Here is a 114,155-nt window from a genome sequence, read left to right as displayed (position 1 = left end):
GCGTCACCTCATCCTGCGTCGCCGAGCTTTGCCCCATCGTGCTGTCCAGCGTTTCACGCAGCAGCGAATCGCCGGACAGCTGCTTCTCCACCTGCACCACCGCCGTGGCCTGATATACCGGGGTGGCCAACAGGGCGTAGGCGACGCCCAGCACGCCGGCCAAACCGGTCACGACGGCGATCCGCCAACGGTTATCCCACAGCGGCCCGATCAGCCGCTCCCACTCCAGTTTTTCATCTTGTTCGGCCACCATCACGGACAGCGCATTGTTTTTCATCTTCTGTTCCTTATTCACCCTGCGGAGTTACCAGTTGCGCACGCGCAAGGTAGCCTCGCTGAGATCGTTAAAGCTGCTGATGGTCGGCACCAGCTGGCTGATCAAACGGTTCCAGCGCGCGATCGGCGCCGCAGTGACGTACACGACGTCGTAAGGTTGCAGCTGAAATTCAGCGCCCATCGCCAGCGCGCTGGCGTCGGAGAGATCGAACTGATACAGCGTCGCCAGCCGCTGCGGCGTTTTACCGCCGCTCGGCCGGATCACGAACACCCCGGTCGCATCCGCCACCGTCTGGCTGATCCCTTCGGAAGATCCGAGGGCTTCGGTCAGGGTCATGCCGCTGCGATCCATCTTCAGCGTCGCTTGCTTGCCCACCTCGCCCATCACGAACACTTTCAATTCGTCATTGCGCGGGATGTAGAGGATGTCGCCCGGCTGCAGCAGCGCGTTCTGGCTGATGTCGCCACGCTGCATCAGCGCCTGCAGCGAAATAGCCCGCTCTTTGCCCTGATGGGTCAGCACCACGTTGCGCCAGTCGGCGTTGTCCGTCAGGCCGCCGGCGGCGTTGATCGCGTCCAGAATGGTCAACGGCACGTTGGTGATCGCCTGTTGGCCGGAGGTTTTCACTTCGCCGGTCACGTAGGCCTTCTGCGAACGAAAAGCGGCGATGCTGACGTCCACCTGCGGACTTTCCACGTACTGCGCCAGACGGCCGGCGATCAGGCTGCGCACTTCGGTGACGGTCTTGCCCACCACCGCCACTCGCCCGATATAGGGATAAAAGATCGTGCCATCTGCATGCACCCAGTTGCCGGTATCGCTGGCGCTGCGGTACTGCCCGGCCGGCGTGGTCAACTCGGGGTGATCCCAGACGGTGACGTTCAACACGTCGCCGACGCCGATGCGGTATTGATAGTTCTGCAACCGCTGATCCAGCGCCGGATTCGGCCGGGCGACCGGTTCTACGCGCCGCATTTTCTGCAGCAGCATCGGCGACATGCGGTAAACCTGCACCTGGTCATTCAAATCGAAATCGTCGTCCTGCTGCACGACGATGGCTTTTCCGCTGGTCGGTAAATGTGAGCCGGGGACCACCGTACACCCGCTCAACAACGCGGAGGTGAAGGCCAACGGCATCAAAAGAGGCAAATGAAAATTCATGGAAGTACCGTGATAAGCGGGCTGCTGCCGCAGCCCGTGAGGGGATTAACGGCCGACGGTCGGATTATCGCTGAACACCGTCGCCTGACGCGGTTCGCGCAACATGGCGAAATAACCGCAGAAACAAAACAGAAACGCCACCAGCATCAGGCTTTCCTGCAGCTGCAGCACTTCGCTGCAAATGCCGACGCAGGCCAGCGTCACCGCCAGCATGGTGCTCATCGCCAGCGCCTGGCGCGCATTGAGCCCGCGACGCATCAGAATGTGGTGCAAATGATCGCGGCCCGCTTTGAAGGGGCTTTGGCGGCGCAACAGGCGGCGCACCATCACGGTCACCATGTCCATCAGCGGAATGGCGATCAGCCACAGCGCGGTGACCGGGCGCATTACCGCCTGCGGCCCCTGAGTCGCCAGCAACACCAGCCACAGCACGCTGAAGCCGATCACCATGCTGCCGGCGTCCCCCATAAAGATCTTGTTGCGCGCGCCGAACAGGCTCAGGTTGAACAGCAGATAAGCCGCCAGCGCAGCGATCAGGCCCAGGCACCACAGCGCCAGATCTTCCCGGCCGCCCAATCCGAACACGATGGCCAATGCAACGAAGGTAACGCAGGACAAGGCGCCCAGTTGCCCGTCGATGCCATCCACCATGTTGTAGGCGTTGATCGCTCCCCATACCGCCAGCGGCGTAAGCAGCAACGCGCCATAGCCGAGCATCACTTCCTGATGCCCCCAGACATAGCCCAATGAGGAAAGCTGCATCCCTGCCGCCAGCATCATCGCCAGCGCGATCCCTCCCTGCACCATGACGCGCGGCGCCACAGGCAGATCAAAGCGGTCATCCAGCACGCCCAACACCACCAGCGCCGTAATGCACAGCAGATAGATGGTGCTGTCGGGCAGCCAGGCGGGTTGCCACAGCGTCATCAGCATCAGCGTCAGGTATACGGCGATGCCGCCGACCAGCGGAATATGTCCCAGATGTTGCTTGCGCGCATTGGGCTTATCCACCAATCCCACCGTCAAGGCGGCCCGGCGGGCAATAAGCACCCAGGCGACCGCCAGCACAAATATCACGCTCAGTTGATATAACATCGTTCCTCCAGCGAATAAGCACGCTACCGCCCTTGAGTTACAGCTCCCAATGCGCTATTAACAAAAACAAAATTGATCCGGCCAGGATATAAGTCAGCATGAGTTAATCCTGAAAAATACAGATTTATCCGCTTGTCGGCGGAAATAAGTAAATAACGTCAGCGTGCGGTTAAGTTATCTATCAGAAAACTCATGTTTAATGGTTCTTTCGATTGCCGAATCAAGTTCAACCGGCGCCACGAAATTATTTTGCACATTACTTTTAAATTGCGTTCTGGCGCAGAATTTCTGCACTCTGACGCGGCTGATTGGGAATTTTTTACGACTTATTTTACTCACGACATCCAATGCGGTCGCCCCGCATATGCCCACCACATAAGGAATGCGAATCGTCTTATTTTCTCTGCCCAGCGAGGAGGAAATAACGTCGACCAATTGATTCATCGTAAAGTCCGGTTTATCGACGTAGTTGCTGACCTGATAACTTGACTGCTGGTCCAACGCATGTTCCAGCCGCGCGGCAATATTTTCAACGTAAGCCATCGACTTCATATTATTGCCGCTGCCAATCATCACGAATCGGCCGCTGGCGATCTGGCGGAACAGGTTATACACATTGCCGCGGTTGCCTTCACCGAATACCACCGTCGGGCGGATGATGGTCAATTTGTTTGCGCTATCCGCCTTGCGCCACGCTTCATAAACGTATTCCGCTTCGAGCTTGGACTTGCCGTAATGGTTGAAGGGTTCGAAACGTCCCTCCTCATCGGTTTCCTGCTCGACGAACCCGTAAACGGCCACCGAGGAAGTGAAAATGATTTGGCGGATATTCAAGGCGGAGGCGGTCATGCAGACATGGCGTGCGCCTTCGACATTGACCTGATAATAGAGCGAAATAGGATCGACGTTGTCCTGATGCTCCGCCGCCAGATTAATGATGGCGTCACAGCCCGCCAGCGGTTCTTGCAGGGTCTGGGGCTGCGTCACATCGCCATACTGATAGAGCGCCGGAAAATGCGCGCTGGGTTGCTTGTCAACGATGACCAACGTCAGATCATCGCGCGCACTGAGACGTTTTGCCAGGCGTGTTCCGATAAAACCGGAACCCCCGATAATAGCTACTTTACGCTTATCCATAATTTGTCACTCAGCAGGTTCTCATTATTCCTGTCACCGCGATGGAAACAGGACGCTAATATGCGTTAGGTAATGAGTTCCAGACTGGACAAATCGAACCTGGCTTTCAAATAACAAATAATGAAATAAAAGATTTCATCAAATGTAAAATTATCGCTAAAGATAAAACCTCATTCAGCACTAATTTTTAACATCGTAAGCAACTTGATATTGCAAGGTTTTGTTCGGCAATATGAGATTAATCCGACCTTTACCCGGCGTAGAAGAAGTCTCATATTTTACCGGCAACTTAAGCTGCCCTTGCTTAGGGTCGACACATTCGATGGTCGCCTGCTCCATGCTCTCGCCCTGGTACAGGCAGAGCAGGGTTTGCGGGCTGTTGGTATGGGGATTATTCAGCGTCAGCGTCAACACCACGCGCGTGTTGTTCTGAATATCATTGATCACCGGTGGACGAGTTTGGTTGCCGAGCACATATGAAAAATGTGAAATAACCAGCAAAGAAGCGAATACCGTCAGGTATTTCACTACGCGGCTGGCGGGCATGCTGAAAAAGCGCCGCGCCGTCGTCGATTTTTTTTCACGCGTGGGTTCATGAGCTGACTCTACCGTTGCAACAGGCGCAGCCACCAGCGTCGATTTACGCGGCTTATCTATTTTTTCATCGTTTGTTTCAGACGACTCACTTTCATTTTCAGAAAGTTCCGCTTGAATATCAACGCCAATATTTTCATCGCCATTTAATATATCATCATCAGCGTAGCCCTCATCCTCGGATATAAAGTAAAAAGCCGCTTGATTTTCCACCTTGTAACCCAAACGGGGAATGGTTCTGATAAGCGTATGTTCCGTGTCGCTAATTTTTTGGCGAATAGATTTAATTGTTTGATTTATCGTTGAATCTGAGCAGTAAGTTCCTTTCCAGATATTTTCTATAATTTCCGTTCGTGTAACCAGCTCTGGCGATCTGGCGACAAGCAGCGAAAGAATTTGATACTCCTTCCAACGCAGACGAAATTTCTCCCCGGCAGGAGTCAGAACATCGAGATTCCTAATCTTTATTCTTTTATCAAGATTCACTTTTAATTTCCTTAGCGTGCCTGTCCTGCACACTTTGTATAGAAATATCAAAAAATGTTCAAGAAATTAAATGTAAACTCAACAGGTTGCATTCATCGGATATTGGCCTTTATAAAAATTTTCTGATTTCATTTTTTACATTAGGCCTTATTAAGGATGTTCCGTTTACCCAAATGACTCTTTTTCCCTGCTGGCAACATGGATTTCTTTCATGGCTACCGTAAAATTCAAATGGTCACCTCATTGATTTAAAAAGGAAAAACTAGCGGCGTTGTTAGATTGTTAATCGAATAAAATTGTGAAATTTCATTCTTATCCGTGAATTCATTGTGTTTTTCCACCTAATCTGATTGTCAGATAGACTACAAAAAGCCGGAAAAAACAGAATGAGAGTTATCTGATTTAACCCCGTTACACATTCCACTCAGTGCGTGCAGCATCTATGACAAAACCCTATTACTGATTTTATAACAATCGCACTAATTATGCCTTACCGTCCCGGAAATTTCATTTAATCTGCGGAAAGATATTAACTCCTTAATGTAAGAATACTCTCAATAAAACGAAAAAAACGTACAAATAATATAATCCGTTTTGGCGAAAATATTCCCACATTGAGAGATAGTGCTATAAAAAAAGAAAAAAACGGCAAGCGGAGATGAGAATTTTACCTAAAGACAGAAAATTTCACTGAGGAGGCGAGGAGAGATGACTCGGAATGAGCGAAATATCCCTCCCCTGCCGGGAGGGATTGAGAAAGACGTTTGATACTCAGGCTTTTTTCTTGCGGCCATACACCGCCCAGGTGATCACCACGCACAAGATATAGAACACCAGGAATACTTTCATTGCCCCCGCCGGCGAACCGGTCAACGCCAGCGAGGTGCCGAATGCCTGGGGAATGAAGAAGCCGCCGGCGGCGCCGATCGCCGAGATAAAGCCCAATGCGGCGGCGGAGTCCGTCACCGCTTCACGCTGCGCGCTCTCGTCGCTGCCGCCGGCCGCTTTCACGCGATCGACAGTGATTTTACGGAAAATGACGGCGATCATTTGGAAAGTCGACCCGCTGCCCAGCCCCGCAGTGAGGAACAGCACCATAAAGATGCCGTAGAAGGCGATGAACGAACCGCCCTCACCCGCCGTCGGCAAGGTCAGGAACAGCAGCGCGGCGAATACGGCCATCACCACAAAGTTGATCAGCGTCACCCGCACGCCGCCGAAACGGTCAGACAGCGCGCCGCCGACCGGCCGCGCCAGCGCACCGAGGAACGGCCCGAAGAATGCGTAATGCAGGATCACGATGTCCGGGAATTGCGTCTTCGACAGCATGGCAAAACCGGCGGAGAAACCGATGAAAGAACCGAAGGTTGCGAGATACAGCAAACTCAGCATCCACAAATGCCCACGCTTGAGCACCGGCAGCTGCTGGCGCAACGAGGCCTTGGCCGCCGCCAGATCGTTCATGCCGAACCAAGCCGCCAGGGTGGCGACCAGCAGGAAAGGCACCCAGACCCAGGCGGCGTTTTCCAGCCACAGCTGCCCCCCCTCCGCCTGATTTTGCGCCGTGCCGCCAAACAGGCCGAACAGGCTGAAAGAAATCGCCAGCGGCGCGACCAGCTGCATGACGCTGACGCCCAGATTTCCCAACCCGCCGTTGAGCCCTAACGCGCCGCCCTGACGCGCTTTCGGGAAGAAGAAGCTGATGTTGGCCATGCTGGAGGCAAAGTTGGCGCCGGCGAATCCGCACAGCAGGGAAATGATGACGAACACGCTGTACGGCGTGCTGCTGTCTTGCACCGCGAACCCCAGCCACAAGCACGGCACCAGCAGGAAGCAGGTGCTGATGGCGGTCCAGCGACGGCCGCCAAACAGCGGGATCACGAATGAATACGGCACGCGTAAAATAGCGCCCGACACCGACGGCAGCGCCGTCAGGAGGAACAGCTGGTCGGTGGTGAAGTTGAAGCCCACCTTGTTCAGGTTGACCGCGACGGCGCTGAACAGCATCCAGACGCAGAAGGCCAGCAGCAGGCAGGGAATGGAAATCCACAGGTTGCGGGTGGCGATGCGATGGCCACGCTGCTGCCAAAAGGCGCTGTCTTCAGGACGCCAGTCCTGAATCAGCGCACCGGTTTTCTTTGATGAAGGCGTTGCAAGTTGCGACATAAAAACCTCAGACACGGGGGATCATTCTGCACACCCTAGGGGGCGGCCCCGGCGGCAAAGTTGATGTATATCAACCCGAATGCAAGTAGTTGGCGGCGCAAATAGCGCCTTCATCCCCTTAGGGGTACGCCCCGAATAAAAATTAAATCACTTTAAATCAACGCATTATAAAACATCACGCCGCTACTCTCACCGCTGCGCCGTCCCGCCGGAAACTAATGGGTACTTCATTCGAGGTATGGGGTTATGCTCAGGGATAATCAAAAATACGGCTGAATCGTTACTTGTTTACCCCGTCGCCGCCTTCTCCACCTGAGTTTCAGCGGCGCCAAATGCCAGGAACCCGCGCTTATGAAACGCCTGTTGGCCCCGCTTTCGATCGTGAATCAGGTCGCCCTGCTGATGTTGCTGTCGGGCATTCTGGGCGTGGCCGGCATGGGGATTTCCGCCTGGATGTCGCAAAGCATTCAGGGCAATGCGCACGCCATCAACAAGGCCGGCTCACTGCGTATGCAAAGCTACCGTCTGCTGGCGCAGGTGCCGCTGGATGAACGGCATGAAGCGTTGATTCGCGAACTGGAGCGCGACGAAAACAGCCCCGATCTGCAGCGTTCGGTGGAGCAGGAAGGGTTGACGCAACCTTTCGACGCCTTGCGCGACTACTGGCAACAGACCCTGCAACCACGCCTGCGCAGCGCGCAGCGCCCGGCCGACGCCGCGCCGCAGGTGGCGCACTTCGTGCAGCTGCTGGATAAGCTGGTGTCGGATATCGACAGGCAAACCGAGCGCCGCCTGCTGATGGTGACGCTGGTGCAGGCCGGCTTCATCGCGCTGACCCTGCTGCTGCTGATCGGCACCACCTGCTACCTGCGCCGCCGGTTGCTGCATCCGTGGCGACAGCTGGTGGAAATGGCGCTGGCGGTGGGCCGCGGCGATTTTAGCCGCCGCTTCGCGCAGCGCGGCCATCAGGATGAAATGGCGTCGCTCGGCGGCGCGTTGAACACCATGTCCGACGAACTGTCGGCCACCTACAGCGGGCTGGAGCAGCGCGTGGCCGAGAAGACCGCGGACCTGCAGCAAAAGAATCAGGTGCTGAGCTTCCTTTATCGCGCCAGCCGCCTGCTGCACGCCAGCGAGCCGCTGTGCAGCCGCCTGACGCCGCTGCTCAACCAGCTGCAAACCCTGACGCCGCTGCGCGCCATTCAGGTGCGACTGTATGAAAACGACAGCCGGGAACCGCTGCTGCAGCTGAGCGGCAACCAGCCGCTGCGGCCGGAGCATTGCCATAACCCGGTGTGCAGCGCCTGCCTGAACGACAGCGACCGCCAGCATCCCGACAATCCGTCGCTGAGCTGGAGCCTGAGCGACAAGCTCGGCGACTACGGCGTGATCGTGGCACAGCATGCGCCGCAACAGCCGCTGAACGATGAGCACCGCCAGCTGATCAACACCCTGGTGGAGCAGCTGACCAGCGTGCTGGCCATCGAGCGTCAGGTCGACCATCAGCAGCAGCTGATGCTGATGGAAGAACGGGCGGCGATCGCCCGCGAGCTGCACGACTCCATCGCCCAATCGCTTTCCTGCCTGAAAATGCAAATCGCCTGCCTGCAGATGCAGGGCGAAACGCTCTCTTCCGCCAGCCAGGTGCTGGTGCAGCAGATGCGCGAAGAGCTGAACGGCGCTTATCGCCAGCTGCGCGAGCTGCTGACCACCTTCCGCCTGCAACTGACCGAACCGGGCCTGCTGGCGGCGCTGCAATCGACAGTGGCGGAGTTCAATCCCAAACTGGGCCTGACCATCAGCCTCGATTACCAACTGGGGCCACGCACGGTGCCCGCCTACCAGGCCATTCACCTGCTGCAGATCGCCCGCGAGGCGCTCAGCAACATCCTTAAGCATGCCGCCGCCAGCGAGGTGAGCATTCAGGTCATCAACAAGCGGGGCGAAGTGACCCTGAGCGTATGCGACAACGGACGCGGCCTGCCGGCCGAGACGTCTCGCCCCGACCATTACGGCTTGATCATCATGCGCGATCGCGCCAAGAGCCTGCATGGCCGCTGCGATATTTTACCGCGCAGCGGCGGCGGCACCGAGGTGCGGGTCAGCTTCACGCCGGATAACCACGCCATCGACTAACGGAGACACCATGACGACAGAAACCGCCGCCACAATCTTACTGATAGACGACCACCCGATGCTGCGCAACGGCGTAAAACAGCTGATTGGCATGGACGCCCGCCTGCAGGTCATCGCCGAAGCCAGCAACGGTGAACAAGGGGTCACGCTGGCGGAGCAGCACGATCCGGATCTGATCCTGCTCGACCTGAACATGCCCGGCATCAACGGGCTGGAAACGCTGGATCGCCTGCGCCAGACCGACCTCTCGGGGCGCGTCGTGGTGTTCAGCGTGTCCAACCATGAAGACGACGTCGTCAGCGCGCTCAAACGCGGCGCCGACGGCTATCTGTTGAAAGACATGGAGCCGGAGGATCTGCTGAAGGCGCTGCATCAGGCGGCGGCCGGGCAGATGGTGCTGAGCGAAACGCTGACGCCGATCCTCGCCGCCAGCCTGCGGGAAAACCGCCCCAGCGCCGATCGCGATATTCAGCAATTGACGCCGCGCGAGCGGGATATCCTGAAGCTGATTGCCCAGGGGCTGCCGAACAAGCTGATCGCCCGCCGCCTGACCATCACCGAGAGCACGGTCAAGGTGCACGTCAAACACCTGCTGAAAAAGATGAAGCTAAAATCCCGCGTCGAGGCCGCGGTGTGGGTGCTGCAGGGTAAAAACGGTTAATCGCCGCCGTACAGCGGCCCGGTTTGCGCCGGGATCGGCGGCGGCGTCAGGGTTTTGATCGGCAGCAGACCCGCGTCATCGCCGGCGGTCGCCGTCAGCGGCGGCGCCACTTTCAGCTCTATCCAGTTGGACGTCACGCGCTGCTGCTTTTCGTCCTCCAGCGTGACCGACAGCCGGTAGCTGTTGGCGGCGCCCGGCGCGTCGTCCCACGGCGGCACGATCGCCGTCCAGCCCTGCGGATCGTTGGCGTTGTGCGGCGGCGTCAGGCTCAGCGCCTGCGTATCCCCCTGCCAACTGACGTGAGCGATGCCGTTCAACGCCTTGATTTCCAGCACCAGCGGCACGGTTTCCCCTGCCTGCAGGCTCCACGGCGGCGTGGCCAGGAACACCTGCAGCGTTTTGCGCTGGCGGAATTCCAGCACCGGCACGTTCTTGCGTTCGATGGGATCGTAGCGGCTGCCGCGCAGCGACTTGGCCTGCGCCACATACTCCGGCGAAATCTGCTTCGCCAGCGGTACCCCGAGCCGATAACTCAGCGCCAGTTCGACCTGATCCTGGCTCTGCCCGCCCGCGCCAATCTTATGCAGCGCCTTCATCGTCACCAGCGGCACCGGCGTGTAATTGAGCCCCAGCTGCATCGCGCGCGGATCGTTTTGTTTTTTGCCGCTGCCAAACAGATCGACATTATCGCCCAGATACTGCTCATAGCTGAGCGAACCGCCGATCTGGCGATAAAACGGCAGATAGCCTTGCGTCGTGATGTCGTAACCGCGCGCCGGACGGCTGAAAAACACGCCATCGCCGGGCTGTTGCGCCAGCGCCGACAGCGGGTAGTAATAGTTGGTGGAGAAACGCAGGTAGTCTCCCCAGGCTTCCGCGCCGACGCTGCCGCGATTGCGCTGCCGGGCGAAATCGCTGTCGAGCGCCGTGTTGTAACCCAGCAGCCAGTCGCCGACGATCCAGCGCTGCCCCAGCGCAAAATTGCCGAGCGCCCCCGCGCTTTGCTGCAGCCAGCCGATCTGGCTGTAGGTCAGCAATCCGTCGACGTCGTACAGCGGGCTGAATAACTGCCCGTTGCTGCCGGTAAAATCCCCCTCACCGGTCATCTTCAGCGATAGCCGGGCGGTGCCCAGCGGCGACAACAGCTCCTGCGCCTGTTGCTGCAGCGTGTCGGCCGCCTGGCCGAGCAGGTAATCCTCGGCGCGGCTGCGCATCTGCTGACGGGAAACGTTATTCAGATCTTTTTCGCCAAACTGCTTGGCCATCTCGGCCCACTGCTTCTCGCGCGCGGCATCGTCGGGCGCACCGCCCAGCTCCGGCAAACTCTCGGCCGGATCCGCGGCTTGCCGTTCGGAAGAAATAACGGCGTCCGGCGCCGGCGGGGATTCGGCGCACACGGGCGCCGCGCCGGCCAGCCACACCAGCGGCCCGGCCAGCCAGGCCGCCCGGCGGCGGCGCCAGAGTCGTTTTTTGATTTTGATGAGTCCTGCCTGAATTTCGTCTTTCATGACACCGTTGGCCTCCCTCCCTCCTGGAGCATGCCAACCCACTGCTTTACTGCCGCCTTTCCCGCGGCAGATCTGAAAAACCTTACGTCCCGGCCTGTCGGGGCGCCTCTCCCTTAAAGCCTAACGGCTTGACGAGCAGAAACAATAGGATAAACCCCAATCACCTCTCAGTGACGCCGTCACTTACGCCATTGGCCGCTCCATTCCGGCCGCCAGGTGAATTCACACCCTTTTAGCGCCGATTTTGCCGATAAAAAGCGCAGCAACCCACTGCTGCGCGCCACCGCGCATGGCATTGTATCACTCTGCAATACCTAAAATGGCAATGCGCACGACTGCGCATTCCTCACAACCCACCGCATTTCACTCCGATGAAATACGCATTTTGCCGTTATTTTAAACATCTGTTTCACGACTGACGGAGCCTTGATGTTTCTTTTCTCACTGTGGCACGCGCTGTTTTTTACCGCGCTGCTGTCGGCAGGAATGCTCGCCTTCGCGCTCATCACCCGGCTGGAGCGAACGGCGGCCGTGCGCGCCAGCCCGCCGAGATTGCGCCGCCGCAGCCTGCTGCTGACGGCCCTGGGTTTGGCGTTGGCGGCGCTACCCTTTGACCTGCCGACAGCACATCGGCTGTGGTTACCGCCGGCCGCGGCGCTGCTGATCGCCCTGGCCTGGCTAGACTGGCGCCACCGGTGGCTGCCGGACCGGCTAACCCAGCCGCTGCTGTGGGGCGGGCTGCTGTGCAATCTCGACGCTCGCTGGGCGCCGCTGGACGATGCGGTTATCGGCGCCGCCGCCGGCTACGGGGCGTTGTGGCTGCTCAACGCGCTTTATCGGCAGCTGCGGCGGCGTAACGGCATCGGCCAGGGCGACTTCAAACTGCTTGCGGCGCTGGGCGCCTGGCTCGGTTGGACGATGCTGCCGCTGCTGGTCTGCCTGGCGGCAGTGTTCGGATTAGGCATGGCCTTGGCGCGCGGCCTGCGCAACCGTCGCGCCTGGCGAACGCCGCAACCTTTCGGCATCGCCTTGGCGGCCGCCGGCTGGCTGTTGCTCTTGATGAACGCCGGCCAGAACGCACCAGCGTTGTTCGGTGAGTTCTTCAGCGTCTCGATCAGCCGATTGAGCAATCCGGCCACTTCTGCCGTGCTGGCCGTTGCCGGATTGGCCAGTGGCTGGAAACCATAAAAACTGTTCCGGCGTCACAACCTCACCGGCGGCGAGCCAGGTTGCCGCGCGCTCCACTGAAGCGTTTCCGTTATTGTCCATAATATCTCCTGAGGTGATGTGTCCGCCTCATTGCGGACAACCGCGGTGAAAGACTTAAACAACGCCGCCTTTCAGCGCCAATTTATCAGCGCCATGTGAGCACGTTATGAAATTTCATTTTATTTCACCCTGACAAAACCTCTCACGATTCCAGGTTACAGCAGCAAGCGATTTCACGCACGGGCGGCCTTTGGCGCGATAGAAAGCTCGGCCAGGCGCACGGCGTTGGCGCTACTTGCTGACCCGATCCAGATACAGCATGCTGTTGGCGATATCCAACTGGGCACCTTTGACGTTGTCGCGCAATGCCACCAGCGTTTGCCCCTGCAGCGCCACTACATAGGGCGAGCTGGCCTGCAGTTCCCGTTGCAGCGCGGCATAACGTGCGCGGCGCGCGGCGCTGTTGCCCTCTGCGGCCGCGGCACGCGTTTCCGCGCTGATGGCGGGAATGCCCCACTGGGTGCGCCAGGCCAGGGTTTTCGGCCCACCGGGCACGTTGTAGGCAAAGGCGCTGGCGTTGGTGTTCGGATCCAGGTAGTCGGCGCCCCAGTAGGTGAAGATCGCCTGAAAATCGCGGCCGCGCATCTTGCCCCACAGGTCGCTCTCCACCACCGGATGGATATCCAGCCGCAGCCCGGCCTGCGCGAAGCTGGCCTGCAGCGCCTGTGCGATGTCAGTGTACGGCGGCTGATTGATGACGATAAGATCGAGGCGCGTACCTTCGGCAATACCGGCATCGCGCAGGATCTGTTTGGCTTTGCCCACGTCGAGCGTAAACGGCCGATCGTCGAGCGCCCCATCCAATCCCTGCGGCAAGAAGGCCTGATGCACGCGATATTGCCCTTTCAGCAGTTGCTCGGCGATGCTTTGATAATCCACCAGCCAGCGCGCCGCCCGCCACAGCGCCGGATTGCCCAGCGCCGGGTTGTCTTTGCTGCCGGTGTTGAAACCGAGGTAATAGACCCGGGGCGCATCGGCCTGCTCGATGCGCACGCCAGACGCGTTGCGCAGCGAGTCGAACTGGTCGGCGCCCAGATCGTAGGCCACGTCGGCATCCCCTTTCAGCAACAGCAAACGGCGGGTGCCGGCGTCGCTGACGTTCTTGAACAACACCGTTTTCAGCCGGGCCGGCGACGGCGCATAGTCGTTGCGGCCAAACAGCAGCGCTTCGTGCGGCACATAGTTGCTCACCCGATACGGGCCGCCGCCGGCGGAATGGCCGCGCAGCCAGGCATTGCCGTAATCCCCCTGCTGCGCGTGCTCGTTCAGCAGCTTTTCATCCACGATCGAGGCCACATTCGCCGTCAGCAGCCGCAACGCCAACTCGCTGCCGATGTTGGCGGGCCAACTGAGTTGCACCTGGTTATCCCCCACCTTCTTCAGCTGCTGCTCAACGTTATCCGGCGTCCAGCCAAACTCACCGAGAATAAACGACGGCGCCTTGTTCAGCTTCACCGCGCGAACCAGCGAGAAAATCACGTCTTCGGGCCGCAGGGGATTGCCGGAAGCGAAGCGCTGCTGCGGTTTCAGGGTAAAGATCAGGCTGTGGCCATCGGCGCCCGCTTGCCAACTGGCGGCGGCGTCCGGCGCCAGCGTTTGCGGCGCACCGCGATCCGGCGCCACCAGGCGCTGATAGAGGTTGACCAGATTAGCCGAGCTGACGGTTTCAAAACTCTCCGCCGGATCGAGGCTGATAATGCCCTCCAGCGAACTGACCACCACCAAGGTGTCCTGCGGGGTGGCGGCCTGCGCACCGAACGCGGCCGCCAGCGCGCCATACAATAAGGTTGGGATTAACCGTTTCATCGATACACTCTCCACTATCACGCAATTGCGCTGTTTTTCGAGTGTAGGGGGTAAGAATTAACGGAAGAACGACGATAAATTGCTTTATTTATTACCAGGATGGATATGCCCGCCGCGTTGGCGGGCATAGGGTCAAACGATGATGCGGCCGTGCGCCATCGCCACCGAACGATCGCACATGTGGTCAATCACGTCCGCATCGTGGCTGACCAGCACCATCGTCAGATCGCCCGCCTGTTTCAGCTCGTTGAGCAGGTTGAGGATCTCCGCCTGCACCGACATGTCCAACGCCGAGGTCGGTTCATCCAGCAACAGCAGTTTCGGCCGCAGCAACAATGCGCGCACAATCGCCACACGCTGACGCTGGCCGCCCGACAGCTGATGCGGGTAGCGCTCCAGCAGGCGCGGATCCAACCCCACCTGGCGAAAGCCCGCGCTGATTTTACGTTCGATGTCGCTTTCCTGCAGCAGTTTGAGCGGCTCCGACAGCGTACGCAAAAGCCGGTGCTTGGGGTGTAGCGAAGCATAGGGATCCTGAAACACCATCTGCACCTCGCGCCGCAGTTCGCCGGTAAACGCCTGGCCCGGCTGCAGGCGCCGCCCCAGCAACTCAAAGCCGCCCTGCCAGCTGCCATTCAGCCCGGCCAGCACCCACAGCAACGAGGACTTGCCGCAGCCGGAAGGCCCCACCAGCCCGAAACACTCGCCCGGTTCGATGCGCAGGTTAACCTCATGCACCACGGTGCGCAGTTCGTAGCCCTGGCGATGACTGACGCTCAGGTTCTCCAGTGCGATCACGCTCATTTCAACGTCTCCAACAGCGCGCGATCCAGCACCGGCAGCGGTTTGCCGCGCGTCTCGCGGCTCGGCCGGCACGCCCACAGCGTGCGAGTATAAGGATGCGTGGCCCGAGCCAGCTCTGCTGCCAGCAGCTGATCCAACAGCTCGCCTTTGTACATCACCAGCACCCGCTCGCAGTGGTGCGCCACCTGCTGCAAATCGTGGCTGATCAGGATCAGCCCCATATTGCGTTGCGCCACCAGGTTTTCTATCAGCTGCAGCACCTGATCGCGCATCTGGTGATCCAGCGCCGAAGTCGGTTCGTCGGCAATCAACAGCTGCGGATCGTTGATCAACGCAATGGCCAGCATCACCCGCTGCCCCATGCCGCCGGAGAGCTGATGCGGATAGCGGCGGCACAGCGCAGCCGGATCGGGCAAGCCCACCGCCGCCAGCATCTCCAGCACTTTTTCACGCCGCTCGGCGCGGCTCAGCTTCGCATGCAGCACCAGCGGCTCCTCCACCTGACGGCCGATCGGCTGATTGGGATTCAGCGCATGCTTGGGATCTTGCATCACCATCGCCACCCGGTCGCCGCGCAGCCGGCTCCACTGGCGCTCGCTCAGGCGCGTCAAGTCTTCATCGCCCAGCGTCAGGCGCTGCGCCTGCAGCTGCAACGGCGGCGGCAATAGCCCCATCAGCGCACGCGCGGTCAACGATTTGCCGGAACCGGACTCACCGACCAGCGCCAGCCGCTCCCGCCCCATGCTGAACGAAATATGCTTCACCAACGTCACCGGCTGTGGCCCCGGCACGCCGATCGCCAACCGTTCGACGGTCAATAAGCTGTTATCAGTGCCCATGACGAGGATCCATTTTGTCGCGCAGGCCATCGCCCAGCAGGTTAAACGCCAGGCTGGCGAACAGGATCGCCCCGCCCGGCGCGGCGGCGACCCACCATTGGTCGAAAATCACTTTACTGCCTTCGGCCACCATCGAGCCCCATTCGGCGGTCGGCGGCGCGACGCCCATGCCGAGGAACCCCAGACCGGCGGCGGACAGGATGATGCCGCCCAGGCTGAGCGCTGCGCGCACCACCGCGCTCGGCAGGCATAAAGGCAAAATATGGCCGACCATCAGCCGCAGCCCGTTGATGCCCTGCATGCGCGCCGCCGCCAGGTAATCGCTGCGGCGCAGCGCCAGGGTTTCGGCCCGCGCCTGGCGGGCAAAGGCCGGCCAGCTGGTCAATGCCAGCGCCAGCGCGCCGTTCATCAGCCCCGGCCCCATGACCGCCACGAACGCCAGCGCGATCACCAGGCTCGGCAGCGACAGAAAAATGTCGGTCAGGCGCATCAAAATGCGCTCTACCCAGCCGCCGAGATAACCGGCGCCAATGCCGACGAGCAGGCCGATGGGAATGGTCAACACCAGAATCAGCGACACCAGAATCAGCGTCGGCCGCGCGCCGTAAATCACGCGGGAGAGCAAGTCGCGGCCAAAGCCGTCGGTGCCCAGCCAATGTGCGGCGGAAGGCGGCAGTAACCGCAGCTCGATATGCTGCAGATTGGGATCGAAAGGCGCCAGCCACGGGGCCAGCAGCGCGGTGACGATCAGAATCGCCACCAGCGCCGTGCCCAGCGTCAGCGTGGTCAGGCGCCGGCCACGGCGGTAACCGACGGCCGGCTCGCTTTGCGGTTCGTGTTCAGAGAGATATTGGCTCATCGGGTTCGCGGATCCACTAAATAGGTCAAGGCGTCGGCCAGCGCATTCAACAGCACGAAACAGGTGCCGATCAGCAGCGTGGCACCGAGGATCGCCGGCGTATCGGCGGCAAACAGCGCCGAGGTCAGGTAACGCCCGACGCCGGGCCAGGCGAACACCGTTTCGGTCAATACCGCGCCCTCCAGCAGGCTGGCGTAGGAGAGAGACAGTACGGTGATCAGCGTGCCCAGCACGTTGGGAAACACATGGCGCAGCAGAATGCGCAGGCGCCCGGCCCCCTTGGAACGCGCCAGCGTCACGTATTCCTTGTTGCACTCTTCCAGCATCGCCGCCCGCAGCAACCGAGTAATGCCCGCCATCGACAACAGCGCCAACGCCACTACCGGCAACCACAGGTGGCCGATGGCGTTGTAGAACATGTCGCGATCGCCAGACAGCCAGCTGTCGATCAACACGAAACCGCTACGCGGCTCCATGCTGTACAGGTAGATGTCGTCCAGCCGCCCCGGCCCCGCCGACCAGTGCAGCGTGGCGTAGAACAGCAGCAGCCCGAGCAGGCTCAGCCAGAAAATCGGCACCGAATAACCGATCAGCGACAGCAGACGTGCCGCGTTATCCAGCCAGCTGCCCGGTTTGAGCACCGCCAGAAACGCCAGCGTAATGCCGCCGAGGGCGCCGAGGATAATGGCGCAGGTGGCCAGCTCCACCGTCGCCGGGAAGGTACGCAGCAGATCGCTCAACACCGGCTGGGCGGTTATGCGCGAAATACCCAAATCGCCGTGCGCCAGGTGCACCAGATAACGCCAAAACTGCACCGGCAACGGCTGATCCAATCCCAACTCATGCCGCACCTGTGCGTAGGTGGCTTCGCTGGCATGATCGCCCGCCACCTGCAGCGCCGGATCGATCGGCGCCAGATGCGACAGCATGAAGGTGAACAGCAGCAGGCCAAGCAACGTCAACGCCAGCGACAGCGCGCCGCCGAGCAGCCGCCCGCCCCAGCGCCAATACCGCCGGGCCGTCCCGGCGGAGGCGGACAGTTCAGCGGCCATTACTTGCTGACCTTGCTGTAGAACACCATGTCAGGGTTGATGCCCTGCACATAGCCCTTGAGGTTGTCGCGCACCGCAATCAGGCTGCGCGCCTGCAGGCCGATGACGAACGGCGAGCTTTGCTGCACCTGTTTTTGCAGTTGCTGGTAGTCGGCCACCCGTTTGGCGGTGTCGTTTTCCGCGGTGGCGGCCAGCGTCAGCTTGCTCAGCGCCGGGATCTGCCAGTTGGCGCGCCAGGCCAGCGTCTTGCTGCCGTCTTCCGGGTTGTAGGCGAAGGCTGCGGCGTTGGTGTTAGGGTCGAAATAATCCGGCCCCCAGGAAGTCAGCGTCGCATCGTAGTTAAGCGCTTTCACCTTGGTGGAGACCTGCGAGCTGATGCCCGGCACCAGTTCCACCTTCACGCCGCCCTGGGCAAAACTGGCCTGCAGCGCCTGGGCGATATCCAGGTACGGCGGCTGGTTGTTGACGTCCAGACGGAAACTGACGTTGCTGAGCCCCGCTTTGGCCAGTATTTCTTTGGCTTTCTGTGGATTGAAGCTGTACGGCTGATCCTTGAGCGCACCCAGATAACCGTCCGGCAGGAATGCCTGATGGCTCTGGAACTGCCCTTTCAGCAGATCGTCGGCGATGCCTTGGTAATCGAACAGCCAGCGCGCCGCCTCCCAGAACGCCGGATTGCCGAGCGCCGGCGACGCCTTGGCGTTGAACTGCAGGAAATAAAGCGAGGCGTAAGGAATGGCCAACGGTTTGACGCCCGGCTTGCCCTTCAGGGCCGCCATCTGGTCTGCCCCCAGGTTGCGCGCGATATCGGCATCGCCCTGCTCGATCAGCAAACGGCGCGCGGCCGGATCGGGCACGTTTTTGATCAGGATGGTTTTCAGCGTCGGCGCCCCTTCCGGCGAGCCTGGGTTGGCGTCCAGCACCACAACCTCGTGCGGCACATAGGTGCGGATTTTGTAAGGGCCGCTGCCGGCGGAGTGGCTGTTCAACCATTGGTGCCCCAGATCGTCGCCCTGCTGGTGCGCCAGCGCCTCTTTGGCGTCGACGATCGACGATACCGGCGCCGACAGCAGGCTGAGCACGAAGGCCGGGCTGACGTTTTCACTCCAGCTGATTTTTACCTGGTGGTCATCCACCTTGCTCAGGTGTTGCTCCACGTTCTTCGCGTTCCAACCCAGCTGCGTCAGGATAAACGACGGCTCCAGATTGAGTTTTACCACCCGTGAAAGCGAGAAGATCACGTCTTCCGGCCGCAGCGGATTGCCGCTGGCGAACCTGGCGTCCGGGCGCAGGCTGAAAGTCAGGCTGCGATTGTCGGCGCCGGCCTGCCAGCTGCTGGCCAGGGTTGGCTTGAGATCGATAGGGTTGTGCGGATCGGACTGGATCAGACGCTGATACAGGCTGTTGAACGACTGCACCGTGGTTAACTCAAATCCCTGGGCCGGGTCAAAGCTGACCACGTCATCGATAGACTGCGCGATCACCAGCGTGTTGGCCGGCGTCGCCGCCTGCGCGTTAACGCTGGCCGCCACGGCTAAAAACAGCAAAGAAGGAACGAGCGCTTTCATCTGAAACTCTCCAAGCGGATGGAATTTATAATAATTTCGCGAGTGTATGCGAGCACGATCGGCAGCTGAAGGTACTTAAATCACTATAGATATTCTTTTTATGTATATAGATGGGATTTTGATTATTAGGGGAGCGATGCGGAATGCGCGGCAGGGGTTGCCTGCCGCTTATCGATTAAATCTGGTAGTCAATCACCGCATCCAGCTGCGACGAGAAGACCTTGTCCTTGATTTCGGTCAGCGACAGCGTCGGGTTGCACAGTTGGATAAAGCGCCAGGCATAGTTGCGCTGCAGCTGGCTGCGCTTGAGGCCCAGCCATACCGTATTGGGTTCAAACAGGTGCTCGGCGTTGAGGCTCACCAACCCGCGATCGCGCTCTTTTTCATACGACATGTCCGCCAACACGCCTACGCCCAATCCCAGTTCGACGTAGGTTTTAATTACGTCGGAATCCTGCGCGCTGAGCGCGATGTCCGGCGTCAGGCCCGCCGCTTTGAACGCCGCATCCAGCTTCGCGCGCCCGGTAATGCCCTGGCGGTAAGTGATCAGCGGCAAGGTGCTGAGCATCTCCAGCGTCACCTGCGGCTGGCGCGTCAACTCGTGCCCTTCCGGCACCAAAATGGTGTGATGCCAGCGGTAGTACGGGAACGCCGCCAGCGACTCGTCACTCATCAGCCGTTCGCTGGCGATGCCGATATCGGCTTCGCCGGCGGCCAGCATCGAGACAATCTCTTCGGGGCTGCCCTGATTGAGCACCACCCGCACCCGTGGATAAAGCGCGCGAAACTCTTTGATCACTCCCGGCAGGCTGTAGCGCGCCTGGGTGTGCGTCGTCGCGATATGCAGCTGCCCCGAATCGTTGCTGCTGAAGACGTCCGCCAGGCGACGGATGTTGTTGGCGTCGTTGAGAATGCGTTCCGCCACCACCAGCAGCTCTTTGCCGGGCTCGGTCATGCCCAGCAGCCGTTTGCCGCGGCGAATGAATATTTCAATGCCCAGCTCTTCTTCCAGCTCGCGAATATGCCGGCTGACGCCGGACTGCGAAGTAAATAAGGTATTGGCGACCTCGGTCAGGTTGTAGTTGCAGCGCGCCGATTCGCGAATAATTTTTAATTGTTGAAAGTTCATCCCCGTCTCCCTGTTTCTTGCGGTAGCGTCTGCCATATTGATACGGAGTCCTGCGGGGCTGAACAAATAAGAAATAGCCTTTAGTTATGCAATTTAATACTAAGTGAATTATTTATCGTGACTCTCGGGGTGTGAAGACGGAGGAAAATGATGAATGGCTTTAAAAATAACGAGATAAATAACCATACAAAGAGACAGGCTTAAATGATCATGCAGAATAAAGTTATTAAATAGAGGTATTAGATATATGAAAAAGGGCTCCGCACGCTGAGCCCTTTACTGTCTGCCGCCCCGCCAACGCCTCAGGCCGTGGCCTCGGCCCCGAAAGCGCCGGGGCGGTTCTGCTGCAACCATTGCTGCACGTAACGCACCAGATCGCCGATGCAATCATCCTGCATGCCGTGGTGCTTCAGCTCGTTATCCAGCGCAAACAGGTATTGCGCGTTGGTGCCCAGCGGGCCGCTGGCGCTGGCGATCAATGGCGCGATCACCTGGTGGCTGGTGTCTGCTTCAAACAACGGATGCTGCGGGTTCATCACGAACACCAGCGCCGTGACGGCCTCACCGCCCTCCAGCTGCAGCTCACACCAGGTCGGCACGTAGCAATCGGTGATCATCTCGCGCTTCCACAGCAACTCCAGCTCTTCGCGCAGCGTGCTTTCCGGCAGACGGAAGGCCAATCCGGTGGTCTGGCCGCCCTCTTTCAGCGCCAGCATGCGCCCCGGCTGATGCAGCGTGCCGCGCCCGGCGGTCAAACGCATGCAGAACGCCCGATGCCAGCCCTGCAGTATGGCTGGCCGCACTTCTTCCGATTCGAAAACCGGATTCCACATCAGCGAACCGTAACCGAATACCCATACCGGGCTGTGATCCGGCCGGCGCGATAATGTGCACGCCAACGAGGCTGCGCGCTGTTCAGGCGTCAGCAACAGCGACTCCTCAATAGCGCCAAAGGCGGTTTTGCAATCCGCTTTTTGCAGAAAATCTCGCGTTAACACTGTTACAACCTCCCGGGAATACGATTTCTCGTCCTCCCTCGCCACTACTGAACCTTTGCAATTTTATTTTTTGGTGCGGAATTTTATTAATTCAATAACCGCTCCGATTAATAATGACCATATTCTTTTCCCGCCGCGCAATCAAGTTGCAAAGCGGCGTTAACGTGGAAAAGTATTTGTACTGAGCAGCAATAATATTAATTGCCGAGGTCAGCATAACGTCTGCGCGATTTTTACCGGGCATGAAAGGCGTTACTTTTTGTGCCAGCGCTCATCGTCGCCCTTGCGATAGCTTTGTTTGACCGCTGCCCAGGCCACCTTGTGCGCCGTCTCTTCCCGGCCGGCGTCACCGCGTCGATCTTCAGGATCCCGATATTGTTGCCAGGCGCTGTTGAACGCTTCTTTATAGATCGCCTGCGCATGGGCCGGCAGCACATGCTTCACATTGTCCGGCAAGTCGTTCGTGTCTTGGTATGGCATCACGTCCTCCCGTGCGTATTGCGTGAGCCTTAAGCCTAGCTCACACGCAGTTGCGCCTCAATGAGCAAACAATTCTCATTATCAAACGGCATGGTATACTCACCGCCAAACGAACTATAAGGAGATCCCCGTGACTACCGAAGCCCCTCGCTCACGCGCCCCCTACCTGATCGCCGTCAGCGCCGTACAGGACATTACGCCGCACCTGCGCCGCATCACCTTTACCGCGCCCGATCTGCGCTACTACCCGGCCAACGCCGCCGCTGCGCACATCAAAGTCTTTTTGCCGCTCGCCGACCAAACTCAGCCGGATCTGCCGACGCTGACCGAAAACGGCCCGCGCTGGGCCGCGGACGCCGTGCGCCCGATCGTGCGCACCTATTCCATTCGCGCCGTGCGCCCGGAACAGGCGGAAGTGGACATCGAATTTGCGATTCACGATCACCGAGGCCCAGCGGTCGACTTTGCGCGCCAGGCGAAAATCGGCGATAAAATCGGTATCAGCAACCCGGGCGGCCCCAAACCGATGCTGCCGGCGGCCGATTTCTACTGCCTGGCGGGCGATCCTTCCTCGCTGCCTGCGCTGGCCGCGCTGCTGGAAAACCTGCCGCCGCACAGCGCCGGGCGCGCTTTCGTCCGCGTCGACAGCACCGCTGACATGATTGACCTGAAAAAACCCGCTGATGTTGAAGTCAATTGGATCGTCGGCGGCACGGAGAAAACCGACGAACTGATCGCTCAGTTCCGCGCACAGTCCCTGCCGCAGGGCGAAGCGCACTTCTGGCTCGCCGGTGAAGATCGCCTGGTGGTGGGGTTGCGCCGCTACCTGCGCCGTGAACGCCAATGCGATCGCAATCGTCTTTATGCCGTACCTTACTGGCGTGAGGGGCTAAATGAAGAGGGTTACCACAATAAACGGCATGAAATCATGGATAATATTGATGACTGACGGTCTCATTTTCCTTGATTAACCAAGCGGTAAATGAGTAAACACGACTTTTCTCAAATCTAACGTTAAAAATTGGCGTTACTGCGTAAAAGTAAGTAAATAAAACCGCACCCCGTGCGGTTTTTTTGCTACCCTGATCACATAAAGCAAGCAATTGCTTTCTCAGATAAAAACAACATCACACCGGCGCCGCGGGTGTATCCTAATATAAAATACCTACTGGAAACGCAGAGTTGCCGTGCCACGGCGACCGGCGCCGACGGGCTACGCTGTTTGAGAAGGAGTGTCACCCTCATGAAGTCGCAACACGATCCTGGCCGATCCACCAAATCTCGCCACACCGAATACTCGCTGATCTTCCCCATCGCCGCGCTGGTGGTGTTGAACCTGTGGAGCAGCACCGCTAACTTTCCGCTGATCGTCGGCATCAATATTCTCGCGCTGGTGGGGATCCTCAGCAGCGCCTTCAGCGTGGTGCGCCACGCCGACGTGCTGGCTCACCGATTGGGCGAACCCTACGGCTCGCTGATCCTCAGCCTGTCGGTGGTGATCCTCGAGGTCAGCCTGATCTCGGCGCTGATGGCCACCGGCGACGCCGCGCCGGCGCTGATGCGCGACACGCTGTACTCCATCATCATGATCGTTTCCGCTGGCCTGGTCGGCTTCGCGCTGCTGCTCGGCGGGCGCAAATTCGCCACCCAGTACGTCAATCTGGGCGGCATCAAACAGTACCTGATGGCGATTTTCCCGCTGGCGGTGATTGTGCTGGTATTCCCGAGCGCGCTGCCGGGCGGCAACTTCAGCACCGGGCAAGCGCTGTTGGTAGCGCTGATCTCCGCCGCCATGTATGGCGTGTTCCTGGTGATCCAGACCAAAACCCACCAGAGCCTGTTCGTGTACGAGCATGAAGACGACGACGGCGACCCGCATCACGGCAAGCCTTCTTCCCACAGCAGCGCCTGGCATGCCGCCTGGCTCATCGTGCACCTGATCGCGGTTATCGCCGTCACCAAGTTCAACGCCAATCCGCTGGAAGGTCTGTTGACCAAAATGAACGCGCCGGCGCAGTTCACCGGTTTCCTGGTGGCGCTGCTGATCCTGTCGCCTGAAGGGCTGGGCGCGCTGCGCGCCGTGTTGAACAATCAGGTGCAACGCGCCATGAACCTGTTCTTCGGCTCGGTGCTGGCGACCATCTCCCTGACCGTGCCGGCGGTCACCATCATCGCCACCCTGACCGGGCAGACGCTGATCTTCGGCCTGCAAACGCCGCATATCGTGGTGATGCTGACGGTGTTGCTGCTGTGCCAGCTGTCGTTCTCGACCGGCCGCACCAACGTGCTGAACGGCACCGCCCACCTGGCGCTGTTCGCCGCCTACATGATGACTATCTTCGCCTGATCAAAAAGGGGCGCACACCGTGCGCCCCCACCTTCGTTTATACCGAGAAGAATATCGCCGCGGCGATCCCCCCGAACAAAATCCACTTGATGATGTAGTAACCGGTGCGATTCCAGGCCTTTAGGCGTTTCCCCACCCGGCGTATCGCATAGATGTATTTGAACATCTTGTTGACGCCGCCGGTGCGATCGCCCTCTTCATTCGGCGCGGTGGCGGCGCTCATCAGATTGCGCCCCAGCCAGTGGTTCACCGCCTGCGCCCAGCGGTAGCGCATCGGCCGTTCGATGTCGCAGAACAGGATCAGACGGTTCTGCCCGCTCTGGTTTTCCGCGTAGTGCAGATAGGTTTCATCGAACATCACGCCTTCCCCGTCGCGCCAGCTGTAGCGCTCGCCGTCCACCTCAATGAAGCAGCGGTCATCATTGGGGGTAATCAGCCCCAGGTGATAACGCAGCGAACCGGCGTAAGGGTCGCGGTGGCGCGGCAAACGGCTGCCGTCCGGCAGTTCGGCGAACATCGCCGCCTTGACCGAAGGCAGGTTGCGCAGCAGTTCCGTGGTCTGCGGGCACAGGGTCATGGCGGAGGGATGGCTGTCTTCATACCATTTCAGATAAAAGCGCTTCCAACCGGTCTTGAAAAAAGAGTTGAAACCGGCGTCGTTGAATTGATCGGACGCCTTGATCTGCTGGATCTCCATCAGCTTCTGTCCTTCGTCGCGGATGGTTTCCCAGTTATCTCTCAACACCGCCAGCTCAGGAAACTGCTCCGGCTTCAGGTACGGCGTGGTCGGCACGCGGGAAAACAGATACATGAAGACGTTCAATGGTGCGGTAAAGGTGGAATGGTCAGACAGCTGCCGCCACACGTTGTAGCGCACCCGTCCGCGGTAATGCACATAGACGACGCATAAAATAAGCAAAATCAGAACGATGTATTTCATGTTTGAATCGCATCAAGGAACCTACACGCTATGCGCCGCGCGGCGCACACCCCAGATAATGTCCTTTTGGCGGCACAGGCAAATTGCGCGCCAATCTGGCACTCACTAATCATTGACGCTAACTCAACGAAAATCTATACAAAAAACCACAATAATTTACACAAAGGTTAAACGAAATGATAAATGAGGGGCGATAAAAAAGGCCGCCGAAGCGGCCTTTCCATTAGCGGATAGGTTAACTGTAAGCGTTGAGCGTGCGCTGGCACAAAGCGGAACGCACGCAGTCCTGTTTTTCAAAGCGGATAACGCCGATCATCTCGTCCTCTTCGAAGCGCTCCAGGGCATCGCTGAGGCCGGATTTCACGCCGCGCGGCAAGTCGCACTGGGTCACGTCGCCGTTAACGATAACCGTCACGTTTTCTCCCAGGCGGGTCAGGAACATTTTCATTTGGCTGGCGGTCACGTTCTGGGCTTCATCCAGGATAACGACCGCATTTTCGAAGGTGCGCCCGCGCATATAAGCGAACGGCGCAATCTCTACCTTGCCGATTTCCGGGCGCAGGCAGTACTGCATAAAGGAAGATCCTAAACGACGTACCAGAATGTCATACACCGGGCGGAAATAAGGCGCGAACTTCTCGGAGATATCCCCCGGCAAGAAACCGAGGTCTTCATCCGCCTGCAAAACAGGACGGGTAACGATAATCCGATCCACCTCTTTATGAATCAGCGCCTCCGCCGCCTTGGCGGCGCTGATGAATGTTTTGCCACAGCCGGCTTCGCCGGTGGCGAAGATCAGCTGCTTATTCTCTATGGCTGATAAGTAATGACCCTGAGCTTCGGTTCTAGCCTCGATGGGTGAGCTATCGCGCTTGTCTCGCGCCATGCCGATAGACTCGACTCCCCCCATTTGCACCAGCGAGGTCACAGACTCTTCTTCCAGCTGGCGATGACTACGAGCGTCACGACGAATAACGCGTTTCGCTTCACGACGTGCTTTGATCACTGCTTTCTGTCTACCCATAGTGGCACCTTACAGTTTGTTTCACCTACCGCAACGGCCTGGCCGCGCGATTATGTTTCACACACGTATTAGGTTTTGGCCTCCTCCGAGCCAATAAGAGCCAAGGGACAAGGTGAATTGACGGCAACGCTTAAGCGCCGTGTCTTCACGGGACAACGCGGACTGCATCAATAAACGTGGAGTAAAAAGTGATGAGATTCGGTAGCGATAAGAGTGCGGAGTTGCCGGTAAAAGAGAGTCGGAGAGATAACCCTCGTTACAACGAGAAATCAGGGGAGATGTGTTATTTTTTCTTTCCAGCCCAACCAAGGACTTTACCATTAGCGATCCCCGCAGTGATATTTACAGCTTCAAGCTGTGCACCGTGTGAAAACTACCGCCAGATGATTACAGTATAATGACATTCAATCTCGTCGCGTTACTAAAATGTAAAAAAATTTAATATCTTTTGTTTTCAGTTAGCACTAAAACACTATATCACGCTCTACACGTCATTCCAGAAAAATTTTTACCCCCAAAATATCAATGAATTGCAATTAAAAACCGCAAATGACACTTTGGTTTCTCGATTAAATTTTGCGCAATCCAAAGCCGGTGAGCCGTGCCGATTTTTTTAACCCGCAGGCAAAGCATCGAATTGAACTTCGTCGCGCAATGTCCCGCGCAATAGGCAATACAAAGTAAAACGAGGCGGAAGATCGCGCCTCGTCATTGCGCACTCAGGCCTTGAGCAAGCCGCTGGCCAGATAGTCGCCGCCCTCTTTCACGCCCGGCAATACGAAGAAATACCCGCCGCCGATCGGCTTGATGTATTCCTCCAGCGCTTCGCCGTTGAGCCTTTTTTGCACCGTCAGGAATCCTTTTTCCAGATCGGCCTGGTAGCAGACGAACAGCAGCCCCATTTCCAGCTGCCCGGCATTCGAGACGCCAAGGGAATAGCTGTAGCCGCGCCGCAGCATCAGGTTGCTTTGGCTTTCCGGCGTGCGGGGGTTCGCCAACCGAATGTGCGCGTCCATCGGTATCACCTTGCCGTCGGGATCGTTCGCGTAGTTCGGCTCGTCATGTTCATGCTTCATACCGAGCGGCGCGCCGCTGTGCTTTTCGCGGCCAAAGATGGTTTCCTGCTCCTGCAGCGGCGTGCGATCCCAAAACTCCACGCGGAAGCGAATAATGCGCGCCGCCTGGTAGCTGCCGCCCGCCGTCCACGCCGGCTCGCCGGCGCCGTCGCCAACCCACACCACCTTATCCATCAGCGGTGTGTCGTCGGTTTTCGGGTTGGCGGTGCCGTCTTTGAAGCCCAGCAGGTTAATCGGCGTTTCTTTGCCTTTGCTGCGCGCCGCATGCGCCGAGATGAACCCTTCCCGCTTCCAGCGCACGCTGAGCAGATCCGGCGAATGCTTGATGATATCGCGCAGCGCGTGGAGAGCGGTTTCATTGGTGTTGGCGCAGATCTGCAGCAGCAGGTCGCCGTGGCACAGCGCGGCGTCCAGCGCATCGTTGGGGAAGCGCGTCATCTTCTGCAACCGCAGCGGTTTTTGCGCCTGCAGGCCAAAGCGTTCGTCAAACAGCGATGCGCCGACCGAAACGGTGATGGTCAGGTTGTCCGGGTAAATCTCCGGCCCCATGATGCCCGAATCGAGCGGCGGCAGCTTGGCATCCACTTCCGGCGCCTTGCCGCCGTGGGCCAGGAACGCGATGCGATCGGTCAGCAGCCGGAACAGACGCTCCAGATCCGCTTTGCTGGTCGCCAGCACGTCGAACGCTACCAGCATCATCGCCGCCTGTTGCGGCGTCAGCACCCCAGCCTGATGGCGACCATAAAACGGCTGTTTCTGCCAACGCTCATCCTGCGGCGTCGCCAACGGCTCCGCCGCGTTGCCCGCCGCCTGCGCCAGGCGGCTGCCGCCCAGCGCCAGTGCGCCCAGCCCCAGCCCTTGCAGCAAACGGCGCCGCGAAGGCGAGGCCGCCCCCTGCGATTGCGGATGCGGCCCGTTGTTCAGGCCTGCCTTATTGCTCATAATCCTATGCCTCAGTCCAGGCCCAACACGCCGCGCAGTTGAGAAAGGTCTTCCGCCAGCGTGGTGATCGGCCCTTTCAACGCGTTGCGATCGGCTTCGCTCAGCTTCTCGTAGGACTCATAGCCCTCTTTGGTTTTGTACTTCGCCAAAATGGTGTCGACGGTTTTGAAGTTGGCGTCAATCTTGTCCAGCAGCGGCTTGTTGGCCTTGACCAGCAGCGGACGCAGCAGGTTGACGATCTTCTGCGCGCCGTCGACGTTGGCCTGGAAATCCCACAGGTCGGTGCGGCTATAGCGGTCTTCTTCACCGCTGATCTTGCTGGCCGCCACTTCTTCGATCAGCCCGGCTGCGCCGCCCACCACCTTGCTCGGCGGGAAGGTCAGTTCACCCACGCGTTTTTGCAGCTCAACGGTGTCCTGATACAGCCGATCGGCGTATTTATCCATGTCTTTGGTCGAGTTGTCGGCAAACAGCGCCTTCTCCAGACGGTGGAAACCGGTGAAGTTAGGGTCCGCCGATTTCTTCTCGTAGTCGTCTTCACGGGCGTCGATGCTGCCGTCCAGATCGGAGAACAGCTCGGCGATCGGCTCGATGCGCTCATAGTGCTGACGGGTCGGCGCATACAGCTTGCGCGCTTGCTCCACGTTGCCGGCCTTCACCGCGTCGGTGAACAGCTTGGTCTGTTTCACCAGCCCGTCGACTTCTTTGGTGACGTAGACTTTGTATTCGGCGATCGGGCCAACCAGATCCAGCGCGCTCGGCTTGCCGTCGGTGGCGCCGTTGGCCGCCGCAGTGACGGTCAGTTTGCCTTTTGGATTGCTCAGCAGCCCGCAGGTCATGTCATATTCGCCCGCTTCCAGCGTGGCGGTCATTTTCTGGGTGAAGCCCGGCGCGATGTTCTCGCGCTCTTCCACCACCATCACCCCTTTCAGGATTTCCCATTCGACGTTTTTCTGGCTGGTGTTATGCACCACAAACTGCGTCTTGCCGGCCGGCACCGTCAGCTGCATCGGTTCGCACTGCTTGTCGTTGACCGTGACTTTGACCTGCGGCACGTCCGCCGCCAGCGCATCGATGCTCAGCACAAACGCCGGGATAGCCAGTAATGCTGCGTGCAACGCCTTGCGGCGAAATAACGGAGTAGACATACGAGATTCCCTATTAAACATTAATGATTGATTTTACGTTGCGCCGGAGCCGCTGCCGGCTCCGCGCGCTGCGGCAGGAAAAAGAAAATCAGCGCCGGGATCAGATACAGGAAGTAGACCGCCACTTCGCTGACCGTCGGCGCTTCCTGATAACCGAGAATGCCTTCCAGCAGGGTGCCGAACAGCGAATGGGTCGACAGGGTGCTGCTGAAATCGAAGGCGATGTCCTGAAAGTGGTTCCACAGGCCGGCCTCATGGAAGGCGCGGATCGCCCCCGCGGCCAGCCCGGCGGCGACGAACAGAATGAACAGGCTGGTCCATTTGAAGAATTTGGCCAGGTGCAGCTTCACCCCGCCCCAGTAAATCATCATGCCCAGCACGATGGCGGCCGCCAGGCCGAGCACCGCGCCGATCGGCGCCGCGGCGCCCACGTCTTGCTGGAACGCCGCCAGCAGGAAGAACACCGACTCCAGCCCTTCGCGCGCCACGGCGAAGAACACCATCGCCACCAGCGCCCAACCCTGCCCTTTGCCGGCGCTGAGCGCCTGATCGATCGCCCCTTCCAGATGCACCTTGACCGACTTGGACACTTTGCGCATCCAGAACACCATATAGGTGAGGATCAGTACCGCCACCACCGCGACGATGCCTTCGAACAGCTCCTGCTGCTTCTGCGGGAACTCGCCGGTGGTTTCATTGATGAAGATGCCGAGCGCCAGACACAGCGCCGCGGCGACAATCACGCCGACCCACACCGCGCCCAGCCATTGGCTGCGCTGCGTGCGTTTCAGGTAGCTGGCGATCAGGCTGACGATCAGCGCGGCCTCCAGCCCTTCACGGAACATGATAAGAAAGGGAACGAACATAAATAATCACCCCTGAAAAGACCGCGGCGGCAGAGAAAGCTGGCTCGACATGCGCTGCGCAACTCTGTAAAGAAACGTAAAATGCAACGAGAGTGATTATCATTCTGCCAAGAAGAAATACAAGAGGCGCCAGCGTGATTTTTTCTAATCAAATGTCACCAGGTGTTGGATGACGGCGATCGGCAGGCGAAAAAAAGGGCGCGTTACGCGCCCCTTGCTGACTGACATCGAACGGCGTTATACCGTTTTATACTCGGCTTCCGCCTGATCGAAACGCTCGGTCATGGTGGCGGAAGGCTGGCGGCCCATCAGGCTCACCACCACGATGGCGAGGCTGCCCAGGATGAAGCCCGGGATGATTTCATACAGACCCAGCCATTCGTACTGTTTCCAGACGATCACCGTCACCGCGCCGACCAGCATGCCGGCCAGCGCGCCGTTGCGGGTCATGCGCGACCACAGCACCGAGATCAGCACGACCGGGCCGAAGGCGGCGCCGAAACCTGCCCAGGCGTAGCTCACCAGGCCCAGCACGCGGTTCTCCGGGTTGGCCGCCAGCGCGATGGCGATCAACGCCACCACCAGCACCATCACGCGGCCGACCCACACCAGCTCACGCTGGCTGGCGCCTTTGCGCAGGAACGCCTTATACAGGTCTTCGGTGATCGCGCTGGAGCACACCAGCAGCTGGCAGCTCAGCGTACTCATGACCGCCGCCAGGATCGCCGACAGCAGCACGCCCGCCACCCATGGGTTGAACAGCAGCATCGCCAGCTCGATGAACACGCGTTCGCCGTTCTGCGACACGTTGCCGGCTTGATCCGGGTTATTGGCGAAGTAAGCGATGCCGAAGAAACCGACGGCGATGGTGCCGGCGAGGCACAGGATCATCCAGGTCATGCTGATGCGGCGCGCGCTGCGGATGGTGCGGTGAGAATCCGCCGCCATGAAACGTGCCAGGATGTGCGGCTGGCCGAAGTAGCCCAGGCCCCAACCCAGCAGCGACAGGATGGCGACGAAGTTCAGCCCCTTCAGCATGTCGAGGTTGGCCGGGTTCTGCGCCTGGATCACCAGCATCGAGGTATCGATGCCGCCGACGGCGAAGATCACGATCACCGGCGTCAGGATCAGCGCGAAAATCATCAGGCTGGCCTGCACGGTGTCAGTCCAGCTCACCGCCAGGAAACCGCCGATAAAGGTATACAGGATGGTCGCCGCGGCGCCGGCCCACAGGGCGGTTTCGTAGCTCATGCCGAAGGTGCTTTCGAACAGGCGCGCGCCGGCCACGATGCCGGAGGCGCAGTAAATGGTGAAGAACACCAGGATGACGATGGCCGAGATCACCCGCAGCAGCTTGCTGTTGTCTTCAAAGCGGCTGGTGAAATAGTCCGGCAGCGTCAGGGCGTTGTTGTTGGCTTCGGTATGCACGCGCAGCCTTCCTGCCACCAGCTTCCAGTTCAGGTAAGCGCCGATGGTCAGGCCGATGGCGATCCAGCTTTCGGAGATGCCGGAGAGGAAGATGGCGCCCGGCAGGCCCATCAGCAGCCAGCCGCTCATGTCGGAAGCGCCGGCGGACAGCGCGGTCACCACGCTGCCCAAACTGCGGCCGCCGAGAATATAGTCATCAAAGTTGTTGGTTGCCCGGTAGGCAAGCAGGCCGATCAGCACCATCCCGAAAATGTACACCAGGAAGGTCACCAGCATAGGTGTGCTCATTGTCATTTAATTCTCCACTTTCATTATTATTCGCGTTTCGCTCCGGCCAAGCCGGCGCCGGTAAACCCACGCGCAATGCATTTCACTGGCCGCCGCGCCGGAACGTGGCGCAGCCTGCGAGCAAGTGCAGGTAAAATAGTTTCTGCCCGTAATTGTTGACCGTCGGTTATCCTAGATGAGCCTTTCATCAACCAACAAGATATTTAACAACAAAGTTACACAAAGTTTACCCTGCGTCACATTTACCGGGCTCAAAGGTTGCACTCACGACAAGCAAAATGAGTTGCACCCGGTCATTACCCTTATATACCGCAAGGTAAAACGCCTGCGGCCGCATAAACCCCGCCGCGTTCGCTCAATAACGCAACATTCATGCCAACTGCGGATGTTAAAAAATCGATGAAACTCACACTTCGCTCATCAGCCTGATTTAACAAGGTTGCACAAAGTTGCAACATGCAGGATATTGTCTGCATTCTTAACCCCACACATCTCACGAACCTATCCCAACAGGCTTTCCGGCCTGCTGTTTGTCTAGCCTGATGGGATAGGTTCTAAACACAGGAGTTGGATTGGCATGGGCACTACCACAATGGGCGTGAAACTCGACGAGGCAACACGCGACCGGATCAAGAGCGCTGCGCAGCGCATCGATCGCACGCCGCACTGGCTCATCAAGCAGGCCATCTTTAATTACCTCGAGCGTCTCGAGAGCGGTACCGATATTCCTGAAATTCCAGCGCTGGCCGCTGTGGGCCAGCCTGAAGCGGACGACATTATGCCGCAAGCGCAGGAAGAGTCACACCAGCCATTCCTCGATTTCGCCGAACAAATTCTGCCGCAGTCGGTCACCCGCGCCGCCATCACCGCCGCCTATCGTCGCCCGGAGACCGAAGCGGTGCCGATGTTGCTCGAACAGGCGCGATTACCCGCCGATCTTGCACAGGCCACTCACAAAATGGCCTATGGCATCGCCGAGAAGTTGCGTAACCAAAAAAGTGCAAACGGCCGCGCCGGCATGGTGCAAGGCCTGCTGCAAGAGTTCTCCCTCTCCTCGCAGGAAGGTGTGGCGCTGATGTGCCTGGCGGAAGCGCTGCTGCGCATTCCGGACAAACCGACCCGCGATGCCCTGATCCGCGACAAGATCAGCAACGGCAACTGGCACTCGCACCTCGGGCGCAGCCCGTCGCTGTTCGTCAACGCCGCTACCTGGGGCCTGCTGTTCACCGGCAAGCTGGTGTCCACGCATAACGAAGCCAATCTGTCCCGTTCGCTGAACCGCATTATCGGCAAGAGCGGCGAACCGCTGATCCGCAAAGGCGTGGACATGGCGATGCGCCTGATGGGCGAACAGTTCGTGACCGGCGAAACCATCGCCGAAGCGCTGGCCAACGCGCGCAAGCTCGAAGATAAAGGCTTCCGCTACTCCTACGACATGCTGGGCGAAGCCGCCCTGACCGAGGCCGACGCCCAGGCCTACCTGGTTTCCTACCAGCAGGCGATCCACGCCATCGGCAAAGCCTCCAACGGCCGCGGCATCTATGAAGGCCCCGGCATCTCCATCAAGCTGTCCGCCCTGCACCCGCGCTACAGCCGCGCGCAGTACGAACGCGTCATGGAAGAACTCTACCCGCGCCTGCTGTCGCTGACCCTGCAGGCACGCCAGTACGATATCGGCATCAACATCGACGCCGAAGAGGCCGACCGCCTGGAGATCTCGCTCGATCTGCTGGAGAAGCTGTGCTTCGAACCGCAGCTGGCCGGCTGGAACGGCATCGGCTTCGTGATTCAGGCCTACCAAAAACGCTGTCCGTTCGCCATCGATGCGGTGATCGACATGGCGCAACGCAGCCGCCGTCGCCTGATGATCCGTCTGGTGAAGGGCGCCTACTGGGACAGCGAAATCAAACGCGCCCAGATGGACGGCCTGGAAGGCTACCCGGTCTACACCCGCAAGGTCTATACCGACGTTTCCTACCTGGCCTGCGCCCGCAAGCTGCTGTCGGTGCCGAACCTGATTTATCCGCAGTTCGCCACCCACAACGCCCATACCCTGAGCGCCATCTATCACCTGGCCGGCAACAACTACTACCCTGGCCAGTATGAGTTCCAGTGCCTGCACGGCATGGGTGAACCGCTGTACGAACAGGTGGTGGGTAAAGTGGCCGACGGCAAACTGAACCGCCCTTGCCGCATCTATGCGCCGGTCGGCACCCATGAAACGCTGCTGGCTTACCTGGTGCGCCGCCTGCTGGAAAACGGCGCCAACACCTCGTTCGTCAACCGCATCGCCGACGCCACCCTGCCGCTCGACGAGCTGGTGGCCGATCCGGTCAGCGCCGTGGAAGCGCTGGCGGCCAGCGAAGGCCAGATTGGCCTGCCGCACCCGCGCATTCCGCTGCCGCGCGAGCTGTACGGCGAGAAGCGCACCAACTCCAGCGGCCTGGATCTGTCCAACGAACAGCGTCTGGCTTCGCTCTCCAGCGCCCTGCTCACCAGCGCCAGCCATCCGTGGCGCGCGGAGCCTATCATCGACGCCGAATTGGATCAGGGCGTGGAACAGCCGGTGATCAACCCGGCCGAGCCGGGCGATGTGGTCGGCTACGTGCGTGAAGCCACCGAAGGCGAAGTTAGCCGCGCGCTCGACGCCGCCGCGGCCGCCGGCCCAATCTGGTTCGCTACGCCGCCGACGGAGCGCGCCGCGATCCTCGAACGCGCCGCCGAACTGATGGAAAGCCAGCTGCAAAGCCTGCTGGGCATTCTGGTGCGCGAAGCCGGTAAAACCTTCAACAACGCCATCGCCGAAGTGCGTGAAGCGGTCGATTTCCTGCACTACTACGCCGGCCAGGTACGCGACGATTTCGCCAACGACAGCCACCGTCCGCTGGGCCCGGTGGTCTGCATCAGCCCCTGGAACTTCCCGCTGGCGATCTTCACCGGCCAAATCGCCGCCGCGCTGGCGGCCGGCAACAGCGTGCTGGCCAAACCGGCCGAGCAAACGCCGCTGGTGGCCGCGCAGGCGGTGCGTATTCTGCTGGAAGCCGGCATTCCGCAAGGCGTGCTGCAGCTGCTGCCAGGCCAGGGTGAAACCGTCGGCTCAACGCTGGTCAACGACGCCCGCGTACGCGGCGTGATGTTTACCGGCTCCACCGACGTCGCCGGTATTCTGCAGCGCAGCATCGCCGGTCGTCTGGATCCGCAGGGCCGCCCGACGCCGCTGATCGCCGAAACCGGCGGCCTGAATGCCATGATCGTCGACTCTTCCGCCCTGACCGAGCAGGTGGTGACCGACGTGGTGGCCTCCGCCTTCGACAGCGCCGGCCAGGCCAGCGCTGCTCCGCGCTGCGTATCCTGTGCATTCAGGAAGACGTGGCCGAGCACACGCTGCAAATGCTGCGCGGCGCGATGGCCGAATGCCGCATGGGCAATCCGGAGCGCCTGTCCACCGACGTGGGCCCAGTGATCGACGCCGACGCCAAAACCGGCATCGAACGCCACATTCAGGCGATGCGCGCCAAAGGCCGCAAGGTATACCAGGCCGCCAAAGGCAGCGCGCAGGATGAGAAAGAGTGGGCGCGCGGCACCTTCATCAAGCCGACGCTGATCGAACTCGACAGCTTCGACGAACTGCAAAAAGAGATCTTCGGCCCGGTGCTGCACGTGGTGCGCTTCCAGCGCAACAATCTGGACGCGCTGGTCGATCAGATCAACGCCGCCGGTTATGGCCTGACGCTGGGCATTCACACCCGTATCGATGAAACCATCGCCCGGGTGACCGAACGCGCCAAGGTCGGCAACCTGTACGTCAACCGTAACATGGTTGGCGCGGTGGTCGGGGTGCAGCCGTTCGGCGGCGAAGGTCTGTCGGGCACCGGCCCGAAAGCCGGCGGCCCGCTGTACCTGTACCGTCTGCTGGCCAACCGCCCGGACGACGCGCTGCAACGTACGCTGCACCGTCAGGACGAAGAGCGCCCGATGGAAGCCACCGCGCGGCCGCAGCTGCTGGGCGCGCTGCAATCGCTGGAGAAATGGGCGGTCACCAGCCAACAAGGCGAACTGGCGGCACTGGCGCAGCGCTATGCGGAACTGGGCCAGGGCGGCACCGTACGCCCGCTGCCGGGCCCGACCGGCGAGCGCAATACCTATGCCCTGCTGCCGCGTGAACGCGTGCTGTGCCTGGCGGATAACGAAGCCGACGCGCTGATCCAGTTGGCCGCCGTGCTGGCGGTCGGCAGCAGCGCGCTGTGGCCGGAAGCGGAACTGCAGCGCAATCTGTTCCGCCGCCTGCCGAACGATGTGCAGGCGCGCATCGCCTTCAGCAAAGACTGGCAGCAGGACAAGGTCGAGTTCGACGCCGCCATCTACCACGGCGATGCCGACCAGCTGCGCACCCTGTGCGAGCAGATCGCGCAGCGCGGCGGCGCCATCGTCTCGGTGCAAGGCTTCGCCCACGGTGAAACCAACATCCTGTTAGAGCGCCTGCTGATCGAACGTTCGTTGAGCGTCAACACCGCCGCCGCCGGCGGTAACGCCAGCCTGATGACCATCGGTTAACGCATCTCAAGGCGGCCATACATTGCCGCCTGATTGGCTCACCGCTACGCAAACCCTGCACTCGTGCAGGGTTTTTTATTGCCCGCAGCCCGGCCAGACGTTAGCGTCTTGTTATCCTTGCATGAGGATGTGTCGCCTCATGGGCGATAACAATAGGGGGAGCTTAGAACGGATTAGTTTGCTTGAAAGCCGCAGCAGACCGCTACGATTCGCATTGACTCTCTGGTTCGGCAACATCCGGGATACGGCAGCCGCAGCGCGAAACGAATTGTTGAAAGCGGAGTAAATGCGGGCGGGGGAAGCTCCCCCGCCGCCTTATTGATTCCGGAACTTGTCGAGGAATTGCTGAGTGCGCTGGTGCTGCGGGTTGGCGAACAGCGCTTTGGCCGGGCCCTGTTCGACGATGCGGCCGTGATCCATAAAGATAACCCGGTCGGCCACGTCGCGGGCGAAACTCATCTCATGGGTGACGATCACCATGGTGCGTTTCTCTTCCGCCAGTGAGCGCATGGTATTGAGCACTTCCCCTACCAGCTCGGGATCGAGCGCCGACGTCGGCTCATCGAACAAAATCACCTCCGGCTGCATCGCCAGCGCGCGCGCAATAGCCACTCGCTGCTGTTGCCCGCCGGACAGCCGCCGCGGATAAGCATGCTCCTTGCCGCTCAGCCCCACCTTGGCCAGCAACGCGCGGGCGCGCTGTTCCGCGCTGGCTTTCGCCTCGCCCTTGACGACCACCGGCCCTTCGATGATGTTTTCCAGCACCGAACGATGCGGGAACAGGTTGAAGCTCTGGAACACGAAACCGACCTGCTGACGCAGCGCGCGCACCTGATTTTTCTGTTTGCTCAACGGCTTGCTGCCGTCGATCAGGATGTCGCCGACGCGAATGGTGCCGGAATCCGGCTCCTCCAGCAGGTTGATGCAGCGCAACAAGGTGGTTTTCCCTGAGCCGCTAGGGCCGATGATCGCCACCACTTCACCGGCGTCCACCGCCAGATCGATCCCATGCAGCACCGTCTGACCCTTGAACTGCTTGGTCAATTGCTTAACTTCAATGGCACTCATGCGCTACTCCTGATCCTGGCGATTAACGTGGGCTTCCAGGCGGTTTTGCAGTGCGGAAAGCAGGGTCGCCATCACCCAGTAAATCAGCGATGCCGCCAGGTACATGGTGAACACTTCCAGCGTGCGCGAGGTGATCAGCTGCGCCTGGCGGAACAGCTCCGGCACCTGAATGGTGGCGGCCAGCGAGGTGTCTTTCACCAGGCCGATGAAGCTGTTGCCCAGCGGCGGCAAGGCGGTGCGCGCCGCCTGCGGCAGGATCACCCGGCGCAGGGTTTGCCAACGGGTCATGCCGATGCTGGCGGCGGCTTCCCACTGCCCTTTGTCGATCGACGAAATCGCCGCGCGCAGCGTTTCCGAGGTGTAGGCGGCGGTATTGAGCGACAGGCCAATCAGCGCCGCCGGGAAAGGATCGAACTCGATGCCGAACTGCGGCAGACCGTAATAGATCATAAACAGCTGGGCGATCAACGGCGTGCCGCGGAACAGCGACACGTAAATGCGCGACAGCCACGCCAGCGGCCAAAGCGGCGAAAGGCGCATCAGCGCCAGCAGAAAACCAAGCAACAGGCCGAACGCCATACCGCCCAGGCTAAGCTGAAGCGTCAGTATTGCGCCCTTTAATAAAAATGGCGCTGAATCCAGCGCCAGTTGAATACTTTCGTGCATTATTTAGTTACGTCCGCGCCAAACCATTTCTCGGAGATCTTCGCCAGCGTGCCATCTTTTTGCATCTCGGCGATCGCCTGGTCAATCGCGGCCAGCAGCTCCGGGTTGTTCTTGCGCAGCGCCACGCCGGACTCCTGGCGGGAGAACGCCGGGCCGGCTACCGCCAGCGTATCGCCGGTTTTCTTCACCAGATCCAGCGCCGCCAGGCGATCCACCAGAATGGCGTTGATGCGGCCGACGCGCAAATCCTGATACTTGGTCGGGTCGTCGTCGTAGGTACGCACGTCCACACCCTGCACGTTCGCGCGCAGCCATTGCTCATAGTTGGTACCCAGGCCAACACCGACCTTCTTGCCCTTCAGGTCTTCCGGCTTGGTGATGGTGCCTTCGTTGCCTTTTTTCACCAGCGCCTGAATACCGGAAACGGTGTAAGGGGTGGAGAAATCATATTTCTTCTTGCGCTCATCAGAGATGGTCACCTGGTTGATCACCACATCGATGCGTTTTGATTCCAGCGAAGCCAGCATGCCGTCCCACTTGGTCGGGTTCAGCTTGGCCTTCACGCCCAAATGTTCCGCCAGCGCGTTGGCGAAATCCACTTCGAAACCGGTCAATTTGCCGTCTTCACCCTGGAAGCTGAACGGCGGATAGGTGCCTTCCAGACCGACGATCAGCGTGCCGCGCTGTTTCACCTGCTGCAGCAGATTGTCGGCGGCGTAGGCTTGAGTCGCCAAACCGGCGGCCAACGCGACGCCCACCACGCCCAACAGCCATTGACGACGAACTTTCGCAAACATCATAAACACCCCTGTGTGTTATTTATCTTTTTTGATATCAGCACTTTAACAGTGCGACCGCCCGCATAAAGGAATATAACCTTATAAATATAGTTCAAAATGGAATAACAAGCGGTATTTACACCTGCGGATGGTAGGCGAACAGCGCCGGCGCACCGCCGGTGTGGACGAACAGGATAGGCCCTTCGTCGCGGAAACGCCGCTGGGCGATGCCGTCGATCAAACCGGCCATCGCTTTGCCGGTGTATACCGGATCCAGCAACACGCCTTCTTGCTGCGCCAGCAGCTGCACCGCCGCCATGCCCTCTTCGTTCGGCATGCCGTACTGCGGCGCGAAGTAATCGTCCCACAGCGCGATCGGCGCCAGTTCGTCGATATTCAGCGAACAGGCCAGGGCTTTCTGGATCTGCTCCACCTTCGGCAGCTGATCGATCACGGTGCGCGAGACCGTCACGCCGATCAACTCGGTTTCGGGCAGCAGCTGTTGCAGCCCCACCGCCAGCCCGGCATGGGTGCCGGCGCTGCCGGACGCCACCACCACCGAACTGAACGCCACGTTGCTGCGTTGGCTCTGTTCGGCGATTTCCAATGCGCACTGCACATATCCCAACGCGCCCAGGGCATTGGAGCCGCCCACCGGCACCACGTAAGGCCGGAAGCCCTGCGCCTCGAGGCGCGTCGCCAGTTCCGCCAACTGCTGCTGCGGATCGTGCAGCGCTTCGCACATCACCACCTCGGCGTTGAACAGGCCGAGCAACAGGCGGTTGCCGTTGGTCAGGTAGTTTTCCGCACGGGTATCGATGGGATTTTCCAGCAGCGCGACGCAGTGCAGGCCCAGTTTCGCCGCCACCGCCGCCGTCTGGCGCACGTGGTTGGATTGAATGGCGCCGGCGGTGACCAGCGTATCAGCGCCTTGACGCAGCGCATCTGCGGCCAAAAACTCCAGCTTTCTCAGCTTGTTGCCGCCCATCGCCATAGGGGTGACATCGTCACGTTTGAGGTAAATTTCACGGCCGAGGTAATCGGAGAGACGGGACAGTTTTTCGAGCGGTGTGGCGGTGCCAACCAGATCCAGACGCGGAAATTGCGCCAGTTGTTGTTGCAGGTTCACTACTTCCCCCCAGGGAATCGAATATCGACATCTGATAACCGATAGATTTAGCAGATGTGAACTGAATAATCATCCTTTATCACGGGGGGAGCCGCAGATCCCGGCCAGCGGCCGGGGAAAGTCTCAGTAGCTGCGCTGCCAGGCGAGATACTGATCGTATTTGCGCAGCGCAATGCGGTAGTTGTTGTGCGCCGCGCTAGGCAGATCGTCAATGATGCGCTGATGGCTGGCACAGTTGGCGAATTTGTCCGCCGGGTAATTGCGCGCCACCAGCATTTCATCCAGCCGGCGCAGCCGCACCACGTACTCGCGAATGGTGCTGTGGCTCATCTCGGTCTGTTCGAACAGATATTGCTTGAACGCCATGATGTCGAAATAGCTCGGGTGGCTGTTGCAGGAAATCTCGCTGCAAAAGCGGCACAGTGCGGTCAGCTCATGCTGCACGTTTTGCCAGACCGCATCGTCGATCGGCTGATCCATGCGCGCGATGGCTTCTTTATTGATGATTTTGCCGCGAAACACCAGCGCCATGCGGTCCAACAGCTTACCGCACTGGGAGCAATGCGTCTGGCTGTGCTTGTAATCTTTCAGGTAACGGCTAAGCGGCCGTTTCTTCAACAGTATTCCTGGCATAAGGGGCAGTCCGATTGTCGCATGAGTCATCGAGTTGAGGGGCGGCGGGCCGCCGTCAGGTATCGTTCGCCAGCCGCGCGCGCAGGCGCTTGATCGCCTGACTGTGCAGTTGGCTGACGCGGGATTCCCCGACGTCCAGCACGGCGCCGATCTCCTTGAGATTCAACTCTTCTTGGTAATACAGCGTCAGCACCATTTTTTCGCGCTCCGGCAACGCCTCGATGGCGTCGATCACTCGCTGGCGCAGGCTGCCTTCCAACAGGTGATGCAGCGGGTTGGCCTCTTCATGCCCTTCCAGCATCGGTTCCGCGTTCTCGCCATGCTCCTCGCGCCATTCGTCGTAGGAGAAAAGCTGGCTGTTATTGGTGTCCAACAGAATTTGACGGTACTCATCCAGCGAGATATTCAGCGTCTGCGCCACTTCCGTCTCGCTCGCCGGGCGGCCGTAACGCTGTTCCAGCAGCCGCATCACCTGCGCGACCTCGCGCGCATGGCGCCGCACGCTGCGCGGCACCCAGTCGCGGCTGCGCAGCTCGTCGAGCATCGCGCCGCGAATGCGCTGCACCGCATAGGTGGTAAAGGCGGTTCCCTGTAGGGCGTCATAACGCTCAACGGCGTTCAGTAGCCCGATTCCCCCGGCCTGCAGCAGGTCGTCAAGCTCCACGCTGGCGGGCAACCTGACCTGCAGGCGCAACGCCTCGTGGCGCACTAACGGGACGTAGCGCAGCCAGAGAGAATTTTTGTCCATCACGCCTTCGGCGGTATACAGATCGCTCACTATGTCTTAAACCTGCGGATAAGAGAGTCAGCGCTATTATGCGTAGGGGGCGGAATGCCAATCGGCTGAACAGTCGCACAAAACGGGCTTTATTTGCGCCATGTAATAACCGTGCGGTGCGCGAGCATAAAAAAACCCCGCCGAGGCGGGGTTTCTTTGCGACAGTTAATCGGGAGAGACGATTAACGCAGCAGGGACAGAACGTTCTGAGTAGACTGGTTAGCCTGTGCCAGAACAGAGGTGCCAGCCTGTTGCAGGATGTTGGCGCGGCTCATGTTGGACACTTCGGTCGCGTAGTCGGCATCCTGAATACGGGACTGAGAAGCGGACAGGTTGTTAACGGTGCTGTTCAGGTTGTTGATAACAGAATCGAAACGGTTCTGTACCGCACCCAGGGAAGAACGCAGGGAGTCAACCTGAGACAGCGCTTTGTCCAGGGTCGCCAGCGGGTCGGCAGTTTTTGGCTCGGTGGACTGCTCAGCGCCCTTGGTCACTTTACCGGTAGCGTCTACGCTCGCCTTGAAATATTTGGCATTGGCACCGGTACCTTCCTGGATCACGTAAGATTTACCGTTGTCGTAAGAGTGCAGGTTAGCCGCATCTGGGCCGCTTGCAGCAACTTCTTCCTTCACAGTTGTTGTCGCGCTGGTATCGGTCAGACCAGTGGTTTCAGCAGCAGCAATTGCAGTGATGTCACCAGAGGTTTTGTCGATGGTTGCTTTATAGTTCTTACCATCGGTACCAACAGCATAGATATCACCGGTAGCATTGTCCTTCAGGAAGCTGGCTGGCGCAGCACCATTTGCTTGTTTGTTCGTGGTGTTGGTGATGGTGAGATCTTTGCCTGTTTGTACGTTAGTCGCTTTTGCACCAACTTTAGTCGTATCAATGCCATCAGCCACGCTGAACTTTTCCAGACCCAGCGTTTTAGCGTTGATGTCTTTCAGTTCGATATCGATGGTTTCGCCGTCGTTCGCGCCAACCTGGATGGTCAGTTTCTGATCAGAGCTCAGCACTTTCACGCCGTTGAAATCGGTCTGCTCGGAGATGCGGTTGATTTCAGACAGACGCTGAGAGATCTCGTCCTGGATGGACTGCAGGTCGCTGGCAGAGTTGGAACCGTTCTGAGACTGTACGGTCAGACGACGGATGTTCTGCAGGTTGTCGTTAACTTCGTTCAGTGCGCCTTCAGTGGTCTGCGCCAGGGAGATACCGTCGTTGGCGTTGCGAGAAGCCTGAGTCAGGCCTTTGATGTTTGCAGTGAAACGGTTGGAGATAGCCTGACCCGCAGCATCGTCTTTCGCGCTGTTGATACGCAGACCGGAAGACAGACGCTCAATCGCAGTGCCCAGAGAAGACTGAGATTTGTTCAGGTTGTTCTGCGCCATCAGCGACAGGCTGTTAGTGTTGATTACTTGTGCCATTGTTTGCTTTCCTTACGAGTCAGTTGCGTTCTTCGCAACACAGTTAAAAGGTTCGGGCTTGTTTGCCCACGGCGTCAACCACCGTCCCCTCAGGTATCGGCCCTCCCCTAACAACCTTTAGCAATTTTTTAAAATTTTTTGCGCCGCCGGCAATGGCAGAAATAACGCGGTTTTTCCCTCTTCTATTGCGCCATCGTTTTTTTGTTTTTTTCAGTAAACTTTTTCACCGCTGGGCCGATAACGCGTAAAGCGAATAAAGTCATTATCAAGGAGAAGCACGAATGGCATCGATCAGTTCATTAGGCATCGGCTCAGGACTCGACCTTAACGGTTTGCTGGACAAGCTGACCAAAGCGGAACAACAGCGTCTGACGCCGTACACCACCCAGCAGACCAGCTATAACGCCCAGTTGACCGCTTACGGTACGCTGAAAAGCTCGCTGGAGAAGTTTGACAATCTGAGCAAAGACCTGGCCAAGCCAGAGTTCTTCAACAACACTACCGCCACCAAGCACGATCAGTTTACCGTGACCACCACCGACAAATCGGTGCCGGGCAACTACTCGATCGAGGTGTTGAAGCTCGCGCAGCCGCAAACGCTGACCACTCAGACGCCGATTGCCGACCAGCAGGCCAAACTGGGCACGCCGGGCAGCAGCGATCGTTCCATCTCTATTACGGCAGGCAATCCGCCGAAAGAGACCAAGATCCCGCTCGGTGACGATCAGACCTCACTGGTCGAGATGCGCGACGCCATCAATAAATCGAAATCCGGCGTCACCGCCAGCATCATGCGCGTCGGCGACAATGACTATCAACTGGCATTAAGCTCCACCACGCCAGGCGAAAAAAACACCATTTCGGTGCAGGTCAATAACGACGACAAGCTCGGCGCCATCCTCAACTACGATCCTAAAAATCCGCCTAAAGATGGCAGCGCCGCGATGAAGCAAACCGTGCCCGGCCAGGATGCGGAAATCGTCGTCAACGGCACGAAAATCAAGCGCAGCACCAACTCGATCGCCGATGCTCTGCAGGGCGTAACGCTCGATCTGAAAACCACCACCAAGCCCGGCGAACCGCAAAACCTGGTGATCGGCATCGACAAGAGCGGCAGCGCCGACAAGATTAAAGAGTGGGTAGATAACTACAACTCGCTGCTGGACACCTTCAATTCGCTGACCAAATACACGCCGGTTAAAAGCGGTGAAGCGCAGAATGCCAAAAACGGCGCGCTGCTGGGCGACAACACCCTGCGCGGCATCCAGTCCTCGATCAAGAGCGCCCTCAGTTCGGCACAGGACAACCCGGAGTTGAAAGGCCTGGGCAACCTCGGCATCACCACCAACGTCAAAACCGGTAAGCTGGAAATCGACAGCACCAAGCTGAACAAAGCCATCGACGAAAAACCGGATCAGGTTGCCAACTTCTTCGCCGGCAACGGTAAAGACACCGGCATGGCCACCGAAATCCACAACGAGATCCAGAACTACGTCAAATCCGGCGGCATCATCGAGAACTCGACCAAGAGCATCAACACCAACCTCGATCGCCTGAACATTCAGATCACCACGGTCACGGCCAGCATTCAGAACACCATCGACCGCTATAAGCAGCAGTTCGTTCAGTTGGATACCATGATGTCCAAATTGAGCAGCACGGGTAACTATTTACAACAGCAATTCTCGACAAAGTGATCCCTTAACCAGGTAACAGGTAAAAGAAACAACATGTATAACAGAAGCGGCACTCAGGCCTATGCACAGGTCAGTCTGGAAAGCGGCGCCATGAGCGCCAGCCCGCACCAGTTAATCGTGATGTTGTTCGACGGGGCGCTCAGCGCCCTGCTTCGCGCACGCATCCTGATGAACCAGGGCGATATCGCCGGCAAAGGCATGGCGCTGTCCAAAGCCATCAACATCATCGACAACGGCCTGAAAGGCGGCCTGGACCCTCAACAGGGCGGCGAAATCGCCGAAAACCTGGCGGCGTTGTACGACTATATGAAGCGGCGCCTGATGCAGGCCAACCTGAACAACGACGAAGCGGCGATCGCCGAAGTGGTCAAACTGCTGGAAAACATCGCCGATGCCTGGCGCCAGATCGGCCCCAACTACCAACCTTCGCAGGACGCCGTGTAATGGAACGTCAACAGCAGCTGTTAGCCGCTTATCAACAAATTTACAGCCTGAGCAGCCAGATGATCGCGCTGGCGCAAACCGGGCGCTGGGAGGAGCTCGTCGAGCTCGAATTCGCTTACGTAACGGCGGTGGAAAAAACCGCCGCCTTTACCGGGCAAGCCGGCCCTTCCATGGCGTTGCAGGAGATGCTGCGCAATAAGCTGCAACAGATCCTCGACAACGAAACCGAGCTCAAACGTCTGTTACAGCAGCGCATGGATGAGCTGAAAATGCTGATCGAACAGTCCACGCGCCAGAACGTGGTCAACAATACCTACGGCCAGTTTCATGACCGTGCGCTGTTGCTGGGGGAGCCACAGGTCCGATAAGATCGACAATACTGACGAAAATGGATTAAATAGCACTATGCGCTATTACTCTCGGGTTACGTTAGGATATTAATCTATGGCATTTGAATTATTCAGTTTATGGGTAATTGGTAAAATGCGCGCTTCGAGCCTGGCTCTCACTTTAATGGATAAACATTATCCCGACACGGACGTTTTCTGTTCAGCAGGAAATTGATTTTTGATAGATAAAACACGCCGCTGTGTTTCACGGCCCATGGAAAAATGTTGCTCCAACGCGGATCAAAGCGTAAAGATATTCTCAGATAATGGCTGCGAAATGAATATCGATGGAACGTACAATTAATCTCTGTCCAGGAATTGGCGCCTCAGCGCACATCATTCAGCATACTGAATTATTATTCCCTTCAGTCTATTTTGAGCAACCACATCTGTATCTGATACAACAGGGCCATAAGCGCGTACGCTGGCAACAACGCGAGGTGGTGGCTCATGCCGGCGAGCTGTTGATAATCGACGGGGGGCAAACGGTGGATATTATTAACGGCCCATCCGAAGAAGGCGTTTTCAGTTGCCAGTTGCTGACCTGCGACCCACTGCTGCTCACCGTTCAGCCTCCGGCCGAGGACGCGCCGGCGCCGATGCCGTTTGATGCCGTCCTGGCGCTGCGCAGCCTGCCCTGCGCCCTGAAGCACAGTTTCGAGACCACCAGCCTGGCGCTGGCGCTCCGGCAGCGCTTTCCCGCCATCATCGTGCGGCACAAGATGCTGGAAATTCTGCTGTGGCTGGCCCAGTTCGGCATTCGCTTCATCCACAACGAAGCCAAAGACCTGACGCAGCGCGTGCGCCGCTGCCTGGCGACCGACCCGCACAGCATTTGGACGGCGGCGAAAGTGGCGGAAAGCCTGTCGATGAGCGAAGTGATGTTGCGCCGCAAACTGTCGATGGAAAATACCGCGTTGCGCAACCTGATGATCGACGTGCGCATGAGTAGCGCACTGGCCCTGCTGCAGTCGACCGACTGGCCGATTTCCGCCATCGCGCAACATGTCGGCTATGAAAGCGCGTCACGTTTCGCCGAACGTTTTCGCAAACGCTTCGGTTTCGCCCCGACCGCCATTCGCGGTCACCAAAGGATTATGGAGCCGGCCTTTGAACAGCATTACGGTTCCAGCTAATCAATGGCGGAAAACACTGCAATTTAGCTCAGATAGACGATGGCATCTCAAGGATGTGAGCGTACCGAGCAACTTATCTTGACGTATCCGCCAGCGACCGCTGGCGCCTTTTCCTGGTTGCTCTCTTCCTGCCGCTGGCTAATTATCCCGCACACCCCACTGCTCAGTTCCTCACCAAAGCATTAAGTATTTTCCTATTTTGACCGACACCTAAAACTTGCTTGCTATACTGCTTTTCTATCTGACTGTCTAAAGCGAGAACGTAAAAATGCGGCAAAGGAACAACGTTAAAGCCAAGCTTAAGCAAGCTGGTGAAAAGCTGGTGTTTGCCTGCTGTCTCTTGTTGCTGCTTTATTACGCATTGCAATGGTCGTTGCTCCTCGGTGATTTTTGATTAATTTTATTTACTTATTTTATTGCTAAATTAATTGCACCAGTGGCCTGCTTCCTGCTGTTATAGCAAATCCCGAGGGCCAACCGTCACTATATCAAACGCAAAATCCGCGCGACTTAGTTAGCTCATTTATTATAAGAATGGAATATACTTGCAGCCTCATTCTATAACCCCATGAATCTACGACACTTGCAGCTAGACCGTCCCATTTTCTTATTGTATGATAGCGCGCGGAAATGCGCTGGCTTTTATAACTACTTTAATCTGAAGCCAGGCGATGCCATATAGGATAAGTAACTTAGGGAATATAATGTGAATATATTAAGTTTTGTTTGGCTAGCTCTTGCTTTCGCCACTTTTTTCCTACACCACAGAACCATTTTCGCCCTGTTGATTATCGCGTCCATCTTTCAGTCAAGCGCTATTATCAATACAGGGAGTAATAGCCTACCCATATTCTACTTTATCGAGCTAGTTTTAATAACCCGGTTTGCTTTTACTTCGAAAAACAGCACACCTGTCTTTAACTTAAAACACCGAGTATTTCTGCAATCTCTGGTGATAATTATTCTTTTTTGGTTCTTCACCTATGCGTTTACCCATCTATTTGAAGGGATAAGAGTTTATTCACCGGCTTATAGCTTTGAAAATAACTACGCCAAAAAAGGTATCTCGCTTGTGTGGGGCAATAACAACATCAAGCAACTGATTCTAATCACGCTGAACCTGATAACGCTGTATGTCATTTACGTCAAGCGGCGTGAAATCACGCCTGAATACGCTCTGAAAACCATCATTTTTACGACGTTGGTTTTCTCCGCTTACTGCCTGATTTGGCTCCTTGCCAGGCCGCTGGCGAATGCGATTCAGATTTTGATGTATAACAGCATGCATAACGCCAATGCCATTTTTGAATCCAGACTGAGCGGTACCTTCGGTGAACCGTCATTCGCCGGTATCTTTATCGGCGCAACGATCGTGCCTCTTTTGGTTGCCAAAGGGTTGCGACTGAAGTTAGTGGCCCTATTGATGATGCTGCTCTTGGTTAAAAACGGCTCTACATCAGGCTATTTTACCCTGCTTACGTCGCTGTGCGGCACATTCATTTTCAGTCCGCGTTTTAGCCTGATACAGAAAGCTCTATTTTCTCTGTCTTTGGTCATCGCATCAAAGCTCACATTTATCTTTTTCCTAGATAAAATAACCGATTACGCGGACAAAAAAGCGCAAACGATCTCTCACCTCGTGCGTTCCGCCTCCAACTACAATGCCCTTGAAATTATGTATAATACCTTTGGCTTGGGCGTCGGTATCGGTAGCGCAAGAATATCTTCTCTGCCTCTGTCCCTACTTGCTAACTTCGGAATATTGGGGACGATACTGTTAGTCGGTTTTATCGTATCCAAGCTTATTCGTTCGCAATATCACGTCGCCGGCAACGAAGCCAATTCCATGCTTAAATTTATGCTTTTCTCCGCATTTTTGGGCTCCTGCGCCGCCAACCCTGATTACTCTTACGGGTTCATTTGGGTTCTTATTTTCAGTTGCCTGTTAACAGGGAAAACACAGCCGTCACTGCCACGATCAGCGCAACAGCGCACGCTCTGACATCGGCAAGCGTCCCTTGGACCGCTGCCACCACATACACCCTCAGGCCGACGCGAACCGCGTCAGCCTGCCCGGCAGCTCCGCCACCAGTTTGTCCACCGCCAGCCGCACTTTGAGCGGTTGGTAAGGCATATAGGGCCACACTGCATTCACCGGAAAACTGAGGCTGGACTCACCGCGCATGATCTCCACCAGCGTCCCGGCCATCAGCCGATCGCGTACCAGCCACTCCGGCAGCCAGGCAATACCGGCGCCGGCGGAAACGGCATCGACGATCCCCTGCATGTCATCCATCATCATCTTGGCCGGTGGCCTGAACGGCCGCAGCTCGCCGTTTTCACCGCGAAGTTGCCAGGGCAACACGGCGCCGGCGTGCAGATACCCCACCGCCTGATGCCGGCTTAACGCCTCCACCGAATTCGGTGCGCCGCAGCGCTGCACGTAGTCGGGCGAAGCGCACAGCAGCATGCCGTGTTCACCCAGGCGTCGGGCAACCAGACTGCCGCTGTCCGCCAGTTCGCCGATGCGAACCGCCAGATCGAACCCCTCGTCGATCAGATCGATCCTGCGGTCGCTGAACGAAATTTCCAACGACAGTAACGGATGCTCATTCGCCAGCGCCGTCATCAAGGGCGCAATGCACAGATGGCCGAACAACACCGGCATCGAGATCCTAAGCCGGCCGCTGACCTGCATCTTGCCGCTGTCCAGCTGGTTTTCCGCCGCCTGAACGTTCGCCAACGCCTGCCGACAGTGCTCATAGTACAGCGCCCCTTCATCCGTCAGGCTCAGGCTGCGGGTGGTGCGCATAAACAACATCACGCCAAGCCGCGCCTCGAGCCGCGACACGATTTTGCTGACCGCGGAGCGCGTCAGATGCAGTTTTTCTGCGGCGGCAGCAAAGCTGCCGCCTTCCGCCACGGCGACAAAGGCCGGCAGCGCGCTGAGATCGCTTTTCATCTTAATGCTTCCAAATTGGAATCAATGAGGTGAAAACCTATCACCACTGGTGAAGATCGAGCAATGATAACCTGCAGTCATTCCGGAATGCCCGGTGAAACCGCCAATTACCGTCTGAGGACAACAGCATGAAAAAAATACTGGTGCTCAAATCCAGCATTATGGGAAACGACTCGCAGACCAACAACCTGATTGACCGCTATCTGGCGGAACGTCGGGCCAAAGGATATGAAGATCAGATCGTCGAACACGATCTGACGGCGTTGGATCTGCCGGTATTGGACGGCGAGCTGTTCAGTGCGCTGCGCGGCGCAGATAACATCAGCCCATGCGCCAAAGCGGCGGTGGCGCTTTCCGATCGGTTGATCGCCGAACTGAAAGGGAGCGATCTGCTGCTGATCGGCGCGCCGATGTACAACCTCAACGTCCCGACCCAGCTGAAAAACTGGTTCGATCTGGTGGCCCGCGCCCGGCTGACGTTCAACTATACCGCCGCCTACCCGGTCGGGCTGGTGGAAGGCGTCAATGCAGTGGTGTTCAGTTCACGCGGCGGCGTACACGCCGGCCAGCCGACCGACGCCGTGACGCCCTACCTGCGCTCGGTACTGGGGCTGATGGGGATCGGCGAGGTGCAGTTTATCTATGCCGAAGGGCTGGATATGAAACCGCACGGCCTCACTCAGGGGCTGGCGAATGCCCACCAGCGGATCGTGGCCTTGGTGGGCTGAAGCAAACGCACGGTAGCATTGATTTGTTATAACATAACAAATATGATGACCACGTCGACGCCACCTCGATGAGGTGTCGACGCTCCTACATCACATAAAGTTTTATCGCACTTTGAGCCAGCTATTCCGATAGCTGGTTTTTTTTGCCTGCGATAATGAAATGCTACCGGAGCCGCGGGTTCAATCGTGGCGGGCAGCGCGTTTCATTTCTCGCTCGCCGGGCGACTGCGTTTTGACGGACAGCGGCGCAACAAACGCTTTCCATTCCTTGCCTGCTTCCTGATGAGCCGCGTTTTTTTGGGCCGATGAATAGTCATCGTTTTGCCCGGCGCATCCAGACAGCGCCATGATGCCCACAGCAAGATACAGCGATTTGCACATCATCCTATCCTGATAAATAACCGTCGCTATAGGGTAACAGCGCCGGCCCCAATGTCACTGCAAAATGACCGGCACGTTCATCACACCGGCATATTCATGATGTCCTGGTAGGCCGCGACCAGCTTGTTGCGCACCTGCACGCCCAGCTGCAGCGAGACCGATGATTTCTGCAGATCGACCATCACATCATTCAGGCTGATGCCCGGCACGCCCAGTTCGAAATCCTGCGCCTGCTTGCGCGCCGTTTGCTGGGTCTCGCTGATCTTGCCGAGCGCCGCAGTCAGTTCGCTGGCGAAGCTGACGCCCTGCGGCGCCGTATTCTGCCCCATCTTGCCGGCCTGAACCGCCATGGTCTGCATCTGCTGCAGCACCCCTTCAATGCCCTGAATCGCCATCTGGTCCTCAATCATCTCGTCACGCCGGGTGACGTTTCACCCTGCACTTCTCCAATGATGCACACCCTAGCACAGCGTTTTCAGACCTAAAGCGGCTAATTAACTGCAAAAAACCCGGCTTATCGGGCAATCGGAATCGTCTGATAAGGCGAATAATGGCCTGCCCAGAAATGGGAGCGCCGCTATTTAGAAGATATGTGTATCAGGGAGTCTGTTTTGTCACACAACGCTAACCATACCGTTCATCAGCCTGGCAGGGAGCTGCTCAGCGGCCCATACGGGATCGTGAGCGCCATTGAAGGACGAGACCTAAAATGAGTGCTTCGATAACCGCCGGCGAAAGCCGCGACAACGGCCTGCAGGCCATCTGGAATCGTCTGCGCGCCAACCCGAAAATTCCGTTGCTGGTCGCCGCCTCCGCCGCGATCGCCATCGTTGTCGCGCTGCTGTTGTGGGTGAAAAGCCCTGACTACCGCGTGCTGTACAGCAATCTGAACGACCGCGACGGTGGCGCCATCGTCACCCAGCTGACGCAGATGAATATCCCTTACCGCTTCGCCGAGAATGGCGCAGCGCTGCTGATCCCGGCGGAAAAGGTGCATGAAACCCGCCTGCGCCTCGCGCAGCAAGGGCTGCCGAAGGGCGGCGCCGTCGGCTTCGAACTGCTGGATCAGGAAAAATTCGGCATCAGCCAATTCAGCGAACAGATCAACTATCAGCGCGCCCTTGAGGGCGAGCTGTCGCGCACTATCGAATCGCTGGGGCCGGTGCAAAACGCCCGCGTTCACCTGGCGCTGCCTAAACCTTCGCTGTTCGTGCGCGAACAGAAATCCCCTTCCGCGTCGGTGACGCTGACCCTGCAACCCGGCCGTGCGTTGGACGACGGCCAGATCAACGCCATCGTTTATATGGTGTCGAGCAGCGTCGCCGGCCTGCCGCCGGGCAACGTGACCGTGGTCGATCAGGCCGGGCGCCTGCTGACGCAGTCCGACGGCACCGGGCGCGATCTCAACGCCTCGCAGCTGAAATACGCCAACGAAGTGGAAAACGGCTTCCAGCGCCGCATCGAAGCGATCCTCGCCCCGGTGGTCGGCAGCGCCAACGTGCGTGCGCAGGTCACGGCGCAGATCGACTTCGCCACTCGCGAACAAACCGATGAACAGTACCAGCCAAACCAGCAGCCGGACAAAGCCGCTATCCGCTCTCAGCAAACCAGCCTGAGCGAGCAGATCGGCGGGCCACAGGTGGGCGGCGTGCCGGGCGCGCTGTCCAATCAGCCGAGCGCGCCGGCCACCGCGCCGATTGAGACCGCCAAGCCGGCCACCGCCGCAGGCAACAATACCAACGCGACCGCACAAAACGCCGCGACCACCCGCAGCGCGGCGGCCAACGGCGTGCCGCAAAATACCCGTCGCGACGCGACCACCAACTACGAGCTCGACCGCACCATTCGTCACACCCAGCAAAAAGCCGGCACCGTGCAGCGTCTGTCGGTCGCCGTGGTGGTCAACTATCTGGGCACCGATAAAGACGGCAAACCGCAGCCGATGAGCAAAGAGCAGCTGGCGCAGATCGAAGCGCTGGTGCGTGAAGCGATGGGCTACTCCAGCAGCCGTGGCGACACCCTGAACGTCGTCAACACGCCGTTTACCGACACTCAGGTGACCGGTGGCGAACTGCCGTTCTGGCAAAGCCAGTCGTTTATCGATCGCCTGATCGACGCGGGCCGCTATCTGCTGGTGCTGCTGGTGGCCTGGCTGCTGTGGCGCAAACTGGTGCGGCCGCAGCTGCAACAGCGCCAGGCGGCGCAACAGGCCGCCGTCGCCGCCGCCAACGCCCCTGCCGCCAAAGCGGTCGACAGCAGCAAACCGAGCAACGAGGAGCTGGCGCAGCGTCGTAAATCGCAGCAGCGCGTCAGCGCAGAAGTCCAGAGCCAGCGGATCCGCGATCTGGCTGACAAAGACCCACGCGTGGTCGCTCTGGTAATCCGCCAATGGATGAGTAACGAGATATGAGCCTGACCGGAACCGACAAAAGCGCCATCCTGCTGATGACGCTGGGTGAAGATCGCGCGGCGGAGGTGTTCAAACACCTCTCCTCACGCGAAGTACAGCTGCTGAGCGGCACCATGGCCGGCATGAGCCAGGTTTCACACAAACAGCTCGGCGAAATACTGACCGAGTTCGAAGACGACGCCGAGCAATACGCGGCGCTGAGCGTCAACGCCAGCGACTACCTGCGTTCGGTGCTGGTCAAGGCGCTGGGCGAAGAGCGTGCCGCCAGCCTGCTGGAAGACATTCTCGAATCGCGCGAGACCACCACCGGCATGGAAACGCTCAACTTTATGGAGCCGCAGAGCGCCGCCGATCTGATCCGCGACGAACACCCGCAGATCATCGCCACTATCCTGGTGCACCTCAAACGCGGCCAGGCGGCGGATATCCTGGCCCTGTTCGACGAACGCCTGCGCAACGACGTGATGCTGCGTATCGCCACCTTCGGCGGCGTGCAGCCGGCGGCGCTGGCGGAGCTGACCGAAGTGCTGAACAACCTGCTCGACGGCCAGAACCTCAAACGCAGCAAAATGGGCGGGGTGCGCACCGCCGCCGAGATCATCAACCTGATGAAAACCCAGCAGGAAGAGGCGGTCATCGACGCGATGCGCGAATACGACGGCGAGCTGGCGCAGAAGATCATCGACGAGATGTTCCTGTTCGAAAACCTGGTGGAAGTCGACGATCGCAGTATCCAACGCCTGCTGCAGGAAGTGGAAGGCGAGTCGCTGCTGATCGCGTTGAAAGGCGCCGAGCAGCCGCTGCGCGAGAAGTTCCTCAAGAACATGTCGCAACGCGCCGCCGACATCCTGCGCGACGATCTGGCCAACCGTGGGCCGGTGCGCATGTCGCAGGTGGAGAACGAGCAGAAAGCCATCCTGCTGGTGGTGAGACGCCTGGCGGAAAGCGGCGAAATGATCATCGGCGGCGGCGAGGACACCTATGTCTGATCGCATTAACACCCTGCCCTGGCAGCCCTGGTCGCTCAACGATCTGGGCGAACAGAAACCGGCGATCGAACTGCCGCAGTTGCCGGATCTCGAACTTGACGATCCGTCACCGGACGCACAGGCCGAATTGCAGCAGCAGTTGGCGACGCTGCGCCTGCAGGCGGAGCAACAGGGCCAGCAGTTGGGCTATGCCGACGGCCAGCAAAAAGGCTATGAGGCCGGTTTTCAGTCCGGACTGGAGGAAGGCCGCCAGCAAGGGCTGCTGGAAGCGCAACAGCAGCAACAGCCGCTGACCGCCCACTGGCAGCAGCTGGTCACCGAATTCCAGCACACGCTGGACGCGCTCGACAGCGTGATCGCTTCGCGGCTGATGCAGCTGGCGCTGACCGCCGCCAAGCAGGTGCTGGGCCAGCCGCCGGTGTGCGACGGCACCGCCCTGCTGGCGCAGATCCAACAGCTGATCCAGCAGGAACCGATGTTCAACGGCAAGCCGCAGCTGCGGGTACACCCAGACGACTACTCGCGCGTCGAGCAGCAGTTGGGGGTCACCCTCAGCCTGCACGGCTGGCGCCTGCTGGCGGACGGCGAGCTGCACCCGGGCGGCTGCAAGGTCAGCGCCGAGGAAGGCGATCTCGACGCCAGCCTGGCGACGCGCTGGCATGAATTGTGCCGCCTGGCGGCACCGGGAGAAGTCTGATGACCGCGCGTCTCGGCCGCTGGCTGAGCTCTCTGGATACGCTGGAAAAACGCATCGCGCGCGCGCCGATGGTGCGCCGCTACGGTCGCCTGACCCGCGCCACCGGATTGGTGTTGGAAGCCACCGGCCTGCAGCTGCCGCTCGGCGCGACCTGCCTCATCGAACGGCACGACGCCGGTGAGGTGCAGGAAGTGGAAAGCGAAGTGGTCGGCTTCAACGGCCAGCGGCTGTTCCTGATGCCGCTGGAAGAGGTGGAAGGCATCGTGCCGGGCGCGCGGGTTTACGCCCGCATCGCGCCGGAAGGCCAAAGCGCCGGCAAACAGCTGCCGCTCGGCCCGGCCCTGTTGGGGCGGGTGCTGGACGGCAGCGCCAAACCGCTCGACGGCCTGCCTTCACCGGAAACCGGTTACCGCGCGCCGCTGATCACCGCGCCGTTCAACCCCTTGCAGCGCACGCCGATCGAGCAGGTGCTGGACGTGGGGGTGCGCACCATCAACGGCCTGCTGACCGTCGGCCGCGGCCAGCGCATGGGCCTGTTCGCCGGCTCCGGCGTCGGCAAGAGCGTGCTGCTCGGCATGATGGCCCGTTATACCCAGGCGGATGTGATCGTCGTTGGCCTGATCGGCGAACGTGGCCGCGAGGTCAAAGACTTTATCGAGAACATTCTCGGCGCCGAAGGCCGGGCGCGCTCGGTGGTGATCGCCGCGCCGGCGGACGTCTCGCCGCTGCTGCGCATGCAGGGGGCGGCCTACGCCACCCGCATCGCCGAGGATTTCCGCGATCGCGGGCAGCATGTGTTGCTGATCATGGACTCCCTCACCCGCTACGCCATGGCGCAGCGTGAGATCGCCCTGGCCATCGGCGAGCCGCCGGCGACCAAAGGCTACCCGCCTTCGGTCTTCGCCAAACTGCCTGCGCTGGTGGAACGCGCGGGCAACGGCATCAGCGGCGGCGGTTCCATCACCGCCTTCTACACCGTGTTGACCGAAGGGGACGATCAGCAAGACCCGATCGCCGACTCGGCGCGCGCCATCCTCGATGGTCACGTGGTGCTGTCCCGGCGCCTGGCGGAAGCCGGCCACTACCCGGCGATCGACATCGAAGCGTCAATCAGCCGCGCCATGACGTCGCTGATCGACGAAGAGCATTACCGCCGGGTGCGCACCTTCAAACAGACGCTGGCCAGCTATCAGCGCAACCGCGATCTGATCAGCGTCGGCGCCTACGCGGCGGGCAGCGATCCGTTGCTGGACAAAGCGATGACGCTGTATCCGCAGATGGAAGCCTACCTGCAACAGGGCATCTTTGAACGCAGCGGCTACGATGAAGCCTGTCAACAGCTGCAGCAGTTGATTGTTTAACGTCACCAGAGGCGCACAGCGATGAAATCACAGTCACCCCTGATTACCCTGCGCGACCTGGCGCAGGATGCGGTGGAACAGGCCGCGCAACAGCTGGGCCAGGTACGGCAGGCGCAGCAGGCGGCGGAGCAACAGCTATCGATGCTGCTCAACTATCAGGACGAATACCGCCAGAAGCTGAATCATACGCTCTGCGACGGCATGGACAGCTCACGCTGGCAAAACTACCAGCAGTTTATCGGCACGCTGGAACAGGCCATCGACCAGCACCGCCAGCAGCTGCTGCAGTGGGGGCAGAAAGTGGATCATGCGGTGAAGCAATGGCAAGACAAACAACAGCGGTTGAACGCTTTCGAGACCCTGCATACCCGCGCCATAACGGCGGAGCAGCAGCAGGAGAACAAACGGGATCAAAAACTGATGGATGAGTTCGCTCAACGCAGTGCACAAAGGAATATCAACCCATGAATCTGAACGCCCTGCCCGGCCTGGCCTTACCCGGCGACGCCGGCGGCCTGGCCGAACTGACCTCGGCGCTGGATGAGAGCCAGCTGTCGTCCGCTTTCGCCCAGCTGCTCGGCGCCCGTTTCGCGCCCGCCGCCAACGGCAAACAGCCGCCGGTCGCGCTGAGCGCGGACGAAGAACGCGCCCCGGCCCTGAGCCGCAACCAGCTCAATCAACTGCTGGCTACCTTCGGCGAGCGCGGCGGCCTGCTGCCGGGCCAGACCGTCTCAGCCGACGCGCTTTCGCCTGAGGGCGCCGAGGGCGAAGCGCCCGCCGCCGGCGACAAACCGGCGCAGCCGCCGATCGCCGCCGCCAAAGAGCTGGATGCCGCTACGCTGCAGGCGCTGTACGCCATGCTACCGGCCGCGATCGTCGCCCAGACTCAGCCAACCGAAGGCCAACGCTCGCTGCCGGTGGATAGCGCTGACGAAGCAACTGCGCTGCAGCCCGGCAACGGCCTGCTGAACATCGCGGCGGCCGGTGATAAAACCGCCACACATTCATCGGCATCCCCTGCTCCGTCGCCGACGGGCGCGAAAACGCCTGCCGCCGACGGCGACAATGCCACGGCGGCGCTCCCGCAACCGACCAACGGCGAACGCGCAAGCACCGCACAACCGCTACAGGCGGGCGATACGCCACAGCCGCCGCTCAATCACGCCGTCGCCCTGGCCGCCGCCAGCCCGACGCAAACCGCCGCCCCGGCCAGCGCACTGGTGACCGCGCCGCCTGCGCCGCAGCTCAACGCGCAGCTGGGCAGCCCGGAGTGGCAGCAGGCGTTGAGCCAACAGGTGCTGATGTTCCACCGCAACGGCCAGCAAAGCGCCGAGCTGCGCCTGCACCCGCAGGAACTGGGCGCCCTGCAGATCACGCTGAAGCTGGACGATCAGCAGGCGCAACTGCACATCGCCTCCGCTCACGGCCAAGTGCGTGCGGCGGTGGAAGCGGCGATGCCGCAGCTGCGGCACGCGCTGGCGGAGAGCGGTATCAACCTGGGGCAAAGCAGCGTGGGCGGCGAGTCCACGCCGCAATGGCAGCAGCAGGCGCAACAGCAGGCTTCCAACGGCCAGGGGCGTGCCAGCTATGCGGAACATCATGGCGGTGACGCTGCGGCCGCCGAGGGCGTCAGCGCACCGGTGGCGCTGCAGCGCATGGCCAGTGCGGTCAACGGCGTCGATATTTTCGCCTGAGCCTCCGCAAACGCCCAAGCTGGCACCCATTTGCGCGTCTATTCAGGCTATTGCACACCGCAATAGACGCGATAATACCTTTACATGTCATGCGTGCGGCTTTGCCGCGCGCTATGCCCGCCGCCTCGCCGGCCGCGGGTGGAACAACAGGAATTAGATTTGGCTATGTCTCAGAACACCCTTCCCGCAGCACCGAAACGCCCCCTTCTGGTCATCCTGCTGGTGTTGATCAGCGTCGTCGCCTGTGGCGCCGCGGGCTACAGCTGGTGGCTGCTGCAACAGCATAAAAACGGCGCCGAACCGGCCGCCGCCAAACAGCAACCGCCGGCCGCGCCGGTGTTCATGCCGCTCGACACCTTTACCGTCAACCTGGTGACGCCGGACAACAACCCGGATCGCGTGCTGTACATCGGCCTCACACTGCGTCTGCCGGACGAAAGTACCCGCCGTCAGCTGAACGATTTTTTGCCGGAAGTGCGCAGCCGTCTGCTGATGCTGCTCTCCCGCCAGGAAGCGAGCCAGCTGGCCAATGAACAAGGGAAGCAACGGTTGGTGGCGCAGATTAAGGACGTGCTCAGCCCGCCGCTGGTTAAGGGACAACCGAAGCAGGTGGTCAGCGACGTGCTGTTCACCGCCTTCATACTGCGGTAATCACTATGGGCGACAGCATTCTTTCACAGGCAGAGATCGACGCCTTGCTCAACGGCGACAGCGCGGGTGATGAACCCGAAGCGATAGTCGGCAAAGAGAGCGAGGTCAAGCCTTACGATCCGACCACCCAGCGCCGCGTGGTGCGCGAGCGTCTGCACGCGCTGGAAATCATCAACGAACGTTTTGCCCGGCAGTTCCGCATGGGATTGTTCAACCTGCTGCGCCGCAGCCCGGACATTACCGTCGGCCCGATCAAAATCCAGCCGTATCACGAGTTCGCCCGCAACCTGCCGGTGCCGACCAACCTGAACCTGGTGCATCTGAACCCGCTGCGCGGCACCGCCCTGTTCGTGTTCGCGCCGAGCCTGGTGTTCATCGCCGTCGATAACCTGTTCGGCGGCGACGGCCGCTTCCCGACCAAGGTCGAAGGCCGCGAGTTCACCCCGACCGAACAGCGGGTGATCAAGCGCATGCTGCGCCTGGCGCTGGACGCCTACGGTGACGCCTGGAGCGCCATCTACAAGATCGACGTAGAGTACGTGCGCGCCGAAATGCAGGTGAAGTTTACCAACATCACCACTTCGCCGAACGACATCGTGGTCACCACGCCGTTCCAGGTGGAGATCGGCGCGCTGACCGGCGAGTTCAACATCTGTATTCCGTTCGCGATGATTGAGCCGCTGCGCGAGCTGTTGACCAACCCGCCGCTGGAAAACTCGCGGCAGGAAGACAGCCATTGGCGCGAAACCCTGGTGAAGCAGGTGCAACACTCCGAACTGGAGCTTATCGCCAACTTCGTCGATATCCCGATGCGGCTGTCGAAAGTCCTGAAGCTGCAGCCGGGCGATGTATTACCGATAGACAAGCCGGAACGCCTGATTGCCCATGTGGACGGCGTACCGGTGCTGACCAGCCAATACGGCACGTTGAACGGGCAATATGCCCTACGTGTTGAACATTTGATTAACCCTATTTTGAATGCTCTGAGTGAGGAACAGCCCAATGAGTGATCCTAAACAACCGTCTGGCGAAGGAAAGGAATCCGTAGACGATCTGTGGGCTGATGCGTTTAACGAGCAGCAGTCGACAGAGAAATCCGGCGCGAGCACCGAAGGGGTGTTCAAGTCGCTGGAAGCTCAGGATGCGCTCGGCAGCCTGCAGGATATCGACCTGATCCTGGATATTCCGGTCAAGCTGACCGTGGAACTGGGGCGCACCAAGATGACCATCAAAGAGCTGCTGCGCCTGTCGCAAGGCTCGGTGGTGGCGCTGGACGGCCTGGCCGGCGAGCCGCTGGACATCCTGATCAACGGTTACCTGATCGCACAAGGTGAAGTGGTGGTGGTGGCCGACAAGTTCGGCGTGCGCATCACCGACATCATCACCCCGTCCGAACGCATGCGTCGACTGAGCCGCTGATGACCGTCGCGGCGCCCGTTACCGTCCAAAGCAGCCAACCACCCGCCGCGCCGGCCTTGCCGGCCGGTTCGGTGTTGATGCAGGTCAGCAGTGCGCTCGGCGGCATTCTGCTGCTGATCCTGTTGGCCGGTTGGCTGTTCCGCCGGCTGGGCTTCGCCCCGCAGGCGCGCAACAACAAGCTGCTCAACCTGCGCGCCAGTTGCCAGGTTGGGCAGCGCGAGCGCGTGGTGGTGGTGGAAGTCGACGATACCTTGCTGGTATTGGGCGTCACCGCCCAGCAGATCACCCCGCTGCACACCCTGCCCGCCCCGCCGAAAGACGAAGGCGCGGCCGACGCGGCGACGCCGGCGGACTTCCGCCAACTGATGCAAAAAGTTCTGAAACGCCCGGAAAAATCGGCATGACCTCGACTCTTCATACCCTCGTCCGCCGTCCGGCGGTTTGGCTCCCTGCCGCCCTGCTGTTCATCAGCCCGGCGGCTTTGGCGCAACTGCCGGGGCTGATCAGCCAGCCGCTGGCCAACGGCGGCCAAAGCTGGTCGCTGCCGGTGCAGACGCTGGTGCTGTTGACCTCGCTGACCTTCCTGCCCGCCATGCTGCTGATGATGACCAGCTTCACCCGCATCATCATCGTGCTCGGGCTGCTGCGCAACGCGCTGGGCACGCCGTCGGCGCCGCCGAACCAAGTGATGCTGGGGCTGGCGCTGTTCCTGACCTTCTTCATCATGTCGCCGGTGTTCGATAAGGTCTATCAGGGCGCCTACCTGCCGTTCAGCCAGGACAAGATCGGGCTGGAGGTCGCGCTGGATAAAGGCGCGCAGCCGCTGCGCGAATTCATGCTGCGCCAAACGCGCGAAACCGATCTGGCGCTGTACGCCAGGCTGGCCAATCAGCCGCCGCTGGCCGGCCCGGAAGCGGTGCCGATGCGCATCCTGCTGCCCGCCTACGTCACCAGCGAACTGAAAACCGCCTTCCAGATCGGCTTTACGGTGTTCATTCCGTTCCTGATTATCGATCTGGTGGTCGCCAGCGTGCTGATGGCGCTGGGGATGATGATGGTGCCGCCGGCCACCATCTCGCTACCGTTCAAGCTGATGCTGTTCGTGCTGGTCGATGGCTGGCAGCTGCTGCTCGGCTCGCTGGCGCAGAGTTTCTATTCGTAACCCCCGACCGGAGAACGCGAGATGACACCTGAATCGGTTATGGCGCTCGGCACCGAAGCGATGAAAGTGGCGCTGGCGCTGGCCGCCCCGCTGCTGCTGGCGGCGCTGATCAGCGGCCTGGTGGTCAGCCTGCTGCAGGCCGCCACCCAAATCAACGAAATGACGCTGTCGTTCATCCCCAAAATTCTGGCGGTGGTGGCCACCATCATCATCGCCGGCCCCTGGATGTTGAACCTGCTGCTGGACTACATGCGCACCCTGTTCAGCAACCTGCCCACCCTGATCGGCTAACCGTGCTCACCTTCGACAGCGCCCAGCTCACCGTCTGGCTCAGCCACTATTTTTGGCCGCTGCTGCGCATTCTGGCGCTGATCAGCACCGCGCCGGTATTCAGCGAAAAGCAAATCAGCAAAAAGGTCAAAATCGGCCTTGGCGGGCTGATCGTCATCCTGATCGCGCCGACGCTGCCCGCCAGCAATATCCCGATCTTCTCCGCCGCCGGCCTGTGGCTGGCGATTCAACAGATTCTGATCGGCGTGGCGCTGGGATTGACCATGCAGTTCGCCTTCGCGGCGGTGCGCCTGGCGGGCGAAGTGATCGGCATGCAGATGGGCCTGTCGTTCGCCACCTTCTTCGATCCCAGCGGCGGCCCGAACATGCCGGTGCTGGCGCGCCTGCTCAACCTGCTGGCGATGCTGCTGTTCCTCAGCTTCGACGGCCATCTGTGGCTGATTTCGCTGCTGGCGGACAGCTTCCACACCCTGCCTGTCCAAACGCAGCCGCTGAACGGCAACGGCTTCCTGGTGCTGACCCAGGTCGGCTCGCTAATCTTCATCAACGGCATGATGCTGGCGCTGCCGCTGATCTGCCTGCTGTTGACGCTGAACATGGCGCTCGGTTTGCTCAACCGCATGACGCCGCAGCTGTCGGTCTTCGTGATCGGCTTCCCGGTAACCATGACCTTCGGCATCATGACGCTGGGCATGATGATGCCGATGCTGGCACCGTTCTGCGAGCATCTGTTCGGTGAAATCTTCGACCGGCTGGCGGCGGTGATCGGCGGCATGACCTTCTAAGTCCCTGCGCCGCCCCTTCCTCTCCCCCTTTTCCCCTGAGACAAAATGGCAATAAAAACGCTTTCCTGGGACAAAAGCCTGAGAAACGTCTTTTATCCGGATTAAGGTTCAAATGTCTCCGGCGGCTTGAATAAATAAAACCCCGACCTAGAATAGACCCGGTAACAAAAAAAATATCGCCTGCACCCCCTTATTTTCCGCGGCGATAAAATACGTTTGTCTCGAGTAAAAAATAAGAATAATGCAGTCACGCATTGTTAAATGCGCGACGGATAACTGACACCCAGAATAAATGCGTCCGGCGCCCGCCGGCTGCAGGGCGCAGCATCGACCTTTGCTAACCACAGGAGCGAGATCATGATTAAAGCGAAAAGCAACCGCAAAGCACGCCGGTTATTCGGTTTGACCCACTGGAAAAGCAACAAGTTTAGAGTTTCTTTTACCGAGACGGCCGACGGCGGAAAATGGAAAGTGGTGAAGAAAAAGAAATAATACCGTACGGTTTTTAGCAAAACACTCCGGGTTGCGCCCGTATCCGGCCTCTGCTGCGCCATTCGACGCTGCACCGGGACGGCAACCCGGCTCCTGCCGTAACCGGCATTGATCACCCGTCGGCAAGCCATGTCGACATCCTGTGCATTTCATTGTCAGGAATGAAATAATGCAGCACGTCGCCCTCGCTGCCGCGCTAAATTTAGAGATAATGCATTAATAATTTTATTTACTCACACCTCTTATTTATCCGCTGACAAGAAAAAACGATTTCGCCCCTTATTCCACCAGCGTTATATTGAGAACGACCTTGCAGACAGCACGCTGCAAACCTCACCAAAATATAATCGGTGTAAATATGAAGATACAATTTCAGCTGAGTGATTTATTTATCTCCTGCATTGCCCTCTTGATCATGAGCACCATTTTAAACACGTTGGGCTTTTCATGGGGTTTGTTTGTTCTGCCGCCTGGCGTCGATAGGTTTGTCATCATCCTGTTTACTTTGTTCGGGTCATTAAAACTGGCCGAGTATATCTGCAAACCCATACGGTGGCTGCTCAATGCAAGCCCCAAGCCTCAAATCAAAAACAACACCCCTAAAAATAACGCGAAGTCGCGTTAACAGGAGATCGACCTATGTTGAGAGAACTGACCAGAGAAGAAATGCAACGGATGGGCGGCGCCGGCGACGGCAATAACAGCGGCGACCGAGATCGCGACTATAGCCGAAGCTCCTACGGCGCGCAGGCGAACGGCTTCCAGCCTAACTGGGCGGCGAAAGGCTATGGGCTATTTCAGGATCCTTGTACCGGCGCTATGGTTACCGGTGCCATTGCCATGGCCGGCGCACTGGCCAGCCGTAACGGCAGTGCGATTGGCACTGCGGCGGCCTCAGCCTTTGTCAACATAGGCAGTCAATGCACTAAAGGGTCCGGCAACGATCGCGGCGTGCCTTTCCGCTGACGCTTAAGGTGAATGGGAACACGCAGACAAAAAAAGGCGCGTCGCTCAGTCAGTAGTGGGAGAACAAGCGACACGCCAAACGAGTGCGCCCGGTTTCAAGAAGCCTCCCTCCCCGCGGGGCGGAGAGGGTATTTTCTAAGCGCACTAAAGGGAAACCCGTCGCGGTCAGGCAACGGGGTATTGCTCTTAACGATTCATCTGGAACAGCGACATGCCCTGCATATCGCTGAAGGTTTTATACGACGCCTGCAGCGCCGCCTGTTGCATAAAGTAAGACGATATAGACTCGGCCAGATCGGCATCCGTCAACGCGCTCATCTGGACCTGGTTGGTCATGTCGCGCTCTTTGCCGATGCTGTCCAACTGATCCATTTCCTGCAGCTGGCTGCCCAGCTCGGCGCGCACGCTCAGCACGTTGTTGTAAGAGTTGTCCAGGCCGCGGTTGGCTTTCGCCAGCGCATCGTTCACCTGCTGCTTGGTGGCCTCATCGGCGCCCTGCAGCGGGGTTTTCAGCGCGTTCAGCGCGATATCGATACTCTCGAACACGTTGCTGACCGGCGCACTGCCGTCCGGCTCAGGCTTCGGGTTGCTGGTCAACGACATGAACACCGAGTTGCCGGTATGGCCGATGGTCATGGTGCGGTTGGCGTCTACTTTCTGCTGAACCGTCTTGTCGCCGCCCTGATAGCTGACGGTGCCGCCGTTATCGACGAACGGCGCCTTGTCGTTCACATATCCGCCGAACATATAGCGGCCGTTGCCGTCGGTGCTGTTGGCCTGGTTCAGCAGCTGATCTTTCAGCCCCTGCAGCTGGGTGGCCAGCGACTGACGGTCGTTATCGCTTTCCGTGCCGCCGGCGCTGACGATCAGCGCCTTCATGTCCGCGATGGTGGACGTTGCGCCGGCCAAGACCGTTTCTTCCATCGACACGCTTTGGCGAGCGAAAGTGCGCGCCAGCGTGTATTGGCTGTTTTCCGCCTGCGACTGCGACAACATCACCGCGCGCGACGCCGCCAGCGGATCGTCGGACGGGTTGATCACCCGCTTGCCCGAGGAAAGCTGCTCGGCGGCCTTCATGAACAGCGACTGGTTGCCCGTGATGCCGTTCATGTTCTGTTGGTACATCATGCTGGTGCTCATGCGCATGCTGTGGGTTCCTTACTCTGGGCGACCGGCGCCGTTATCGGCGCCGGTTAACAATAAAATCAACGAATATTCAGCAGCGCGTCGAACAGCGAGCTGGCGGTCTGAATCACCTGCGCGTTGGCCATGTAGTACTGTTGGAAACGCAGCAGCTCACCGTACTCTTCGTCAAGGTTGACGCCGGACATCGACTGCTGTTGCGCGCCCAGCTGCGTCACGATCTTGGCCTGCGACGTGGCGATGGCCTTGGCGGCAGCGGTCTGGTTACCGACGCCGCTGACGATGCCGGCGTAAGCGCCGCTCAGGGTCGCCTTACCGTCCACCAGGTTTTTGGTTTGCAGATCCAGCAGCTTCTTGGCGTTTTCGTTATCACCGCGGCCGCTGTCGTCTTTACCGGCGGCGGCGATCTTGGACGAATCGGTGATGGCCACTTTCAGATTGCCCGCCACGTCGCTGACCGGCTTCACGGTGAAGCTGTCTTTGGCCTGCGCATTGCCGTCAATGCTCACTTCCAGCCCGTCGAAGTTCAGCGTCGGTTTGCCGTCGGCGCTGGTGCCCGGCGTGGCGTTGACTTTCACGTTGTCCGGCAGGCGGCTGACCTGCCAGTTGCTGCCGTCGAACTCGACGCGATAATCGTTGGCCTTCACCTTGCCGGTGTCGGTGTAAGCGACCGACAGCGACGCGTCGCCGGTGTTGCGGGTGTTATCCACCACCCGGCCGCCGCTGAAGCTGAAGAAGTCGCCGCCCGCGTCGCCGTTCAGGTCGAAACCGGCGCGATGCTGCTGGTTGAAGCTGTCCGCCATCGCCAGCGCCAACTGGCCCAGCTGATTGCGCACGCCGTCCAGCGTCTCGCTGCGGAATTTCAGCACGCCGCTCAGCGTGCCGCTGGTGATCTGGCCTTCCGGCACTTCGCTGGCGCCGTTGCCGCGGTTATAACCGATGGTCAGACGGGAAGGATCGCTGCTGGAAGGCACGGCTTCCACCTGATAGGTGTTGCTGCCTTGTACCAGGGTCAAACCGTTGGCGAAGGAGACGGTATAGGCGTCGCCGTCCTGCTGCGTGACCTGTACGCCCACCAGCTGGTTCAACTCGGTAACCAGCTGATCGCGCTGATCCAGCAACGCATTCGGCTCGCCGCCGGCGCTGCCGCGCAAACGGGTGATCTCGTCGTTCAGCTTGGCGATCTGTTGGCTGTAGCTGTTGATCTGCTGCGCCGTATCGCTGATCTGCTGATTGACGCCGCTGTCCATGTCGCGCAGGAATTTGTCGGTGTTGTTGAACTGGTTCACCAGGCCGTTGGCCTTGCCCAGCACCGTCTGGCGCGCGGCGTCGTCACCGGCGTTGCTCACCAGATTCTGCAGGTTGGTGAAGAAATCCTGCATGTTGGTCGATAGCGGGTTGGTTTTGCTCGCCAGCAGGTTGTCGATCTGCGAAATCTTCTCGTAATAGGCGTTTTGCGCCCCGAATGAACTCTGTGCGCCGCGCAGCTGGTTGGTGATGAACTGGTTGTACTCGCGGTTGACGCTGGTGACGGTGACGCCGTTGCCGATAAAGCCGCTCATGGTGGCCATGCCGCCGTTCTGCGCCAGGATCGCGGTCTGGCGGTTGTAGCCCGCCACGTTGTAGTTGGAAATGTTGTTGCTGACGGTACTGAGCGCCACCTGAGCCGCATTCAGCCCGCTCATCGCGGTATTGATTAAGCTATTGGACATCGGAATTCCTTATGCTGCGGCGCCGGTGGCCCACAGGGTTCAAATTGAGCTGCTGAGCCTGTTCGCTCAGCCTGTCTCGGTTATCGGCAAAAATGAGAAGAACTTGAGGAAAAAAAGCGGCAACGCGGTCAGCCTCCGGCCAGCCTTCGTTACCGCCTATCCCCTCAATAATTGGCGCCGCAGCAAGGCGACAAGCATGACGGGGATTTAGAACAACTCTTTCAGATCGTGGGTATAGGCTTTGACCGCCTGTTCCCCTGCGTTCTTCATCTGCTGAATCACGCTGACCAGTTTGCTGGCGTACTGCGGATCGGTGGCGTAGCCGGCGCGTTGCAGCGCATGCGCCGCCTGCTCCGGGCTGCGCGCAGCGGCCACGTCGGCGTAGCGCGGGTTGTTGGTCAGCAGTTTGACGTAATCGGCGATCGCCTCGACGTACGAGCCGTAGACGCGGAACTTCGCCTTCACCTTCTTCGCCGCGCCCTGTTCGAACTCGGTGGTGGTGATCTCCGTCACCGGCCCGTTCCAGCTGCCGCCGGCCTTGATGCCGAACAGGTTGTAGCTCGGCGTGCCGTCTGAGGTCGGGATCTCGCGCTGCCCCCAGCCGGACTCCAGCGCCGCCTGCGCGACGATCAGCTGATGCGGAATACCGCTCTGCTGGCTGGCCACCTTCGCCGGTATCGACAGGCGAGCGACGAAGTTGCCGTTGTTGAGCGACAGCGGCGCGGCGGCAGGCGGGGCTTTCGGCATCGCGCGGCGCACCATCTGTTCCAGCGCCTGGTTCGGCAGCGTTTGCAGCACCTCGTTGTCCAACGCCATCGGTGACAGGCCCGCCGTTTCACTCGGCACCGCGTTGGCATTGCTCATCTGCTTGACCATCATGTCGGCCAGCCCCAGCCCTTTTTGCGACATCTGCTGGGCGATTTGCTGGTCGTACATCGAGGTATAGAGCCGCGTTTGATCGCTGCTCAATACCCCATCCTGCGGCAAGGCGGAACGCATGCTTTTCAGCATCATCTGCACGAACATGCCTTCCACCTGCTGGGCCACCTGCTTGAGGTTGCCCTGCGGGTCGGCCGCCGCGTCGCGCTTGAGGCCGTTCAGCGCCTGGGCGTCATAGGCCGCGCCCGACATCGCCATCAGATCGCCGGCCATCAGATGATTTCCAGCTTGGCGCGCAGGCAGCCGGCGCTCTGCATCGCCTGCAGGATCGACATCAGGTCGATCGGCGTGGCACCCAGCGCGTTCAGCGCGCGGATCACGTTGTTCAGGTTGGCGCTGGCGTTCACCTTCTGCAGCGATCCGCCCTGTTGTTGCACCGAGATCTGGGTGTTTGGCGTCACCACCGTCTGGCCGCCGCCGAACGGCGTCGTCGGTTGGCTGACGGTGTTCTGCCGATCGACCACCACCGACAGGTTGCCCTGGGCGACGGCGCAAGAGTCGAGGATCACATCGCGGTTCATCACCACCGAACCGGTGCGCGAGTTGATGATCACTTTGGCGTCCATCGCGCCGACGTTGACGGTAATGTTTTGAATCTCCGCCAGGAAGCGCACCTGAGAGCTGTTGCCCTGCGGCACCAGCACCTGGATCGTGCGGGCGTCGAGCGGCGTCGCGGTGCCGCCGCCGCGTTGGCGGTTGATGGCGTCGCTGATCTGCTGCGCCAGCGTGAAATCTTCGTCGTTCAGCTGCAGGTTGAGAACGCCGCCGCTGCCGAAGGTGGTCGGCAGCTCACGCTCGATGGTGGCGCCGTTGCTGATGCGCCCGCCCGCCAGTTGGTTGACCTGCACGCTGCTGCCGCCGGCCGCCGCGCCCGCGCCGCCGACCAGCACGTTACCCTGCGCCAGCGCATAAACCTGGTTATCCACGCCTTTGAGCGGCGTCATCAGCAGGGTGCCGCCACGCAGGCTCTTGGCGTTGCCCATCGAAGAAACCACCACGTCGATGTTCTGCCCGGCGCGCGAGAACGGCGGCAGTTTGGCGGTCACCATCACCGCCGCCACGTTTTTCAGCTGCATGTTGGTGCCCGGCGGCACGGTGATGCCCAGCTGCGACAGCATGTTGCTCAGGCTTTGGGTGGTGAACGGCGTCTGCATGGTCTGGTCGCCGGAGCCGTCCAGCCCCACCACCAGGCCGTAGCCGATCAGGGCGTTGTCTCGCACGCCCTGCACCGTCACCAGATCGCGGATGCGCTCCGCCGCCGCCGGCAAGCACACCAGCCCGACGCACAGCGCGATAAACCATTTTTTCAGCATCAGTCAATCCTTAGAACGGTGAAACATTTAAGAAGAAGCGCTGCAGCCAGCCCATGGTCTGCGCTTCGTTGATATAGCCATTGCCGACGTATTCGATACGCGCGTCCGCCACCTGCGTCGAGGTCACCGAGTTGTTGCCGCTGATGGTGCGCGGGTTGACGACGCCGGAGAAGCGGATGAATTCCGTGCCCTGGTTGATGGCGATCTGCTTTTCCCCCACCACGTGCAGGTTGCCGTTGGCCAGAACCTGGTTGACCGTCACCGTAATGGTGCCGTTGAAGGTGTTGTTGGCGTTGGCGCCGCCCTTGCCGCCGAAGGTGCTGTCGCCGGAAATGTCCATATCGGCGCGCGCATTGCCCAACAGGCCGTCGAGGTAACGCGGCGAGGTGGCGACGCCGAACTTGCTGGCGCCGTTGCGGCTGGCGTTGGCGGAGGAGCTTTTGCTGGCGCTGACGTTTTCCTGCAGCACGATGGTCAGGGTGTCGCCGACGTTGCGCGGACGGCGGTCTTCGAACAGCGGCTGGTAGCCGTAGTTCATCGGCTGCACCGTCTGGAAGATCGAGCCGTTCGGCATCGGCGCGCTGGCCGGCGCCGGTTGCGCCGTGGTCGCGCCGTCCACCAGCGGTTTGTGCGGGATATAGGCGCAGCCGCTCAGCGTCAGCATCACCATGCCCGCCAGCCAGCGTTGTCCCTGCCGCGGCAGGATTGCCATCGAATATGTGGTTACCACGGGTATCGCCTTTGTTTCACGAAAGAGAATGACGGGCGCGGCAAGCCGGACCCGTCAATGACAGATTACAGTTGCGTCAGCTTTTGCAGCATCTGATCGGAGGTCGATACCGCTTTGCTATTGATCTCGTACGCGCGCTGAGTCTGGATCATGTTGACCAGCTCTTCCGCCACGTTGACGTTGGAGGTTTCCACGTAACCCTGATACAGCAAACCGGCGCCGTTCAGCCCCGGGGTGCTCTCGTTCGGCGCACCCGAGCTTTCGGTTTCCTGGTACAGATTCTCGCCCACGCTCTCCAGACCGCTGTCGTTGACGAACGTGGTCAGCGTCAGTTGGCCCACCTGCTGGGCGGCGGTTTGCCCCTGCTGGGTGACGCTGACGATGCCGTCGCGGCCGACGGTGATGGACAGCGCGTTAGCCGGAATGGTGATCGCCGGCTGCACCTGGAAACCGCTGGAGGTCACCAGTTGGCCGTTCTGATCGATCTGGAACGACCCGTCGCGGGTATAGGCCTGGGTGCCGTCCGGCAGCATCACCTGGAAGAAACCCTGCCCCTTGATGGCGACGTCTTTACTGTTGTTGGTCTGCGACAGGTTGCCCTGGCTGTGCAGACGCTCGGTCGCCACCGGACGCACGCCGGTGCCGATCTGCAGGCCGGAAGGCAGCGTGGTCTGCTCGGAGGACTGCGCCCCCGGCTGACGCATGGTCTGGTACAGCAGATCTTCAAATACCGCACGCTGGCGTTTGAAGCCGTTGGTGCTGACGTTCGCCAGGTTGTTGGCGATCACGTCCATGTTGGTCTGCTGCGCGTCCAGACCGGTTTTGGCAATCCATAAGGATGGAATCATCGGTTATTTCCTTGCTGCTTAACTCAATGAGAGCAGTGAGTTGGCACGCTGTTCGTTTTCATCCACGCTGTGGATGACCTTCATTTGCATTTCAAAACGGCGGGCGTTGGCGATCATGTCGACCATGGTCTCCATCGGCTTGACGTTGCTGCCCTCCAGCACGCCCGGCATCACCCGCACCTGCGGATCGTTTTGCAACTGATTGCCGCGCTGCTGTTGGGTTTCCGGCGTCAGGCGGAACAGCCCGTCGTCACCGCGCATCACTTCGCGCGCATCGGCCTTCACCAGCTTCAGGCGGCCGATCTGCGCGATGGTGTTCGGCGGATCGCCGGCGTTCAGCGCCGAAATGGTGCCGTCGGCCGCGATGGTGATCTCCGCCGACGGCGGCACCTCGATCGGGCCGCCGTCGCCCATCACCGGCAGCCCCTGCACCGTCAACTGCCCGGTGGAGGAGATCTGAATGTTGCCGTTGCGGGTATAGGCTTCACCGCCGCCCGGCAGGCTCACCGCCAGGAAACCGTCCTGCTGCAGCGCCACGTCCAGCGGGCGCGCGGTGTAGTTAAGCGCCCCCTGGCTCATGTCGGCGCCCGGCGTCGACGCGGTCACCAAGGTGCGCGTCGCCAGGCTCGGCCCGTCGACCGGCACCGCGCGCAATGCGGCGAGCTGGGCGCGAAAGCCCGGCGTCGACGCGTTGGCCAGGTTGTTGGCGGTAATGGACTGCTGCTCCAGCGTTTGGCGCGCCGCGCCCATCGCGGTATAAATCGCGTGATCCATGACTCGGCCCTATTAGCGCAGGCTAACCAGCGTCTGCAGGATGGAGTCCTGCGTCTTGATGGTCTGGGCGTTGGACTGGTAGTTACGCTGCGCGACGATCATGTTCACCAGCTCCTGGCTCAGATCGACGTTGGAAGATTCCAGCGCGCCGCTGGTCAGCTTACCGAAGCCGCCACCGCCCGACAGACCGACGCGCGGCTGACCGGACGCGCCGGTTTCCTGCCAAACGTTATCGCCCTGCGACGCCAGCCCTTCCGGGTTGGAGAAGTTGGCCATGACGATCTGGCCCAGCACCTGGGTCTGCTGGTTGGAGTAGATGCCCACGACGGTGCCGTCGTTGTTGATTTGGAAGTTGGTGTATTCACCGGCGGCATAGCCGTCCTGCGCCACTTTGCTCACCGAGTCGCTGCCCACGTTCTGCTGCATGCTGCCGGCGAAGCTCAGGGTGAAGTTTTGCGCCGGTGCGCCGTCTTTGGCAGTCATCGGGATCACCATGCTGAACTCGCCCGGCGCGCCGTTGGTGCTGGTGGTTTTCACCAGGTTGCCGCTGGTGCTGAACTCCATGGTGCCGGCGTTCACTGGCGCGGCGCTGCCATCCTGGGTATAGACCTGCCACTTGTTGTCGTCGGTCTTGACGAAGTAGGCGTTGATGTTGTGCGCGTTGCCCAGCGAGTCGTAAGCGGTGATGGTGTTAACGTAGTTGTAGCTGTCCTGTTTGGTCGGATCGAAGGTCTTGTTCTCCGGCACCTTATGGGTGGACTTCAGGTTGGTCACCATCTCGCCGGAAGTGGACGCCTTGGCATTCATCATGCCTTCAGGAATGCTCAGCGGCACCGGGTTGGCGCCCTGCTGGATGGTCGGCGGGGAACCGGCCGCCGGATAACCGGTCAGCTGCAGGCCCTGCATGTTGGTCAGGTTACGGTTCTCGTCCAGCTTGAACTGGCCGTTGCGGGTATAGAAGATGCCGCCGTCTTTATCCTGCATGCGGAAGAAGCCGTTGCCGTTGATGGCGATATCCAGCGCACGGCTGGTGCCGGTGGTGGTGCCGCCCTTGAAGTTCTGGGTGATGCCGGACACCTTGACGCCCAGCCCAACCTGCGAACCGGCGAACATGTCGGCGAAGGAGACGCTGCCGGATTTGAAGCCCGCGGTCGCGGAGTTGGCGATGTTGTTACCGATCACGTCCAGATTGGTTGCTGCCGCGTTCAAGCCGCTGACTGCCTGAGAAAAGGCCATGTTATTCTCCGAATAGTGGTCAGGCTATCGTCCGATTGAGCCTGATGCTTAGGGTTATAAGATCTGTCGCACGTCTTCCAGGGTGGCGTTGCCGGCCAGGCCGAGATCCAATTTGGCGCCGTTGCCGTCGCGGATCACGCCGTTGACCAGCCCGAAGTGCAGGCTGCGCGCCACCAGCTGCTCGCCGTTGCCTTTGGCGTTAACCGCCACTTTGTAGGCGCCGTCAGGCGCGGTGGTGCCGTCATCCAGCGAACCGTCCCAGGTGAAGGCGTGTACGCCGGCGGTCAGGCCGCCGATTTCGATGGTGCGCACCACCTGCCCGCTGGCGTTGGTGATGGTGGCGGTCACCTGATCGGCGGCGCGCTCCAGTTCCACGCCGAACGGCGTGGTGCTGACCTTGCCGTCCTTGCTGCCGACCAGAATGTTGTTGCCCGGCACCATTACGCCGTGACCGATCAGCGCAGTCGCCTGCAGCGACTGATTGCTGTTGATCTGGCCGGAGATCGACCCCAGCGTGGTGTTGAGTTTTTCGATACCCTGAACGGTGTTGATCTGCGCCAGCTGCGAAGTCAGTTCGTTGTTCTGCATCGGATTGGTCGGATCCTGGTTTTTCAACTGTGCCACCAGCAGCGTCAGGAAGCTGTTGTGCAGATCCTGGCTGTTGGTATTTTTGCTGTTGTTACCGATGACGGTGTTGTCCAACGACTCGTTGGTGGTTGCGGCGATAGCCATGGGAACCTCCGGTTACTGACCCAGCGTCAGGGTTTTCATCATCATCGACTTGGTGGTGTTGAGCACCTCGACGTTGGCCTGGTAGCTGCGGGAAGCGGAGATGGTGTTGACCATTTCCCCCACCACGTCGACGTTCGGCATGCGCACGTAGCCCTTGGCGTCCGCCAGCGGGTTGCCCGGCTGATACACCAGACGTTCGGGCGCCGGATCGTCCACCACCTGGGCGACGCGCACGCCGCCGGTCGGCTGCCCGGGCGCCGCCGCGACCTGGAACACCACCTGCTTGGCGCGGTAAGGCTCGCCGTCCGGGCCGGTCACGCTGTCGGCGTTGGCCATGTTGCTGGCGCTGACGTTCATGCGCTGGGATTGCGCCGATAGCGCCGAGCCGGAGATATCAAAAATGTTCAGTAAAGACATGCGCCTTATCCTTGTTGCAGCACGGACATCATCCCTTTGATCTGCCCGTTGAGCAGCGTCAGATCGGTCTGATATTTCAGGCTGTTATCGGCAAAGTTGGTGCGTTCGCGATCCATGTCCACCGTGTTGCCGTCCATCGATGGCTGGTCCGGCACCCGGTACAACAGATCGAGCTGCGGCGGCTGCAGGGTCTGCGCCGGGATGTGGCGCGCCGCCGTCAGGTTCAGCGACATGCCGTTACCGTTGACGCGCCCTTGTTCCAGCACTTTGTTCAATTGGCTGGCGAAATCGATATCCCGCGCCTGATAACCCGGTGTGTCTGCGTTGGCGATATTGGCGGCCAGAATTTCCTGCCGCTGGGCGCGCAAGTTCAGCGCCTCTTGGCCAAAGCGCAGAGCCGCGTCCAGTTTGTCGAGCATGCTCCCTCCGCGAGGTTAGAATTTGGAGTCGACAGCATAAACGCCCGCTGCGCCACCCTATCGCGGGAATAAACGCAAAATGGGGCGCTATTTATCTGCTTAGCCTGCGCGCGCTGCGGGTACACTTACGCGTATCCCGATGAGGCTTGAGAAGATGACGATGAAAGGTAAAATGCTGCTGCTTATCGGTCTGCTGTGCAGTCTGAACGCGCGCGCCGACGATCTGGCGACGCAAATCGAAAGCTTCATCCAAGGCAAGTTCAGCGGCGAACCGGTGCAGGTGAAAGTGCGGGTGCGCACGCAGCCGGCCCAGTGGCCCGCCTGCGAACTGCCGCAGCTGTCGCTGCCGCCCAACGCGCGGATCGGCGGCAACGTCAGCATTTCGGCGCGCTGTGGCCAGGAGCGGCGTTTTATCCAGACGCAGGTGCAGGTGTTCGGCCGCTATCTGGTTTCGGCGCGCGGCATCAGCGCCGGCAGCCGGTTGACCGCGGCGGATCTGACGTTGAAAGAAGGCCGGCTCGATACCCTGCCGCCGCGCGCGCTGACCGAAGCGGGCAAAGCGTTGGGCGCCGTCAGCCTGCGCAACATCAGCCCCGGCCAACCGCTGACCCTCGCCATGCTGCGCCGGGCCTGGATTATCAAGGCGGGGCAATCGGTACAGGTCAACGCGCAGGGCGAAGGATTCAACATCAGCGGTGCGGGCAAGGCGATGAACAACGCCGCCGCCGAAGACAGCGTGCGGGTGCGCATGGCGTCCGGGCAGATCGTCAGCGGCGTGGTCGGGGACGACGGCGCGATCCGCATTACGTTATAAAAAAGTAAAGGTTCCGCAAACCTTGCCGATAAGACAAATCAAGCAGCATTTTATCGGCCAGCAGGGCCGCAACACTTTCATTGCAGCGTCGTCGCCCCCGAGCGGTCACGGCGTAAACGGAGATGGACCATGAGTATCGATCGCACCCAGCGGTTACAGCCGGTTTCCACTGTGCAACCGCGTGAAACCCCGGCCGACAACCCGCTCCAACCGCGTAAGACCGCCGTGGCCGAAACGGCCGTCAGCGGCACGCAGGTCAAGCTGAGCGAGGCGCAGGCGCGCCTGATGCAGCCGGGCACCCAGGATATCGATATGGGCCGGGTCGAGGCCATCAAGCAGGCGATCCGCAGCGGCGAACTGAAGATGGACGCCGGCAAAATCGCCGACGCGCTGCTGCAAGACGCGCAGAGCGACATTCAATGGATCGCCGGGCGCGACTGACGGCGCGGCGGCGAGTAGCGGTAAAGGATAAGTCATCACTATGGAAAAACTGGCACAACTGCTGGATAAACTGTTGGAAACGCTGCAGGCGCTCAATGGCGTGCTGGAGGAAGAGCACGACTTGCTGTGTTCCGGCCAGTTGCCCGGCGTGGCACTGCAGCGCGTCACCGATGCCAAAAGCCAGCTGCTGGCGACGGTCGCCTACCTCGAGCAACAGCGCCTGGGGCAGGAAAAAGCCTGCGGGCAACGCGCGCCCTACGCCAGCCATGCGCCCCTGGCAGATCGCTGGCAACGCGTTCAACTGCTGAGCCAAACGCTGCGCGAAAAGAATCAGCACAATGGCCTGCTGCTCAATCAGCAGATCGACCATAACGCTCAGGCGCTGGCGATCCTGAGCAAGAACAATAAATCGCTGTATGGCCCGGACGGCCAGTCGCACGCCGGCAGCCTGCTCGGCAGAAAAATCGGCGTCTGACCTGACTCATTTCGCCCGGTGAACGCACCGCCGGGCGCGGGTTTCCCCGGTTATGCGCAGCCTCTCGCAATTTCTTCTTACCGCTTTCTGAATTCCCTTAACGCTATGCGCCAGGCTGCGCAGAACGGATATTTTCCTGTTCCCCATCACTCCCTATTTCGTCATCTTAGCTCGGTCGTTAAACATCTTGATCTGTACCCATCAAGGGTATATTTTCACACGGAGAGTGAATGACCGACATTTATCTCACAAAAGCCTTCCAGACATTTGCCGGCGACGAACGCATCAGTGACGCCACGATAGTGAAAGCGGCGCGAGAGATGCAAAATCAGTTGTACGACGCCAATCTCGGTGGTTGCGTTTACAAAAAACGCATCGCCCGGATGGGGAGTGGAAAACGGCGCGGGTATCGGGTCTTAATCGCAACGGCAGATGAAGGCAGGATCTTTTTCATGTATGGCTTTGCCAAAAACGAAAGAGACAACATCAATCAGGATGAGTTAATTTCCTGGCGGCATTTGGCGGCGCTGTATCTGGATTATTCACCATTCAGACTGTATCAGCTGGTCAACTGCGGGGAATTAATAAGGTTACAACTATGAGCAAGATGCTGAAATCGATCCACCAGGAAGTTCAGGGCCTGCACCGCGCCGGTTTCGTCGACGACGTGACCATGCGCACCTTCGACATGCTGTGCCTGCGGCCGGTAAAACAGTTCGGGCCGGCCGAGATCCGCGCATTGCGCGAACGCGAAAACGTCAGTCAGCCGGTGTTTGCGCTGTATCTCAACGTCAGCAAAAAGGCGGTGCAGAAATGGGAGCGCGGCGAAGCGCAACCGAACTCCGCCGCGATGAAGCTGTTGACGCTGGTGGAACGCAACGGCCTGCAAATTCTGGCCTGATCCTACTGATAATTGACGATCACCTGATTGCCAATCACTCGCAGCGGCGGGTTCAGCCCGCCTTGCGACTGCACGTAATAGACAAAGCGCAATTCCGCATTGGCCGGTTCGCCCTGCAAACCGTTGCTGCTGCCGCTGCCGCCGCCGAGCGGAATGCAACGGTTTACCGTGCAGAGCTGGGCCTGCAGCCCGGCCGGCTCCGGCCCCAGCAAACGGTAGCGCCAGCTGACGCGGGTGATGCGCGCATTGGCGTCCGGCAGCGCGTTCGGCGGCCGCAAACCGGCGGACTCATCGCGCATGCCGCCCTGTTCCAACGTCACGCCCGCCCCTTCGGCCACCCAAGAGCCGGACACCGCGCCGGCAGTCAACGGGGCCAGCAAACACAGCACGAACAGACAGCGTTTCATCAGGCGGCTCCGATGGTCGAGGTCATGCGAATCTGGCGATCGTCGTTGATCTCGAGGTTGGACAGCACCACGAGCTGCGGCAGGCTGCGACGCAGGAAGCGCGCCAGTAAAGGCCGCAGCGCATGGTTAACCAACAGCACCGGCGGCGCGCTGAGCATCTCTTGCCGCTGCAGCGCCTGGCGCGCCTGTTCCAGCAGGCGATCGGCCAGCCCCGGCTCCAGCCCGCCGCCGCCCTGCAACGCCTGCAGCAACAGACGCTCCAGTTGGGTATCCAGACCGATGACCTGAATCTCGCCGTTGCCCGGGAACCACTGCTGCGTGATCGCCCGGCCCAGCGCCACTCGCACCACGGTGGTCAGTTCATAAGGATCGCTCTGCGCCGGAGCGTGCTCCGCCAACGTTTCGACAATGGTGCGCATATCGCGGATGGAGACGCGCTCGGCCAGCAGGTTTTGCAGCACCTTGTGCAGCGTGGTCAGTGATACCACGCCCGGCACGAAGTCTTCGGTCAGCTTCGGCATCTCCTGCGACACGCGATCCAGTAACTGTTGGGTTTCCTGGCGGCCAAACAGCTCGCTGGCGAACTGGCCGATCAGGTGATTAAGGTGTGTCGCCACCACGGTGCTGGCTTCCACCACGGTAAAGCCCTGGATCTGCGCCTGCTCACGCAATGCGCTGTCGATCCACACCGCCTCGAGCCCAAAGGCCGGATCGACGGTTTTGTCTCCCGCCAGCTCGCCCACGGCATTGCCGGGGTTGATCGCCAGCCAGCGGCCCGGCTGCGCTTCACCGCTGCCGATTTCGACGCCTTTCATCAGGATGCGGTAGCTGGCAGGCGGCAGTTCCAGGTTGTCGCGAATGTGTACCACCGGCGGCAGATAACCCATGTCCTGCGCGAATTTCTTGCGGATCCCGCGGATACGCCCCAGCAACTCGCCGTTTTGTTGAAAATCGACCATCGGAATCAACCGGTAGCCCACCTCCATCCCCAGCGGATCTTCCAACTGTACGTCAGCCCAGCTGGCTTCGGCGGCCTGCGGGTTGTCCGGCATCACTGGCTCTTCAACCGCTCTCGGCGCCTGTTGTTCACGGCCGCGCAGCCACCAGGCCAAGCCCAGCAAAGCGGCGGTAAACAGCAGGAACACCAGGTTCGGCATGCCCGGCACCAGGCCCAACAGCCCGAGCACCCCGGCGCTCAACAGCATCACGCGCGGATTGTTGAACAGCTGGCCCACCATCTGCTCGCCGACGTCCTGATCGGTCGCGACGCGGGTGACGATAACGCCGGCGGCGGTGGAGATCACCAGCGCCGGGATCTGCGCCACCAGGCCGTCGCCGATGGTCAGCAGCGTATAACTTTCCGCCGCCGCCCCCAGCTCCATGCCGTGTTGCACCACGCCGACCAACAGGCCGCCGACCACGTTCAGCACCATGATCATCAGGCCGGCGATGGCGTCGCCGCGCACGAATTTACTGGCGCCGTCCATCGAGCCGTAGAAATCGGCCTCCTGGGTGACTTCGGCGCGGCGTTTCTTCGCTTCGTCCTCGCCGATCAACCCGGCGTTCAGGTCTGCGTCGATCGCCATCTGCTTACCCGGCATGCCGTCCAGCACGAAGCGCGCGCCCACTTCGGCGATACGCCCCGCCCCCTTGGTGATCACCATGAAGTTGATCAACACCAGGATGATGAACACCACGATACCGATGGCGAAGTTGCCGCCCACCAGGAAGTGGCCGAAGGCCTCCACCACACGGCCAGCGGCGGCGGAACCGGTGTGCCCTTCCAGCAGGATGATGCGCGTCGACGCGACGTTGAGCGACAAACGCAGCAGCGTGGAGAACAGCAGAATGGTCGGGAAGGCGGCGAATTCGAGCGTGCGCTGGGTGAACATCGCCACCAGCAGCACCATGATCGACAGCGCGATGTTGAAGGTAAACAGCAGGTCGAGGATAAACGCCGGCAACGGCAGCACCATCATCGACAGGATCAGCAGGATCAACACCGGGCCGGCCAACACCTGCCACTGCGTATCTTTAAAATTGCCCGGCAAACGAAGCAGGGAGGCCAAATTAGCCATCAGAGTCACTCTCTTTTGCAAAATCCAGTGCTTCCGGCACCGGTAAACGTTCAGGTTTTTTCGGGATCAGGCCGCCCTCGCGCCGCCAGCGGCGCAGTTGGTACACCCAGGCCAGCACTTCGGCGACCGCGGCATACAGGGTGGCCGGAATATGTTGCCCAATCTCGCTGTGTCGATATAGCGCACGCGCCAGCGGCGGCGCTTCCAGCATCGGGATGCGGTGTTCCGCGCCGAGCTCGCGGATGCGCAAGGCGATTTCACCGGCGCCCTTGGCCAGTACTTTCGGCGCACTCATTTTTTTATCGTTGTACTGCAACGCGACGGCGTAGTGCGTCGGGTTGGTGACGATCACGTCCGCCTTGGGCACATCGACCATCATGCGGCGCCGGGCGATCGCCCGCTGCTGCTGACGAATGCGCCCCTTGACGTGCGGATCCCCTTCCTGATCCTTGAATTCGTCGCGAATATCCTGCTTGGTCATCTTCAGCTTTTTGAAGTGGCTCCACAGCTGGTAGAACACGTCGAACGCCACCATCGGCGTCAATCCCAGCACCACCAGAAAACCGCAGAACAGAATCATCTGCAGCGCATTGCCCAGCGCGTCGAGCGGCTGCTGGGTCATCAGATGCAGCATCGCCGCCCAGTTGTGCCACAGATAAAGACCGGTCACCCAGCCGACCAGCGTCGCTTTCAGGATCCCTTTCAGCAGCTCGGCCAGCACCTGGCTGGAAAAGATGCGCTTCAACCCGGACAACGGGTTCAGCCGTTTCAAGTCGAACTTGATCGACTTGCCGCTGAACAGGATGCCCCCCAACAGCATCGGCGCGGCGAGCGCCACCAGCACCAGCCCCGCCATGATTGGCAACAGCGCCAGCACCGCCTGGCGCAGCAACATGCCCAGCTGGCGCAGCATCTGTTTATCGTTGCTGACCATGCCGTGGTCGAAGTTCAAGCCCTGCGTGAGCATCGCCGCCAGCTGTTGCGCCATGTTGCTGCCGGACATCAGGATGATCGCCAGGCCCGAGAGCAGCATCAGTACCGAGGTCAGTTCGCGGGAACGCGGGATCTGGCCGTCTTCACGCGCCTTCTCCAGCCTATGGGGCGTGGGGGCCTCGCTTTTTTCCAGATCGCTGTCTTCAGCCACGAAACGCCGTTCCTGTGTCGGGAGGGTAAAGAATGGCGGTCAGCATGCCAAAAAATTGGCGATGTCATTGACGGAACAACGGGGGAAAAGGCGGGTTATTTAGGGGATGAGACGAAAACTGCGCGGAATGTTGTCGGGGCGCGCCGCTGCGCGCCCCGATAAGCCTCAGAAACCGAGGCTGTCGAGCAGATCATCGACCTGCGCCTGGTTGGCGATCACGCCGACGCCGTTCTGGTCGAGCTGCGGGCCGTTCAGCAGGCTGTCGTTTGGCCGTTTTTCCTTCACCGGCTGCTCCGGCATGTTTTCCATCAGCACCATCAGCAGCTGCTTTTCGATCTCCTGCACCACGTCCATCATGCGCTTGATCACCTGACCGGTCAGATCCTGGAAGTCCTGCGCCATCATGATCTCCAGCAGCTGGGCGTTGGTGAAGGCCGTATGGCTCGGCACCTGATCCAGATACTGGCGCGTGTCGTTGACCAGAGAACGCGCGTCGTCCAGTTCGATAGGATTGGCGAACCACTCGTCCCAGCGCCCCTTCAACGCGTTCGCGCCGGATTCCAGCTCCGCCTGGCGCGGTTGCGCCGCCTCCACGCAGTTCAACGCCCGTTCCGCCGCCTGCGCCGTCATGGTTACGACATAGTCAAGACGGTCGCGCGCATCCGGGATCGCCTCTGCCGCCTGGGCGATCGCCTGATCGAGCCCCAGTTCGCGCATGCTGTCGCGCAGCATTCGGGTCAGTTGGCCGATGCGGGAAATGATCTCTCCCGCGGTCGCTGCATCGCTGGCAGGCATTGGAATGTCTCTCATCGCCCTCTCCTTACATGCCCAATTTTTCAAAAATCTTGTTGAGCTTTTCTTCCAGCGTCGCCGCCGTAAATGGTTTCACTACATAACCGCTGGCGCCGGCCTGCGCCGCCGCGATGATATTTTCTTTCTTGGCTTCCGCCGTCACCATCAATACCGGCATCGCGGCCAGCGCGCTATCGGCGCGGATGGTTTGCAGCAGCTCCAGCCCGTCCATGTTCGGCATGTTCCAGTCGGACACCACGAAGTCGAAACCGCCGGCGCGCAGCTTGTTCAGCGCATCCGCGCCGTCTTCAGCTTCTTCGACGTTGTTGAAGCCCAGCTCTTTGAGCAGATTTCTGACGATGCGACGCATGGTGGAAAAGTCGTCCACAACCAGAAATCTGAGGTTCTTGTCTGCCATTGTTACTCCTGAAATAGTTAACCGTTTAATGATGCAAAACCGCAGGCCGCCGCGCGGCGAACCTGGGTCATATCGCCGCCGAGTAGACCCTGCGGACTAAAATCAAATGCGCAATGCCTGGCCGCCGGCGATCTGCGCCAACATGCGCTGGCTCATCCTGTCCAGCTCGACCACTTCGCTGACGCCGCCGCCGGCGATCGCCTCGCGCGGCATGCCGAACACCACACAGCTCGCCTCGTTTTGCGCCAGGGTATAGGCCCCGGCGCGGTGCATCTCCAGCATCCCCGCCGCCCCGTCGTTGCCCATGCCGGTGAGGATCACGCCCACCGCATTGCGGCCGGCATATTGCGCCACCGAGCGGAACAGCACGTCGACCGACGGACGATGGCGGTTAACCGCCGGGCCGTCATGCAGCTTCACCTGATAGTTGGCGCCGCTGCGCGCCAGTTCCAGGTGGCGATCCCCCGGCGCGATGTAGGCATGGCCCGGCAGCACGCGCTCGCCGTCCTCCGCTTCTTTCACCGTGATCTGGCACAGCTTGTTCAGCCGCTCGGCGAACGAACGGGTGAAACCGGGCGGCATGTGCTGGGTGATCAGCAGCGCCGGACTGGTGGCAGGCAGCGGCTGCAGCACCTGGCGGATCGCTTCGGTGCCGCCGGTGGAAGCGCCGATGGCGATCAGTTTTTCACTGCTCAGCAGCGGCGCGTGGCTGAGGATCGCCGGCGCCGGGCTGTTGGAACGCTGCGGCAGGCGCGCCCTGGCGGCGGTGCGGATCTTCTCGGCAATCAGCTCGCTGTAAGCCAACATGCCTTCGCGAATGCCGAGCTGCGGTTTGGTCACGAAGTCCACCGCGCCCAGCTCCAGCGCGCGCAGCGTGATTTCCGAGCCTTTGCCGGTCAGCGAAGAGACCATCACCACCGGCATCGGCCGCAGGCGCATCAGCTTCTCGAGGAAATCCAGCCCGTCCATGCGCGGCATCTCGACGTCCAGCGTCAGCACCTGGGGATTAAATTTTTTGATCAGATCGCGCGCCACCAGCGGATCCGGCGCGGTCGCCACCATCTCCATGTCGGCGTGGCCGTTCACGATTTCCGTCATCAGCTGGCGCATCAATGCCGAATCGTCTACGCATAACACTCTGATTTTACTCATTACCTCTCCTTGGTCAGCCCATACACGGTCTGCCCACGCAAGTAGAAATCCCGGCTGATCTGGCTGAAATTCTCGGAGTGGCCGGCAAACATCAGCCCCCCCGGCTTAAGCAAGGGAACGAAGCGGCGCAGGATGCGCTCCTGCGTCGCCTTATCGAAATAGATCATGACGTTGCGGCAAAAAATGGCGTCGAACTGCCCCGGCAGCGCCCACTCCGGCGCCAGCAGATTCAGCGGCTGAAAGTTCACCCGCGCCGCCAGCTCCGGCCGCACGCGCACCAGCCCCTGATGCGGCCCGGTGCCGCGCAGGAAATAGCGCTGCATTTGGGGCGGCGTCAGGGTGCGCAGATCTTCCTGGCGGTAAACGCCCGCTTCCGCTTTTTCCAGCACCTGCGTATCGATGTCGCTGGCCCAGACCTGGCAACTGCCGGCCCGCTGGCCCAATGCATCGCTCAGCGTGATGGCGATCGAATACGGCTCTTCGCCGGTCGAGGCCGCGGTGCTCCAGACGCTGTAGCCGTTCGGCCGCGAGCGCGCGTGTTCCGCCAGGATCGGGAAGTGATGCGCCTCGCGGAAAAAGGCCGTCAGGTTGGTGGTCAGCGCGTTGATAAACGCCTGCCACTCCGCGCTGTTCGGATCGCTTTCCAGCAGCGCCAGGTAGTCGCCGAAATCGTGCAATCCCAACAGCCGCAGCCGGCGCACCAGACGGTTGTAAACCATCTCGCGCTTATGCTCCGCCAGCACGATGCCGGCGCGTTGATAAATCAACTGGCTGATACGGCGAAAATGCACGTCCGACAGCGGCAGGCGCTGCACCATTTGCGTCAACATCGACGCAGTATCCCGGTTAGAAGTTGACGGCACCTGTTTCATGCCACCTCACCGGGGAAACACGTGCTGCTTATGCGGTTTAACAATCTTGGGCTTCCTTTACCACGGGTGAAACTGCGTTGTTGCTGTTACCTGGCGCGACGAAGTTATCGTCCGCCAGACGGAATACCGCGACCGCGTCAGCCAGGGTAATGGCCTGCTCTTCCAGCGCGGTGGCGGCAGAAGCGGACTCTTCCACCAGCGCGGCGTTCTGCTGGGTGACCTGATCCATCTGGGTCACCGCCTGCGTCACCTGCTCGATGCCGCGGCTCTGTTCATCCGAAGCCGACGCGATCTCGCCCATGATGTCGGTCACGCGGGTCACCGAACGCACGATGTCCTGCATGGTGGCGCCGGAGTTTTCCACCAGCACCGAGCCGTGTTTGACGCGGCTGACCGATTCATCGATCAGCACCTTGATCTCTTTCGCCGCCTGCGCGCTGCGGCTCGCCAGGTTGCGCACTTCGCCGGCGACCACGGCGAAACCGCGCCCCTGTTCACCGGCGCGCGCCGCTTCCACCGCCGCATTGAGCGCCAGAATGTTGGTCTGGAAGGCGATGCCGTCAATCACGCTGGTGATGGCGCCGATTTTCTGCGAACTGTTGGCGATATCGTGCATGGTGGTCACCACGTCGCCGGCCAGTTCGCCGCCCTTGGCCGCGGTGGCCGAGGCATCGCGCGCCAGTTGAGAAGCCTGCCGCGCATTATCGGCGTTCTGTTTCACCGTGGCGGTCAGCTGTTCCATGCTGGCGGCGGTTTCTTCCAGCGACGCGGCCTGCTGCTCGGTGCGGGAAGAGAGATCGTTGTTGCCTTCGGCGATCTCCTGCAGGCCGATCAGAATCGACTCCGCCCCGTCGCGCACCGCGCCGACGGTGCCGATCAGCGACTGCTGCGTGCGTTGCAGGCTGGCGAACAGCATGCTGATTTCATTGCGGCCATACACCTGAATCGGCGTCGCCAAATCGCCGGCGGCGATGCGTTCAAAGTGGCTGCGGATCTGGTTCAGCGGCTGTACCAGCATGGTGCGTAACCACCACATGGCGCTGCCGGTCACCACGATCAGCATCAAGACCGCCCCCGCCAGCATCAGGCCCGCCAGCGTGAAGGAGAACTGGTTGGCGTCTCTGGCTTCGCTGATGTCGCCGTTGACCAACTGCAGGTACTGCACGAAGTCGGCTTCGAACAGGTCCTGGGTTTTCTGCGTCGGCTGATCCATAAACGCCTGCAGCTCCCCTTTCTCCAGGAAGCCGATCAGCTCGCGCAGCGCGCCGCGCAGCCGCTCGTAGCTGGCCTTGGTGGTTGCCGTCTGCTGACTCTGTTGCTCACTGCTGCGCTCAACCGCCATGAACTGATTGAAATAAAGATCGGCCTTCTGCAGCGAACTGCGAGCGCTGCTCATCAATTCGTTCACCTGCTCCTGCGGCAGTTTCAGCGCCGCACGGGTGCCGGCGCGGTTCAGCGTATTGCGCGCCTGCAACAGCGACACCCAGCTCAGGCTGAGCGAATCGCGCTGCTGGCTGCCGAGGGTGATGATGTCGAGGTTGTGGTTATCGGAGCGAAACGCGGAATACGACAGGCCGCTGCTGGCCAGCTGCAGAACGCAGAAGGTCATCAACAACAGGAACAAGCTGGTAGAGATACGGATTCGGTTAAACACTGTGAACCTCCTTGCAGCCGGCCGGCGACCGGCCTACGTAGGGGAAAGGGCCGCTGCGAGAGAGGCCCGATACCGGTCAGAACGTTTCCCAGTTATCCTGCAGATCGCTGGCGTTCATTTTCTTATGATTGATTACCGGTGTTACCGTCGCCCTGCTGGTGACAGGCGCTTTAAACTCTTCCTGGCCTTCCGCCCTCAGGCGGAATACCGCCACCGACTGGGTCAGCATGCTGGCCTGTTCTTCCAGCGCCGCCGCCGCCGAGGCGGATTCTTCCACCAACGAGGCGTTCTGCTGGGTCACGCGGTCCATTTCCGCTACCGCCTGGCCAACCTGATCGATCCCGCGGCTCTGTTCGTCCGACGCCGAGGCGATTTCGCCCATGATGTCGGTCACGCGGGTAACGGCGTTGACGATGTCGCCCATGGTTTCACCGGCGCTTTCCACCAGCACGGAACCCATATCGACGCGGCTGACCGAGTCTTCGATCAGGCCTTTGATCTCTTTGGCCGCCTGCGCGCTGCGCTGCGCCAGGTTGCGCACTTCACCGGCCACCACCGCGAAGCCGCGGCCCTGCTCGCCGGCGCGCGCCGCTTCCACCGCGGCGTTCAACGCCAGGATGTTGGTCTGGAAGGCGATGCCGTCGATCACGCCGGTGATATCGGCGATTTTCTGCGAGCTGCCGGCGATGTCGTGCATGGTCTGCACCACGTTGGCCACCACCTTGCCGCCCTTCTGCGCGGTTTCGGAGGCGCTCAGCGCCAGCTGTGAAGCCTGACGGGCATTTTCGGCGTTCTGTTTCACCGTCGCGGTCAGCTGTTCCATGCTGGCGGCGGTCTCTTCCAGCGAAGCGGCCTGCTGCTCGGTGCGGGAGGAGAGATCGTTGTTGCCTGCGGCGATTTCAGACGCGCCGCTGTAGATGGCGTCCGCGCCCTGACGTACGCCGCTGACGGTTTCGATCAGTTCGCTTTGCATGTGTTTCAGGCTGGCCGCCAGCACGCCCATTTCGTTGCGGCTGGTGACCACGATCTGCTGAGTCAGGTCGCCGGCGGCGATCTGTTTGATGTGGTCAATCATGCGGTTCAGCGGGCGCACCAGGATATGATGGATGCCGGTCCAAACGAGCACGATCACGGCCAACACGACCAGCAACACGATCACCAGCGTCCAAATGGCCGAGGAGAACGACTTGTTGCTGTCTTCTACCGCGCCTTGGTACAGCTTGTCGTTTTGTGCCAGGTAGGTGTTGTAGATCTGCTCGAAGCCGTCCTGATAGCTTTGTGTCGGTTGATCGAAGAAGGCATTGATTTTGCCTTCGCCCAACAGCTGAATCAGTTCGGTCAAAGCACCGTGCAAGATGTCATACTGTTGCTTGAGTTTTTCCGCGGACTGCACGTCCTGACGCGGATCGAGAGGAATTTTTTCATAGGCGGCGTAATGCTGTTCCGCGACCGTCAGCATGCTCTTCGCCGAAGTCAACAGATCGGTAACGGTGGCACCGCTGCCGATTTTGTTGGTATCCATCATGTAACGAATACCCGCTCGGTTCAGGGTATTACGAGTCTGCAGCAGGTTGACCCAGCTTTCGTTCAATTCAGACTGCTGCTGACGAATCGTCTGCAGTACGGCAAAGTTCTCTTTATCATTCTTGAGCGAGGAGAAAAAGAGTCCGCCCGAAATCAACTGCAAGGCGCCAAACAGCACCAACACCAGCAACAGGCTGGTGACCACCTTCATACGATTTAACATGATTTCCCTTGTTGAAGCCCGCGCAGACAGGCTCTGATGACGTTGAATGTGAGAGTTATCGGCGCCGTGCGGCAAAACTTTATGCGGGAAAGTAACTATTTTTAGTGGGGGTTCCGGGCGCGGTCTGCGGCGCCGCGACAGGTCAGGAAGAGTGATGGATGAAGGGGGCAGCGCCCTGCCCCCTGGCGTCATGAATCAGACGCTTTTCGCCACGCTGTCGACCAGCGACATCTCTTCGCTGCTCAGCAGCTTTTCGATATCCACCAAGATCAACATGCGCTCGCCCAGCGAACCGAGACCGGTGAGGTATTCGGTCGCCAGCGTCACCGCGAACTCCGGCGCCGGGCGGATCTGCTCGGCGATCAGCGACAGCACGTCGGAAACGCCGTCGACCACGATGCCCACCACGCGCTGGCCAAAGTTCAGCACGATCACCACGGTGTTTTCATCGTAAGACACGCTTTGCTGCGAGAATTTCACCCGCAGATCGATGATCGGGACAATCACGCCGCGCAGGTTGGTGACGCCCTTGATGAACGCCGGCGTGTTGGCGATGCGGGTCACCTGATCGTAGCCGCGAATTTCCTGCACCTTGAGGATATCGATGCCGTACTCCTCATTGCCCAGGGTGAAAATCAGAAACTCTTGCCCTACCGTTTCGCCAGCCAATTTGCTGACGGCTGCCAATCCTGCCATATCATTCACCTTTTAAATCAATAAACTCATTATTATGCGGCGGCGTCCGTCAGACGCTTTTCACGGTTCAAGGTTTGCAACGCCGAGACATCGACGATCAAGGCCACGCTGCCGTCGCCCAAAATGGTCGCGGCGGAGATGCCCGGCACTTTGCGGTAGTTGCTTTCCAGATTCTTCACCACCACCTGATGCTGGCCGATCAGTTGATCCACCAGCAACGCATAGCGGCGGCCGGCGCTTTGCAGGATAACGACGATGCCCTGCGTGGCGTCGGTTTTGGCGCCGTCCACTTCAAATACCCGATACAGCTCCACCAGCGGCAGATATTCGCCGCGCACCTGCAGCACGCGTTCGCCCCCGGCCAGCGGGTGCAAGTCTTCCGCCTGCGGCTGCAGCGATTCCATCACCGCGTTCAGCGGCAGGATAAAGACTTCGTCGTTCACCTTGACCGACATACCGTCGAGGATCGCCAGCGTCAGCGGCAGCAGGATGCGGATGGTGGTGCCTTTGCCGGCCTGCGAACGGATCTCGACGTGGCCGCCCATCTCCTGAATATTCCGTTTCACCACGTCCATGCCGACGCCGCGGCCGGAAACGTCGGTCACCTGCTCGGCAGTGGAGAAGCCCGGCGCGAAGATCAGCATGCCGACTTCTTCGTCGCTCATGCTGTCGCTCACCGCCAGCCCTTGCGACGCGGCCTTGGCGAGAATTTTTTCGCGGTTCAGGCCGGCGCCGTCGTCGATAACCTCAATACAGATGTTGCCGCCCTGATGTTCGGCCGACAGCACCAGATTGCCCACCGCCGATTTGCCGGCGGCGACGCGGGTGGCCGGTTCTTCGATACCGTGATCGAGGCTGTTGCGCACCAGGTGCGTCAACGGATCGATGATGCGTTCGATCAGGCTCTTGTCCAGTTCGGTGGAACTGCCCTGCAGCGTCAGCTCCACCTGCTTGTTCAGCTTGCCGGCCAGATCGCGCACCAGGCGCGGGTAGCGGCTGAAGACGTATTCCATCGGCATCATGCGGATCGACATCACCGACTCCTGCAGATCGCGCGCGTTACGCTCCAGCTGGCTCATGCTGTTCAGCAGATCGCCGTGGTTGACCGGATCGAGCGTGCCGGAGCGCTGCGCCAGCATCGACTGGGTGATCACCAGCTCGCCCACCAGGTTGATCAGCTGATCCACCTTTTCCACCGCCACGCGAATGCTGGTGGACTCGCTCGCCTTGGCGCGCGCTTTCGGCGCTTCCGCCGGAGCGGCGGCCGGTTTGGCGGCAGGCGGCGCGGCGTTCGCGACCGGCACAGGTGCAGGTTCCGGCGCGGCGACCGCTGCCGGTAAGCTCGCTTCTGCAACGGCCGGTTCGCTCTGCGTCGGCGTCGAGAAGCTGATTTGTTCCGGCTCCAGCACGAAGCACAGCACGGCGCTGATGTCGTCTTCGCTGGCGGAGGTGAGCAACGTCACGTCCAGACTGTGTTCCGTCTGATGAGGGTCTTTAACCTCACCGAGGTTGCCCAGCTCTTCCAACATCAAGGGGATTTCACTGGCTTTCAGCCCGTTCAGGCTGATGCGCATGCCGCCTTCGATCGCCGCCGGCGCGGCCGCCGGCTTCACGACAGGCTGCTGAACGGCCGGTTGAGCCGCAGGCGCCGCCTGCTGCTGTTGCGCTTCCAACGCCAGCTGGCGCAGCGCCTGGCAAATGTATTCAAAGCTTTCGGCGTCAGGCTGTTGCGAGGTTTTATAGGCGTCCAGTTGCTCCTGCATAATGTCTTTGGTTTCCAGAAACAGGTTGATAATCTCGGTGCTCAGGCTCATTTCCTGGCGTCTTGCACCGTCCAGCAGGTTCTCCAGCAGGTGGGTGGTTTCCTGCAGCACCGAAAAGCCAAAGGTCGCCGCGCCGCCCTTGATCGAGTGCGCCGCGCGGAAGATGGCGTTCAACGGCTCGATATCGGGGGCCAGCGGATCCAGCTCCAGCAGATGTTGCTCCATGTCGGCCAGCAACTCGTCCGCCTCATCAAAGAAGGTCTGATAAAAATCGCTAATGTCCATGCTCACGGGGTCACCTCTGGCTGTGAGTCGCGGTTAGTCGGTGCGGGTGCGGCCGCCGGTTGTTCCGGCGCCTGATCGGCCGGGGCTATCGCCGGGGATACCTGCGCTGGGACGCTCGGCGCTGGCGTTGACGCCGCCGGCTCCAGGGCTGCCGCCGAGGGCTCCGGCGTTTGGCTGGCCGGCGCAGTCGCCGACGGCGCCAGCTGTTTCAGGCTGTCCGGCTGGGCGATATCCATCGCGTTGCTTTCGGCATTTTCATGTTCGATGCCTTCTTGCGTTTGCTTATTCAGCACCAGCACGGTGATGCGACGGTTAATCGCGTCATCGGCGCCGTGCTGTTTCAGGCTCATGGTGGCCGCCATGCCCACCACCCGCAGCACCTTGCCTTCCGCCAGACCGCCGGCGATCAGCTCGCGTCGGGAGGCGTTGGCGCGATCGGCCGACAGCTCCCAGTTGCTGTAGCCGCGCTCGCCGCTGGCGTAAGGGATATCATCGGTGTGGCCGGACAGGCTGATCTTGTTCGGCAAATCGTTGAGGATCGGCGCTATCGCCCGCAGAATATCGCGCATGTAGCTCTCGACCTGCGCGCTGCCGGTTTTGAACATCGGCCGGTTTTGGCTATCGATAATCTGGATGCGCAGCCCTTCGTCCATCATGTTGATTAGCAGATGCGGGCGCAGCGCCTTCAGGCGCGGATCGGACTCAATCAACTCATCCAGCTTTTCGCGCAGCTTGTTCAGGCGCAGCTCTTCGGCGCGCTTATCCGGCGAATCGACCTGCTTTCTCACCAGGCCGTGCTGCTGCGTAGGATCGTCGCCGCCGCCCGGGATCGGGCTGCTTTCGGAGCTGCTCTTGTCGCCGCTGGTCAGGGCCACCTTGAGCGGCGTGCGGAAATATTCGGCGATTTGCGTCAGCTCCTGCGGGCTGGCGATCGCCAGCAGCCACATCACCAGGAAGAACGCCATCATCGCCGTCATAAAGTCGGCATAGGCGATCTTCCAGGAGCCGCCGTGATGGGCGGCATGATGTGACTTGCGCTTTCTGACCAGAACGACCGGATGATTCTGTTTCATGCTTCTTCTTCTTCCGTCGCCTGCTGCGCCGGCGCTTTCACGCGGCGCACGTGTTCTTCCAGCTCAACGAAAGAAGGACGTTCGGTGGTATACAGCGTTTTGCGGCCAAACTCGACGGCGATCTGCGGCGCGTAGCCGTTCAGGCTCGACAGCAGCGTGACCTTGATGCACTGCATCATCTTGACGTTTTCGGCGCTCTTCTGGCGCAGCAATGTGGCCAGCGGCGAGATGAAGCCGTAGGCCAGCAGAATGCCGAGGAAAGTACCGACCATGGCGTTGGCGATCAGCGCGCCCAGTTCCGCGGCCGGCCGATCGGCCGAAGCCAGGGCGTGCACCACCCCCATCACCGCCGCGACGATACCGAACGCAGGCAAGGAGTCGCCCACCATCGCCAGGCTGCCGGCGGGCACTTCACTTTCCTGCTCGTAGGTTTCGATCTCTTCGTCCATCAGCGCTTCGATCTCGAACGCATTCATATTGCCGCTCACCATCAGCCGTAAATAGTCGGTAATGAACTCCACCAGGGTGTTATCGGCAAGGATGCGCGGATAATTAGAAAAAATTTCACTTTCTTGCGGATTATCGATATCGAACTCGAGCGACAGCATGCCCTGCTGGCGCGATTTGGCCAGCAGGCGGAACAGCAGCGCCATCAGATCCATGTACAGATCTTTGTTGTATTTGGAACGGCGCATCAGCCGCGGCAGCGCGCGCAGCGTGGCTTTGATTGCCTTGCCGTTGTTGCCGACGATGAAAGCGCCGACCCCCGCCCCGCCGATAATCAGAAATTCCGCCGGCTGATACAACGCACCGAGGTGACCGCCCACGATCAGGTAGCCGCCAAACACCGCACCCAATACCACCAGATAACCCAAAATAACTAGCACACGCATTCCTTAAATTAACAATGTGGATGGAAGGTGGGGCAAACGCGCCCTGGCGCACAGACCAGGCTGCGTGTCTGGGGGCGGCATGCCGCCCCTGCGTATCACACGTCGGTATTCATTGCCGAGAGCCGGCAATGTGGCGGCTCAAATGGCGCGTTTGACCTGCTCGTCCAGCAGTTGAGGAATAATATCGGCCAGTTGCGGCGAAAGTTTACGTCTTTTTACGGCGCGGGATGGGGGTTGGCATAAACTGCAGATGAAACCGTTCAGCGGCTGGTGCGCGTGGGTAATAAATGCGCCGCCGCAGCAGCTGCAGGCAGAGAGCTGCAGCATGCCGCTGTCGACGAAACGCACCAGCGTCCAGGCACGGGTCAGCGCCAGCAACGGCGCCTCGCCGGCCTGCTGAGGACACTGCTCCAGGTAGAGGCGATAGGCTTTGATCACCGCCTCCACTCCGCTGCACTGCCCGCTTTTCATCAGAAACAGGTAGGCGTTGTAAAACATCGACGAGTGAATATTTTGTTCCCAGGTCATAAACCAGTCGGTTGAGAACGGTAACATTCCTTTTGGCGGCGGGCTGCCGCGTAACTCCTTGTAAAGTTTAATCAAGCGCCCGCGGCTGAGCTGGGTTTCGCTCTCCAGCATCTGCAATCGGGCTCCCAGCGAAATCAGCTCCATGGCGAGCTGAATGTCCTTGGCTTCTTGAACGATACTTTTCTCAACCATCATCAGGCTCTTTTCTTCGTCGGGCTAGCGTCTTTACTCGATAGCTCTTGCAGTAAATGGCTTGATAGCAAAATGCCGGTATGGATTTGTTGCAGATCGTCGACGCGCGACTCTTTGGTCAGGCGTTCGATGGTCTGGCTTTCGTTAAAGCGGAAGTGGCAAACCAGCTGGTTGGTCTCGGCCAGTTTCACCATTTGCGGCAAAGTCAGCTGCGCCAGCGCATCGGCCATGGCTTCATCAATACCAAGACGGAACATCGCGGACGCTTTTTCATCGTTGATCAAACGCTGTGCTAAAAGTAAATATGACAGATTGATGTCATAAATATGCTTAAGTAATTCAGACGTACCCATATTCCCCATCCCGACAGACTATGTTTAAAAACATACGCTGGGTGATAAATTTTATCGCCCGTGACCTGGGTTGTTTCCCAAAGCTGGCAAATTAATCTCTCAAAAACGACTGCTATAATTTTCAACAATCGCTAAATTTGACCACTGTTCAGTATTTGCTACGAGCGTAAACCAACGTGTATGGATGTACAGCATTCTGCTTCGATAGTGTTTAGTCACCATGAAACTATTTTTACAAATTTAATAAGATTATTCCTAAAGCAGCGCAACTCTACCCCCGAACCATTAGCACACACAATGTAAGTGAGAGGCAATTTTAAATACAATGTGACATAGATCACAAAAATAAAAAATAATTAAGCCAAATACACCCAAATACGCTCACTTATTGACCGCCATTTTGTTCACAAAACAGCCACAGGTAAAAAAACGTCTTAAAAACAATGTTTATCCGCCAAAAAATTATCTTTTTTAGATCAATTCGAACAAAAGCATCACCAAACCAAAATAACAGAACAAAAATCTGTATATAGGCAACAAACTCAGTATAAATAACCATTTGAGTTACTAAAAAATATCCAAGCTGAAAAATAACACGTGTAAACTATAAGGCTATTGGCTATCGGATTTGACTTAAGCCCTCAGCCTGAAGCTGTTCTAATTTTCCACATCAGGTGATTATGGCTTATCAATGATTCGCTGGCGTAGTGAACAAGCGAACAGACGTAACGATATGTTTCCGTATTAGCGCAATGCAAGAATGCTTTTTCTACATTAGAGTTCCCCAAAACGATATATCGGCAGCAATCCATAAAACTTTAATGCCTTTATTTCTTTTTCTGTCGCCGTGATAATTCTCTCTCCCCCAGAGATTATTTACATGGCTTACGTTTTCATCACGTCATTGTCATAAAATAAAACGCAGTTTTGTTTTACTCTTCATATTTCCCCATCGAGAAAAACGGCTTTTCAGCGCAAGTGACGACGACAAACACCGCCCAATGCCGCAGCGGCACCACGGACGGTGAAAAAATCACCGCAAAAGATGGCCTGGCGCGGCGCCGCGAGCTTGTGCACGGCAAGAACGACGACGCGTCGGCCGTCAACCGCCCTGAGACTTTCCCTATTTATCCGTTTATCAGCAGGATGAGATTGCTGACGGCGCACTGGCATATTATGATTTATCAAAGCGCCGCTACGTGCGGCGTGACATCATTACCCGGTGCAATTTATCTACTTGAAATGATTTTTGTCAGGTCGTACATCGCTGCCTCGACGGCGTCGCCGTGAGCCGCCGATGTGTTATTCACCCGGCTTTAACTATTAACAGGCTATATTTTAATCATGACCGATACGCTCGAATATCTGCTGACATTCCGTAAATGCTCCTCTTTGGACAGCCTGGAGAAGGTGTACGACAAACTGAACTACTCCATTGAAAATGATAAAGAAATGAGCAACATGTACCGCGCCGCCGACCACCGTCGCGCCGAGCTGGTTGCCGGTAAATTGTTCGATCTGGGCAAGGTGCCGAAAACGCTGTGGGCGCAGGTGCTTTAATTCAGTGAAATTACGTGCGGCAACGGTTTTATCTTTTATTGCTATATAACCGGGGTAAATTCGGCTTTTATTGCCGCGCGTGATGCGAAACACATTTATTCCCCCCGCCAGGCTCTACCCTTTATCCAACGCAGTACCTCCGCCAAGGCCGCCGATGCGGCAGCCTAAAATGCGATGGATACAACAAGGAGTGGGATATGGGGTATCAAAACGTTCTGGTCACCGTCGCCGTTGCCCCTGACAGCCACCGCCTGGTGGAAAAAGCCGTCTCCATCGTCCGCCCTTACGGCGGCAGCATCACCTTGTTAAGCACCCTCGCCAACCCGGAAATGTACAATAATTTCGCCGGGCCGATGCTGGGGGATTTGCGCTCGTTGATGGAGGAGGAAACCCGGCTGTTTATGGAGGAACTGCGTCAACGCGCCGGTTACCCGATCGCCGATGCGCTGATCGTGCACGGCGAGCTGGGTGACAGCCTGGAATACGCCAGCCGCCGTCAGCCGTTCGACCTGCTGATCTGCGGCAATCATCGCGACGGCATGATGAATAAGGTCTCCTGTTCCGCCGCCCGCTTTATCAATATCAGCCATATCGACGTGCTGATCGTTCCGCTCTAAGGCTAAGCACATTCGGTAACGTTGCCTTGCCGCCCCTGGACTAGGCTTAACGCATCTTGTTTGTCGCAACGCAAAGGAGCTTTCGATGTCCCCTTCTTCTCAACAGAACCGCCGCTTCCTGCTGGCCTCGCGTCCGCACGGTGAACCGACGGCGGCCAACTTCCGTCTCGATACCGTCCCCGCACCGCAGCCCGGCGCCGGACAGCTGGTGCTGCGCACCGTTTATCTGTCGCTGGATCCTTATATGCGCGGGCGCATGAGCGATGCCCCCTCCTACGCGCCGCCGGTGGAGATCGGTCAGGTGATGGTGGGCGGCACGGTATCGCGCGTAGCGGCTTCACAGCATCCCGATTTCAACGTCGGCGATTGGGTGTTGGGTTATGACGGCTGGCAGGATTACGCCCTGTCTGACGGCAGCGGCCTGCGCAACCTCGGCCCGCACCTGCCGCATCCTTCCCGCCTGCTGGGCGTGCTGGGCATGCCGGGATTTACCGCTTACATGGGGCTGCTCGACATCGGCCAACCGCAGGCGGGAGAAACGCTGGTGGTTGCCGCCGCCAGCGGGGCGGTCGGTTCGGTGGTCGGCCAAATCGGTAAGCTGAAAGGCTGCCGCGTCGTCGGCGTCGCCGGCGGGGCGGAAAAATGCCGCTATGTGGTGGAAGAGTTGGGTTTCGACGCCTGCATCGATCACCGCGCCCCTGACTTTGCCGAACAGCTGGCGGCCGCCTGCCCTAAAGGCATCGACATCTATTACGAAAACGTCGGCGGGGCGGTGTTCGACGCCGTACTGCCGCTGTTGAACACCAAAGCGCGCATTCCGGTGTGCGGCATCATCGCCCATTACAATGCCACCGGGTTGCCTGCGGGGCCGGACCGCTTGCCGCTGCTGGAGGGGCTGATCCTGCGCAAACGCATCCGTATGCAGGGCTTTATCATCTTCGACGACTACGGCTCACGCTTTGACGAGTTCTTGCAACAAATGAGCAGTTGGGTCGAACAGGGAAAAATCAAGTTCCGCGAGGACATCGTCGACGGGCTGGAGCAGGCGCCGCAGGCGTTTATCGGTCTGCTGCAGGGCAAGAACTTCGGCAAGTTGGTGATCCGCGTCGCCGACGAGTAACCGGTAACAGGGCGTGGTACACCACGCCCTGCTTTTAATGCACGGCACCGTCGCCGAATCGCACATCCTCCTCTACCGTCCTCTACCGTCAGCGTCACCTGCACGACAGTGCGCACCGCTTCCACCCTCGCCGCCAGCGCCCTGCTCGGCTTGCCCTGATGCGCCGCCGCCGGCAAACGCGCAACGCGTACGCATTCTCCCGCTGCCTGACGAATTGGCTATCACGTCTTTCCCCATTGAGCCGATCGCCGGCCGGCAGGCAAAGCGCGCCCCGGCCTTAATCTGGCTCTGCGGCCTGATAAGCCAAATCGCCTTCGCTCCCTGTCCACATTAATAATTGCTGCATTATCAACCGTTCAACCCCTCGACCAACGGCCTGCAGAGGGGGCTTCCCACGCCCACCAAATAGGAATCATCCGAATTAACATTCGGAAAATTTATATATTTGATCATCTTTAAGTGGCAAATGGTAAGGATAAAAAACAGTCAGTGACTTTTTTTACGTAAAAAAAGAGTTGTTTTATAAGCACGTTGACTTAAGTGTTACAGATTTATTTTTTGGTATTACCAATTATCCAATAATTTGAGATAAAAAATGATCTGCTCGCATGTATATGTTTTAGATGATTAAAACCAAGATCGTGAGCAAGTTAACGAATTGAGCATTGATCCACAAGGCTATTTTGCAAATGCAGAGCTCTATTGTAGACTGCACAAATCGTGCCTTTGTGTAAACTTTGTTAAATCTTTCGTCAGTTCCTGTCTCCATTCGTGACAGATACGCCATCGGGATCGCGCGTCAATTCTCGTGCGGTAGCTATGCCTAAAGCGGGGAATAGTATGGATCGCCTTATCATTGCGCACACGCCTTTGCCCTCCCATCAGCTGTTGTTCAAAAGCCTTTCCGGTGAGGAAAAACTGGCCGGATTGTTCGAGTTCGACGTCGAGCTGCTCAGCCCCGACAATCGGCTCGATCTGAAAGCGCTGCTGGGACAAAAAATCACGTTGGAGCTGCGGGGCAATCCGCTGGCGCCGCGCTATCTCAACGGCAATATCACGCGTATGACCCTCTCCGGACGGGAAGCCGGCGGCAACCGTTACTATATCTACCGCGCCGTGCTGCGCCCCACGCTGTGGTATCTGACGCAAAACCGCGATTTTCGCATCTACCAGGAAAAGACCGTTCCCGACATCCTGGCCCAGGTGCTGGGGCAGTATCAGGTGAAAATCGATAATCGCCTGAGTTACGACTACCGCATCTGGGGGTACTGCGTGCAGTACCAGGAGAGCGATTTCGATTTCATCAGTCGCCTGATGGAGCACGAAGGCATCTATTACTATTTCACGCACCAGCAAGACGGCCATACGCTGGTGCTGGCTGACGCGCCGTCGGCGCATCAGGAACTCGCCGGCTACGCCAGCATTCCCTATCAGCTCGCGGAAGGCGGCCTGGTGGAAAACAAAGACAGCATCAACAGCTGGAGCGTTTCGGACGCCATCACGCCCAGCCTGTATAGCCTGGATGACTACGATTTTCGCAAGCCGCGCGCGCGGTTGCTGGAGGCGCGGCAGAATCCCGCCTCGTTCGCTCAGGACAAAGCCGAGGTGTTCGACTGGCCCGGGCGTTATACCGATCACGCCCACGGCCAGTTTTACGTCAAGGTTCGCCAGCAGGAGTTCGAAGCGCAGCACGAGCAGATGAGCGGCGAAGGCAGTTCGCAGGGCATTGCGCCCGGCTACCGTTTTCAACTGATCCAGGCGCCGCGTATGGAGGACAACCGCGCCTACCTGGTGGTCAGCGCGCATTACTTCATGCAGGAAAACAGCTACGCAAGCAATGATAACGACGTCGGCGAGCAGCGTACCGAATTTCAGGTCGTTCCGGCGGACATCAATTGGCGCCCGGCGCGCATCACGCCCTGGCCGAAAACCCACGGCCCGCAAACTGCCGAAGTGGTGGGGCCGGAAGGCGAAAGCATCTGGACCGATAAATATGGCCGGGTGAAACTCAAATTCCGTTGGGATCGCCACGGCAGCGGCAATGAAACCAGTTCCTGCTGGGTGCGCGTCTCCAGCGCCTGGGCCGGCTGGAAATACGGCGGGATCCAGATCCCGCGCGTGGGCGAAGAAGTGGTGGTCGACTTTATCAACGGCGATCCGGATCGCCCTATCATCACCGGCCGCGTTTACAACGAAGACAGCATGCCGCCGTGGGATCTGCCCGGCGACGCCACCAAAATGGGCTTTATGAGCCGCAGCAAAGGCGGCGGCGCCGACAACGCCAGCTTCCTGTTCCTGGAAGACTCGCCCGGCAACGAATCTTTCGACATGCACGCCGAACGCAACATGAACATGACGGTGGAAAACGACAAGAACGTCAATATTGACGGCAGCCGCACCACCACCATCGGCCGCAAGCAGGACGACACCGTCACCGGCGACGCCACGTTCCTGTACAAAGCGAAACGCACCACCACCGTCGATGGGCTGGAAACCGCCAACCTGAACGCCCACCAGACGGTGAACATCAAAGGCGGCCGCGACCTGACGATTATCGACGGCGGCGATAAAATCGACATCACCGGCAATCAGTCCTTCAAGCTTGACGGCGCACAGACGCAAAACATTACGCAGACCCAACACGTCACGGTGAAGGGCAATCAGACCCTCGACATTACCGAAGGGCAACAAACCAGCACCATCAAGCAAGGGCAAACGGTCAACATCACCTCCGGCGGGCAGCACACCACCATCACCGCCGGCGGGCAGGAATTGACGGTTAAAGGCGGCGGCCAAACCGCTACCGTCACCGGGAATGTCACCGAGACCTACAAAAACGATCAGAGCACGACGATCACCGGTACGCTGACCATCAAAGCGAAAACGATCAACATCACCAGCGCAGACGGCGTGTCGGTGCAGACACCGAGCTGGAAAGATAACTGCCACGGTTGGAAATGGGTGGCGACCGGGGCCAACTTCGCCTTCTACGGCTCCAATCTTGCGTTGACAGGAGCCAGCCTGAAACACACGATGCTGGATATCTCGCACAATCCGCTGGCGATCAGCAAAACCAATTTCAAGCTCAGTAACGATCCAATGACGTTCACTCAGCTTGGCGCGCTGGTGACCAACGGCGCCTTACGGTTGAGCACCAAGGCGCTGGCGATCTTTTTATAAAGGGACTCCCATGTCGAAGGCCAAAAATGTTCTCACCGTTATCGGGTTGATTTTATTGGCTCCTATCCTCAGCCTGGTGGGTTTTTTCAAATTCATCACGGTCGATATCTGGGGTTATTTCAAACATATCGGTTCTTCCCTCAGCGTGATGGAGAACGGTATTTCCGCCTCCGGGCAAATCGTCAGCATTCGCCAGACCAACCTGTGGGACGGGAATCGGCCGGTCTGCGAAGTCGAAGTCAAATACATCGCCCAAGACGGAAAAAACCATACGGCCGTGGCGAAAGGCCCGATCAGCGTCGTGGATCTGCCGCGTTATCAGCCGGGCCATTTCACCGCGATCAAGTACGACCCCAAGAACCCCAAAAAAGCGGTGATCGAAGAGCTTTCCCGGCTTTAAGCGAAAAGGCTCCTTTCAATCACGCTATCCGATTGCAACGCTCTGCCAACGGCTTATCGTTCATCGGTTCGCTAACTCACCTTGCATAAGGAAGTGTCACGATGGGCGCGTTCATTGCCTTTTCGACGCAGGACAGCCTCTGGGGACAAATCCTGTTTACCTTCTTTGGCATCCTGGTTGGCTGCGTCTTGCTCGCCGCGATCGGCAAAATCTTTTTGTCGGCCAGCCGAGCGGCCGCGTTGCCTGCGCGGTTGCTGATCTTTGTCGCGCTGATGCTGGCGCTGCTGAAATACAACCAGCAGGTGATGTCTGCGGTGAATGCCCCCGCAGAATTGATCGGGTTCCTGATTTTGCCCGGCTTTTTGATGGGTTACCTGGGTGCGGCGCCCACCGGCAGACTGGCGCTGGCGATAGAGCTGCCCTGTTTTGCGGCGCTCGCCGCGCTGCTGATTCTGGGCACCGCCGACGTCGAATTTTTTGCCCCCTATCACCTGGAGAGCGCCGGCCAATTTATCGCCAAGGCGATCGCTGCGGCATTGTCCGTCGCCGCCGTGCTGTTGGCTCGCGGAATAAACGGGAAGGACGGCGCACTGTCCTCTTGATCATCCCTTTCGAAGCGGGGCCCTCCCCGCATTAACGATCGGCGCTGAACGCCGCATCGTTTTCTTCATCTGTTGTGACATAGCCTGATATCTATTAAACCGAAAAACGGATTGTTTTTGAGCAGCAGCCTGGCTGCCAGCTGATATCCACAGGAAGCTTTACACACACAATGAAAGTCGTAAAACCTCTGCGCCTCAGCGCGCTTCATCGCCCCTTCTCTTGGCAAGGGCAAAACCATCTGGGCGTTTCCGTTTTGGCCTTGGCCGATATGGGGGCTTCCCCGCGCCTGCGCCCCGAACCGGAGCTGTGGCAGTTGGCCGCCGAAGAACTCACGCTGAGCGGCGGCGTGCTCGATTTGGCTATCCCCAAAGCCTGCGCGGAGTTTCTCGCCACCGGTAACGCCTACACCCACCATCAACAAGACAAAACCGCTTGCGCCGTAAAGATCCAGCTGGATTCGCTGGAAAAAACGCTGGTGGTTTTCGGCGATCGCCATTGGATCAACGATCGTCCCTCCACTCCCCTCCCTTTTGCAGAAATGCGTCTGGACTGGCGCCGGGCTTACGGCGGCACCCAGTTCGCCGATAATCCGCACGGCATCGGCGCCACTCCAGAAACATTTCCGCAGGGCCGCATCCATCGCCTACCCAATATTGAACCGCTGCAGGGGCGCCTCGCGTCTCCTCGGCAAAGCGCGCAACCGGCAAGCTTTGACGCGTTGGATCTCACCTGGCCGCGCCGCTTCTCCCGCATCGGTAAAAACTACGACGCCGACTGGTTGAAAAACGGCTTTCCCGGCTTCGCCAACGATATCGACTGGCGCCTGTTCAACATGGCGGAAAGCGATCAGCAGTTTCCTCAACGCGACAGCTTGCCGCCCCGCGCCGCCTATCGAATTTGGAACATGCACCCTTCAGAACCGGTGCAGCAAGGTCATTTGCCGCCGTGGCGCACACGCTGTTTCATCAACCGGCTGCGCGGCGACGAAACGCATTTCGAAGAAATCGCGATGCGCCACACCACCGTCTGGTTCTTCCCGCATCTGGAACAGATGCTGCTGATTTATCAGGGCAGCACACGCATCAATGAAGACGATGCCGCCGACGTAATGCAGCTGATGCCGGCTTTGGAAATCGAAGGCGAGCCCCGCTCCACCGCGCATTATCGGCAGGTGTTGACCCAGCGGCTGGATAAGGAACGGGGGGCTCTGCACGCGTTTCGTGAGCAAGAGTTGTTGCCGGAAGCGTGCATCGGCGCCTGGCTGGATACGGAAACGCCGACGCAGCAAAGCCCGATGGCGGAAAATATCGCCGCCTACGAGCACCGGCAGCGCGAAGAGCACCGCCAGCGCCTGCTGCGTGAAGGCCAGGACATCGATGAACTGTTCCCGCTGCCGTCGCAAGACGCGCCGCCGAAGCTGGACGAGCTTGCCGAATTCGTCGAGCGTCTGGAAAGCCAGGCCGAGGCGCAGTATCAGGACATGCTCAAGCTGGCGCAAGCCGAGGGTATCGATCCGCGCAATCCCGGTGGGGATCACGTGCCGCCATCCGGTGCGGAAAGCTACCAGCAGCAGCGCGATCTGCTGTTCCAGGAGGCGCGCCGGCATCCCGATGCGTTCAGCGAAAAACAGCTGGGGGAAAGCGAGCGTGCGCTGCACCAAATGTATTTAATGTCGGCACAGGCGCAAAGCCCTGCGCTGCGTTTAAGCGGCGATCTGGCGCAAATCATTCGCCAACGCGTCACCGCCGCCATGCTGCGTGATAAGGATCTCAGCGGTCTTGATCTCACCGGCGCCGATCTGTCCGGCATGGATCTCTGCCAGGCTAACTTGCGCGGCGCTTTGCTGGAAAACGCCAATCTGCGCCAAACCCAACTGGTGGGTTGTGACCTTCGCGAGGCGATGCTGGCGCGCGCCGATCTCAGCGGTGCCGTCTTGCAGCAGGCCGATCTGAGCCACGCCTCTTTGGCCCTGGCGAAATGCGAAGCGACGGATTTCGGCGGCGCGCAGCTGCACGAAACCAACATTCAGCAAACGTTGTTTCAACGCTGCGATTTCACGATGGCCTCATTACGCGATTTGCTGGGATACGAAACCTTGCTCGGGCAGTGTGATTTCAGCCGCGCCACGCTGGCCAACATTACGCTGATGGAGCTGCAACTGGAGCAGCTGACATTCAGCCACGCCCGGCTCGAAAAAGTCAGCTTCGTCAAATGCCGCTTGCAGGCGGTGAACTTCGATCGGGCGCGGCTGGAAAGCTGCGCCTGGGTTGATACCGAGACGCAAAGCCTCAGCTTCCGCGCCGCACGCCTCACGGCCTGCGCCTTCGCGGCAAAGACGCTGCTGCCGCAGGCGGATTTCAGCGACGCGACGCTAAACCAGTGCAATTTACGCCAGATGCCGTTGCAGCGGGCCAATTTCAGCCGTGCACGTCTCAATAATTGCGACCTGTCGGAAAGCAGGTTGAACGACGCCGATTTCCGTCAGGCCAACGGCAGCGGCAGCCTGTTCATTCGCAGCGATCTGTCTCGTGCCAACCTGCGCGACGCCAATTTCATTGCGGCGATCCTGCAAAAATGCGTGCTGTCAGGCGCCGACCTGCAGGGCGCCAATCTGTTCCGGGCCGACCTGTCGCAGTCGCAAGTGGATCAGGCGACCCGGCTCGAGGGCGCCTATACCGCCAGGGTGAAAACATTGCCTCGCCACAACGGGAAGGAAGTATGACCTCAAAGCCAGAGCAAATACGCCAGCGCGTGAAACGCGGCGAGCTGATTGCCGGTGAGGATTTGCACGGCCTGTCATTCGCCGGTATGGATTTGGCCGGCGGCATGTTCAACGAACTGAACCTGAACGGCGTGAACTTCTCCGATTGCGATCTGCGCGACAGCGTCTTCAGCAATTGCCGGCTCGAACAGGCGCAATTTGCACGGGCGAACCTGAAGCAAACGGCCTTCAACCAGTGCGCCATGTCGGGCGGCCGCTTCAGCGAGAGCCATATCGAACTGACGATGTTCAACGATTGCCGGCTTGAACAGGGCGACTTCAGCCGGCTGGCGCTCAACCAAAGCCACTGGATGTCATGCCAATTGGCCGGCGCGAATTTTTCCGCCACTCAGCACGATCGCACCACCTTTTACGAAAGCCCGCTCGACGGCGCTGCGTTGAATCAGGCGCGGTTATCTCTTGTCACGTTCTTCCGATTAAATCTCCGTGACACAAGGTTTGAAGGGGCAGATTTCGACCGCGTCACGTTTTTCGAATGTGACCACCGCGGCAAAAGTTACGCCGGGCAGCGCCTGATCGCCTGCCAGTTTACCGATAACCAACTGGACGACATCGATTTCAGCCAGGCGACGCTGCGTCAAAGCAACTTCAAGGGCGCTTCGCTGCGGCGCGCCAACCTGGCGGGCGTGCAGGCGCAGCAGTCACTGTGGCTGGAAGCCAACCTGACCCACGCGCAGTGCCGCGGCGGGCAGTTCGATCAGGCGATCTTCAGCGAAGCGACGTTGGACGCCGCCAACTTCAACCAGGCGCGCCTGTATCAATGCGTATTCCAGCACAGCCGCGCGGCGCGCTGTGATTTCAGCGACAGCGACCTGACCTACGCCGACTTTTGTTATGCCGACATCGGCGCCGCCGATTTCCGCCGCGCGCGCTTTATGCGCACCCGCATGCACCGCGCCCATCAGCAGCAAACGCGCTGGGGCGATCGCAGCGGAATTCTCGAGCGCGACGAAGAGCTGTACGCCGCCGAAATCTGGAGCGCACAGCGCCAGAGCCGAATCTGAATGCATTGACCACTTCACGAGGGGATCACCATGAGCGTTGCCAACACAACCCGCGCCGTCAACATCGCACCGCCCCAGCAGGCCGCCGGCCAGGTCGTCAACCTGTTGCCGGACGGCAGTCTGGTGGTGGAGTGCGAAGGCCGCGGCTGGCATTGCCGCCGGGCGGCGAGCTGCCTGCTGACGCCGGCCCTCGGCGATAACGTGCTGGTCGCCGGCTGCGGCCACCAGCTGTGGGCGATCGCCGTCCTTGAGCGCGCGGAACCGCAAAGCGCGGCGCGGCTGAGCGTTGCAGGCGATCTGCACATTGAAACGCCGAGCGGCTCGCTGTCGCTGCACGGCGCGCAGGCGCTGAAACTGAGCGGCGACGCCATGACGCTGCAGGCGAACAGCGGCGACTGCCAGGTCGACAAGATGAAATACAGCGGCGAAGAGCTGTCGGCCTTCGTCAGCATCAGCCGCCTGGTCGGCAAACGCTGCGAGTCGCTGTGGCATTCGGTCAGCCAGATCAGCCATTCGCTGTTCCGCAAAGTGCGCCAGACCGAGCACGTGCGCGCCGGGCAGCTGGATTACCAGGCGGAAGATTACGCCCGCATTCATGCCCGCAACACGCTCATTACTTCAAAAGACATCACCAAGCTGGATTCGGAACAAATCCACGTCGGATAACCTGCGGAGGCCTTTTATGTTTGCCAACAGCCAAATGATCGGCGTGGACCTGGCGTTTCCCGACGTCTGTCTGACGCCAAGCCCGGCGCCGGTACCCGTGCCCTACCCGGATATCGCCCTGGCACCGACCGCCATCCCGAACGCGTTCAACATTCTGTTCGTCGGCACCCCGGCGCACAACATGGCGACGGTGACGCCGCTGACCAACGGCGACAACCCCGGCGTGGCCACCGGCGTCGCCTCCGGGACGGTGATGGGGCCGTCCCGCCACCTGACCGGCGCCTTTACCGTGCTGCTCAAAGGCACCCCGGCCACCCGGCTGACCAGCCTCAGCCTGCAAAATTCCACCAACGCGCTCGGCATGCGCATCGTGCCGAGCCAATTAAAAGTGTTGCTGCTTGCGCCCTGATGACGGCGCCCTATTACACAGCCATTAAACAAGAAGAGGACATTGTGAAAACACGGATTACCCTGACGCTGCTGACCGCCCTGACGCTTGCCGGTTGTTCCACGCCGCCGCCACCGCCGCCGGCGCTCAATAACGACGCCATCGTCAGCAGTGAGGTCAACGGCGTCACGCTAAAGCACCGCGCCGCGGTGAGCGCGCCGAAACAGTTCAAGCCGATCGGTGAGGAGTACCGCAGCCTGTACGCCGCCAGCATCATGAGCAGCCCGAATTATACCGGCACCGCCGTCGGCAGCCTGGACAACGCCGCCGCGTTCTACGCGCTGGGCGAAGTGGAAAACAACTGGCTGGCGATCTCCGCCATCCGGGGCGGCGACCTGGTGGGTTACATCCAGGCCAACGCCGGCGTACCGGAAGCGCGCTACAAATCGACGCTGCGCAAAGATCTGCCGCGCCGCGCGCGCGCCGCCAAACAGGACTGCGTCAAAGTCGGCGGCGACAGCAAGGCGTGTAAAAACGCCGGCTCAGCCACCTGGATCCTCCAGTAGTCAGCACGCCTGCGGGCGACGAGATTCCCATGATGACGACCCCTATCGCTTCCCGCTGGTGCGGGATGCTGTTTTTGCTGCTGGGCGCGTTGGCGCTCGGCGGCTGCATGTCTTCCGCCAAAAGCGTGCCGTCGCGTTACAGCCTGGTGTTCGATGCCGATCGCCAGGTCAACGCCGCCGCCGGCGCGCAACCGGCGCCGATAAAAATTCGCGTGCTGCTGCTGCGTTCGGATGCGGAATTCATGGATGCCGACTTCTTCAGTCTGCAAAACGACGCCAAAAGCGTGCTCGGCAACAGCCTGCTGGACAGCGATCAGTTCTTCCTGACGCCGGGCCAGACCGGCAAAAAACTCGGTGGGCAAAGCGCGTTGGATGCGCGCTACATCGGCGTGATCGCCGAATATCAAAATCTGGACGGCAAAACCTGGCGCCTTTCACTGCCGCTGCCGGAACCCACCGAAACCAATTTCTACAAGGTATGGCAATTCTCGCCGGATGAGCTGGAAGCGCATATCGTCGCGGGCGTGAGTGGCCTGCGCCCCGTAAAAAAGGTCGACTGACCTACCGCTGCGCTGAAGCGAAGTAACTATAGGTGTGATGATGAAAGATGCTCATAAGGTTGTCTGGACGGAGGGGATGTTTTTGCGCCCCCACCATTTCCAGCAGGCGGAAAACTATCTCGAAGGCTATATGCGCAACTGGGGCCAGGCCCACAGCGGCTGTTTCTGGGGTTTCCTCACCCTGGATCTGGACCAAACGCTGCTGCGCCAGGGCAAGATTGCCCTCAACGCCGCCAGCGGCATCATGCCGGACGGCACGCCGTTTCGCTTCGCCGGCGCCCAGCAGGCGCCCGCGCCGCTGACCATCGCCGAAAACAAGACCGGCGAAAACGTGGTGCTGGCCCTGCCGACCTACCGCGCGGGGCGTGAAGACGTGATCTTTCAGGAAAGCCCGGAGGCGCTGGCGCGCTATCTGGCTTACGAGAACGAAGTCGACGATCTCAACGCCGTCTCGGTGGGCAGCGCGGCGCTGCAGTTTGGCCGCCTGCGCCTGCGGCTGATGCTGGAGAGCGAGCTCAACGCCGAATGGACGGCGCTCGGCGTGACCCGCGTGCTGGAAAAACGCGGCGACAACAGCCTGCGCCTCGATACCGCGCAGATCCCACCGATGCTGAACTGCCAGGGCAACCCGGTACTGAAAACCTTCATCAACGATCTGCAGGGCCTGCTGCAACAGCGCAGCCAGCAGATGAGCCAGCGCCTGCTGCAGCCGGGCCGCGGCGGCAGTTCCGAAATGGTCGATTTCATGCTGCTGCAGCTGATCAACCGCCACCTCGGCCAGGTGAGCCACGCCTACCACCTCGACCATCTGCACCCGGAGCGCCTGTTCGCCGATTGGCTGCAGTTCGCCACCGAGCTCGCCAGCTTCTCGGCGCAGCGTACCCCGGAAGGCCGTCTGCCGGTGTATGACCACGACAACCTGGCGCTGTGCTTCGGCAAGCTGATGCTGTTGCTGCGCCAGGGGCTGTCGGTGGTGCTGGAAGACAACGCCATTCAGCTGACGCTGGTCGAACGCTCCCACGGGCTGAACGTCGCCACCGTGCAGGACGCCAAAATGATGCGCGACTTCGGCTTCGTGCTGGCGGTGCGCGCCGACGTGGCCGCCGAGGTGTTGCTGACCCATTTCCCGGCGCAGATGAAGATCGCCCCGGTCACGCGCATCCGCGATTTGGTGCAGCTGCAGCTGCCGGGCATCGGTTTGCGCACCATGCCCGCCGCGCCGCGCCAGATCCCCTATCACGCAGGCTACACCTACTTCGAGCTGGAAAAAGGCGGCGACCTGTGGAAACAGATGGAAAAATCCAGCGCCTTCGCCCTGCACCTGGCGGGCGAATTCCCGGGGCTGGACATGGAATTTTGGGCGATTCGCAGCCATACGGACCGGTAACCTATGACTCAGGAAAATAGCATGGCGCCGGCGGCCAACCCGCTGGTGGACGCCGCCAACCCGCTGCTGAACGCCATTTCGCAGATCCGCCAGTCGGCCACGCACGCCAACCCGGCGCAGCTGCGCCAACAGCTGATCGACGAAATGCGCCGCTTCGAGATCCGCGGCCAACGCGCCAACCTGCCGTACGAGGTGATCATCGGCGCGCGTTATTGCCTGTGTACCGCGCTGGATGAAGCGGCGGCGCTGACCCCGTGGGGCAGCAACAGCGTGTGGTCCGGCAGCGGGCTGCTGGTGACCTTCCATAACGAAACCTGGGGCGGCGAGAAATTCTTCCAGCTGCTGGCCAAGCTGTCGCAAAGCCCGCGCGAGCACATCAACCTGCTGGAGCTGATCAATTATTGCCTGCTGCTGGGCTTTGAAGGCCGCTACCGGGTGATGGAAAACGGCCGCTCGCAGCTGGAAACCATGAAGCAGCGCCTGCTGCAGCTGATCCGGTCGGTGCGCGGCGGCTATGCCCCGCCGCTGTCGCCCCATGCGCTGGATCTGCCGGTACAGCAGAAACTGTGGCGCCCGCTGGTGCCGCTGTGGGCCTGCGTGGCGCTGACCGGCTTCCTGGCTTCGCTGCTGTTCATCGCCCTCAACTGGCGGCTGGGCGACAACACCAGCCCGGTGCTGGCGGCGATTTACCAAACCAATCTGCCGCAGGTGGCGATCGGTAACCCGGCGCCGGCCGCACCGCCGACGCTGAGCCTGAAAAGCTTCCTGCGCAAAGAGATCGCCGAAGGGCTGGTGGTGGTGCGCGACGAAGCGCAGCAAAGCGTGGTAATCCTCAAAGGCGACGGGCTGTTCGACTCCGCCGCCACCACGGTGCGCGCCAACTATATTCCGGTTATCGACCGCATCGCCGCCGCCATGAACGGCGTCAGCGGCAAAATCCTGGTCACCGGCTACAGCGACAACGTGCCGATCCGCAGCGCCCGTTTCGCCTCCAACTGGGAGCTGTCGCTGGCGCGCGCCGAAGCGGTCAGCGCCCGGTTGCAAAAGCACCTCGCCAACCCGCAGCGTGTCAAGGCCGAGGGCCGCGGCGAAAGCAACCCCGTCGCGCCGAACGATAACAAAGTGAACCGCGCGTTGAACCGCCGGGTAGAAATTACGCTGTTGGTCGCCCCGGAAAATACCCAGGCGGAAATCAACGGCTTGCCGCAAGGAACCGGAAAGTAATGCTCAGTACGTTATTCTCCATCATCACCAGCCGCCTGCTGTGGGGCTTTGTCGGCATTACCGCGCTGGCGTTCATCATCTGGATGATCGGCCCGCTGGTGGCCATCGGCGACTATCGCCCGCTGGAGCCGGAACTCAACCGCCAGATCGCCATCGGCGTTATCTACCTGATCTGGTTCCTGTGCCGACTGATCCCGCGCCTCTACAGCGCCTGGTTCAACAGCCGCCTGCTGAGCAACCTGCGCGCCGCCGAAGCGGTGCCGGCGGAAGACGGCAAGCCCGAGGTCAAACAAGACGATCAGTTGGCGCAGCGCTTCGACGAAGCGGCGCAGCTGCTGAAAAAGGCGCGCTTCACACCGGGCCAGGGCGACGGCAAACACCGCTGGATGACCCACTTTAGCCGCCAGTACCTGTACCAGCTGCCGTGGTATGTGATCATCGGCGCGCCCGGCGCCGGCAAGACCACCGCGCTGGTCAACTCCGGCCTGCACTTCCCGCTGGCGGATCGCTTCGGCAAATCCGCGCTGCGCGGCGTGGGCGGCACCCGCAACTGCGACTGGTGGTTTACCAACGACGCCGTGCTGCTCGACACCGCCGGCCGCTACACCACGCAGGAAAGCCAGCGCGAAGAAGACGCCGGCGAGTGGCAAAGCTTCGTCGCGCTGCTGAAAAAATACCGCACCCGTCAGCCGATCAACGGCGTGATGGTGACCATCAGCGTCGCCGATCTGCTGAGCGACAGCGCCGAAGCGCGCGCCGCCCAGGCCAGCGCGCTGCGCAAACGCCTGATCGAACTGCACGAACAGCTGGGCATTCATTTCCCGGTCTATGTGCTGGTCACCAAAACCGACCTGCTCAACGGCTTTATGGCTTACTTCGGCAGCTTCGACAAAGCACAGCGCGACCAGATCTGGGGGTTCACCTTCCCTTACGAGCGCTCGCGGCAGCCGGACTTCAACCTGAATGCCGCTTTCGAACAGCAATACGCCCTGCTGCAACAGCGGCTGGACGCGGCGCTGCCTGATACGCTGCTGATGGAGCACGACGCGCGCCAGCGCGCCGAAAGCTACCTGTTCCCGCAGGAGTTCGCCGCGCTGCGCCCGCTGCTCGGCCAGTATCTGGAACAGGTGTTCGCCACCTCCAGTTTTGAAACCCGCTTTACCCCGCGCGGCATCTATTTCACCAGCGGCACCCAGGAAGGCCTGCCGTTCGACCGGGTGATGGGCGAACTGAACCGCTATCTGCAGCTGCCGACGGCAAACTCAGGGGCGCAGGCCAACGCGGCCTGGGACAGCGTGGGCCAGGAAGCGCCAATCCCGGCGGCCAAGGGCCAAAGCTTCTTCCTGAAAGAGACGTTGGAATCGGTGGTTTTCCAGGAATCCGGGCTGGCGGGCAGCAACCGCTGGTGGGAATACCGCAACCGCGCCCTGCACTGGGTGGGTTACATCGCGCTGGCGGTGATCCTGGCGGTGCTGGCGATGCTCTGGTTCACCAGCTACGGCAACAACAAGGCCTATCTGGCGGAAGTGGCCGCCAAGGTGCCCGGCGTCGAGCGCCAGGGGCAAAACCTGACGCAGTTGGGCAACGGCGACATGTTCTCGCTGCTGCCGTTCCTCAACAGCCTGCTGCACCTGCCGGACAGCCAAAACTTTTCGCTGGACGATCCGCCGTTCACCTACCGCATGGGGCTGTTCCGCGGCGATCAGGTGAGCGACGCCGGCAATGCGCTGTACCAAAAAGCGCTGAAAGAGCTGCTGCTGCCGCAGGTGGCGCAACAGATCGCCACCACGCTGCGCAACGACAACCACGGCGATGCGGACTTCAGCTACGAAGCGCTGAAGGCCTACCAGATGCTGTATCTGCCGAAGCAGTACGACGGCAAATTCCTGCGCGCCTGGGTGATGCTCAACCTGCAGCGCAACCTGCCGCAGGGCAGCACCCAGAAACAGCTGCAGCAGATCGAATGGCATTTGGGCCAGCTGCTGGATGCGCAGATCCAGGCCTCGCCTTACGCCAAAGACGACCCGCTGGTGGCGCAGGCGCAGGCCGCCATCAACCGGGCGCCGCTGTCGCAGCGCGTCTACGGCCGCCTCAAGCGCCTGCTGCTGAAGCAGACCGACATCAAGCCGGTCAGCCTGGTCGATTTGGCCGGCCCGCAGACCGAGCTGGCGTTCAGCCGCAAAAGCGGCAAACCGGTGACCGACGGCGTGCCGGGCCTGTTTACCTCGCAGGGGTATTGGAAAGCGTTCAACGACAACATCGATCCGGTGACCGACACCCTGCGCAAGGAAGACGTCTGGGTGTTGAACAGCCAGACGCCGGAGCAGAAGAGCGCTGATTTGACCAAAACCATCCGCCAGCTGTACATGCAGGACTTCATCAGCGCCTGGGATGAGCTGCTGGGGGATATCCAACTGGCCAACATCGGCAACCTGACCCAGCGCATCAGCAGCGCGCGCCTGTTGTCCGGCAACCCGTCGCCGATGCGTAACCTGCTGGTCAACGTCAGCAAAAACGTCACCCTGCGCGACGAGAAAAGCGACGCCGACTCCCGCTCGCTGCTGGCCAAAACCGAAGACAGACTGAATCAAAACGCCAACCGCACGCTGGAAGCGCTGTTCACCAACCGGCCGGCCAACGCCGACGGCGACGTATCCGCCCAGCCGGAACAGCTGGTGATGGCGCACTTCGCGCCGCTGTTGGAGCTGGCGCAAAGCCAGGGCGAAGGCAATAAGGCGATCCCTTTCGACAGCGTGCTCAAGCAGGTCGATGAGCTGTACAGCTATCTGACGGCGGTTCAGGGCGCGGCCAACAGCGGCATGTCGGCGCCACCGAGCGACATCATCCCGCGTCTGCAGGCCGAATCCGGCCGCTTGCCGGTGCCGTTCAAACAGATGCTGCTGTCGCTGGCGATCGGCGCCAGCAGCGACACCCAGCGCAAAGAGATGGAGAACGTGAAAAAGCGCATCAGCTTCGAGGTCGGCAGTTTCTGCCGCCAGGCGATCGCCGGCCGTTATCCGCTGGTGGCACGGGCGCGCCAGGAAGTGACGCCGGACGATCTGGCGCGCATGTTCGCGCCGAACAGCGGGCTGATGGACAGCTTCTTCCGCGACAACCTGCAGGGCAAGGTCGACACCACCCGCGCCAACTGGCGCTTTACCCCCGGCGTGGACGGCAAGACGCTGCCCGGCGGCGAGGGCATCCTGCGGTCGTTCCAACAGGCGCAGCGCATCCGCGACGCCTTTTTCGCCAACGGCACCGCGACGCCCTCGTACCGCGTGACCGTGCGGCCGGTGCGGATGGATAACAACATTCTCAACCTGACGCTGGATATAGACGGGCAGCTGTTCAAATACAGCCACGGCCCGCAGGTGCCGCTGGTGGTCAGCTGGCCGGGCACCCGCAATACCAACCAGGTGCATCTGCAGCTGGCGCTGGCCAACGGCACCACCGCCAGCCTGGTGACCAGCGGGCCGTGGGCGCTGAACCGCCTGGTGGATATGGCGCAGTCTTCGGGCACCGGCGGCCTCGGCCGCCAGGCGACCTTCAATCTTGACGGCCACCGCGTCACGCTGGAGTTCACGCCCAACAGCATTCGCAATCCGTTCCAACTGCCGGCCTTCTCGTGCCCGTAGCCCCGAAAGGACATGACCATGAGCACTGATTCAAGCGCCCCGACGAGCATCGGCTGGTACGGCAAACTCCCTTCCGCCGGCGACTTCCTGCAACGCCGCCTGCCCGATCCGGTGGTCAACAACTGGGCCCACTGGTTCCATAACGGGCTGGTGAATTTGCAGCGCGATGCGCAGGGGCCGAACGGCCACCCGTTCAGCAACGCACCGGTGTGGAACTTCGTGATCCCCGCCACGCTCGGCAGCCCGTACGTGCAGATGGGTTGCCTGTTGCCGGCGCGCGATCGCGTCGGGCGACGCTACCCGATCTGCGCGCTGCGCCTGTTCAGCCAACAGGATTGGCGGCCGCAACAGCTGAACATGGCGGCGAGCTGGTACCAACAGCTCGGTTATACCCTGCTGAACGGCGTGCGCAACGGTTTCTCCGCCGAGCAGATCGACCGCACGTTGCAGGCGATCCCGGCGCTGCCCAGCCCGCCGGCGGAAGCGGATTCCGAGATATTGTCGATTATCGGTTTCCAGCATCCGGACGTGCCGGGCCTCGGCTGGCAACAGGCCGCCGACTGTTTCGACCCGGCGCAGTACACCAGTTTCTGGTGGACCAATCAGGCCGACGGACACCCGCTCTACACCCACGTGCACAGCGGCAACCTCACCGTGCAGCTGTTTTCACTGCTGTTCGAGCCCAACGGCTGGGCGCGCCCCGGCCGCGGCGGCCAGTACCCGCAAATGTTTGATTAACATCGCTCGTTGAAGGAAATTTTATGGCTATCGACACCGATACCCTGCTGGCACCGGTCGACGCGGACAATCCCTGCGGCGACAACCTGGAATACGACGCCGACTTTCTGGCGATGGAACAAGCCGCCACCGGCAAGGCCGAACAACAGTTCGGCAGCACCATCATCCCGGAAGAAGCGCCGGATTGGGTGCAGGTCGAACGCCTAGCGACCTCGCTGCTGGCGCGCACCAAAGACCTGCGCGTCATGCTGTATCTCACCCGCGCCTGGACCCAGTTGCGCGGGTTGCCGGGCTACGCCGACGGGCTGACGCTGATCCACCAGTCGATGGCCCGTTACTGGGACGCCCTGCAGCCGCCGCTGGAGTTCGACGGCGAGGCCGACCCGTTGTTTCGCATCAACGCGCTGGCCGACCTTGGCGACAAAGCCGCGCTGGCCGCCAGCGTGCGCGCCGCGCCGCTGCTGAAAAGCACCGCCGGTGAAATCTCGCTGCGCGATGCCGGCGCCCTGCTCGACGGCAGCAAGCAGGAGTGCCCCAACTTTCCCGGCGGCCGCGCACGGCTGCAGGATGAACTGGCGCAACAGGATCGCCCCGAAGGCGCCCTGGTGGCGCGCATCGCCAACACCCTGAGCGCCATTCGCGGTGAAGTGACCCGCCATCTGGGAGAAAGCGCACTGCCGGAAATGAGCGCGCTCACCAAGGTCTTTTCGCTGGTGGCGCTCGCCGGCCAGAGCGAGGCCCCGGCCGCCGCCGAACCCGACGCCCCGCCGGAAGCCGCCGCCGTGCAGCCACCCGCCGCCGTGCAGAGCGCCACCGCCCCGCTCAACTGGCGCAGCGCGCAGATCCAGTCGCGCGACGACGCCCAGCTGATGCTGGACAAGGTGAAAAACTATTTTCGTCTTCATGAGCCGAGCCACCCGGCGCCGCTGATGATCGATCGGGTCCAGCGGTTGATTACGCTGGACTTTATGCAAATCGTCCGCGATTTGGCGCCCGATGGGCTTAACCAACTGGA

108 protein-coding genes and 2 pseudogenes (2 of these 110 only partly in view) are annotated in these 114,155 nt (G+C 60.0%); 52 read left to right on the top strand and 58 right to left on the bottom strand.

Annotated features, from left to right (window positions below; translation table 11 throughout):
• The 6 genes from ACSBQQ_RS03870 to ACSBQQ_RS03845 form a co-directional block, all read right to left on the bottom strand.
• Nucleotides 1-277, bottom strand: partial view of a polysaccharide biosynthesis tyrosine autokinase gene (locus ACSBQQ_RS03870; protein WP_033647729.1) — the beginning only. It extends 1,904 nt beyond the left edge of the window; only the first 277 of its 2,181 coding nucleotides appear in the window; it begins with the start codon at nt 275-277; its stop codon lies off the left edge, out of view.
• Between the two features lie 27 nt (nt 278-304).
• The gene (locus tag ACSBQQ_RS03865; RefSeq protein WP_033647730.1) at nt 305-1,438 is read right to left on the bottom strand and encodes a polysaccharide export protein; all 1,134 of its coding nucleotides are present in this window, start codon (nt 1,436-1,438) and stop codon (nt 305-307) included.
• Nucleotides 1,439-1,483: 45 nt separating this feature from the next.
• On the bottom strand, nt 1,484-2,533 hold the full coding sequence (gene wecA / locus ACSBQQ_RS03860; RefSeq protein ID WP_048321686.1) for a UDP-N-acetylglucosamine--undecaprenyl-phosphate N-acetylglucosaminephosphotransferase: 1,050 nt from the start codon (nt 2,531-2,533) through the stop codon (nt 1,484-1,486).
• 174 nt (nt 2,534-2,707) lie between these two features.
• Nucleotides 2,708-3,670, bottom strand: coding sequence for an NAD-dependent epimerase/dehydratase family protein (locus ACSBQQ_RS03855; protein ID WP_060418928.1), 963 nt, complete (start codon nt 3,668-3,670; stop codon nt 2,708-2,710).
• A 180-nt stretch (nt 3,671-3,850) separates the two neighbouring features.
• The gene (locus ACSBQQ_RS03850) at nt 3,851-4,750 is read right to left on the bottom strand and encodes a winged helix-turn-helix domain-containing protein (RefSeq protein ID WP_060418930.1); all 900 of its coding nucleotides are present in this window, start codon (nt 4,748-4,750) and stop codon (nt 3,851-3,853) included.
• Between the two features lie 771 nt (nt 4,751-5,521).
• Entirely contained in the window at nt 5,522-6,916 is a 1,395-nt protein-coding gene (locus tag ACSBQQ_RS03845) for a NarK family nitrate/nitrite MFS transporter (RefSeq protein ID WP_033647734.1), read from the bottom strand.
• 351 nt (nt 6,917-7,267) lie between these two features.
• Between ACSBQQ_RS03845 and narX the strand changes: the two genes are divergently transcribed.
• Both narX and narL read left to right on the top strand, forming a co-directional pair.
• On the top strand, nt 7,268-9,052 hold the full coding sequence (gene narX / locus ACSBQQ_RS03840; RefSeq protein ID WP_060427927.1) for a nitrate/nitrite two-component system sensor histidine kinase NarX: 1,785 nt from the start codon (nt 7,268-7,270) through the stop codon (nt 9,050-9,052).
• Between the two features lie 10 nt (nt 9,053-9,062).
• Complete coding sequence (narL, locus tag ACSBQQ_RS03835) at nt 9,063-9,713, top strand: two-component system response regulator NarL (protein ID WP_016927346.1); 651 nt, start codon at nt 9,063-9,065, stop codon at nt 9,711-9,713.
• Here narL and ACSBQQ_RS03830 read toward each other — a convergent pair.
• Nucleotides 9,710-11,221: a YchO/YchP family invasin gene (locus ACSBQQ_RS03830; RefSeq protein WP_080377032.1), complete on the bottom strand. Its 1,512-nt coding sequence runs from the start codon at nt 11,219-11,221 to the stop codon at nt 9,710-9,712. The genes narL and ACSBQQ_RS03830 overlap by 4 nt on opposite strands.
• Nucleotides 11,222-11,650: 429 nt before the next feature.
• Between ACSBQQ_RS03830 and ACSBQQ_RS03825 the strand changes: the two genes are divergently transcribed.
• A complete protein-coding gene (locus ACSBQQ_RS03825; RefSeq protein WP_230200363.1) occupies nt 11,651-12,409 on the top strand; it encodes a prepilin peptidase in 759 nt (252 codons plus the stop codon).
• 312 nt (nt 12,410-12,721) lie between these two features.
• On the opposite strand, the gene ACSBQQ_RS03820 is transcribed toward ACSBQQ_RS03825, so the two are convergent.
• The 9 genes from ACSBQQ_RS03820 to chaB form a co-directional block, all read right to left on the bottom strand.
• The gene (locus ACSBQQ_RS03820) at nt 12,722-14,296 is read right to left on the bottom strand and encodes an ABC transporter substrate-binding protein (protein ID WP_060427926.1); all 1,575 of its coding nucleotides are present in this window, start codon (nt 14,294-14,296) and stop codon (nt 12,722-12,724) included.
• A 132-nt stretch (nt 14,297-14,428) separates the two neighbouring features.
• Nucleotides 14,429-15,100, bottom strand: coding sequence for an ABC transporter ATP-binding protein (locus ACSBQQ_RS03815; RefSeq protein ID WP_033634942.1), 672 nt, complete (start codon nt 15,098-15,100; stop codon nt 14,429-14,431).
• Nucleotides 15,097-15,939, bottom strand: coding sequence for an ABC transporter ATP-binding protein (locus ACSBQQ_RS03810; RefSeq protein WP_060427923.1), 843 nt, complete (start codon nt 15,937-15,939; stop codon nt 15,097-15,099). Before ACSBQQ_RS03810 ends, ACSBQQ_RS03815 begins: the two co-directional genes overlap by 4 nt.
• Entirely contained in the window at nt 15,929-16,798 is an 870-nt protein-coding gene (locus tag ACSBQQ_RS03805; RefSeq protein WP_043147604.1) for an ABC transporter permease, read from the bottom strand. The genes ACSBQQ_RS03810 and ACSBQQ_RS03805 overlap by 11 nt, the downstream gene beginning before the upstream one ends.
• Entirely contained in the window at nt 16,795-17,850 is a 1,056-nt protein-coding gene (locus tag ACSBQQ_RS03800) for an ABC transporter permease (protein ID WP_060418939.1), read from the bottom strand. The genes ACSBQQ_RS03805 and ACSBQQ_RS03800 overlap by 4 nt, the downstream gene beginning before the upstream one ends.
• Nucleotides 17,850-19,418 carry an ABC transporter substrate-binding protein gene (locus ACSBQQ_RS03795; protein ID WP_047571558.1) on the bottom strand — a complete coding sequence of 523 codons (1,569 nt, stop codon included), beginning with the start codon at nt 19,416-19,418 and terminating at the stop codon, nt 17,850-17,852. The genes ACSBQQ_RS03800 and ACSBQQ_RS03795 overlap by 1 nt, the downstream gene beginning before the upstream one ends.
• 175 nt (nt 19,419-19,593) lie before the next feature.
• A complete protein-coding gene (gene cbl, locus ACSBQQ_RS03790; protein ID WP_033634950.1) occupies nt 19,594-20,547 on the bottom strand; it encodes an HTH-type transcriptional regulator Cbl in 954 nt (317 codons plus the stop codon).
• A 302-nt stretch (nt 20,548-20,849) separates the two neighbouring features.
• A complete protein-coding gene (locus tag ACSBQQ_RS03785; RefSeq protein ID WP_033647744.1) occupies nt 20,850-21,545 on the bottom strand; it encodes a gamma-glutamylcyclotransferase in 696 nt (231 codons plus the stop codon).
• 252 nt (nt 21,546-21,797) lie between these two features.
• On the bottom strand, nt 21,798-22,025 hold the full coding sequence (gene chaB, locus ACSBQQ_RS03780) for a putative cation transport regulator ChaB (protein WP_033647745.1): 228 nt from the start codon (nt 22,023-22,025) through the stop codon (nt 21,798-21,800).
• A gap of 130 nt (nt 22,026-22,155) precedes the next feature.
• On the opposite strand from chaB, the gene ACSBQQ_RS03775 reads away from it, so the two are divergent.
• On the top strand, nt 22,156-22,974 hold the full coding sequence (locus ACSBQQ_RS03775; protein ID WP_033634954.1) for a siderophore-interacting protein: 819 nt from the start codon (nt 22,156-22,158) through the stop codon (nt 22,972-22,974).
• Nucleotides 22,975-23,268: 294 nt separating this feature from the next.
• Nucleotides 23,269-24,372, top strand: a complete 1,104-nt coding sequence (chaA, locus tag ACSBQQ_RS03770) for a sodium-potassium/proton antiporter ChaA (RefSeq protein WP_033647747.1) — start codon at nt 23,269-23,271, stop codon at nt 24,370-24,372.
• A gap of 37 nt (nt 24,373-24,409) precedes the next feature.
• On the opposite strand, the gene lpxO is transcribed toward chaA, so the two are convergent.
• From lpxO to putP, 6 genes are all read right to left on the bottom strand, one after another.
• The gene (gene lpxO, locus ACSBQQ_RS03765) at nt 24,410-25,312 is read right to left on the bottom strand and encodes a lipid A hydroxylase LpxO (protein ID WP_039565556.1); all 903 of its coding nucleotides are present in this window, start codon (nt 25,310-25,312) and stop codon (nt 24,410-24,412) included.
• Nucleotides 25,313-25,547: 235 nt separating this feature from the next.
• Nucleotides 25,548-26,336 (bottom strand): phosphate starvation-inducible protein PhoH, encoded by a 789-nt coding sequence (gene phoH, locus ACSBQQ_RS03760; RefSeq protein WP_015378226.1) that lies wholly within the window; start codon nt 26,334-26,336, stop codon nt 25,548-25,550.
• Between the two features lie 719 nt (nt 26,337-27,055).
• A complete protein-coding gene (gene efeB / locus ACSBQQ_RS03755; RefSeq protein ID WP_060387911.1) occupies nt 27,056-28,354 on the bottom strand; it encodes an iron uptake transporter deferrochelatase/peroxidase subunit in 1,299 nt (432 codons plus the stop codon).
• 11 nt (nt 28,355-28,365) lie between these two features.
• Nucleotides 28,366-29,502: an iron uptake system protein EfeO gene (gene efeO / locus ACSBQQ_RS03750; RefSeq protein WP_060387912.1), complete on the bottom strand. Its 1,137-nt coding sequence runs from the start codon at nt 29,500-29,502 to the stop codon at nt 28,366-28,368.
• Nucleotides 29,503-29,522: 20 nt separating this feature from the next.
• A complete protein-coding gene (efeU, locus tag ACSBQQ_RS03745; RefSeq protein WP_049194677.1) occupies nt 29,523-30,368 on the bottom strand; it encodes an iron uptake transporter permease EfeU in 846 nt (281 codons plus the stop codon).
• 237 nt (nt 30,369-30,605) lie between these two features.
• Complete coding sequence (gene putP, locus ACSBQQ_RS03740; protein ID WP_060387913.1) at nt 30,606-32,090, bottom strand: sodium/proline symporter PutP; 1,485 nt, start codon at nt 32,088-32,090, stop codon at nt 30,606-30,608.
• 571 nt (nt 32,091-32,661) lie between these two features.
• On the opposite strand from putP, the pseudogene putA reads away from it, so the two are divergent.
• Together putA and ACSBQQ_RS03730 are read left to right on the top strand one after the other, a co-directional pair.
• Nucleotides 32,662-36,054 (top strand): annotated as a pseudogene (gene putA, locus ACSBQQ_RS03735) (trifunctional transcriptional regulator/proline dehydrogenase/L-glutamate gamma-semialdehyde dehydrogenase); the annotation flags it as partial.
• An 80-nt stretch (nt 36,055-36,134) separates the two neighbouring features.
• Nucleotides 36,135-36,638 (top strand): annotated as a pseudogene (locus ACSBQQ_RS03730) (trifunctional transcriptional regulator/proline dehydrogenase/L-glutamate gamma-semialdehyde dehydrogenase); the annotation flags it as partial.
• A gap of 315 nt (nt 36,639-36,953) precedes the next feature.
• Here ACSBQQ_RS03730 and tcyN read toward each other — a convergent pair.
• The 7 genes from tcyN to ACSBQQ_RS03695 all read right to left on the bottom strand — a co-directional run bounded on the left by tcyN (nt 36,954) and on the right by ACSBQQ_RS03695 (nt 43,115).
• Nucleotides 36,954-37,706 (bottom strand): L-cystine ABC transporter ATP-binding protein TcyN, encoded by a 753-nt coding sequence (gene tcyN, locus ACSBQQ_RS03725; RefSeq protein ID WP_039565546.1) that lies wholly within the window; start codon nt 37,704-37,706, stop codon nt 36,954-36,956.
• Between the two features lie 3 nt (nt 37,707-37,709).
• On the bottom strand, nt 37,710-38,372 hold the full coding sequence (tcyL, locus tag ACSBQQ_RS03720; protein WP_033634963.1) for a cystine ABC transporter permease: 663 nt from the start codon (nt 38,370-38,372) through the stop codon (nt 37,710-37,712).
• Complete coding sequence (gene tcyJ, locus ACSBQQ_RS03715) at nt 38,372-39,172, bottom strand: cystine ABC transporter substrate-binding protein (RefSeq protein ID WP_033653651.1); 801 nt, start codon at nt 39,170-39,172, stop codon at nt 38,372-38,374. Before tcyJ ends, tcyL begins: the two co-directional genes overlap by 1 nt.
• Nucleotides 39,173-39,287: 115 nt before the next feature.
• On the bottom strand, nt 39,288-40,280 hold the full coding sequence (locus ACSBQQ_RS03710; RefSeq protein WP_025303239.1) for a D-cysteine desulfhydrase: 993 nt from the start codon (nt 40,278-40,280) through the stop codon (nt 39,288-39,290).
• A 123-nt stretch (nt 40,281-40,403) separates the two neighbouring features.
• Nucleotides 40,404-40,913, bottom strand: a complete 510-nt coding sequence (gene fliZ / locus ACSBQQ_RS03705) for a flagella biosynthesis regulatory protein FliZ (protein WP_033647756.1) — start codon at nt 40,911-40,913, stop codon at nt 40,404-40,406.
• 55 nt (nt 40,914-40,968) lie between these two features.
• Nucleotides 40,969-41,691 carry an RNA polymerase sigma factor FliA gene (locus tag ACSBQQ_RS03700; RefSeq protein WP_043147610.1) on the bottom strand — a complete coding sequence of 241 codons (723 nt, stop codon included), beginning with the start codon at nt 41,689-41,691 and terminating at the stop codon, nt 40,969-40,971.
• 182 nt (nt 41,692-41,873) lie between these two features.
• Entirely contained in the window at nt 41,874-43,115 is a 1,242-nt protein-coding gene (locus tag ACSBQQ_RS03695; RefSeq protein WP_043147611.1) for a flagellin FliC, read from the bottom strand.
• Nucleotides 43,116-43,396: 281 nt separating this feature from the next.
• On the opposite strand from ACSBQQ_RS03695, the gene fliD reads away from it, so the two are divergent.
• From fliD to ACSBQQ_RS03670, 5 genes are all read left to right on the top strand, one after another.
• Nucleotides 43,397-44,812, top strand: a complete 1,416-nt coding sequence (gene fliD, locus ACSBQQ_RS03690) for a flagellar filament capping protein FliD (RefSeq protein ID WP_033647758.1) — start codon at nt 43,397-43,399, stop codon at nt 44,810-44,812.
• A 33-nt stretch (nt 44,813-44,845) separates the two neighbouring features.
• Nucleotides 44,846-45,256: a flagellar export chaperone FliS gene (gene fliS / locus ACSBQQ_RS03685; RefSeq protein ID WP_033634970.1), complete on the top strand. Its 411-nt coding sequence runs from the start codon at nt 44,846-44,848 to the stop codon at nt 45,254-45,256.
• Nucleotides 45,256-45,624 (top strand): flagella biosynthesis regulatory protein FliT, encoded by a 369-nt coding sequence (gene fliT, locus ACSBQQ_RS03680; RefSeq protein WP_004934765.1) that lies wholly within the window; start codon nt 45,256-45,258, stop codon nt 45,622-45,624. The genes fliS and fliT overlap by 1 nt, the downstream gene beginning before the upstream one ends.
• A 308-nt stretch (nt 45,625-45,932) precedes the next feature.
• Nucleotides 45,933-46,781: a helix-turn-helix transcriptional regulator gene (locus ACSBQQ_RS03675; protein WP_039565536.1), complete on the top strand. Its 849-nt coding sequence runs from the start codon at nt 45,933-45,935 to the stop codon at nt 46,779-46,781.
• A 706-nt stretch (nt 46,782-47,487) separates the two neighbouring features.
• Entirely contained in the window at nt 47,488-48,783 is a 1,296-nt protein-coding gene (locus ACSBQQ_RS03670) for a hypothetical protein (protein WP_060427919.1), read from the top strand.
• Nucleotides 48,784-48,825: 42 nt separating this feature from the next.
• Here the strand turns inward: ACSBQQ_RS03670 and ACSBQQ_RS03665 are convergent, their stop codons facing one another.
• Complete coding sequence (locus ACSBQQ_RS03665) at nt 48,826-49,743, bottom strand: LysR family transcriptional regulator (RefSeq protein ID WP_060387915.1); 918 nt, start codon at nt 49,741-49,743, stop codon at nt 48,826-48,828.
• 128 nt (nt 49,744-49,871) lie between these two features.
• Here ACSBQQ_RS03665 and ACSBQQ_RS03660 point away from each other — a divergent pair, with 128 nt between their 5' ends.
• Complete coding sequence (locus tag ACSBQQ_RS03660; protein ID WP_060427917.1) at nt 49,872-50,471, top strand: FMN-dependent NADH-azoreductase; 600 nt, start codon at nt 49,872-49,874, stop codon at nt 50,469-50,471.
• Nucleotides 50,472-50,651: 180 nt separating this feature from the next.
• Here ACSBQQ_RS03660 and ACSBQQ_RS03655 read toward each other — a convergent pair whose 3' ends face one another.
• Both ACSBQQ_RS03655 and fliE read right to left on the bottom strand, forming a co-directional pair.
• On the bottom strand, nt 50,652-50,852 hold the full coding sequence (locus tag ACSBQQ_RS03655; RefSeq protein ID WP_039565525.1) for a hypothetical protein: 201 nt from the start codon (nt 50,850-50,852) through the stop codon (nt 50,652-50,654).
• 80 nt (nt 50,853-50,932) lie between these two features.
• Entirely contained in the window at nt 50,933-51,247 is a 315-nt protein-coding gene (fliE, locus tag ACSBQQ_RS03650) for a flagellar hook-basal body complex protein FliE (RefSeq protein WP_033638515.1), read from the bottom strand.
• Between the two features lie 314 nt (nt 51,248-51,561).
• Between fliE and fliF the strand changes: the two genes are divergently transcribed.
• The 16 genes from fliF (at nt 51,562) to ACSBQQ_RS03570 (ending at nt 63,769) form a co-directional block, all read left to right on the top strand.
• Nucleotides 51,562-53,262 carry a flagellar basal-body MS-ring/collar protein FliF gene (fliF, locus tag ACSBQQ_RS03645; protein WP_033647765.1) on the top strand — a complete coding sequence of 567 codons (1,701 nt, stop codon included), beginning with the start codon at nt 51,562-51,564 and terminating at the stop codon, nt 53,260-53,262.
• The gene (gene fliG, locus ACSBQQ_RS03640) at nt 53,259-54,251 is read left to right on the top strand and encodes a flagellar motor switch protein FliG (RefSeq protein WP_033634975.1); all 993 of its coding nucleotides are present in this window, start codon (nt 53,259-53,261) and stop codon (nt 54,249-54,251) included. Before fliF ends, fliG begins: the two co-directional genes overlap by 4 nt.
• On the top strand, nt 54,244-54,948 hold the full coding sequence (fliH, locus tag ACSBQQ_RS03635) for a flagellar assembly protein FliH (protein ID WP_033647766.1): 705 nt from the start codon (nt 54,244-54,246) through the stop codon (nt 54,946-54,948). The genes fliG and fliH overlap by 8 nt, the downstream gene beginning before the upstream one ends.
• Nucleotides 54,948-56,309, top strand: coding sequence for a flagellar protein export ATPase FliI (gene fliI, locus ACSBQQ_RS03630; protein WP_060427915.1), 1,362 nt, complete (start codon nt 54,948-54,950; stop codon nt 56,307-56,309). The genes fliH and fliI overlap by 1 nt, the downstream gene beginning before the upstream one ends.
• Before the next feature lie 21 nt (nt 56,310-56,330).
• Nucleotides 56,331-56,777, top strand: a complete 447-nt coding sequence (gene fliJ / locus ACSBQQ_RS03625) for a flagellar export protein FliJ (RefSeq protein ID WP_047571550.1) — start codon at nt 56,331-56,333, stop codon at nt 56,775-56,777.
• Complete coding sequence (locus ACSBQQ_RS03620) at nt 56,774-58,003, top strand: flagellar hook-length control protein FliK (RefSeq protein ID WP_060427913.1); 1,230 nt, start codon at nt 56,774-56,776, stop codon at nt 58,001-58,003. The genes fliJ and ACSBQQ_RS03620 overlap by 4 nt, the downstream gene beginning before the upstream one ends.
• A gap of 165 nt (nt 58,004-58,168) precedes the next feature.
• A complete protein-coding gene (fliL, locus tag ACSBQQ_RS03615; protein ID WP_039565519.1) occupies nt 58,169-58,654 on the top strand; it encodes a flagellar basal body-associated protein FliL in 486 nt (161 codons plus the stop codon).
• 5 nt (nt 58,655-58,659) lie between these two features.
• Nucleotides 58,660-59,664, top strand: coding sequence for a flagellar motor switch protein FliM (gene fliM, locus ACSBQQ_RS03610; RefSeq protein ID WP_033634981.1), 1,005 nt, complete (start codon nt 58,660-58,662; stop codon nt 59,662-59,664).
• Nucleotides 59,657-60,073 (top strand): flagellar motor switch protein FliN, encoded by a 417-nt coding sequence (gene fliN, locus ACSBQQ_RS03605; RefSeq protein WP_038876868.1) that lies wholly within the window; start codon nt 59,657-59,659, stop codon nt 60,071-60,073. The genes fliM and fliN overlap by 8 nt, the downstream gene beginning before the upstream one ends.
• Nucleotides 60,073-60,477: a flagellar biosynthetic protein FliO gene (gene fliO, locus ACSBQQ_RS03600; protein ID WP_033647771.1), complete on the top strand. Its 405-nt coding sequence runs from the start codon at nt 60,073-60,075 to the stop codon at nt 60,475-60,477. Before fliN ends, fliO begins: the two co-directional genes overlap by 1 nt.
• Nucleotides 60,474-61,235, top strand: a complete 762-nt coding sequence (gene fliP / locus ACSBQQ_RS03595; RefSeq protein ID WP_060427910.1) for a flagellar type III secretion system pore protein FliP — start codon at nt 60,474-60,476, stop codon at nt 61,233-61,235. Before fliO ends, fliP begins: the two co-directional genes overlap by 4 nt.
• A 21-nt stretch (nt 61,236-61,256) precedes the next feature.
• The gene (fliQ, locus tag ACSBQQ_RS03590) at nt 61,257-61,526 is read left to right on the top strand and encodes a flagellar biosynthesis protein FliQ (RefSeq protein ID WP_004934803.1); all 270 of its coding nucleotides are present in this window, start codon (nt 61,257-61,259) and stop codon (nt 61,524-61,526) included.
• A gap of 2 nt (nt 61,527-61,528) precedes the next feature.
• Nucleotides 61,529-62,311, top strand: coding sequence for a flagellar biosynthetic protein FliR (fliR, locus tag ACSBQQ_RS03585; protein ID WP_033647774.1), 783 nt, complete (start codon nt 61,529-61,531; stop codon nt 62,309-62,311).
• 357 nt (nt 62,312-62,668) lie between these two features.
• A complete protein-coding gene (gene sra, locus ACSBQQ_RS03580) occupies nt 62,669-62,803 on the top strand; it encodes a stationary-phase-induced ribosome-associated protein (RefSeq protein ID WP_086556932.1) in 135 nt (44 codons plus the stop codon).
• 358 nt (nt 62,804-63,161) lie between these two features.
• Nucleotides 63,162-63,428 (top strand): hypothetical protein, encoded by a 267-nt coding sequence (locus ACSBQQ_RS03575; protein ID WP_060427908.1) that lies wholly within the window; start codon nt 63,162-63,164, stop codon nt 63,426-63,428.
• A gap of 14 nt (nt 63,429-63,442) precedes the next feature.
• Nucleotides 63,443-63,769 (top strand): hypothetical protein, encoded by a 327-nt coding sequence (locus tag ACSBQQ_RS03570; RefSeq protein WP_060427906.1) that lies wholly within the window; start codon nt 63,443-63,445, stop codon nt 63,767-63,769.
• A gap of 186 nt (nt 63,770-63,955) precedes the next feature.
• Here the strand turns inward: ACSBQQ_RS03570 and flgL are convergent, their stop codons facing one another.
• From flgL to flgB, 11 genes are all read right to left on the bottom strand, one after another.
• Nucleotides 63,956-64,915: a flagellar hook-associated protein FlgL gene (flgL, locus tag ACSBQQ_RS03565; protein ID WP_060427904.1), complete on the bottom strand. Its 960-nt coding sequence runs from the start codon at nt 64,913-64,915 to the stop codon at nt 63,956-63,958.
• Between the two features lie 59 nt (nt 64,916-64,974).
• The gene (flgK, locus tag ACSBQQ_RS03560) at nt 64,975-66,624 is read right to left on the bottom strand and encodes a flagellar hook-associated protein FlgK (RefSeq protein WP_033634988.1); all 1,650 of its coding nucleotides are present in this window, start codon (nt 66,622-66,624) and stop codon (nt 64,975-64,977) included.
• A 207-nt stretch (nt 66,625-66,831) separates the two neighbouring features.
• Nucleotides 66,832-67,776 (bottom strand): flagellar assembly peptidoglycan hydrolase FlgJ, encoded by a 945-nt coding sequence (gene flgJ / locus ACSBQQ_RS03555; protein ID WP_060435781.1) that lies wholly within the window; start codon nt 67,774-67,776, stop codon nt 66,832-66,834.
• Nucleotides 67,776-68,876, bottom strand: a complete 1,101-nt coding sequence (locus tag ACSBQQ_RS03550) for a flagellar basal body P-ring protein FlgI (RefSeq protein WP_004934816.1) — start codon at nt 68,874-68,876, stop codon at nt 67,776-67,778. The genes flgJ and ACSBQQ_RS03550 overlap by 1 nt, the downstream gene beginning before the upstream one ends.
• A 10-nt stretch (nt 68,877-68,886) precedes the next feature.
• Nucleotides 68,887-69,588 (bottom strand): flagellar basal body L-ring protein FlgH, encoded by a 702-nt coding sequence (gene flgH, locus ACSBQQ_RS03545; protein WP_004934817.1) that lies wholly within the window; start codon nt 69,586-69,588, stop codon nt 68,887-68,889.
• Between the two features lie 83 nt (nt 69,589-69,671).
• On the bottom strand, nt 69,672-70,454 hold the full coding sequence (gene flgG, locus ACSBQQ_RS03540) for a flagellar basal-body rod protein FlgG (protein WP_004934819.1): 783 nt from the start codon (nt 70,452-70,454) through the stop codon (nt 69,672-69,674).
• A gap of 18 nt (nt 70,455-70,472) precedes the next feature.
• Nucleotides 70,473-71,228: a flagellar basal body rod protein FlgF gene (locus ACSBQQ_RS03535; RefSeq protein ID WP_033647783.1), complete on the bottom strand. Its 756-nt coding sequence runs from the start codon at nt 71,226-71,228 to the stop codon at nt 70,473-70,475.
• A 12-nt stretch (nt 71,229-71,240) separates the two neighbouring features.
• Complete coding sequence (gene flgE, locus ACSBQQ_RS03530; protein ID WP_033634993.1) at nt 71,241-72,464, bottom strand: flagellar hook protein FlgE; 1,224 nt, start codon at nt 72,462-72,464, stop codon at nt 71,241-71,243.
• A 54-nt stretch (nt 72,465-72,518) separates the two neighbouring features.
• Nucleotides 72,519-73,196, bottom strand: a complete 678-nt coding sequence (gene flgD, locus ACSBQQ_RS03525; protein ID WP_033634994.1) for a flagellar hook assembly protein FlgD — start codon at nt 73,194-73,196, stop codon at nt 72,519-72,521.
• A gap of 12 nt (nt 73,197-73,208) precedes the next feature.
• Nucleotides 73,209-73,613 carry a flagellar basal body rod protein FlgC gene (gene flgC, locus ACSBQQ_RS03520; RefSeq protein ID WP_004934826.1) on the bottom strand — a complete coding sequence of 135 codons (405 nt, stop codon included), beginning with the start codon at nt 73,611-73,613 and terminating at the stop codon, nt 73,209-73,211.
• Nucleotides 73,614-73,618: 5 nt separating this feature from the next.
• Entirely contained in the window at nt 73,619-74,032 is a 414-nt protein-coding gene (gene flgB / locus ACSBQQ_RS03515; protein WP_033634995.1) for a flagellar basal body rod protein FlgB, read from the bottom strand.
• Nucleotides 74,033-74,192: 160 nt separating this feature from the next.
• Here flgB and flgA point away from each other — a divergent pair, with 160 nt between their 5' ends.
• From flgA to ACSBQQ_RS03490, 5 genes are all read left to right on the top strand, one after another.
• Nucleotides 74,193-74,846 carry a flagellar basal body P-ring formation chaperone FlgA gene (flgA, locus tag ACSBQQ_RS03510; protein WP_039565500.1) on the top strand — a complete coding sequence of 218 codons (654 nt, stop codon included), beginning with the start codon at nt 74,193-74,195 and terminating at the stop codon, nt 74,844-74,846.
• Between the two features lie 129 nt (nt 74,847-74,975).
• A complete protein-coding gene (gene flgM / locus ACSBQQ_RS03505) occupies nt 74,976-75,287 on the top strand; it encodes a flagellar biosynthesis anti-sigma factor FlgM (RefSeq protein ID WP_033647786.1) in 312 nt (103 codons plus the stop codon).
• A gap of 40 nt (nt 75,288-75,327) precedes the next feature.
• Complete coding sequence (locus tag ACSBQQ_RS03500) at nt 75,328-75,762, top strand: flagella synthesis protein FlgN (RefSeq protein ID WP_039565498.1); 435 nt, start codon at nt 75,328-75,330, stop codon at nt 75,760-75,762.
• 230 nt (nt 75,763-75,992) lie between these two features.
• On the top strand, nt 75,993-76,364 hold the full coding sequence (locus ACSBQQ_RS03495) for a type II toxin-antitoxin system RelE/ParE family toxin (protein WP_033647787.1): 372 nt from the start codon (nt 75,993-75,995) through the stop codon (nt 76,362-76,364).
• The gene (locus ACSBQQ_RS03490) at nt 76,361-76,663 is read left to right on the top strand and encodes a helix-turn-helix domain-containing protein (protein WP_033632742.1); all 303 of its coding nucleotides are present in this window, start codon (nt 76,361-76,363) and stop codon (nt 76,661-76,663) included. The genes ACSBQQ_RS03495 and ACSBQQ_RS03490 overlap by 4 nt, the downstream gene beginning before the upstream one ends.
• Nucleotides 76,664-76,665: 2 nt before the next feature.
• Here ACSBQQ_RS03490 and ACSBQQ_RS03485 read toward each other — a convergent pair whose 3' ends face one another.
• The 15 genes from ACSBQQ_RS03485 to flhD all read right to left on the bottom strand — a co-directional run bounded on the left by ACSBQQ_RS03485 (nt 76,666) and on the right by flhD (nt 92,710).
• On the bottom strand, nt 76,666-77,070 hold the full coding sequence (locus ACSBQQ_RS03485; protein ID WP_033635000.1) for a flagellar protein FlhE: 405 nt from the start codon (nt 77,068-77,070) through the stop codon (nt 76,666-76,668).
• Nucleotides 77,070-79,148 (bottom strand): flagellar biosynthesis protein FlhA, encoded by a 2,079-nt coding sequence (gene flhA, locus ACSBQQ_RS03480; protein WP_033635001.1) that lies wholly within the window; start codon nt 79,146-79,148, stop codon nt 77,070-77,072. The genes ACSBQQ_RS03485 and flhA overlap by 1 nt, the downstream gene beginning before the upstream one ends.
• A complete protein-coding gene (flhB, locus tag ACSBQQ_RS03475; RefSeq protein ID WP_039565494.1) occupies nt 79,141-80,292 on the bottom strand; it encodes a flagellar biosynthesis protein FlhB in 1,152 nt (383 codons plus the stop codon). Before flhB ends, flhA begins: the two co-directional genes overlap by 8 nt.
• A 165-nt stretch (nt 80,293-80,457) precedes the next feature.
• Nucleotides 80,458-81,102: a protein phosphatase CheZ gene (gene cheZ, locus ACSBQQ_RS03470; RefSeq protein WP_033647790.1), complete on the bottom strand. Its 645-nt coding sequence runs from the start codon at nt 81,100-81,102 to the stop codon at nt 80,458-80,460.
• Between the two features lie 10 nt (nt 81,103-81,112).
• Nucleotides 81,113-81,502 (bottom strand): chemotaxis response regulator CheY, encoded by a 390-nt coding sequence (gene cheY, locus ACSBQQ_RS03465; RefSeq protein ID WP_004934862.1) that lies wholly within the window; start codon nt 81,500-81,502, stop codon nt 81,113-81,115.
• A gap of 102 nt (nt 81,503-81,604) precedes the next feature.
• Entirely contained in the window at nt 81,605-82,654 is a 1,050-nt protein-coding gene (locus tag ACSBQQ_RS03460; RefSeq protein WP_033635003.1) for a protein-glutamate methylesterase/protein-glutamine glutaminase, read from the bottom strand.
• Complete coding sequence (cheR, locus tag ACSBQQ_RS03455; RefSeq protein WP_060387923.1) at nt 82,654-83,526, bottom strand: protein-glutamate O-methyltransferase CheR; 873 nt, start codon at nt 83,524-83,526, stop codon at nt 82,654-82,656. The genes ACSBQQ_RS03460 and cheR overlap by 1 nt, the downstream gene beginning before the upstream one ends.
• A gap of 37 nt (nt 83,527-83,563) precedes the next feature.
• Entirely contained in the window at nt 83,564-85,180 is a 1,617-nt protein-coding gene (locus tag ACSBQQ_RS03450) for a methyl-accepting chemotaxis protein (RefSeq protein ID WP_033653630.1), read from the bottom strand.
• A 76-nt stretch (nt 85,181-85,256) separates the two neighbouring features.
• The gene (tsr, locus tag ACSBQQ_RS03445; RefSeq protein WP_060427898.1) at nt 85,257-86,927 is read right to left on the bottom strand and encodes a methyl-accepting chemotaxis protein; all 1,671 of its coding nucleotides are present in this window, start codon (nt 86,925-86,927) and stop codon (nt 85,257-85,259) included.
• A gap of 195 nt (nt 86,928-87,122) precedes the next feature.
• The gene (gene cheW, locus ACSBQQ_RS03440) at nt 87,123-87,623 is read right to left on the bottom strand and encodes a chemotaxis protein CheW (RefSeq protein ID WP_060427896.1); all 501 of its coding nucleotides are present in this window, start codon (nt 87,621-87,623) and stop codon (nt 87,123-87,125) included.
• Nucleotides 87,624-87,655: 32 nt separating this feature from the next.
• Nucleotides 87,656-89,677: a chemotaxis protein CheA gene (cheA, locus tag ACSBQQ_RS03435; protein ID WP_060427894.1), complete on the bottom strand. Its 2,022-nt coding sequence runs from the start codon at nt 89,675-89,677 to the stop codon at nt 87,656-87,658.
• Nucleotides 89,674-90,744 carry a flagellar motor protein MotB gene (gene motB, locus ACSBQQ_RS03430; protein ID WP_049211911.1) on the bottom strand — a complete coding sequence of 357 codons (1,071 nt, stop codon included), beginning with the start codon at nt 90,742-90,744 and terminating at the stop codon, nt 89,674-89,676. Before motB ends, cheA begins: the two co-directional genes overlap by 4 nt.
• Entirely contained in the window at nt 90,741-91,631 is an 891-nt protein-coding gene (motA, locus tag ACSBQQ_RS03425) for a flagellar motor stator protein MotA (RefSeq protein ID WP_015378266.1), read from the bottom strand. Before motA ends, motB begins: the two co-directional genes overlap by 4 nt.
• A gap of 144 nt (nt 91,632-91,775) precedes the next feature.
• The gene (flhC, locus tag ACSBQQ_RS03420) at nt 91,776-92,360 is read right to left on the bottom strand and encodes a flagellar transcriptional regulator FlhC (protein ID WP_016927281.1); all 585 of its coding nucleotides are present in this window, start codon (nt 92,358-92,360) and stop codon (nt 91,776-91,778) included.
• Entirely contained in the window at nt 92,360-92,710 is a 351-nt protein-coding gene (gene flhD, locus ACSBQQ_RS03415; RefSeq protein ID WP_033647796.1) for a flagellar transcriptional regulator FlhD, read from the bottom strand. The genes flhC and flhD overlap by 1 nt, the downstream gene beginning before the upstream one ends.
• A gap of 927 nt (nt 92,711-93,637) precedes the next feature.
• On the opposite strand from flhD, the gene ACSBQQ_RS03410 reads away from it, so the two are divergent.
• The 18 genes from ACSBQQ_RS03410 to tssA all read left to right on the top strand — a co-directional run.
• Nucleotides 93,638-94,000, top strand: a complete 363-nt coding sequence (locus tag ACSBQQ_RS03410; RefSeq protein WP_049211913.1) for a hypothetical protein — start codon at nt 93,638-93,640, stop codon at nt 93,998-94,000.
• Nucleotides 94,001-94,054: 54 nt separating this feature from the next.
• On the top strand, nt 94,055-94,270 hold the full coding sequence (ydgT, locus tag ACSBQQ_RS03405) for a transcription modulator YdgT (RefSeq protein WP_033635010.1): 216 nt from the start codon (nt 94,055-94,057) through the stop codon (nt 94,268-94,270).
• Nucleotides 94,271-94,467: 197 nt separating this feature from the next.
• Nucleotides 94,468-94,887 carry a universal stress protein UspC gene (uspC, locus tag ACSBQQ_RS03400; RefSeq protein ID WP_033635011.1) on the top strand — a complete coding sequence of 140 codons (420 nt, stop codon included), beginning with the start codon at nt 94,468-94,470 and terminating at the stop codon, nt 94,885-94,887.
• An 85-nt stretch (nt 94,888-94,972) separates the two neighbouring features.
• Complete coding sequence (locus ACSBQQ_RS03395; protein ID WP_047571539.1) at nt 94,973-96,007, top strand: NADP-dependent oxidoreductase; 1,035 nt, start codon at nt 94,973-94,975, stop codon at nt 96,005-96,007.
• 840 nt (nt 96,008-96,847) lie between these two features.
• Nucleotides 96,848-99,187 carry a type VI secretion system Vgr family protein gene (locus ACSBQQ_RS03390; RefSeq protein ID WP_060387926.1) on the top strand — a complete coding sequence of 780 codons (2,340 nt, stop codon included), beginning with the start codon at nt 96,848-96,850 and terminating at the stop codon, nt 99,185-99,187.
• A gap of 10 nt (nt 99,188-99,197) precedes the next feature.
• The gene (locus ACSBQQ_RS03385) at nt 99,198-99,587 is read left to right on the top strand and encodes a DUF3592 domain-containing protein (RefSeq protein WP_033647801.1); all 390 of its coding nucleotides are present in this window, start codon (nt 99,198-99,200) and stop codon (nt 99,585-99,587) included.
• Between the two features lie 101 nt (nt 99,588-99,688).
• Nucleotides 99,689-100,189, top strand: a complete 501-nt coding sequence (locus tag ACSBQQ_RS03380; RefSeq protein ID WP_033647802.1) for a hypothetical protein — start codon at nt 99,689-99,691, stop codon at nt 100,187-100,189.
• A gap of 170 nt (nt 100,190-100,359) precedes the next feature.
• Nucleotides 100,360-102,912 (top strand): DUF2169 family type VI secretion system accessory protein, encoded by a 2,553-nt coding sequence (locus tag ACSBQQ_RS03375; RefSeq protein ID WP_033647803.1) that lies wholly within the window; start codon nt 100,360-100,362, stop codon nt 102,910-102,912.
• The gene (locus tag ACSBQQ_RS03370; RefSeq protein WP_060427892.1) at nt 102,909-103,976 is read left to right on the top strand and encodes a pentapeptide repeat-containing protein; all 1,068 of its coding nucleotides are present in this window, start codon (nt 102,909-102,911) and stop codon (nt 103,974-103,976) included. Before ACSBQQ_RS03375 ends, ACSBQQ_RS03370 begins: the two co-directional genes overlap by 4 nt.
• A 30-nt stretch (nt 103,977-104,006) precedes the next feature.
• Nucleotides 104,007-104,642, top strand: coding sequence for a DUF3540 domain-containing protein (locus tag ACSBQQ_RS03365; protein WP_033653621.1), 636 nt, complete (start codon nt 104,007-104,009; stop codon nt 104,640-104,642).
• 16 nt (nt 104,643-104,658) lie between these two features.
• Complete coding sequence (locus ACSBQQ_RS03360) at nt 104,659-105,051, top strand: DUF4150 domain-containing protein (RefSeq protein WP_004934933.1); 393 nt, start codon at nt 104,659-104,661, stop codon at nt 105,049-105,051.
• 44 nt (nt 105,052-105,095) lie between these two features.
• Complete coding sequence (tagV, locus tag ACSBQQ_RS03355; RefSeq protein ID WP_033648134.1) at nt 105,096-105,596, top strand: type VI secretion system accessory protein TagV; 501 nt, start codon at nt 105,096-105,098, stop codon at nt 105,594-105,596.
• 29 nt (nt 105,597-105,625) lie between these two features.
• Nucleotides 105,626-106,156 (top strand): type VI secretion system lipoprotein TssJ, encoded by a 531-nt coding sequence (tssJ, locus tag ACSBQQ_RS03350; RefSeq protein WP_048321733.1) that lies wholly within the window; start codon nt 105,626-105,628, stop codon nt 106,154-106,156.
• Between the two features lie 40 nt (nt 106,157-106,196).
• On the top strand, nt 106,197-107,543 hold the full coding sequence (gene tssK, locus ACSBQQ_RS03345) for a type VI secretion system baseplate subunit TssK (RefSeq protein WP_033638522.1): 1,347 nt from the start codon (nt 106,197-106,199) through the stop codon (nt 107,541-107,543).
• Nucleotides 107,544-107,564: 21 nt separating this feature from the next.
• A complete protein-coding gene (locus ACSBQQ_RS03340) occupies nt 107,565-108,767 on the top strand; it encodes a DotU family type VI secretion system protein (protein ID WP_049272050.1) in 1,203 nt (400 codons plus the stop codon).
• On the top strand, nt 108,767-112,402 hold the full coding sequence (gene tssM / locus ACSBQQ_RS03335) for a type VI secretion system membrane subunit TssM (RefSeq protein WP_060427890.1): 3,636 nt from the start codon (nt 108,767-108,769) through the stop codon (nt 112,400-112,402). The genes ACSBQQ_RS03340 and tssM overlap by 1 nt, the downstream gene beginning before the upstream one ends.
• Before the next feature lie 18 nt (nt 112,403-112,420).
• The gene (gene tagF / locus ACSBQQ_RS03330) at nt 112,421-113,140 is read left to right on the top strand and encodes a type VI secretion system-associated protein TagF (protein WP_033647808.1); all 720 of its coding nucleotides are present in this window, start codon (nt 112,421-112,423) and stop codon (nt 113,138-113,140) included.
• 23 nt (nt 113,141-113,163) lie between these two features.
• Nucleotides 113,164-114,155, top strand: the 5' portion of a protein-coding gene (tssA, locus tag ACSBQQ_RS03325) for a type VI secretion system protein TssA (protein ID WP_060427888.1). Its footprint extends 40 nt past the window's final position; only the first 992 of its 1,032 coding nucleotides appear in the window; its start codon is at nt 113,164-113,166; its stop codon lies off the right edge, out of view.

The organism is Serratia sp. G204Y (assembly GCF_051172435.1).
Classification (GTDB): domain Bacteria; phylum Pseudomonadota; class Gammaproteobacteria; order Enterobacterales; family Enterobacteriaceae; genus Serratia; species Serratia sarumanii.
This window is presented reverse-complemented; position numbering and strand designations above follow the sequence as displayed.

Bases quoted from the DNA above. Each gene is read 5' to 3' on its own strand.
- fliO (WP_033647771.1), top strand. From the start codon at position 60,073: ATGACCGTCGCGGCGCCCGTTACCGTCCAAAGCAGCCAACCACCCGCC.
- wecA (WP_048321686.1), bottom strand. From the start codon at position 2,533: ATGTTATATCAACTGAGCGTGATATTTGTGCTGGCGGTCGCCTGGGTG.
- cheW (WP_060427896.1), bottom strand. From the start codon at position 87,623: ATGGCAGGATTGGCAGCCGTCAGCAAATTGGCTGGCGAAACGGTAGGG.
- tsr (WP_060427898.1), bottom strand. From the start codon at position 86,927: ATGTTAAATCGTATGAAGGTGGTCACCAGCCTGTTGCTGGTGTTGGTG.
- ACSBQQ_RS03500 (WP_039565498.1), top strand. From the start codon at position 75,328: ATGGAAAAACTGGCACAACTGCTGGATAAACTGTTGGAAACGCTGCAG.
- tcyL (WP_033634963.1), bottom strand. From the start codon at position 38,372: ATGCACGAAAGTATTCAACTGGCGCTGGATTCAGCGCCATTTTTATTA.
- ACSBQQ_RS03865 (WP_033647730.1), bottom strand. From the start codon at position 1,438: ATGAATTTTCATTTGCCTCTTTTGATGCCGTTGGCCTTCACCTCCGCG.
- ACSBQQ_RS03810 (WP_060427923.1), bottom strand. From the start codon at position 15,939: ATGGGCACTGATAACAGCTTATTGACCGTCGAACGGTTGGCGATCGGC.
- ydgT (WP_033635010.1), top strand. From the start codon at position 94,055: ATGACCGATACGCTCGAATATCTGCTGACATTCCGTAAATGCTCCTCT.
- flgA (WP_039565500.1), top strand. From the start codon at position 74,193: ATGAAAGGTAAAATGCTGCTGCTTATCGGTCTGCTGTGCAGTCTGAAC.
- ACSBQQ_RS03380 (WP_033647802.1), top strand. From the start codon at position 99,689: ATGGGCGCGTTCATTGCCTTTTCGACGCAGGACAGCCTCTGGGGACAA.
- phoH (WP_015378226.1), bottom strand. From the start codon at position 26,336: ATGGGTAGACAGAAAGCAGTGATCAAAGCACGTCGTGAAGCGAAACGC.
- ACSBQQ_RS03385 (WP_033647801.1), top strand. From the start codon at position 99,198: ATGTCGAAGGCCAAAAATGTTCTCACCGTTATCGGGTTGATTTTATTG.
- tssJ (WP_048321733.1), top strand. From the start codon at position 105,626: ATGATGACGACCCCTATCGCTTCCCGCTGGTGCGGGATGCTGTTTTTG.
- fliQ (WP_004934803.1), top strand. From the start codon at position 61,257: ATGACACCTGAATCGGTTATGGCGCTCGGCACCGAAGCGATGAAAGTG.
- flgH (WP_004934817.1), bottom strand. From the start codon at position 69,588: ATGGCAATCCTGCCGCGGCAGGGACAACGCTGGCTGGCGGGCATGGTG.
- ACSBQQ_RS03825 (WP_230200363.1), top strand. From the start codon at position 11,651: ATGTTTCTTTTCTCACTGTGGCACGCGCTGTTTTTTACCGCGCTGCTG.
- ACSBQQ_RS03855 (WP_060418928.1), bottom strand. From the start codon at position 3,670: ATGGATAAGCGTAAAGTAGCTATTATCGGGGGTTCCGGTTTTATCGGA.
- fliE (WP_033638515.1), bottom strand. From the start codon at position 51,247: ATGGCGATTCAGGGCATTGAAGGGGTGCTGCAGCAGATGCAGACCATG.
- ACSBQQ_RS03695 (WP_043147611.1), bottom strand. From the start codon at position 43,115: ATGGCACAAGTAATCAACACTAACAGCCTGTCGCTGATGGCGCAGAAC.
- fliJ (WP_047571550.1), top strand. From the start codon at position 56,331: ATGAAATCACAGTCACCCCTGATTACCCTGCGCGACCTGGCGCAGGAT.
- flhC (WP_016927281.1), bottom strand. From the start codon at position 92,360: ATGATGGTTGAGAAAAGTATCGTTCAAGAAGCCAAGGACATTCAGCTC.
- flgL (WP_060427904.1), bottom strand. From the start codon at position 64,915: ATGCGCATGAGCACCAGCATGATGTACCAACAGAACATGAACGGCATC.
- flgE (WP_033634993.1), bottom strand. From the start codon at position 72,464: ATGGCCTTTTCTCAGGCAGTCAGCGGCTTGAACGCGGCAGCAACCAAT.
- tagF (WP_033647808.1), top strand. From the start codon at position 112,421: ATGAGCACTGATTCAAGCGCCCCGACGAGCATCGGCTGGTACGGCAAA.
- fliN (WP_038876868.1), top strand. From the start codon at position 59,657: ATGAGTGATCCTAAACAACCGTCTGGCGAAGGAAAGGAATCCGTAGAC.
- fliD (WP_033647758.1), top strand. From the start codon at position 43,397: ATGGCATCGATCAGTTCATTAGGCATCGGCTCAGGACTCGACCTTAAC.
- lpxO (WP_039565556.1), bottom strand. From the start codon at position 25,312: ATGAAATACATCGTTCTGATTTTGCTTATTTTATGCGTCGTCTATGTG.
- ACSBQQ_RS03815 (WP_033634942.1), bottom strand. From the start codon at position 15,100: ATGAGCGTGATCGCACTGGAGAACCTGAGCGTCAGTCATCGCCAGGGC.
- narX (WP_060427927.1), top strand. From the start codon at position 7,268: ATGAAACGCCTGTTGGCCCCGCTTTCGATCGTGAATCAGGTCGCCCTG.
- ACSBQQ_RS03495 (WP_033647787.1), top strand. From the start codon at position 75,993: ATGACCGACATTTATCTCACAAAAGCCTTCCAGACATTTGCCGGCGAC.
- ACSBQQ_RS03485 (WP_033635000.1), bottom strand. From the start codon at position 77,070: ATGAAACGCTGTCTGTTCGTGCTGTGTTTGCTGGCCCCGTTGACTGCC.
- ACSBQQ_RS03845 (WP_033647734.1), bottom strand. From the start codon at position 6,916: ATGTCGCAACTTGCAACGCCTTCATCAAAGAAAACCGGTGCGCTGATT.
- ACSBQQ_RS03365 (WP_033653621.1), top strand. From the start codon at position 104,007: ATGAGCGTTGCCAACACAACCCGCGCCGTCAACATCGCACCGCCCCAG.
- ACSBQQ_RS03340 (WP_049272050.1), top strand. From the start codon at position 107,565: ATGGCGCCGGCGGCCAACCCGCTGGTGGACGCCGCCAACCCGCTGCTG.
- ACSBQQ_RS03575 (WP_060427908.1), top strand. From the start codon at position 63,162: ATGAAGATACAATTTCAGCTGAGTGATTTATTTATCTCCTGCATTGCC.
- cheR (WP_060387923.1), bottom strand. From the start codon at position 83,526: ATGAAACAGGTGCCGTCAACTTCTAACCGGGATACTGCGTCGATGTTG.
- sra (WP_086556932.1), top strand. From the start codon at position 62,669: ATGATTAAAGCGAAAAGCAACCGCAAAGCACGCCGGTTATTCGGTTTG.
- fliP (WP_060427910.1), top strand. From the start codon at position 60,474: ATGACCTCGACTCTTCATACCCTCGTCCGCCGTCCGGCGGTTTGGCTC.
- fliZ (WP_033647756.1), bottom strand. From the start codon at position 40,913: ATGCCAGGAATACTGTTGAAGAAACGGCCGCTTAGCCGTTACCTGAAA.
- fliL (WP_039565519.1), top strand. From the start codon at position 58,169: ATGTCTCAGAACACCCTTCCCGCAGCACCGAAACGCCCCCTTCTGGTC.
- ACSBQQ_RS03375 (WP_033647803.1), top strand. From the start codon at position 100,360: ATGAAAGTCGTAAAACCTCTGCGCCTCAGCGCGCTTCATCGCCCCTTC.
- tssM (WP_060427890.1), top strand. From the start codon at position 108,767: ATGCTCAGTACGTTATTCTCCATCATCACCAGCCGCCTGCTGTGGGGC.
- ACSBQQ_RS03800 (WP_060418939.1), bottom strand. From the start codon at position 17,850: ATGGCCGCTGAACTGTCCGCCTCCGCCGGGACGGCCCGGCGGTATTGG.
- ACSBQQ_RS03535 (WP_033647783.1), bottom strand. From the start codon at position 71,228: ATGGATCACGCGATTTATACCGCGATGGGCGCGGCGCGCCAAACGCTG.
- ACSBQQ_RS03830 (WP_080377032.1), bottom strand. From the start codon at position 11,221: ATGAAAGACGAAATTCAGGCAGGACTCATCAAAATCAAAAAACGACTC.
- fliM (WP_033634981.1), top strand. From the start codon at position 58,660: ATGGGCGACAGCATTCTTTCACAGGCAGAGATCGACGCCTTGCTCAAC.
- flgM (WP_033647786.1), top strand. From the start codon at position 74,976: ATGAGTATCGATCGCACCCAGCGGTTACAGCCGGTTTCCACTGTGCAA.
- ACSBQQ_RS03675 (WP_039565536.1), top strand. From the start codon at position 45,933: ATGGAACGTACAATTAATCTCTGTCCAGGAATTGGCGCCTCAGCGCAC.
- ACSBQQ_RS03660 (WP_060427917.1), top strand. From the start codon at position 49,872: ATGAAAAAAATACTGGTGCTCAAATCCAGCATTATGGGAAACGACTCG.
- ACSBQQ_RS03655 (WP_039565525.1), bottom strand. From the start codon at position 50,852: ATGTGCAAATCGCTGTATCTTGCTGTGGGCATCATGGCGCTGTCTGGA.
- ACSBQQ_RS03805 (WP_043147604.1), bottom strand. From the start codon at position 16,798: ATGAGCCAATATCTCTCTGAACACGAACCGCAAAGCGAGCCGGCCGTC.
- chaB (WP_033647745.1), bottom strand. From the start codon at position 22,025: ATGCCATACCAAGACACGAACGACTTGCCGGACAATGTGAAGCATGTG.
- ACSBQQ_RS03370 (WP_060427892.1), top strand. From the start codon at position 102,909: ATGACCTCAAAGCCAGAGCAAATACGCCAGCGCGTGAAACGCGGCGAG.
- efeB (WP_060387911.1), bottom strand. From the start codon at position 28,354: ATGAGCAATAAGGCAGGCCTGAACAACGGGCCGCATCCGCAATCGCAG.
- tssK (WP_033638522.1), top strand. From the start codon at position 106,197: ATGAAAGATGCTCATAAGGTTGTCTGGACGGAGGGGATGTTTTTGCGC.
- fliI (WP_060427915.1), top strand. From the start codon at position 54,948: ATGACCGCGCGTCTCGGCCGCTGGCTGAGCTCTCTGGATACGCTGGAA.
- flgC (WP_004934826.1), bottom strand. From the start codon at position 73,613: ATGTCTTTACTGAACATTTTTGATATCTCCGGCTCGGCGCTATCGGCG.
- ACSBQQ_RS03665 (WP_060387915.1), bottom strand. From the start codon at position 49,743: ATGAAAAGCGATCTCAGCGCGCTGCCGGCCTTTGTCGCCGTGGCGGAA.
- efeO (WP_060387912.1), bottom strand. From the start codon at position 29,502: ATGTCTACTCCGTTATTTCGCCGCAAGGCGTTGCACGCAGCATTACTG.
- fliT (WP_004934765.1), top strand. From the start codon at position 45,256: ATGGAACGTCAACAGCAGCTGTTAGCCGCTTATCAACAAATTTACAGC.
- motB (WP_049211911.1), bottom strand. From the start codon at position 90,744: ATGAAACAGAATCATCCGGTCGTTCTGGTCAGAAAGCGCAAGTCACAT.
- cheZ (WP_033647790.1), bottom strand. From the start codon at position 81,102: ATGAGAGACATTCCAATGCCTGCCAGCGATGCAGCGACCGCGGGAGAG.
- ACSBQQ_RS03460 (WP_033635003.1), bottom strand. From the start codon at position 82,654: ATGAGTAAAATCAGAGTGTTATGCGTAGACGATTCGGCATTGATGCGC.
- ACSBQQ_RS03620 (WP_060427913.1), top strand. From the start codon at position 56,774: ATGAATCTGAACGCCCTGCCCGGCCTGGCCTTACCCGGCGACGCCGGC.
- fliS (WP_033634970.1), top strand. From the start codon at position 44,846: ATGTATAACAGAAGCGGCACTCAGGCCTATGCACAGGTCAGTCTGGAA.
- flgK (WP_033634988.1), bottom strand. From the start codon at position 66,624: ATGTCCAATAGCTTAATCAATACCGCGATGAGCGGGCTGAATGCGGCT.
- cheY (WP_004934862.1), bottom strand. From the start codon at position 81,502: ATGGCAGACAAGAACCTCAGATTTCTGGTTGTGGACGACTTTTCCACC.
- flhA (WP_033635001.1), bottom strand. From the start codon at position 79,148: ATGGCTAATTTGGCCTCCCTGCTTCGTTTGCCGGGCAATTTTAAAGAT.
- ACSBQQ_RS03550 (WP_004934816.1), bottom strand. From the start codon at position 68,876: ATGCTGAAAAAATGGTTTATCGCGCTGTGCGTCGGGCTGGTGTGCTTG.
- putP (WP_060387913.1), bottom strand. From the start codon at position 32,090: ATGACAATGAGCACACCTATGCTGGTGACCTTCCTGGTGTACATTTTC.
- flgJ (WP_060435781.1), bottom strand. From the start codon at position 67,776: ATGGCCGGCGATCTGATGGCGATGTCGGGCGCGGCCTATGACGCCCAG.
- flhD (WP_033647796.1), bottom strand. From the start codon at position 92,710: ATGGGTACGTCTGAATTACTTAAGCATATTTATGACATCAATCTGTCA.
- flgB (WP_033634995.1), bottom strand. From the start codon at position 74,032: ATGCTCGACAAACTGGACGCGGCTCTGCGCTTTGGCCAAGAGGCGCTG.
- fliF (WP_033647765.1), top strand. From the start codon at position 51,562: ATGAGTGCTTCGATAACCGCCGGCGAAAGCCGCGACAACGGCCTGCAG.
- flgD (WP_033634994.1), bottom strand. From the start codon at position 73,196: ATGGCTATCGCCGCAACCACCAACGAGTCGTTGGACAACACCGTCATC.
- fliG (WP_033634975.1), top strand. From the start codon at position 53,259: ATGAGCCTGACCGGAACCGACAAAAGCGCCATCCTGCTGATGACGCTG.
- ACSBQQ_RS03490 (WP_033632742.1), top strand. From the start codon at position 76,361: ATGAGCAAGATGCTGAAATCGATCCACCAGGAAGTTCAGGGCCTGCAC.
- ACSBQQ_RS03395 (WP_047571539.1), top strand. From the start codon at position 94,973: ATGTCCCCTTCTTCTCAACAGAACCGCCGCTTCCTGCTGGCCTCGCGT.
- ACSBQQ_RS03820 (WP_060427926.1), bottom strand. From the start codon at position 14,296: ATGAAACGGTTAATCCCAACCTTATTGTATGGCGCGCTGGCGGCCGCG.
- uspC (WP_033635011.1), top strand. From the start codon at position 94,468: ATGGGGTATCAAAACGTTCTGGTCACCGTCGCCGTTGCCCCTGACAGC.
- ACSBQQ_RS03795 (WP_047571558.1), bottom strand. From the start codon at position 19,418: ATGAAAGCGCTCGTTCCTTCTTTGCTGTTTTTAGCCGTGGCGGCCAGC.
- cbl (WP_033634950.1), bottom strand. From the start codon at position 20,547: ATGAACTTTCAACAATTAAAAATTATTCGCGAATCGGCGCGCTGCAAC.
- tcyJ (WP_033653651.1), bottom strand. From the start codon at position 39,172: ATGATGTTTGCGAAAGTTCGTCGTCAATGGCTGTTGGGCGTGGTGGGC.
- ACSBQQ_RS03360 (WP_004934933.1), top strand. From the start codon at position 104,659: ATGTTTGCCAACAGCCAAATGATCGGCGTGGACCTGGCGTTTCCCGAC.
- tcyN (WP_039565546.1), bottom strand. From the start codon at position 37,706: ATGAGTGCCATTGAAGTTAAGCAATTGACCAAGCAGTTCAAGGGTCAG.
- fliH (WP_033647766.1), top strand. From the start codon at position 54,244: ATGTCTGATCGCATTAACACCCTGCCCTGGCAGCCCTGGTCGCTCAAC.
- ACSBQQ_RS03570 (WP_060427906.1), top strand. From the start codon at position 63,443: ATGTTGAGAGAACTGACCAGAGAAGAAATGCAACGGATGGGCGGCGCC.
- efeU (WP_049194677.1), bottom strand. From the start codon at position 30,368: ATGTTCGTTCCCTTTCTTATCATGTTCCGTGAAGGGCTGGAGGCCGCG.
- ACSBQQ_RS03390 (WP_060387926.1), top strand. From the start codon at position 96,848: ATGGATCGCCTTATCATTGCGCACACGCCTTTGCCCTCCCATCAGCTG.
- narL (WP_016927346.1), top strand. From the start codon at position 9,063: ATGACGACAGAAACCGCCGCCACAATCTTACTGATAGACGACCACCCG.
- chaA (WP_033647747.1), top strand. From the start codon at position 23,269: ATGAAGTCGCAACACGATCCTGGCCGATCCACCAAATCTCGCCACACC.
- flgG (WP_004934819.1), bottom strand. From the start codon at position 70,454: ATGATTCCATCCTTATGGATTGCCAAAACCGGTCTGGACGCGCAGCAG.